The sequence below is a fragment of the Cupriavidus necator genome (assembly GCF_016127575.1).
Taxonomy (GTDB): Bacteria; Pseudomonadota; Gammaproteobacteria; order Burkholderiales; family Burkholderiaceae; genus Cupriavidus; species Cupriavidus necator_D.
Genome location: NZ_CP066018.1, coordinates 2,363,500 through 2,478,842, shown reverse-complemented (window position 1 = coordinate 2,478,842; position 115,343 = coordinate 2,363,500). Strand labels below are relative to the sequence as shown.

Here is a 115,343-nt window from a genome sequence, read left to right as displayed (position 1 = left end):
TTCGTCCGGCACCACCGGCATGCCCAAGCCGATCGTGCATGGCCATGGCGGCATCGTCATCGAGCAGCTCAAGCTGATGGCCTTCCATAACAACCTGGGCCCGGACGATGTCTTCCACTGGTACAGCAGCAGCGGCTGGATCATGTGGAACGCGCAGGTGGCCGGGCTGCTGCTGGGCACCACCATCGCACTGTATGACGGCAACCCGGCTTATCCGGATGCCGGCGTGCTGTGGCGCTTCGTCGACGATGCCGGCGTGACCATGTTCGGCGCCGGCGCGGCCTTCTTCACCAACTGCATGAAGGCGGGCATCGAGCCGGCGCGCATCGCCGACGTGTCGCGCCTGCGCGGGCTCGGCTCGACCGGCTCGCCGCTGCCGGTCGAGGCCTACGACTGGATCTACCGCCATGTGCGCGAAGACATCTGGCTGGTGCCGATGTCGGGCGGCACCGACTTTGCCGGCTCGTTCGTCGCCGGCTGCCCGCTGCTGCCGGTCTATTCCGGCGAGATGCAGTGCCGCTGCCTGGGCGCCAGGGTGGAGGCCTTCGACGACCACGGCCAGCCGCTGCTCGACGCGGTGGGCGAACTGGTCTGCACCGAGCCGATGCCGTCGATGCCGCTCTACCTGTGGGGCGACACCGACGGCAAGCGCTATCGCGACAGCTATTTCGACACCTATCCCGGCGTCTGGCGGCATGGCGACTGGATCAAGATCACAAGGCGCGGCGGCGCTGTGATCTACGGGCGCTCGGACGCCACCATCAACCGCCACGGCATCCGCATGGGCACCAGCGAGCTGTACCGCGTGGTGGAAGACCTGCCGGAGGTGCTCGACAGCATGGTGGTCGACCTGGAATACCTGGGCCGCGAATCCTATATGCCGCTGTTCGTAGTGCTGCGCGAAGGCCTGGTGCTGGATGATGCGCTGCGCGACACCCTGCGCGCGCGCATCCGCGACGCGCTGTCCTCGCGCCACGTGCCCAACGAGATCGTGCAGGTGCCCGGCGTGCCGCGCACGCTGTCGGGCAAGAAGATGGAGGTGCCGATCAAGAAGCTGCTGCTCGGCCATGCGCCGCAGGGCATCGCCAACCGCGATGCGATGGCCAACCCGGACACGCTCGACTGGTACTTCGACTACGCCGCACGCTTCCTGGCTGCGCGGCAAGCCGAATCGGCCACGGCGTAGCGTCAGCGCCGGCGGCGGCCGCTAGAACTCCACATCCAGCTCGCTGATTTCGTCGGGTTCCTCGCGCGCCGCCGCGATCCACTCCTGCAGTTCCGGCATCGACAGGATCTGCTTGCAGTAGGCAACCGGCACGGGATCGAGCATCACGCCATAGGTGACAAAGCGCGTCACCACCGGCGCGTACATGGCGTCGGCCATGGTGCGCGTGCCGAACAGGTATGGCCCGCCGTAGCGCGTCAGGCATTCGGTCCAGATCGCCGTGACGCGATCGATGTCCGCCTGCGCACGCGACCACACCTTCATCCCGGGGAAATGCCCCTTCAGGTTCATCGGCAGCGCCGAACGCATCGCGGCGAACCCGGAATGCATCTCGCCGCAGATGGCACGGCAGTGGGCACGCGCGGCGCGGTCTTCCGGCAGCAGGCCAGCCTTGGGGTGGATTTCATTCAGGTATTCGGCGATTGCCAGCGTGTCCCACACCGTCACGCCGTGGTGGCGCAGGCACGGCACCAGGATCGACGGGGACAGCAGCAGGATTTCCGCACGCGCCGCGGCGTCGTCCGGCGGCACCAGCACTTCTTCGAATTCCAGGCCGGCAAAGCGCGCCAGCAGCCAGCCGCGCAGCGACCATGAGGAATAGGTCTTGCTGCTAATGGTGAGTGTGGTCTTGGACATCGCGCCTCCTTTACTGCTTGTTGCCGCTAATGGCCGCGCACCTATGCAGTGCATCCGGCAGGCACCAGTCTGAAGCCGCTGCGCGCAACGCGCCGCGAAGCGGCGCCATGCCCATGCGCCAGGCGCATGCCTCGCTACTTGCGCGGCATTGTCCGCCCGCTCACAGCACAATGCGCAAGGCGCGTGCCAGGCATAAACTGATGGCATGCATATTGCGGCTCGCAAGAACCAGAATAGCGGGGACCGAGCCATGCTGTACCACGCCTACCAGATCTACGCGGACATGATACTGCCGGCCTGCACGCTGGCGGAGCTGGCTGCCGCGACGCTGGCGGCAAATCCCAGGTCCGGTGGTTTCGACGCGGTGCCCCGCCTGCGTGCCGCCTGCGAGCTCATCGCACTGGTGCGGCTCACGCACCACCGGCCGGCCTTCGGCATCGACCACGCAACCGTCGGCGGCCAGCCGGTGCCGGTCACCGAGGAAGTCGTCGCGCGCACGCCGTTCTGCTCGCTGCTGCACTTCCGCCGCCACGGCATCGTCGGCCAGCCGCGCGTGCTGCTGGTGGCGCCGATGTCCGGCCACTTCGCCACGCTGCTGCGCGGCACGGTCCAGACCATGCTGGCCGACCACGACGTCTATCTCACCGACTGGCACAACCCCCGCGACATTCCGTTGCTGGCCGGGCGCTTCGGCTTCGATGAATTCGTGCAGCACCTGATCGGCTTCCTGCAGACGCTGGGCGGAGGCACGCATCTGGTGGCGATTTGCCAGCCTGCCGTGGCAGCGCTGGCGGCAGCGGCACTCATGGCCGAGGACGGGGATCCCGCCCAGCCGCCCAGCCTGACGCTGATGGCCGGCCCCATCGACGCGCGCGTCAATCCGACCAAGGTCAACGCGCTGGCCATGAGCCAACCCCTCGAATGGTTCGAGCGCACCTTGATCGGCATGGTGCCGCTGCGCTTTGCCGGCGCGATGCGGCGCGTCTACCCGGGCCACGTGCAGCTGCTGGCCTTCATGAGCATGAACCCGGAGCGGCACGAACAGGCGCTGCGCGAGCTCTACGCCCTGCGCGAGCGCGGCGAGCACGACAAGGCCGATGCCATCCGCGACTTCTACATCGAGTACTTCGCCACCATGGACCTGACCGCGGAGTTCTACCTGGAAACCGTCAGCCTGGTATTCCAGCGCTTCCTGCTGGCCCAGGGCCTGCTTGACGTGAGCGGACGCCGTGTCCGCACGCGCGCCATCCACCGCACCGCCCTGCTCACCGTGGAGGGTGAACGCGACGATATCTGCGCCATCGGCCAGACCGTGGCGGCGCAGGACCTGTGCTCCAGCCTGCGCCCCTACATGCGCATGCATCATGTGCAGACCGGGGTCGGGCACTATGGCGTGTTCAACGGCAGGCGGTGGGAGACGCAGGTGTACCCGCTGGTGCGCAACACCATCTACACCAGCAGCTAACCCGGCAGCCGCCAGCGCGCTGGCCTCGCTTATCATGGCAGCTGCGCCGGGCGGCACGCGAACGGCGCGGCACCAACGATCAACATGCCATTGCTACCGACACAAGACTTCCAGGGCCAGCCGCTGGTCCGGATCGGCGATGCCGACACGTTCCTGCTGCTCGCCCCGCAACACGGCGGGCGGCTGGTCCGCTGGGTGCACCGCGGACAGGACATCCTCTACTGGCCGGACGCTGCCGACTGGTCCCGCCCGGCCAAGGTCCGCGGCGGCAACCCGCTGCTGTTTCCGTTTATCGGCCGGCATTTTGCCGATGGCAATCCGGGCCAGTGGCGCGACGGACAAGGGACCATGCGCACGCTGGCGCAGCACGGCTTTGCGCGCGACCTGCCCTTCGACGTCAGCGCCATCGACGCGCAAGCCGCGATCACGATGACGCTGCGCGACAGCGATGCAACGCGGGCCGGCTACCCCTTTGCCTTTGTCTTCGACGCCATCTACCGCTTGCTGCCCGACGGCCTCGAAGTCACGCTGCGCACCATCAATACCGGCGCGCAACGCCTGCCCTGCTATCCCGGCCACCATTTCTATTTCGCGCTGCCGCACGCGCAACGTGGCGCCGCGTCGCTGGCATTGCCGGGCACGGACCGCATGCGCCAGCTACCCGATGGCAGCCCCGGGCCCGCAGAGCGGGGCGAGACGACTTACTGGCTGGACGACGCACGCCTGCAGGACACGTTCCACGTCTTTCGCGACAGCCCGTCCGCCGCGCTGGCGATGCCGGACCGCCGCGTCACGTTCGAACTCGACCTTGCCGGCAGCGCGCCATGGCATGCCGTGACGACCTGGTCCGAAAACGAAACCTCCGACTTCTATTGCGTGGAACCGTGGGCAGGCCTGCCCGACGCGATCCACCACGGTCAGGGGCTGCGCTGGATCGAGCCGGGGCAAACGGAAAGCGCGATATGCCGGCTGCGGGTGGCTGGCTGAGTCAGTGCACCCGGCTCAGCGCTCGAAATCCAGTCCGCCGATCAGGATCGCCGGGTCAGCCTGCGACAGCGAGCGGAAATCGATCCCGCGCGGCTCCTGCCAGGCGCGCAGCTTTGCCGGCAGCGCCGCCAGGTAACCGGCAAAGCGCGTCTCGCCCCCTGCCGCAAACAGCCGTTGCACCTCCAGCCCGTCCCACGCCAGCGTGATATCCAGCGCATAAGGGTGGCGCCGCAGGTCCGGCGGGCCATCCCCGGTTACGCGCAGGCGCGGCGGCCAGCCGGGGGCTTCGGCGGGCAGGGTGTGGAGTTGCACGCGCCGGTCATGCTGGCCAATCGCGGCGGCGATGCGCGGCAGGCATTCCGCTTCAAAGCGGGCGAAGAAATCGGTGGTCAAGGTGGCGGCGTCCTGACGTTGCGAGTTGGAGCGATGGCGGCACACAGCCGTGCGCCATCGTGCCAGCAACTATACGCCGCCGGGTGTCATACCGGGCGGTAGACCTGGAAGCCCAGCCCCGGCGACAGCACCTCGGTCTCCCCTTCCTGCAGCGCCACCGGCCGCAGGCTGCCATTGGCCATCGACTCCCCCGCAAACTCAGCGATATTGCGCAGGCGGGCCGCCGGGATCCCCAGCGCGCTGAGGCGCAATTCCAGATCCTCCGCGGTGCCCGCCGCCACTGCGCCCGCAATCGCCCGCTTGAGCGCGGCCGGATCGAGCGAGCGCACGAAGGCAGGCAAGGCGCCCGCATCCAGCGGCGTCTCGAACAAGGCCGGATCTTGCGCAAGCCCGCCCAGCCCGAGTGCGTCAAGCAGCGCCAGCAACTGCTTCGGCGTATTCGCGCCGATCGCCAGCCAGCCATCCTGCGTGCGGAAGAAATCGGCCGACGGGCTGCCCGAATAGCCCTGGTTGCCCTGCCGCGCCGGCACGCCGCCGGTGGTCATGGCATCGCACGTCATCGGATACATCAGTTGCAGGCCGGCGGTGGCCATCGAGACATCGAGCAGCATGCCCCGCCCCGTGCGTTCGCTCTCGCGCACGCCGGCCAGGATGGCAAAGGCGGCCAGCATGCCGGTGGCCGAGTCGATCACCGGGAAGCCGGTCTTCATCGGCGGATCGCCCTCGGTGCCGCCCATCCAGGCCATGCCGGTGGCGGCCTGCACCACGTGGTCGTAGGCAGGCCGGCCATGCCACTGCGCCGCGCCGCGGCCAAAGCCCGAGATGCTGCAATAGACCACGCGCGGATTGCGCGCGCGCACGGCTTCATAGCCCAGCCCGAAGCGCTCGAGCACGCCCGGCCGCAGGTTGTCGACGAAGACATCGCAGCGGCCGGCCAGTTCCAGCGCGTGTTCGCGCCCTGCCTCATCCGACAGGTCGAGCGCCAGCGACGACTTGCCCGCATTGAGCGCGACAAAGGCGGCATGCCCCTTGCCCGCGCGGCGCATCACGTCGCCACCGCCGGCGCTCTCGACCTTGGTGATCCGCGCCCCCAACTGCGCCAGCAGGAAGGTGGCAAACGGCCCGGCGATCACGTGCGAGAAATCCAGCACGGTGATGCCGGCCAGCGGGGCAAAATCCGGTTGTGGAGTGAGGGTCATGGGATAGCCTATTCGATGGTGATGCGGTTCTTGTCGATAACCTGGCGGATGCGGGTGGTCTCATCGGCCACCAGCCGCGAGAAGGCTTCAGGCGTGGGCGTCGGCGCAAGCACCGCGCCCATCTCGGCATAGCGCCGGCGCAGGCCGGGATCGCCCAGCGCCTGCAGCACCGCGGCATGCAGCCGCGCCACGATCGGCGCGGGCAGATGCGGCGGCGCCCAGATGCCGCTCCATGCGTCGAGATCGAGATCCTTGCGGCCCAGCGCCTCATTCAGCGTGGGCACCTGCGGCAGCACCGCGGCGCGGCTGGCCGAGGTCACCGCCAGGGCCCGCACCTTGCCGCTGGCGATCTGCGGAATCGCCGTCGCCGCCACCGGGAAGCCGAACTGCGTGTCGCCCTTTATCAGCGATGGCACGATCTCGACCGAGCCCTTGTACGGCACATGCACCACGTCGATGCCGGTGGCCGACGCAAACGCCGCGCCCGACACATGCGCGGCCGAGCCGATCCCGCCCGAGGCGTAGTTCAGCGTGCCCGGCGCGCGCCGCGCCGCGGCGACCAGGTCGGCCACGTTCCGGTACGGCGAGCCGGCGCTGACCACCAGCACCGCCGGACTGACGCCGACGCGGATGATGTGGGTGAACGCCATCGGGTCGAACTTCGCGCCGGGCTGCAGCAGCTTCTGCGTGACATGGGTCGAGGCACCCAGCATCAGCGTGTAGCCATCCGCCGGCTGCTGCGCGACAAACTCCGCGGCCAGGATGCCGCCTGCACCGACCTTGTTCTCGACCACCACCGGCTGGCCAAGCTCTCGCGCCAGCAACTCAGCCAGCTTGCGGGTCTGGATATCCGGACCGCCGCCGGCGGCGTAGGGCACCACCAGCCGGATCGGGCGGTTGGGATAGGGACTGGCCGCACCGGCCCTGCCCAGCGCGGCAGCGGCCGGCAGCGCCAGCAGGGACTTCAGCAGCAGGCGGCGCCCGACGTTGGCATGCATCGCATGTCTCCTCCATGGTTTGCCCCGATTGTCCGGCGCCGGGCCATTCGAAACAATTATCCAGTCTTGATGGAACCATCACGTTTTGTTATGAGTCCCGCCTCCCCTACGCGCGCCAGCGCCGCCACGCCGTCTCCCAACCGGATTGACCGGCTGCGCATCCGGCACCTGCGCCTGCTCGACCTGGTGGCGCGCAGCGGCTCGCTGACCGCGGCCGGCGAAGCGCTGCATATCAGCCAGCCCGCCGTCACCAAGATGCTGCAGGAACTGGAGTACGCCTTCGGCTGCAGGCTGATCGAACGCACCACGCGCGGCGGACGGCTGAGTGCCGCGGGCGAACGCGCGCTGGAGCGGCTGCGCGTGGTGCTGGGCGTGATCGACGCCGCCGGCGAGGCGCTGCAGGCGCGCCCGGAAGTGCCGCTGGTCCGGCTGGGCATGCTGCCGCTGGTGGGCGTGGACGTGCTGCCGCAGGCGGTCGCGCTGCTGCGGGCCCAGGACGCGCTGCCGCGGCTGGCAGTGCGCGAACATAGCGTCGGCGGCCTGACCGCAATGCTCTGCGAAGGCGAACTCGACTGCATCGTGGGCCGGCTGCAGAAAGACGACACCGACCAGCTCAAGGCCAGGGTCCACATCACCCCGCTGCGCGATGAATACCTGGCCGTGGTCTGCGCCCCCGCCCACGCGCTGGCGCGGCGCCGCGAGGTCGCGCTGGCGGACCTGCATGAAGGTCCCTGGATCCTGCCGCCGCGCGGCACCCACACGCGCGACGTGTTCGAGCAGCCATTCCTCGACGCCGGCCAGCTGCCGCCCGTTCCGCATATCGAATCGGCCTCGTTCCACAGCAACCTGGCCATGACCGCCGCGGGCGGCTTCCTGACGGTGGCGCCGGCCACGGCGCTGGCCCACTACCAGGCCATGTCGATGGTGCGGGAAGTGCGGCTGCGCACCCCGTTTGCATCGGGCCGGCTGGTCTTCATCACCCCGGCGCAGATCGAGGCGCCGCCCGCCGTGATCCGGTTGCGCGAAGCCCTCGAAGCGGTGACAAGGCAGGACACCGGCGCACCGCCGGCACGCGCGCGGCGCCGCTGACAGGTCACGGTCTGGCTGCCGCACTACACTGGCAATGGATGCACCGCCATTTCCGGCCCCAGGGAACCGGCCGCCTTTCCACGGCCCCAGCCAGTGCTGACCACCCGATGAACCGCCTCAGGTACGCAGTAAGCCTGTCCTATGAAGTCATGGATCCCATGGCGGACTTCCTGCTCAATATCGAAGCCGCCCGCACGCCCCGGCAGTCCGTCGTCTCGGAGCAGCTGACGCTGCCGCCCGGCCTCGAGACCGCCCGCTACACCGATCCCGTGCTGGCCAACCGGCTGCTCAGGCTGCGCGCACCCCAGGGCCCCCTCGGCATCCGCTATGAGGCGATCATCGACATCGATCACTACCTGGAAGACGGCGACAGGTTGTCAGAAGTGCCCGTTGCCGAGCTGCCCTTCGATGTCCTGCCCTACCTGGCACCAAGCCGCTACTGCGAATCCGACCGCCTGATGGAATTCGCCAGCCGCGAGTTCGGCGGCATGCTGCGGGGCTATGTGCGCGTCTACGCCATCCGCGAGTGGGTGCGCAATCATGTGCGCTTCCTGTCGCGGTCCACCAACGAACGCACCTCGGCTGCCGACACAATCGTGGAACGCACCGGCGTCTGCAGGGATTTCGCCCACCTGATGATCGCCCTGTGCCGCGCGCTGAGCATCCCGGCACGCATGTCCAGCAGCCTCGACTACGGCGCGGACGCAGACATGGGCGGGCCGGATTTCCACGCGGTGGTGGAGGTCTACCTGTCGCACCGCTGGTACCTGCTGGATCCTTCGGGCATCTCGATCCCCACCGGCCTGCTTCGCATCGGCACCGGCCGGGATGCCGCGGACATACCGTTTGCGGCCATCTTCGGCCAGGTAAGGTCGGAGCGGCCCGCGGTGGAAATCGAGCCGTTGACGGATGCGGCGGCTGGCATCGGGATGCCGGTGTTTACGCCGCAGGCGATTTCTACGTGGTAGCGGATCCGGACGTTAGTGCTCGCACAGGCACTTATTTTGCCCGTACCGCAGCTGGCAGCTTGCGTCCTCGCCAGAAATCCGCATAGAATCGCGGGTTCGCGGGCGTCGTATAATGGCTATTACCTTAGCTTCCCAAGCTAAAGACGTGGGTTCGATTCCCATCGCCCGCTCCACTTCCAGTCGAGACAAGCCGCCTTTGCCACCATTACGGTGATCTGCCCGGCGGCTTTTTTGTTGCCATGCTTCCCCAAGACCCCAGCACCGAACCGACGCCGGCTGACGACGCCGCGCCGGTAGACAGCGCCGGACAAGCGTCCGCCCCCTCTCCTGCCGATCCTGAAGGCGTTGCGCATCCGCGCCGGATCCGTTCGTTCGTGCGCCGCGCGGGGCGGACCTCGACCGGGCAGCAGCGTGCCATCGACGAAGTCGGGCCGCGCATGATGGTGCCGTACGCACCGCAGCCACTGGACTGGGAGGCAACATTTGGCCGCAAGGCGCCGTCGATCCTTGAGATCGGCTTCGGCATGGGTGAGACCACCGCGCATATCGCCGGCCTGCGGCCGCAAGACAACTTCCTGGGCTGCGAGGTGCATGAGCCCGGCGTGGGCGCGCTGCTCAAGCTGATCGACGAGCGCGGCCTGGCCAATGTGCGGATCCTCCAGCACGATGCGGTGGAGGTGATCGCGCATATGCTGACCGATGACTGCCTGGACGGCGTGCATATCTACTTCCCGGACCCCTGGCACAAGAAGCGCCACAACAAGCGCCGGCTGGTGCAGCCGCCGCTGGTGAAGGTGCTGGCCGCGCGGCTGAAGCCGGGCGGCTATATCCACTGCGCGACCGACTGGGAAGAGTACGCGCATCAGATGCTGGAAGTGCTGTCGGGCGAGCCGTTGCTGGAGAACACCTCGACCGCTGCGGACGGATTTGCCGAGCGGCCCGATTACCGGCCCGTGACCAAGTTCGAGCGGCGCGGCGTGCGCCTCGGGCATGGCGTGTGGGACGTGGTCTTTCGCAAGCGCGCCGCCTGAGCGCTGGCGACGGAGAAACAAAAAAGCGTGGCACCCGCCACGCTTTTTTGTTGCCTGCTGCAATCCCGCTCAGGCGTGCCAGGACACCAGGCCGGAGTACGCGGTCAACAGCACCACGATGCCGAAGGCGATACGGTACCAGGCAAACGGCTTGAAATCATGCGTGGCGACGAAACGCAGCAGCCAGCGCACGCACAGGAAGGCGGACAGGAAGGCAAAGACGAAGCCCACCGCGAAGATGCCGAGGTCGTCCCCGTTCAGCAGCGCGCGCGCCTTGTACAGCTCGTACACGGTGGCGCCGAAGATCACCGGGATCGCCAGGAAGAACGAGAATTCGGTGGCCACCTGCCGCGACAGCCCGAACAGCATGCCGCCAATGATGGTGGCGCCCGAGCGCGAGGTGCCCGGCACCAGCGCGAAGCATTGCGCCAGGCCGACCTTGAGGGCATCGCGCCAGTTCAGGTCATCGACCGATTCAATCCGCGGCGCGCCGGCCTTGGCGGCCTCCAGCAGCGCATTGCCCTGCGGATGCGAGACCGTGCCGCGGCGCGCGTCGCGCCATTCGGCCAGCAGGATCACCACGCCGCCAACAATAAAGGCCAGCGCCACCGAGATCGGGTTGAACAAGTGGGCCTTGATCCATTTGCCGAAGATAAAGGCCAGCACGATGGCCGGCACCGAGGCGATCACCACGTTGGCGGCAAAGCGTTGCGCGAGCGGCTCGGCGCGCAGGCCGCGCACCACGTTGCCGATGCGCGCGCGGAATTCCCAGCAGACCGCCAGGATCGCGCCGAACTGGATCACGATTTCGAAGATCTTGCCCTTCTCGTCGTTGAAGTCGAGCAGCTGGCCGGCCAGGATCAGGTGGCCGGTGCTGGAGATGGGGAGAAACTCGGTCAGTCCTTCGACGATGCCGAGTATCACGGCTTTCAGGGCAAGTGCGATTTCCATGCGGAACGGAGAAACGTGGTCATGGGCGTTGCCCGGCATGCGCGCCGGACCGCCTGGATTGTTGTATGAGCGCCCCGGTCACGGGCGGTTGATCTTGACGTTGATGCCGTCTGGCAAAACGGTGATTGTACCGGGTGCCACATTCGTGCCGGCAACCCGCAGCTGGTCTTCGCGGAAGGTATAGAGCGGATAGTCCTGCAGCAGCTGCTCGGCCAGGATGCCGCCCAGCGCGTTGAGCTGGCGCGAAAACTGCGCGGGCATGCCCTGCACGTCGAAGCGCTGCACCTCGGGGTCCTGCAGCACCACCGAGCGCGTGGGTTCGTCATAGCGCAGGCCGCTGTCCAGCGCAAAACGCCCTGACAGGGCCCGGCTGAAGAACAGCTTGTTGTCGATCATGGCGTCAAACTGCACGTTGACGCGGTTGCGCGCCGGGTCCAGCGTCAGCTGCGGGTTGGTCAGCTGGATGTCGAACAACTCCATATAGCGCTTGTTGAACGGAAACTTGCGCTCCAGCGCCGCCTGCAGCTGGCTTTGCGAGAAGGTGTATTCGTTGCGGAAGGCGCCGCAGGCGGCCAGGCCCACGGCCAGCGTGGCCGCGGCTGCCGCGGCAAGCCAGCGCCGTCGGGAAGTCCGGATCATATTGCCTCCGATTGCGGGATAGTCAGGTGGCGTACCAGGCGTCATGCGAGCGGACCGGGCCGCCCGGGCCCGGCCTGCGGCGCGGTCAGGATTTCCAGCCGGGTCAGCCAGTGCAGCGCGGCTTCGCGCGAATCGCCGCACATCTCGGCCGACGGCTTCAGGCCGCCGCAGAACGCAGGCCGGTCCGGGCTGCCGAATACCGCGCAGCGCATATCCGGCAGCAGCTGCGCGCACGGCATGCCCGCCGGCTTGCCGGCGGGCATGCCGGGTAGCGGCGAGGCAATCGACGGGGCGATGCAGCAGGCGCCGCAGCCCGCGCGGCAGGAAAGGTCTGACCGGCAGCTCATGACGATGGTTCAGGATGGGCGGCCGCCAGGCGGCCAGCATAAAGGGGACATTGTGCCCGAAGGGCCGCTGCCGTCCTGTAAGAAAAGGAAAACGCGGTAAGCCGCGCCCGGGCATCGCCGGGAAAAGCGCACAACAAGCCACACGTCGTAAATCCGCCTCAGTGCAATCCCGGTGTGTTCCCGAGGGTCGCCGGCCTGCGCTTGACCCCCTCATGGCGCTCATCTACATTACTGACCCACAAGTTATTAACTTTCCGAGCCGCCCCCACGTGCCCCGCAGTACCCGCAAGACACCCGTGAAAACGCCCGCCGATGCGCACAAGGACGCCGACACCCCGCGCTGGAGCCGGCGCAAGGCCGCCCGCCCGCAAGAGCTGGTGGCCGCCGCGCTCGACCTCTTCGTTGAGCGCGGGTATGCGGCCACCCGGCTGGAAGACGTGGCCGCGGCGGCCGGCGTGTCCAAGGGCACGGTCTATCTTTACTTTGCCAACAAGGAAGAGCTGTTCAAGTCGGTGGTGCGCGAGAACCTGGTGCCGGCACTGGCGCGCGGGTCGGACCTGGTCGACGCCTACGACGGCAGCACGCCCGAGCTGTTGCGCGAGCTGCTGCGCGGCTGGTGGGGCCTGATCGGCGCCACGCCGGTGGCGGGGCTGACCAAGCTGATCATGGCCGAGTCGGCCAACTTCCCGGACATCGCCCGTTTCTATAACCAGGAAGTGATGATGCCGGGCGACGAGTTGTTCGCCAAGGTGCTGGCCCGCGGCGTGGCGCGCGGCGAATTCCGCGCGATGCCGGCCAACCCCACCACGACGCTGGTCTGTGCGCCGCTGGTGTTCCTGATGCTGTGGCAGCGCGCGCTGCGCGCCACCGCCGAGAAGGACATCGACCCCGAGGCCTTCCTGGACGGCCTGCTGGACACGCTGCTGTTCGGGCTCACCACCGGCGATGCCCGCAATCGCCCGCTGCCGCCGCAGACCGGCCCCTACATCTGGGAACGCATCCGCGACGACATGCTGGCGCAACGCGCCGCCGCCATGGAAGCCGACGCCGAGCCCGATCCCCCTGCGCCGCGACCCGGCCCCTGAACATGAAGCGCAAGCCCCTGCTGATCACCGCCGCCTGCATCGCCATCGCGCTGACCGCCACGGTCGCCGTGCGCAAGGCCGTCAGCGCGCGCCAGCCGCAGGCGCCGGCCCAGGCCGCCGTCAACGTGGTGGAATTCCTGCAGACCGACCTGGTCAGCGTGGCGCGCCAGGACCTGCGGGTGTCGCTGCCGCTGTCGGGCAGCCTGCGTGCGCTGAACCAGGCCTCGGTCAAGGCCAAGGTCTCCGGCGAGGTCAAGGCGGTGCTGGTACGTGAGGGCGAGCCGGTGCGCGCCGGCCAGGTGATCGTGCGCATCGATCCCACCGAGTACGAGGCCAGGGTAGCGCAGGCGCGCGGCCAGATGCTGGCCACGCGCGGGCAGTTCGAGAACTCGCGCCAGACCTGGGAGCGCAACCGCGAGCTGGTCGGCAAGGGCTTTATCTCCAGGACCGCGTTCGACAAGTACCAGGCCGACCTGGACGTCGCCCACGCCAACCTAGACGCGGCCCAGGGCGGCCTGGCGGTGGCGCAGAAGGCGCTGGCCGACACCGTGGTCAAGGCCCCGCTCGACGGCATGGTGGCCGCGCGCGCGGTGCAGCCGGGCGAGAAGGTCTCGCCGGATACGCGCCTGGTCGACGTAGTCGACCTGCGCGTGCTGGAACTGGAAGCGCCGATCCCGATGGCGGACGTGGCGCGCGCCGCGGTCGGCCAGCCGGTGGCGCTGGACGTGGAAGGCGCCGGCCGCTTCACCGGCAAGCTGGTGCGCATCAACCCGGCAGTCAGCCAGGGCACGCGCAGCATCATGGTCTATATCCGCATCGAGAATGCAGACCAGACGCTGCGCGCCGGCATGTTCGCGCGCGGCGCGCTGGTGCTGGGCGAGCGTGCCGGCGTAGTGGCGGTGCCGTCCTCGGCGGTGCGCACCGAAGGCGAGCGCGCCTTTGTCTATGCCATCGACAAGGACACGCTGGCCGAGCGCCCGGTGCAGCTTGGCATCCGCGACGAGGCCAGCGGCATGGTGGAGATCGTCTCGGGGCTGGACGCGGGCACCGAGATCGTCCGCAACAACCTCGGCACGCTGCGCAGCGGCAGCCAGGTCAAGCGCGTCAAGGCATAAGGGCCCGCGCCATGTGGTTCACGCGCCTGTCGATCCGCAACCCGGTGCTGGCCACCATGATGATGATGGCCTTCATCGTGGTGGGGCTGTTCTCTTACCAGCGGCTGCCGGTCGACCAGTTCCCCGACATCACCTTCCCGGTGGTGGTGGTGCAGACGGAATATCCCGGCGCCGCGCCGGAGTCGGTGGAGTCCGACGTCACGCGCAAGGTCGAGGAGATCGTCAACACCATCTCCGGCATCGACGAGATCTTCTCGCATTCGTACCAGGGCACTTCGGTCGTCGTCATCAAGTTCGACCTGAGCGTCGACGTCGGCCAGGCCGCGCAGGACGTGCGCGACAAGATCGCGCTGATCCGCCCGCAGTTCCGCGACGAGGTGAAAGAGCCGCGCGTGCTGCGCTATGACCCGTCCGATGCGCCGATCTTCTATCTCTCGGTCTCCAACGCACCGGGCGCCACCCACAGCCAGCGCGAGCTGACCACCATCGCCGACCAGATCGTGCGCAAGCGGCTGGAGACGGTGCGCGGCGTGGGCGCCATCAATATCGTGGGCGGCACCAAGCGCGAGGTCGAGATCCGCATCCGGCCGGCGCAGCTCGAGGCGCTGGGGATTGGCGTGGACCAGGTCATGAACGCCATCCGCAACGAGAACCAGGAACTGCCCGCGGGCGAGCTGCGTTCCTCGGCCACGGAAACGGTGGTGCAGATCAAGGGCCGCGTGCCCACCCCCGACGCGTTCCGCCAGATCATCGTCGCGCGCCGCGCCGGACAGCCGGTCACGCTGGGCGAGATTGCCGATGTGCGCGACGGCCAGGAAGAGCAGGAAAGCCTGGCGCTGCTGGACGGCAAGCGCGCCCTGTTCCTGTCGGTGGTGAAGGCGCAGGGACAGAACACGGTCGATACCGTCGACGGCCTGGTGCGCATGACCGAGGAAACACGCAAGCTGGTGCCGGCCGGGGTGCAGCTGAACGTGGTCAACGACACCGCGCGCGGCATCCGCAGCAGCGTCAAGGAGGTGCGCTCGACGCTGCTGGAAGGCGCCTTCCTGACGGTGGCGATCGTATTCCTGTTCCTGGGCTCCTGGCGCAGCACGGTGATCACCGGCCTGACGCTGCCGATCGCGCTGATCGGCACCTTCGGCGTGATGTATATGTGCGGCTTCACGCTCAACGTGATCACGCTGATGGCGCTGTCGCTGTGCGTGGGCCTGCTGATCGACGATGCCATCGTGGTGCGCGAGAACATCGTGCGCCACAACCTGATGGGCAAGGACCACCGCAGCGCGGCGCTGGACGGCACCAACGAGATTGGGCTGGCGGTGCTGGCCACCACCTTCTCGATCGTGGCGGTGTTCCTGCCGGTGGGCTTCATGGGCGGCATCATCGGGCGCTTCTTCCACCAGTTCGGCATCACCGTGGTGGCGGCGGTGCTGATCTCGATGTTCGTCTCGTTCACGCTGGACCCGATGCTGTCGTCGGTCTGGCATGACCCGGACCTGCACGGCACCGGCAACAAGAAGAGCTGGTACGGGCGCACGGTGGGGCGGTTGCTGGACTGGTTCTCGGCAAAGATGGACAAGCTTGGCAACGGCTACGCCGGCATGCTGGGCTGGGCGCTGAAGCACCGGCTGGCCACCGCCATCATCGCCGCGGTAACCTTCTTCGGCAGCTTTGCGCTGGTGCCGCTGATCGGCACGGAATTCGTGCCCAATGCCGACCTGGGCGAGACCCAGGTGGGATTCACCACGCCGGTCGGCACCTCGATCGAAGTCACCGAAGCCAAGGTGCGGCAGGTGGAAGCCGCGCTCAAATCGTTCCCCGAAGTGGCCTACACCTACGCCACCATCAACTCGGGCAATGCCTCGGGCCGCAACAATGCGCTGGTGTCGGTGCGCCTGACCGAGCGGCGCTCGCGCCAGCTGTCCACCGCGCAGCTCAACCCGCTGATCCGGCAGCGCCTGGCGGGCATTGCCGGCATCACGCTGACGCTGGTGGGCATGCCCGACGGCGCCGGCGGCCAGAAGGCGATCCAGGTATCGATCCAGGGCGATGACCTGGACGAACTGCGGCGCCTGTCCAGGGAAGCCGGCACGCGCATGAAGGCGATCCGCGGCCTGGCCGACCTGGATTCGAGCATGAAGGACGACCGCCCCACCATCGAGGTGCGCATCCGGCGCGAGCTGGCCTCTGACCTGGGCGTGGGCGTGGCGCAGATCGGCAATGCCCTGCGCCCGCTGCTGGCCGGCGACGCCATCAGCTCATGGCGCGCGCCCGATGACGAGAACTACGACGTGCGCGTGCGCCTGCCCAGGGACGCGCGCACCGGCATGGCCGACCTGAGCGCGCTGATGATCGCCAGCAGCCAGACCAACGCCGACGGCTCGCCCAGGATGGTGCCGCTGCGCCAGATCGCCGAGCTGGTGCCGACCACCGGCGCCAACCAGATCAGCCGGCGCGACCTGAACCGCGAGGTCGAGCTGACCGCCAACGTGGCCGGGCGCTCGGCCGGCGAAGTCGCGCGCGACGTCAAGGCCGCGCTGGACGGCATGAACTGGCCGGCCGGCTACAAGTACCGCTTTGGCGGGTCGACCAAGTCGATGAACGAGTCCTTCGGCTACGCCGTGTCCGCGCTGGCGCTGGCGGTGATCTTCATCTACATGATCCTGGCCTCGCAGTTCGCCAGCTTCTTCCAGCCGATCGCCATCATGACCTCGCTGCCGCTGACGCTGGTCGGCGTGTTCGCGGCGCTGCTGCTGTTCCGCTCGACGCTGAACATGTTCTCGATCATCGGCTTCATCATGCTGATGGGGCTGGTGACCAAGAACGCGATCCTGCTGGTGGACTTCGCCAACCAGGCGCGCCAGGGCCATGTGGACCAGGGTGGAGTTGGCGACGGCCGCCAGCCGCTGTCGCGCGAGGCGGCGCTGGTGGAGGCCGCGCGCGTGCGGCTGCGCCCCATCCTGATGACCACGCTGGCGATGATCTTCGGCATGGTGCCGCTGGCCTTCAGCCTGGGCGAAGGCGCCGAGCAGCGCGCGCCGATGGGCCAGACCGTGATCGGCGGGATCATTACCTCGTCGATCCTGACGCTGGTGGTGGTGCCGGTGATCTATACGTATCTTGATGATTTCGGCGCCTGGCTGCGCCGGCTGTGGCAAGGCAAGCCCGCCAGCGAGCCCGCAGCGCACGCGCAGCCCGCGCCCGGCCGGCAAGCGGCACCGGATCGCCCGGCCCCGGCGGAGGCCAGCGCGGAATGAGCCTGGCGGCGTCTGCAAGGTTAAAATAAAGGGTTTGATAAGACTGTCCGGCCGTGGCACCGCGCGGCCGGCGCACAGACCGACAGCGGTTGGCATTGGTAAGGAATGGCAAGATGGATCTCGAAAAAGCCCGATTCAACATGATCGAACAGCAAATCCGCCCGTGGGACGTGCTGGACCAGGAAATCCTGGACCTGCTGGCGGTAGTCAAGCGGGAGCAGTTCGTCCCGGCCGCGTACGCCTCGCTGGCGTTCGTCGACATGGAGATTCCGCTGCCCGCCGGGCAGAACATGCTGGCGCCGCGCGTGGAAGCCCGCATCCTGCAGGACCTGGCCGTGCGCAAGCATGAGAACGTGCTGGAAATCGGCGCCGGCTCCGGCTACATGGCCGCCCTGCTGGCCAACCGCGCGCGCCACGTGCTGACCGTGGACATCGTGCCCGAGCTGGTCGAGCTGGCCCGCACCAACCTGGCCAACGCGGGCGTCACCAACGTCGACGTGGCCGAAGGCAACGCCGCCGACGGCTGGAGCGCCGCCGCGCCCTACGACGTGATCTGCATCTCGGGCTCGCTGCCGGCGATTCCGCAGTCGATCCTGTCGCAGGTCAAGGTGGGCGGCCGCATCGCCGCCTTCATCGGCGAACTGCCGGTAATGGAAGCGCGCCTGGTCACACGCGTGTCCGAGACCGAATACCAGGTCGTCAACCTGTTCGAAACCGCGGTCAAGCCCCTGCAGGGCGCGGCCCGGCCGTCGCAATTCCAGTTCTGAGGACAGATCCACCATGCAGGTCATCAAAGCGACCGAACTGGCCCAGTGGCTGGCCGATGCCAGCCGCGCCAAGCCGGTCCTGCTCGACGTGCGTGAAGGCTGGGAGGTGCAGACCTGCGCCATGCCCGGCATCACCCACATCCCGATGCGGGACATCCCCGCGCGCGCGGCCGAACTCGACGAAGACGCCGACATCGTCTGCATCTGCCACCACGGCGCACGCAGCATGCAGGTGGCGGCCTACCTGGAGCGCCAGGGCTACGGCAAGGTCTACAACCTGACCGGCGGCGTCGACGCCTGGGCCAGCGATGTCGACCCGGCCATGCCGAAGTACTGAAGCGGCAGTCCAGCACAGCAACACCAAGAAGAATCGACTGTAGCCGCGGCCCGCGCCCGGCAACCTGGAGCTTTCATGACGTTTGCGCCCAACGCCCTGCCCGGAGTGATCCGGACACGCCTGGCGATCGCGGTTTCCCTGCTTGCCCCGCTGCTGGCCATGATGCCGGCGGCACCGGCAAGCGCGGCCGACCTGCTGCAGGTCTATCGCGATGCGCAAGCCAATGACGCGCAGTTTGCCAGCGCGCGCTCGCAGCTGCTGGCCACGCGCGAGCGGCTGCCCCAGGGCCGCGCCGGGCTGCTGCCGCAGGTGGTCGGCACCGCGGGCGCCAACCGCACCAAGCTCGACCAGACCGCTTCGCTGCCGGTCGGCGCCGGGGCCAGCGCCTCCGGCACGCGCTTCTTCAACAACAACAACTGGCAGCTGCAACTGAGCCAGCCGCTGTTCCGCTGGGACCGCTGGGAAACCTACAAGCAGGGCGAACTGGCGTCGCTGGCCGGTGAAGTCAGCTTCCACCAGGCCGAGCTCGACCTGATCACGCGCAGCGCGCAGGCCTACTTCGACGTGCTGGCGGCACAGGACAACCTCTACCTGGCACGCGCGCAGAAGAAGGCCATCTCCGAGCAGCTGGAGCAGGCCAAGCGCAATTTCGAAGTCGGCACCGCCACCATCACCGACACCAACGACGCCCAGGCCCGCTATGACCTGGCCACCTCGACCGAAATCGCCGCGCAGAGCGACCTTGAGATCAAGCGCGCCACGCTGCAGCAGATCACCGGCAAGCCGGTCGACGAAGTGCTGGGCCTGCGCCCCGAGGCACCCATCCCCGGCCCGCAGCCGCCCGACGTCAACGCCTGGGCCGCGCAGGCAGAGACCAGCAACCTGCAGGTGAACCTGGCCAGCTACAACCTGGAAACCGCCCAGCGCGAAACCAACAAGGCCAAGGCCGGCCACCTGCCCTCGGTCGACCTGGTGGCCTCGTACGGCTTCACCAATCAGACCGGCAGCGCCACGCAGGCGATCTCCACCCATTACAACGCCTCGCAGATCGGCGTGCAGCTGACCATGCCGATCTTCGCCGGCGGCCAGATCCAGTCGCGCGTGCGCGAGACCCTGGCCCTGGCCGACAAGGCCGCCAGCGACCTGGAATTCGCGCGCCGCAGCGCCGCGCAGACGGCCCGCCAGACCTACTCCGGCGTGTCCAACGGCCTGGCCCAGGTCAAGGCCCTGGAAGCCGCCGAACGCTCGGCCACCAGTGCGGTGGAATCCAACCAGCTCGGCTATGAAGTGGGCGTGCGCATCAATATCGACGTGCTCAACGCCGAAGCGCAACTGTTTTCGACCCGGCGCGACCTGGCCAAGGCCCGCTACGACACCATCATGAACGGCCTGAGGCTGAAGGCCTCCACTGGCGTGCTGCAGGAAGCCGATGTGGTGCAGATCAACACCCTGCTGACCTCTTCGCCGGGCGCGCTGTACAAGCTGCCCGCGCCCGCCCAGGCCGGCGCCAGGGCCCCGGCAAACCCGCGCGCCTCGGTCGAGCGCCGCGGCACGCGGCGCGAAGCCACGCCTGCCGGCGCACCGCGCTCCTGATCCTCCGCAGCACGCCGCAAAGCAAGACGGGCCGCAACTGCGGCCCGTTTGCGTGAACGGCGTCGCACTACTTCGCCCGCGTACGCGACTCCACCTTCAGCAGCTGCCAGCGGATCGACGACGCATCCGCCGGCGGGTTCGGCACCTGGTACTCGCGCACTCGCAGCGTGTAGGCCACGCCCGGCTCAAAATCCAGCCCCTCGATCGGGCCATACCAGAGCTGCCACGGCGCCTCCGGCGATTCGCGCCAGCGGTAGCACGTCATCTTGCCCACGCCCGAGCACTCCACGCGCTGCGAATCGATATAGACCACCTTCTCCACGCCGCCGGCCTCCACGCTCGCACCGCGCCTGCCCACGCCTTCGCGCTCGACAAACTGCAGCAGGTCGCCGCCGGCGGTCTTCCAGATGATCTGCCGGCCCGTGCTGCCCGCCGACGGCTGCGTGCCGACCGTGGCAAACGGCGTCTGCATCGCCTTGAGCAACGCCGATTCCAGTTCCATGCGCGGCGGCGGGCAAGCCATGCGCGTGCCGGCGATGCGGTCGAAGCGGATGCCGGTATCGGTCTTGCCATAGCTGCCGGTAAAGCGGTTGCAGCCACTGGTACCGCTGACCGTGCCCTGCGCGGCATCGATGCCCTCATTGAACTCAAAAATGATGGGCTGGCCGTTGTCGCCGTGCGGGATATCGCGCTGCGCGCCGTCGGGCTGCTGCCAGCGCACCAGTTCCCAGCGGCTGGGGCCGGAGGGTTGGGTCTGGTTGAGGTTGGTGCCGGCGGAGGGGAGATCAGGCGCCGGCGCGGTCGTGCAGGCCCCGAGCATGACTGCCACCAGCAAGGCGGCCGCGCTGCGGGCAGCCAGGGAGAAGGGGAACAGGCTGGTACGGCTGTGCATGAAGGACTCCTGTAACAGGCCGCTCAAGACGGCCGCATGGATGCAATCGACAGATCTGACAAAGGGCATGCCGAAAAGTGCACCCTACTGATACATCAGTTTAGCAAGGCGGTTGCGCCAAAGCGCCGGTGAAGCATCGATTGAATCACATACATTCTGTAACGTCCCAACCGGTTCGGCGGGCTAGGATGCGAAACATCAAGAAATCCCACCCTGACCATCCGATATAATTGCCTCGCCCGGCGCAGCAATGTGACCGACAGGCTCCGCTGCTCAACAGGCGGCAACAAAATAATAAGAAGGATGGATCGGCCCGCATCCCGAGTGCACAACCCTTCCTCCGGAAACCTCTCTCCATGCTCTTGATGACGAGATTGCAGAGATCCCAATCGTATGGGGTCGACAAAGCTCTGTACCTGGCCGCCTGTGCCGTTCTGGCAGCGTTCCCTGCGCTGATGTTTGTCAAGCCGACGGTTAGCAACCTCTGCTACGGACTCCTGCTCGGCTGGAGCGCCATCACTCTCGTTGCCGGCGGGCGCGAGGGCCGGACGGAATGTGGGGGGCTGTTGCGCAGGTACTGGTTCTTCATGCTGGCCATGGCGGCGTTGCCGCTGGCAGTGCTGTTGCAGCAACTGCTGTCGGGGGCGGAGGAGCCGCATGTTTCTTACCTTTACCTGCGCTTTGCTTTGTTCATTCCGTTGGTTTTTGGGATGGTACGGCTTGGCAGGGGTGGGATGCGGAGCGTGCAGTGGGGTTTCGTGGTCTGTGCACTCCTTTCCGCGGCTTGGATCCACGAGGCGACAGCTGCCGGTCGCCCAGTTCACGTAGGGTCCTCGAATATCATTCCCCTTAGCAATCTTTCCATGCTGATGGGAATACTCGCCCTGATTTCAATTGGATGGGATCGTCCCAGGGACTACCTGCAATCGGGCCTGAAGCTGCTGGCAGGCTTTGCCGGCCTGTACGCCTCATACATGAGCGGCACGCGTGGCGGCTGGCTCGCCATCCCCGTGCTGGCATTTATTGCGCTAGCTGCATCACACAGGCTGACGCGGATGCACAAGGCGGCGGCCATGGTTGGGCTGGCTGGCCTCATGGGCCTCGCGTGGCTCGGCAGCGCCCGCGTGCAGCAGCGCACGGCAGACGTTGTATCCGAAGTGTCTCAATTCGCTCAGCATGTAACCCCGGACACCCCAACCGGGATACGGCTACAGCTCTGGCGAGCCTCACTGGAACTGATACAGGCTCACCCCTGGACCGGCGTGGGGCCAGAGAACTTCGAGCGGACCTTGCAAACGCTTGAGGCGCAGCATGTGATCACCCCGCTGGCTGCCACCATGCCGCATTCACACAACGAACTCCTGCATGCTACGGCCACACTCGGCATCCCGGGACTACTGGCAATCCTTGCCCTGTATCTGGTACCGGCCGCCTTCTTCCTGCGCCACCTTGGCAATGCAGACCGGGGCACGCAGGTTGCCAGCGCCATGGGCCTGGCCCTGTGCTGCGGCTTCATGGTGTTCGGCCTGACCGAGGTCATGTTCGCCACGACCCTGGTCAATGCCTTCTACAGCCTGATCATGGCCGTTTGCTTTGCCTATGTGGTTGCGCGCAAGGACGCATTGCCTGCGCGGGCGGCCAGTTGAGCCAGGACTCACGACGCCACATCTGCTTCCTGACCGGTACCTTGAACGCGATGGCCGGCGCGGAGCGGATGACCGCAACGATCGCCAATGCGCTGGCCGATCTTGGCCATCGTGTCACGATCCTGAGCCTCTGGGATGCTGCCAGCCGGTTCCCTCTGCATCCACGCGTGCACCATGAAGCGCTGTTCGCGCAACGGCCCTCCTTCAAACGCGCCTATTTCGCCACGGTCGCCGGCATCCGCAGGCACTGCACCGCGCATCGCATCGATGTGCTGGTACAGGTCGACACCATGCTTGAACTCTTCGTGCTGCCTGCCACCCTCGGCCTGGGCCTGCACCATATCGCGTGGGAGCATTGCCATTTCGACGAGGATCTCGGCAAGCCGGCACGCAAGGTGGCACGTCGGCTGGCCGCGCAGTTCTGCCGGCAGGTGGTCGTGCTGACAGAACGGGACCGCCGCCGCTGGCGTGAGGCACTGCGGCCGCGCAGCGAGGTCGTCTGCCTGCCGAATCCGCTGCCATTTCCGATCCCGGCCGAACCCGCGCCACGCATGCAGAAGACCGTGCTGGCCATGGGCCGGCTGGTTCCGGCGAAAGGCTTCGATGTCTTGCTGCGCGCCTGGCAGAAGGTGGCGCAAGCGGAACCGGAATGGCAACTGGTCATCCACGGCGAAGGCGAAGAGCGCCCTGCCCTCACTGCACTGATCGGCCAGCTGCAACTGCAAGACCGGGCCAGCCTGCCGGGTATCTGCCAGGATCCGGCGCAGGCCTACGGGCATGCATCGATCTTCTGCCTGAGTTCGCGCTATGAGGGATTCGGGCTGGTGCTGATCGAAGCGATGGCCTTTGGCCTGCCGATCATATCGACCGATTGCGAGACCGGACCCCGCGAACTGCTTACCCCGGGGCAGGATGCTCTGGTGGTTGCCGCGGATGATGCCGATGCGCTGGCCAAGGCGCTGCTGACAGTGATCCGCCAGCCGGAACTGGCGAGCCGCCTTGGCGCCGGCGGCCGCGACAAGGCAAGCCAATTCACGCTGGAGCGGCTTGCGCTGCAGTGGGATGCCCTGGTCAAGGCACCAGGGTAGGCACCGGATCAGCCTTCCAGCGCCGGGGCCAGCGCAGCGAGGGTGCGCACGGTGGCGCCCCGATGCAGGCCTGCAAAGGTCTGCGCATGCGCGCGCATATCCGCCAGCCGGGCTGGATCGGCCAGCACGCTTGCCGCGATGCGCATCAGCGCATCGGCATTGTCGACGCGCAGGCAAGCGCCCGCGGCAATCGCGTCTTCCGTCGCCTGCGCAAAGTTGAAGGTATGCGGACCGACCAGCACCGGCGTGCCGACCGCGCAGGCTTCGATCAGGTTCTGCCCCCCGAGCGGCAACAGGCTGCCACCGATAAAGGCAAGATCCGACGCAGCAAAGTACATCGCCATCTCGCCCATCGAATCGCCCAGCACGATATCGGCAGTCAGCGGCGACTGGATGCCGTCAAGATCCAGTGCACTCCGGCGCTCGACCGAGAACCCCGCACGCGCCGCCATCGCGGCGACTTCATCGAAGCGCTGCGGGTGACGGGGGATCAGCAGCAGAGCGGGACGCGGGACATCGCCCGCCAGTGATTGCCAACGGGAGAACGCGTCGAGCAACATCGGCTCCTCTCCCTCGCGCGTGCTGGCGGCTGCCAGCACCGCACGCGTGCCAATGACCTTGCGCAACTGCTCGCCCAGCGCAACGCCTGCCGGCGCCGGCTGCATATCGAACTTCAGGTTGCCGGTGATCTGCACCGCCGGCACGCCCAACGCCTGAAAGCGCTCGGCATCACCCGCCGTCTGCGCCAGCACGCCCGCAAAATCCGCATACATGACCGCCGCAGCGCGCCCAAACCGCGCCGTGCGCCGGAAGCTGCGCGGCGACAGGCGCGCATTGACCAGGAACAGCGGCACTCCGGCCTTGCGCGCGCCGCGCACCAGGTTGGGCCACACCTCCGTCTCCATCAGCATGCCCGCCTGCGGCCGGAAATACCGCATGAAACACCCCACCAGCCATGGCAGGTCATACGGCAGGTAGCATTGCAGGATGCGCGGCTCCTTGCCGAACAGCTGCGCACCGGTCTGGCGGCCGGTCGGCGTCATGTGCGTCAGCAGCAGGCGGTGGTGCGGATAGGCGCCGAGCAGCGCCTCGATCAGCGGCTGCGCGGCGCGGGTCTCGCCCACCGACACGGCGTGGACCCATAGCCACGGACCTTTCCGGGGCAGGCTGCCGTATATACCCAGGCGTTCGCCGACATGCTGCAAGTAGCCCGGCTCCTTGCGCGCACGCCAGGCCAGGCGCAGCAGCGCCAGCGGCAGCACCACCACCCATAACATGCTATAGAGCAAACGCAGCATCAGGCAGCCACTCCGCGCACGCGGCAAGCCGCGTCGTAGACCTCATCGACAGACGGCACCACGCCGTCGTCACCGACATTGGCGATGCGCCCGGACCAGTAGCCCTCAGTCTTCCAGCGCCACGTGGCCGTATAGATCTCCACCGTCGGCCGGCACAACGCCGCGGCAATATGGACCAGGCCCGTATCGACCCCGATCACCACCTCGGCCCCGTTGATCAGCCCGAAACCCTGCATCACCGAGAATCGCGGCAACACCCTCGCCTGCGGCACACCAGCAGCGATCTCTTCGGCAGCCTGGCGTTCCTTGTCATTGCCCCACGGCAGCAACATCACCAGACCCTCATCCGCCAGCCGCCTGCCCAGCGCATGCCAGTTCTGCACCGCCCATTTCTTGCGCGCGCCAGCGGTCGCATGGAAGCACACGGCATAGCGCGCAGGCAGATCGCCCCACAGCGGATCGTCCACATGCAGCGACTGCGCGGCAGGCCCGAAAAACTGCGGCGGCTCCGCCGGCACAAGCCCGGTCAGCGCAGCGCCCAGCAAGCGCGAGCGCCGCACCGAATGCGTCTGGCGTGGCACGCGCACCGGATCGGTGTATAGCAGCCGCGCCGCCGGCTCATAGCCGGAGCCCTGCGTGGCATTGCCCAGCCCGATAATCGGCGCGCCGGGCGCCCGCGCGGCCACGCGCGCGACCACCGCGGTCTTGAGCAAACCCTGGCTTTCGATCACCGCGTCATAGCGCTCCTGGCGCAACAAGTCACGCACCTCGCCCACCTCGCGCCAGGTGCCGCCCTGCAGGATGCGCTTGCGCCAGCGCCGCAGCGCAAACGGAATTACCCGGCGCACCTCCGGCAACAGCCGGACAAGCTCGACATAGCCCTCTTCCACCACCCAGTCGATCTCGGCACCCGGCCAGCGCGCGCGCAGATCGTGCACCAGCGGCATGTTGTGCACCACGTCACCGAGCGACGACACCTTGACCAGCAGGATGCGCGGCCGTTCCGGCAGTGTGAAAGGCACCGCGGCCGGCGTGGGCTGCGCCACACCGGCCGCGTCCGACGATGCCGCCGGCACCGTCGCGCGCTCAGAACGGGAGCTGAGCATCCGGCTTCTCTGCCAGGATCACGCGCTTGAACTCCGCCTGGATACGCGCCAGCGCGGCGTCGTTATCCGCCTCGAAACGCATCACCACCACCGGGGTGGTGTTGGACGGGCGTGCCAGGCCGAAGCCATCGGCATACTCCACGCGCACGCCATCGATGGTGATCACCTCACGCGCCCCTTCGAACTTCGCGTTCGCCTTGATCTGGTCCAGCAGCGTGAACGGCTCACCCTCGGCACACTTGAGCTGCAGTTCCGGCGTGTTGTTGGCATTCGGCAGCGCGTTCAGCACCGCGCTCGGATCCGCGTGGCGCGACAGGATCTCCAACAGGCGCGCCCCGGTGTACAGGCCATCGTCAAAGCCATACCAGCGGTCCTTGAAGAACACGTGGCCGCTCATCTCGCCCGCGATCGGCGCGCCCGTTTCCTTCAGCTTGGCCTTGACCAGCGAATGGCCGGTCTTCCACATCAGCGGCTCACCGCCGTGCTCGCGGATCCAGGGGGCCAGTTTGCCGGTGCATTTCACGTCGTAAATAACCTGGGCGCCCGGGTTGCGCGACAGGATCTCTTCAGCGAACAGCATCAGTTGCCTGTCCGGGAAAATCACCTGACCGTCCTTGGTCACCACGCCAAGGCGGTCGCCGTCACCGTCGAAGGCCAGGCCAAGCTCGCAGTCCGTCTCGCGCAGGGCCTTCATCAGATCCTGCAGATTCTCGATATGTGCGGGATCAGGGTGATGGTTCGGGAAGTTGCCGTCCACGTCGCAGAACAGTTCAGTCACCTCACAGCCCAGGCCACGGAACAGGTCACCCACGAAGGCACCGGCCACGCCGTTGCCGGCATCCAGGGCAACCTTCATCGGACGGGCCAGCTTGACGTCGCTGATGATGCGGTCGAGGTACTTTTGGCGCACATCGACTTGCTTGTAGGTGCCGGCACCGCTGCTGAACTGGCCGGCTTCGATCCGCTGGCGCAGCGCCTGGATCTGCTCGCCATAGATCGCCTTGCCGGCCAGCACCATCTTGAAACCGTTGTAGTCCGGCGGGTTGTGGCTGCCGGTGACCATGATGCCGGAGGTCGGGCGGACGCCGTCGATCTCGATGTTGGTGGCGAAGTAGACCATCGGGGTGGCGACCAGGCCGATGTCGATCACGTCCAGGCCGGCGGCGCGCAGGCCTTCTACCAGGCCGGAGATTAGGTCGGGGCCGGAGAGGCGGCCGTCGCGGCCGACTACGACGGTTTTTTCGCCCTCGGCGGCGGCGGCCGTGCCAAAGGACCAGCCTATATCCCGAGCCACTTCGCGCGTCAGGGTCTTGCCTACGATTCCGCGGATGTCATAAGCCTTGAACATGGTGGGGTCGATTGCCATAGTTTTTTCCAAATACGCGACGATCCGCCGCAGTCGCAAGAAGTCAACTCAGCCGCTATTGTGCCGGATTTGAAATCGGGGGCCGGTTTCCTGGGGGGTTTATAATGCGCTCCGCTGGTTTGCTCGTGGCAGTATGCCCGTTGTTGGCACTACCCCGACAGACCGCCCCGGCCTTTGCAGGCCAACGATTCCGGTGCCGACGGCGCCATTGTTCCTGGCCAGCCTGTTCCTGTCCGTATGTCGTACTCCCCAGAGCCAGTTGGTCATACCTTGGCGCCAGCCGAGCATCACAAGATGAAGCTGCCAACGCGTATATCGTCAGAAACCACCCGCCGCCGCAGCATGCTCGCATGGGGTGCCCTGGGCCTCCTGCTGTACGGACTGGCCGCCCTCGGGGGCCATGAAGCCGCCCGCCACGGCTGGGTCACGCAAGTCTTCCTGAATACCATCGGCCTGTCCGTGGTGCCGTATGCCATCGCCTTCATGCTGCTGGATCGCACTATCTATATTCCGCCAGTCGAGGGGAACAGCATAGTGGCGCTTGCGACACTGCTGCCCTTCGCAGTCCTCCTCGCCACCTGTGCGGTTTTCCGCATCGATTATTCACGTGGCGCGATGCTGGTCTGCATGACGATCACAATGGTCTGGCTGTGGAGTGGCTACCTGCGCTTCGTGCGCCGCTACGTACCGAAGTTCGGCTACACCGATCCCCAGGCCCTCGAACACCTAGACGAACTGCTGGCGATGCCTGGCGCAGCGCGCAACTGGCACGCCGAGTTCCACCGCATCACCACGCTGGCGGAAGCCGCCGACTGCGACGGCCTGATGATGGAGCGCAGCGCTGCCGTCGACCCGCATCGCACCCGTACCCTGGCCCGCTACAAGCTTAGCCACGTCCACGTCTATTCGGTCGAACGGATCGCGGAACTGCTGACCGGCCGCCTGGCCCTCACGCACATCGACGAGAACTTCCTGGACGACCACGCACAGAACTTCCTCTATGCGCCGTTCAAGCGGCTGGGCGATATTGCCGCGGTGCTGCTGCTGGCACCTCTGGCCATCCCCATCGGGCTGGCCGTTACCCTGGCCATCCGCATGGAGTCGAGCGGTCCGGCCATCTTCCGCCAGGAACGCGTGGGCCTTTACGGGAAAGTGTTCACGATGCTGAAGTTCCGCAGCATGACCGATGAACCGGATACCGAAGCCCAGTTCGCCGCGCACTCCGATCCCCGCGTTACGCGCGTGGGCAGGATCATCCGCAAATACCGGCTCGACGAGATTCCACAACTGTGGAATGTCCTGGTCGGCCACATGAGCCTGATCGGACCGCGTCCCGAACAGTCCTCGATGGTCGAGTCCTTCTCCGAGACGATCCCGTTCTATCCCTACCGACACCTGGTCCGTCCTGGCCTGTCGGGCTGGGCGCAGGTCCAGCAAGGCTATGCCGCGAGCCACGAGGAAACCGTCACCAAGCTTTGCTATGACCTCTACTACGTCAAGCATTGCTCGATGGCAATGGACCTGCTGATCGCCGGCAAGACCATGCGCACACTGCTGACAGGCTACGGCGCACGCTAATGCACGGTGTGGCCCACACGATCTATCTCCCCGCCTGATGCGCATCCTGCTGCTGACGACAGGACTTCGGCTTGGCGGCGCCGAACGCCAGGTTGCGGACCTCGCACGCCAGTTCGTCGCCTTCGGCCATGAGGTGGCTGTAGTCAGCCTGACCCTGGCGCAAGAGGTGGCGCTGCCCAGGGAAGTGACGCTGCATCGCGTCGACCTGCGCAAAGACCCACTGCGTTTCCTACTCACCTTGCAGGCCGTGCGCAAGTGGGTCGGGCGCTGGCAGCCGGACATCGTCCACGCGCACATGTTCCACGCCAACATCTTCGCGCGGCTGCTGCGGCCGCAGCGGGCCGGTGGCGCGCCCATCCCCGTCCTCTGCACCGCGCACAGCTCGCGCGAGGGGGGCAGGCTGCGCATGCTGGCGTATCGGTTGACGGATGGCTTGTGTGCGGCCACCACCCATGTCAGCGCGGAAGGCAGACAGTACATGCTGGACGTCGGTGCCACGACCGCCGGGCGGATCAGCGTGATGCCCAATGGCATCGATACCGACCGGTTCCGCCGCGACCCGCAGGCGCGTGCGCAGACGCGGCAGGCGCTGGGACTCGGCCCCGATGCAAAGGTCGTGCTCAATGTCGGCCGCCTGGTCCATGAGAAAGACCAGCAGCGCCTGATCGAAGCGTTCCGGCAACTTGCGGGCGATCCGGAAACTGGCGCAAGCATTCGCTTGCTAATTGCCGGCGATGGTCCGCTGAAGGCGACGCTGGTGCGGCACGCCGCGGCGCTCGGGCTCTCGCACGCCGTGCGGCTGCTCGGCCCTTGTGACAACGTCCCCGCGCTGATAAACGCCGCCGACCTGTTCGTGCTGTCTTCCGTTCGCGAAGGCCTGCCCCTCGTGGTGGCCGAGGCGCTGGCCTGCGAAACGCCGGTGGTGGCCACCGACGTGTCAGGCATCCGCGCGCTGCTGGCGGCGTCGGGCAGCATAGTGCCGGCAGCCGACACCGATGCGCTTGCGCGCGGCATGCGTGCGGCCCTGCTGGGCCGGCAGGATGTCGCGGCAGGCCGCGCCCACGCCGTTGCGGCATACAGCCTGGCCAGTGTCGCGCAGCGCTGGATCGACCTGTATCGGGAACTCGTGCAGCGTCGGGGAGCCGCGCTGCCCGCTCCCGGCAAGGCCGACCATGCGTAGGCAGATCGCGCGCAATGTCGTCTGGCTGCTGGGCGAGCGGGCTCTTCAGATCACTGTCAGCATCGCCATCGTGGCGTTGATTGCACGCGGCGTCGGACCGGAGGGCTTTGCGCATTTTCAGTATGCGCAGTCGCTGGTGCTGATTGCGGCGTCGATTGGGTTGATTTGTGGTGCTGAAGTTGTTGTGCCGCGGCTGGTCGCGCATCCGTCACCGGATGCCCAGTCCCATCTGATCGCACATGCCTTCGGCCTGCGTGCGCTTGCCTCCATTGCTGGCTACCTGGCTCTGCTCGTGAGCAGCGTGCTGACCGGGCAAGATGCCACCACCGTGCATATCGCAGCCATTCTGGGTATTTCCATCCTGCTGCGCGAACCGTTCGGTGTCGTGACGGCCTGGATGCAGGCGCACACCGACAACCGCCCTAGCGTAGTCTTCAGCCTGTCCGCGCTGGCGTTCAAGGCTGTCCTGATCGCTGCACTCTATTTTTCCGCCGTGCACGCCGTCCACGAGTACGCCTGGACCTTTGCCTTGGAATCAGGACTGCTGGCAACGATGCTCGCCTGGTACTATGCCCGCCGGCGCCCACGTATCCGAATCTCGCCGGATCGTGGATTGCTTATCCGCCTGGTGCGCGACGGCTCCGTATTCTGGATCAGCATGATCCTTCTGTTCAGCGCGCGGCGGATCGACCAGTTGCTGCTGAAACCACGCGTCCCCTTAGTCGACCTTGGGGCCTATGCGGCGTGCATGCAGGTACTTGACAATTTCTCCCTGCTGGCCACAATCATCGCGAGCGCGGTTGCACCGCTCGCGGTCTATGCGCAGCCGAGCCTGGCCAAGGCGCGTTACAACGTCTTGCGTGTGGCGGGAGGCATGGCGGCGATCGGAATGGCGGGCGGTATTCTCATTGCTATCGGCGCACCGTGGATTGTGCAACTTCTGTATGGTGAGCGTTTTGAGGCAACTGTGAACCTTCTGCAGCAAGGCGCCATTGCCTCTGGACTGATCTTCGCGGATGCGGGCTTGGCTTTGCTTGCCGTCCATCTGCGCAAGCCAGCTTGGCTAGTAGGCAAATCGCTGCTCGTGTTAGTTGCAACAGCCGCTGTCGACCTGTTCACGATCCCCAAGTATGGTGTGCAGGGTGCGGTCTACGGATATATAGCGGCCAATGCACTGGCGGTTGTTGTGAGCTTGGGGTTCGTCGTGCTGGCTCGCGAGTCTGATGCCGCAAAGCAAGCTGCGTGAGCTGGTAATGCTACCGCAACCAGATCGCTCGTAGCAGCCCGGAGCGCCTTCTCCTGGTTGTGCGGTGACACAGTAGCCCATAAGGGGGCCCTTGCAGGGGTTCTGCTAAAATCCACTGTCTTCAGCGCAGATCTTCTGTACAAGGAATCAGGAATGCAAGACGGAGCACAACCGCAACTTTTTGGCCCTGTGTGACCGCCGAATTGGCATGTGACAAGGATGCTGAACAGTATTGACGAACATCCGGCCCACGCGGTATCAAAGCGATTTGAAGAGGTGGCCCATCAGCCCGGCAAGCTGCATCTGGACGGCATCCATATAGCATTCGTCGGCAATTCGAGTTGGTCTATACAGCAGTACCGTGGCGGGGTCGTGCGTGCTTTACTCGCGCACGGAGCGAAGGTCAGTATCATTGCACCTGTGGATCGCAGCTCTGAAGCGTTACAGGCACTTGGCTGCGAATTCCACCCTCTGACACTATCGGCCAGGAGTGCCAATCCGTTAGCTGACTGGAAGTGCTTCAGCCAGTTGACCAGGTTGTATAGGCAGCTTAAACCGGACTGCGCATTTCAGTACACGATCAAGCCGAACATTTATGGCTCGCTGGCCGCAAGGTTATCCGGCGTCCCGTGCATTGCAGTGACGACCGGGCTTGGCTTCGTTTTCATCAACAATAACTTTGTCGCACGAATCGGACGCGCGCTATACCGTCTGGCGCTGCGCTCAGTGCATCAAGTATGGTTTCTCAACGAAGACGACCGTCGCGAATTCGTCAAGCGGAGCTTGGTCAGCGAGCAACGAACCTTTGTGCTTCCCAGCGAAGGGATTGATCTCGAGCACTACACACCAGGCGAGCGGCAGCCACGAGAAAACAACACATTCCGCTTCCTCCTGATTGCGCGAATGCTATGGGACAAAGGGGTCGGCGAATATGTCGAGGCTGCACGCCGCATTCGTGCCGTCTATCCGACAGCCCGGTTTCAGCTTCTCGGGCCTGCCGATGTCGAGAACCCCAGCGCCATTTCAAGGACGCAACTCCTGGCGTGGCAGGATGAAGGGCTCATCGAATATCTTGGTACAGCAACGGATGTCAGAGGGGCCATAGCGCAGGCGGACTGTATTGTTTTGCCCTCATACCGCGAAGGCGTGCCTCGCACACTGCTTGAAGCTGCTTCAATGGAGAAGCCGATTGTGGCCACGGACGTGCCGGGATGCCGGGACGTTGTGCGCGATAGGGTAACAGGAAGACTGTGTCGCCCACGCAGTGCAGAGGATCTCTCGCAAACCATGCTCGAGCTTTGCCAAAGCGAGGAGGAAACGCTGCGGCAAATGGGCAAGGCCGGACGACTGGATGTGGATGCGCGCTTTAGCGAGGGCCGCGTGATAGATATCTATATGAAGGCGATCGCACTGATCAGGCGCCGCAAGTCCGCTTGAGGATGGCGGTCATGGGCTCGCCGTGACACAACCACGGCGAGTCTCCTAGGCCCGAGGTCAAGATCCTATTCGAACGTAACCGATTCAATCAGGAATCCCAGCATGCGTTCGTCTGGATTCATTCCTGCCTGCATCGGCGAAATTGCATCCGGCATTTGCAACCGAATGGTCAGATTTTCATCCGGCCGCGTCTGCGGGAGGGCCACATCGATCGATCCTGGCGCGTTTTCCTGGGCAAAGCTGTACTCGCTGCTGGACGATCCCACCTTGACAATGAGACGTTGCGTACGGTGGCTACCATAAAAGAAAGGCGCCAGACGAATCTTCACCCGGCTCGGCATGTCGTCGCTAACCGAACATGTGATCGCTGCACTTCGACCATCTGTCCAGCGCCCGTGATCCTCCGCCCAGCTGAATCCGGGAATAGCAGACGCATTCATCCAGCCCCTCGAAGTAAAGTCAAGCTTGCCCTTGCAGATTTCCGGCTTTGCCAACGATTCTGCCATGCAGGTGGCGTCAACGAGAGAAACAGCGCCCGATGCGACAGAACGCGCACAATCGGCGCGATAATACGGCGCAAACCCCGTCGAAGTCAGAATAGTGCCGTAGCTTGAGATATTGCCCAGCTTGTTTCCCATCAAAACGTCTATCGCAAATTCTCTATAGGTCTTTGCGACGGCAACCGAAAACATGTAGTTGATAACCGGCGACATGTTTCGCAAGCCAATTACAACATTCTGCTTTGCACTCGACGGGGACAGTCCGACATCACGAAGAACGATCAGCTGGTGCTCGAGGGAGACCACATCCGAAGTATCTAGCCGTTTCGAGGATGGAAGTATCAACAGGATGATGCCGGTGAATGAGGCCAGCACCAGCAAAGATAAACCATGCTCGTTGCCGGACCATCCGCCCTGGTCCTCCGTGGCACGGCCGCGATTGAAGTAAAGGCCAATCAGGATTGCAGCGGAGATAAATAATTGCGTTGACAAACCAAAGGCATACTTCTTAGCCGCATATTCGCTGCCATATCCAAATCGCAAGAGCACAATCTGGCATATGCACAGGCAAGCAATCGACCCGCCGTAAAGTCCGAAGTACTTAAGTGCCACATTGAAGCGCACCGTGTCTTTTCCGGAGCGCCACCATATGATCATTAGCGCCAGGGAAACTACTGCCACCAGCAACGCTAGCGTCACGAGCATCCCTGCACCCGGAATTCGCACCAGATGCAAAGCACCGTTATTCTCAGAAATTTTCCGCATCGCGGAAAATGCTGGATTCAAAAAGGTGGCTGCTATCGCTGAAATGGCGATCAATGCGTACCAAAGATAAGTCCGCACTCGATTCCCGAGTGTGCCGGCCGACCGAGTCCAGGCATTCAGTATGACGATGCCCAGCAGTACCCCGAGCAATTCGAGCGCAGGCAGGAGATGTGTTCCGGTAACGATATAGACGGCCGCCACCAGAAAGATGCCGAAGGCATAACTAATGCGCGAGTGCACCTCCACGAACACTGCGACCGCCAAAATCAGCAGCACCATTCCCTGTGCGACTAGCTGCGAGAAGAAAAAATTATCATCTATCTCCGCACCATGGATTTCGAGCCGAAGCACCACGCGATTCAGGACCAGCAGTGTCGTCAATGCGAGAATGGACACACTGGCAACACGCCGCGGCAGCGTGCTGAGCACAAAGACCACAGAACCCCAGAGCACGACAAGTGCAATCAGGCTAAGCAAATGAATGCCGAGGAACGTTGAATTAAAGATGAGCCCGAGAATCGCCGCCAGGATATGGCTTGTGCGGGGATAGAAATTCATCTCCGCAATCGACGGGTCCCCGGGCGTCAAGGTCCAGTTTTCGGAAATTCTGAATGCGAGTGCATAGTGATGAGCCAAATCGACACTCTGGCTCCACATCGAATCCACATTGAAAACAATGAGGATCGCGGCCACTGCTGCCATCAACCCTATCTGAAATGCCGATAGATTTTTTTGCATTTTCTCAGTTCCAGAAACGTCCCCGTCCAACGATCCCACTACGCAAGCTTCTCGACGATTCTCTTGCCCTCGCGGATGGCGTAGTTCGTGCCTCGATCCTCTGGATAGATCTGCGCCATGGTAGATATCCATCCGTTTTCGTAGGGCGTCTCCTCGCTGGGTACATACTCCGAATACTGTCTCTCGGTAACCGGCTGTGCGTACATCGAACGCCACACACGGTGTTCGACAATCCAGGAGCGGTCCATCTTCGGGAACATGCGCTTCAGGTGCTCAAACGCGAAGTCAACATATTGCTCATCGGTGTAGCCCCACACCGGATCCTCGACCGCAAGATATCGCGACAGGTACGCAATATGAGAACCCTGATAGTTCTCCGGCTTGTCGAAGTTGGTGTGTTCAATTACCCCGACAAAAGGAAAGCCGGGGTCATTCACGTTCAGCCAATAGGTTTCCGAAAGGCTCTGATTAAGGCGCAGCACCAGGCAAACGTTGCCCAGGTAGCGTACCCGGCGAAGACGGGCCAGCCACTCGGGCGGGGCTGTGCCTTCAAACATGTCGGCAATAATCGGGAAAGACGGCGTGAAGAGATACTGTTTCCCCTTCAGTTCGCCTTGCTCGGTCTCCAGGCCCGTGATTTTCTTGCCGTCGGCAAGAACACCATTTACCTTGTTCTTAAACGTGACCTCGCCGCCGGCCCGTTCGATTGCCGCGACCATCGCCTCCGCCAACCGGCCAAAGCCCCCCTTGAAGTAGGCGAGTTCCTCGCCGCCCTTGTCATTCCTGGTGCTGCCACGCAGTACCAGCTTCTTCCACATCCAGACAGCGTTGACTGCTTCCGCATAAACGGAAAACTTCGACGAAATAAGAGGCTCCCAGACGATCCGATAGACGGTCTTCCCGCAGATCGGCTCCAGCCATTCACGGATGCTCAGATGCTCGATAGTCTTCCAGTCCTTGATCCGACGGACCTGGAATACGAGCAAGCCAAGGCGGATCCGGTCGATGAACGATAGCGCCTTGAACTTCAGCAGGTCGAGCGGGGTCGACAGCTTCCACATGCGCCCGTTGAAGTACATGCCGGTGCGGGTAGGAAGAAGAATCACATCCCCCTCCATGCCGAGTTCCTTCACCAGTTCCGGGACGTAGACGTCATTGTTGAACCAGTGGTGATAGAACTTCTCCAGCTTGACGCCATCGGCGAATTCGAACGTTCCGGCCAGTCCACCCGGGGTAGCATCGGCCTCGACGACATGAACCTTCTTTCCCTGCTTGGCAAGGGCATAAGCTGCCGTCAGCCCGGTAAAGCCGGCACCGACCACAACGACATCGTAATTACTCATGGTTTACCACTCAATTAATCTTCAATTCGGGATTCGGTCCGGAGCGGATTGCCCTGAACAGTGACGGGCGCATCCAGATTGCCACTGCGCCGGCAAGGGTGGTGGGCAGCCATAACGCTAGATGGACCAGTACGGCATAGCTTCCTGCTTGCGCGGACGTACCACCGAGCAGCGAGACCGCCGTGAAGGCAGCCAGATGAAACGGACCGATATAGCCAGGCGATGAGGGCACCAGCGTCGAGAGGGTTGCGATCGCCATCACCACCACAGCAAGGGCCGGATTTGCATCAAATCCGAAACCCCGTAATACGAAATAGAACAGACCCGATTCGCCGGCCCAGACCAGCATCGAGACTGCAACGACAGTCAATAGCACACGCGGCCTCGACATCGCCTCGAAACTCCGCAGCAAGCTGGCCAGTATCAGCAGGGCTCGCGAAAAACTTGCCGATGGCCGCGATGCCGCATTCCCCTGCGCGAACTTCTGACAAAGGTTGGCCAGTCTTCCGCTGAATAGAAAACCGGCAATCAGGATGACGCCGCCGCCAATGGCGATGCCGACGACCGATTCAGCCAGCATGCCCGGCAAGCGCGTACCCTGACTCGCCACCAGCCCGATCGCAAGACAGCCCAGCAGCGTCATGAGATCGATCAGGCGCTCCATCAACAGACTGCTAGCGGCCGTGGTCTTGCTGATTCCCATGGCATTGGGAAACACGAAAGCACGGATCAAATCACCCAGCCGCAACGGCAGCACGTTATTCAAGGCAATCGAGCCAAGAAACGGCGTGGCACAGTTCCGCCACTTAGCGTCGGCACCCGCGGCACGTAGCATCAGCGACCAGCGCAGAATCCTGAGCCCGTAGCCCAGACTCAGTGATGCAATGCCAAGCGTGAGAAACGGCCAATGAAAATGCTCGAGTGCCTTGACGACTTCGCCAACATCGACCTGCCTGGCAATGATGAACAGACAGACGAGGGTGATCGCCCCTCCCACCAGTTGCTTTATCCAGTCACGCCTTCCTTTCCCGCCTTCCGTCATCGCTATTCCCAAATGCGCCAGGGCGCCTTCCGCTTGTTCCAGAGGCTCTCCAGTTCGCGCTTATCGCGCAGCGTGTCACACGGCTGCCAGAATCCGGTGTGCTGAAAGGCGGCAAGCTGACCGTCTTTGGCGAGATTCATTAGCGGCGCCGCTTCCCATGAAGTCGCATCGTCTTCGATATAGCGAACGACCGACGGCTCCAGGACGAAGAATCCACCATTGATCCAGCCGATTTCGTCACGAGGCTTCTCCTCGAAACTAGAGACATTCTGGTTGGCATCCAGATTGAGCACGCCAAAACGGCCAGGAGGTTGAACCGCGGCAACGGTTGCAAGCTTTCCATGCCGCCGGTGGAACTGCAGCTCCGCCGTAATATCGATATTGGACAAACCATCTCCGTAGGTCAGGCAGAAGGTATCGTTGCCCAGATGACTTGCCACACGTTTCAGCCGCCCGCCGGTCATCGTCTCGGAGCCGGTGTCGACCAGCGTGATGCGCCAGTCCTCGGACTGGCTGTTCAGGATCTGGTGATCGCCGGTCTTGAGGTCGATCTGCATATCGGCCATGTGCCGATAGTAGTTGAAGAAGAATTCCTTGATCACATAGCCCTTGTAGCCCAGGCAAATGATGAAGTCCTTGATGCCATGATGCGCGTAGATCTTCATGATGTGCCAGAGCAGTGGCCGCCCGCCCACCTCCACCATCGGCTTCGGCTTGGTATCCGATTCCTCGGCAATTCGAGTCCCGAGACCGCCGGCAAGAATGACTGCCTTCATCGATTTCCCCCTAGAGTTTGAGTTCAGACCTGGAAAAGTTGATGCTTTGCTCGATAATGGCGATCGGCTCGGCACGCAGCACCAGATATATTCTCAGGATATATTCCCCGATAATACCGAGCAGAAACGCATTCAACCCGATACCAAACAGGACAAGAACGTGAATGCTTGCCAGTCCGCGTGGCAGTTCCGGATGAAACAGGCGAAGCACGACATAGTACAGAGCACCCAGGAAGCTGGCCGCCAGGATGACAGCGCCCAGAAACGAGGCAGCGCGCAGCGGTGCGGTGGAGTGGTTGAAGACCGCAGTCAGTCCCAGCCGGACCAACCGCGATACATTGAACTTGCTCTCCCCCGCTACCCGCGCATCGCGATCATAGGGAATGCCGGTCTGATTGAATCCAAGACCGGCAATCATGCCACGCAGGTAAGGACTGGACGTCCGGATTCCCGACAGGGCCTCGATCACCTTCCGGTCGATCAGGCGAAAATCACCCACATCGCGCGGAATCGGGTGCTCGCTGATCTTGTCGATGACCCAATAGCCAAGGCGCCTGAAATTGTTCAGCAGCCATCCTTCAGGGCGCTTTTTGCGAATCCCATAGACTACATGGTATCCCTGTTGCCAGAGTTCGAAGAACGATTCCAGCAATTCCGGCGGATCCTGCAGATCCGCATCAATCTGCATGACCGCATCGCCACGGGTGTGGAGATAATTTGCAAAAATGGAGCGCTGGAAGCCGTAGTTCTTGGAGAAGCGGATTGCCTTTACACGTGGATCGGTGGCTGCCAGTCGCTTCAGGATATCCCACGTATCGTCATCCGAGTGGTTATCGGAAAATACGAATTCGAGATCGCACCGGTCGCGCATCTTCTCGGCAACCGCTGTCAGGCGAGCGTACAGCGCATTAATATTCCCGGCCTCATTCAGAACCGGGATGGAAATCGAAATCAGCGGCCTGCGCTCTGCCATCACTTGTTCCGCTGCCGTCATCACGCCACCTCCCAGCCTAGGGAGCAGGCTTTCAGATAGTCCACAACCGAGGGAAGCGTTTCACGAAAGCGAATATTCTGCAACGACTTCGGGCGCTCGAAAAACGTCTGGTAGTTCTCGTCGCCGGGGTCGGGCAAAGCACCGATGCGCAGCAGCGACTCCGCATCGAAGCTACGGAAGACGTGCGTTGCCAGATCCTTCAGCCGTACCGGCTGACCGTGACTCAGGTCGATCACGCCGCTTGACCGCTGCTCGACCAGTGTTGCAATCGCCCGAACTTCGTCCTCGATGTGATGGTATTCCCTCAACTGATTCCCCGGCGACATCTCGAAAGGCGTTTGCTGCCGCAGGGCCTGGCAAATCTGGCCGAGAAACATGAAGGGACTGGGCTGTCCGATGCCATAGAGGGTGTGCACCCTGAGATGAGCAAGCCGGTCAGCGCGCTCCGCCACGTATTGGCCCAGCATAGCCTTGCTGTGGATGTATGGGTTCTGGTTGGCAATCAGCTTTTCCATCACCGTACCGAACGTCACCACCCGCATGCCTGCCTGGGCCGTCCCCTCGATCAGGTGCTTTGGCAGCAGGAAATTGACTCTAAGATGGTCTTCGCCGGAAATCTTCGGATCGAGAATCCCCGCCGCAATGAATATTGTGCTGTCGACACCGGACCACTGCTCGAAATAACGTGAAATGGCAGCCTGGGAGCCATCCTGCCACCAATCCCGGTAGCACTGGCGATCGACGACAACCACATTGTCTTCTCGATACAAGGCGGTCAATGCCTGACCTAGACGGCCGCCCGCTCCAATAACGAATTTCATTCCTTGATACCCTCGCGCCACGAATTGATCTGCCGCTCGGTGATGGCTCGCGCCGACTCCGGATTCGCGTAAAACTCGCGGTACCAACTGGCAGTTTCGCTGACGACGCGAGCGGTATCCCAGACTGGCAGCCAGCCCAGTGCATTCCTGGCCAGCGAGCTATCGAGGGCGAGGGCCCCTGCTTCTGGCAAAGGGTTGTCCAGATACTCCAGTGCCGGTCGTTTCCAGTGCTGGCTCATCAACTCCAGCACATCGCGCACAGAATATTGCCTGATGTCCTGCGGTCCGAGATTCCAGGCTCGCGCGAATCGTCCTGGCTGATCGGATATCAGCCCCGCCATCAGGACTAGGTATCCATATACGAGGGCAAGGACGTGCTGCCATGGCCGGGTAGCGTCCGGATACCGCAAGGTCAAGGTTTCCCCGGCAACTACGGCACGGACAAAGTCCGGAACCAGGCGGTCTTCGGACCAGTCTCCACCGCCGATAATATTGCCGCCTCGCGCGATGGCGATGGCGGGCCCCCGGTTTTCAGACCAGGGATAGGACGCCGCATAGCTCTGTATCACCATCTCGGCCGCGGCCTTCGACGCGCTATACGGGTCCTTGCCGCCGAGCGGATCGTTCTCGCGGTACGGCCATGGCCACTCCCGGTTCAGATACACCTTGTCCGTCGTGATGCACAGCACGCCGCGGACACTTTTTACGGCACGTGCCGCCTCCAGAACGTTGGCAGTGCCCTGGGCATTGACCGCAAACGTCGACAGCGGCTCACGGTAGGACCGGCGCACCAAAGGCTGGGCCGCCAGATGCAGGATCAGCTCCGGCTCAAAGGCGCGGACCGCCTCTGCCAGGCTGGGATAGTCGCAGATATCGCCGAAGACGGTCGGGATTTGCTGGTCAACGCCGAGGCACTGAAACAGAGAGGGCGTCGTATCCGGCGGCAGGGCAAAGCCGGCTACGTTCGCGCCAATGGCTTGCAGCCATACGCTGGCCCAGCCTCCGGTAAAACCGGTGTGTCCGGTGACGAATACCTTCCTGCCGGACAGCGCTTTTTCAAAATTAAGTAGGCTATTCATCTCAGTAGGTTATTCAATCTCTTGTGCCGGAAAATGCTGCTCTAGTTGCCTGCTCAATCAGCGGCTTCCAGCAGGGATTCGACTAGTCGAATTACTAATAGTGGCCAGGCGCGGTCACTGGCAACACAGCCCAAACCTGTCATTGTCGCGCCAGGTCGGCGTAGAGTTCGGCGTAGGCATCCGCCATGCGCTTGGCGGTAAAAAGTGTATCAAATCTCTCTTTCGCCTTGCTACCCATCGCCTCCGCGAGAGCTGGCGATGCTGTCAGGATTTGCATTGCCTCCCGGAACGAACTCACATCACCGGGTGGCACTACAATGCCGGTCTCGCCATTGATATTTACAAAGCTGCTGCCTGTCCCGATTTCCGACGATATCATCGGCTTGCCGAGCATCGCACCTTCCAACAGGGTGACCCCGAAAGCCTCGGATCTAAGGTGCGACGGAAATACCACACACCCGCACAAATGGAGCAATGCCATCTTGTCCGCTTCCGGCAGGGCGCCCAGAAAATGCACATTTGTAAGGCGCAATCGGTTCGCCTGCTCGCGCAGGGCTTTCTCGATAGGACCCGCCCCCACGATGGCAACCCTGAGGTCGGTGCCCTTCAAGGCATCCAGCAGGATGTGCAACCCCTTGTAGTAGCGAATGACGCCGACAAAGAGGAAAAATCCCTCACCCAGCTTGCCGCGCCAGTGTTCCATCAAACGCTCGTCAGGCTTCGGGTAACTTTGCTCATCCACGCCGATAGGAATGATGCTGACCTTGTCCTGATACTTCGCCAAAACGTCGCTCGTGCCCAAATAATTCGGCGAAGTGGCCACAATGGCTCGCATTTGGCCCAGAAAGCGATGCATCAGCGGCTGATAGAGCTTCAGCAGCGTGCGCTGCCGCACGATATCGGAATGATAAGTGACCAGCGCGGGCTTCCCCGGCCTCACGAGCGTATGCAGCAGATCGCCGTATGGCCAGGGAAAATGATAGTGGATCATGTCGGCCCAATCGCACTGCCGCTTGAACAACTGCATCGCGGACCACGACATCGGCGTGGAGGCGACATCGATGCTAACCTGCGCGCGATAGACTGCGGTCGCCCCGTCATGGATAACCGGCTTGTTCCTCGCATTCCTGCTTAACGTGAAGATGCGACATTCCATGCCCTGCGCCTCGACGCCAAGGCAGATCTGCCGGATGACCTGCTCCACGCCCCCAAAGGAGTCGGGAAAATAGGTCTTGAATACGTGGAGAACGCGCATGTCAATTCAATCTGTCAGACGAGACGTCGATAGACATCCATGGTCGCACGTGCTGTCTTCTCCCATGAAAGCTCAAGCGCCCGTTTGCGACCCTGCTCGATACACCGCGTTCGCAATCCAGCATCCTCTCCCAGTCTGATCATGGCAGAGGTCAGTTCCTCCACCGATAGCGGATCGACCTCGACGGCCGCCCCACCGGCCACTTCGGGCAAGCAGGAGCTGTTCGAAGCAATCACTGGAACTCCACACGCGAATGCTTCTAGCAGCGGCAGGCCAAAGCCCTCATACAGCGACGGAAACACAAATACACCAGCTTGTGCATAGATGGCGCGCAGGGTTTCCTGGCTTGACACGGTATCCAGCCACAGCACGCGCTCGCCGGCTGCTTGTGCTGCACGGATCGCCGCCACGTCGGCCTCGCAACGCCAGCCTTCACGCCCGACGATGACCAGCTGACGGTCGCGACGAACGCTGGCGGGCAGCGCGAGATAGGCGTGCAGGATGCGCCCGACATTCTTGCGCGGCTGCAAGGTGCCGACAAAAAGATAATAGCCGGGGACGAGCCTGTATAGCGTCATCGCAGCGTCGATGCTCGCGCGGTCCACCGGCGCGAGCCAGTGACGGTCAACCCCGCACGGGACCACCGAAATCCTGCTTTCATCGATGCCGAAGTACTCGGTCAGGTCGCTCACCGCCGCCTTCGAATGCGCGATGACATGATCCGCGAGCCGGCCGGATTGGCGGATCTGCCAGTTCTTCAGACGCCGCAGCCGGGATGAAGTCCATTGGGGAAACCGCAATGGAACGGCATCGTGCAAGGTCGCGACGACGGGGCAATCCATGCGAGCGACGCGATAATCGGTGGCATGATAGACAGCGATCCGGCTGGCCACATGCAATTGCACGCCGAGAGCACTCATCATCGCCTGCTGTCCGAACGAGCGCGAAAACCGTATCGCTTGCGCCGGCGCCCGCGCCGCGGTGCCATTCTCCGAGTACACGCATGGGACAACCGCACAGTCCAGCTGTGCCAGCTCGCGTGCGAGCGCTGCTGTGTAGACGCTGATTCCGTCCCCGCCGCGATAGAGCGGCCCGGAACTAAGCCCCACCTTCAGAATACTCATCCTTCGAACATCCAGCGCAACGTCTGTTCGAACGACGGACGCTGCAGCCCGGGCACCAGCGCGTCCAGCCTCTCGGTAGACCCGATCAGCAGCTTGACTTCGTTAGCACGCACGAAGGCTGGATTGACTCGGACTTCGATCGACTGTCCCGCAATTCCCCCCATCGCGGCAATGATCTCGCCCAGCGAGTACGGCTTGCCACTACAGATATTGACCACCTCGCCGGCCGCCTCGCCTTCGAGTAATGCGCGATAGGCGTCGGCGACCATCCGCACGTCAGAGAAATCGCGTGCGACATCGAGATTGCCCAGTTCGATGAAGGCAGCGCCACGCTTGAAATGCGACACGATCTTTGGCACGAGGAAATGATCCGCCTGTCCCCGGCCGGTGTAATTGAACGGTCGGGTGATGACGATGGGCAGCCGGTCAAACCAGGTCCGCACCATAAATTCCATCGCTACCTTACTGGTCGCGTAGTGGTTCACCGGCTGCGGCGCCTGTTGCTCAGTGATGATCCCTTCATAAGCATTGCCGTAGATGTTGGCACTGCTTGCGATGAGGATCTTGCGCGGCTGATGCCCGACGTCCGCGCAGGCCTGCAACAGATTGGTCGTACCCAGCACATTGACCCGGTAGAACGCTTCCGTGTCGGCGTGCGCCACGAAGCTGATCGCGGCGAGATGAGCGATATAGTCGGGACGGTGCTGATCTATCACCCGACGGCATTGTTCAAGATCCGTGATGTCGAGTACGACTTCGCCAGATGTGGATTCGCTGGGACGCGCACACGTCCCCACGATGTCGAACCCGCCAGCGCACAGAGCATCCCTGAGATACCTGCCGGTGAATCCATGCACCCCGGTAATCAGCGCTGCTCGCGGCGTTGCCTCAGAACGAGAAGCCAATCTGATTTCTCCGAAGGTCCGCTTCAACCATCATCTGGCACAGCTCTTCGAGCGTCGTGTTGGGCTGCCAGCCAAGCTTCTCCTTAGCCCTGGCCGCATTCCCGATGAGCAGCTCGACTTCGGCCGGACGATAGAACTTGGGATTGATACGCACCACCACCTTGCCAGTGGCCGTATCGAGGCCGACTTCGTCCTCGGCCTTGCCCTTCCATTCCAGCGACATGCCGGCGGCCTTGAACGCCATCGTCACAAAATCACGAACGGTCTCCGTACGGTTGGTCGCAAGCACGAACGTGTCCGGCTCATCGGCCTGAAGCATGCGCCACATCCCTTCCACATACTCCTTGGCGAAACCCCAGTCGCGCTTGGCGTCAAGGTTGCCAAGCTCGAGGACATCGAGCTTGCCCAGTTTGATCTTTGCAACAGAATCCGTGATTTTCCGCGTCACGAACTCACGACCGCGCAGCGGCGATTCGTGATTGAACAGAATCCCGCTCGAGCCAAAAATGCCATAGGACTCGCGGTAGTTCACCGTGATCCAGTGCGCATAGAGCTTGGCAACGCCATACGGACTGCGCGGGTAGAACGGTGTCGACTCGGTCTGGGGGATCGCCTGGACCTTGCCGAACATTTCCGAAGTCGACGCCTGATAGAAACGGATCTTCGGATTGACGATGCGGATGGCCTCAAGCAGGTTCACCGCACCGATGCCGGTGATCTCCGCCGTGGTCACGGGCTGTTCGAAAGAGACGCCAACGAAACTCTGCGCCGCCAGGTTGTAGACTTCGGTAGCGCCACTGGTCTGGAGCAACCGGATGCAGGTGCTCAAGTCCGTCAGATCGAATTCGACCAGGTGGAGATTGGGGTGATTGGTCACACCCAGTTCGTCCATACGCCAGAAATTCACCGAGCTGGTACGGCGATAGGTGCCATAGACCGTGTAACCCTTTTCGAGCAAGAGTTCGGTGAGATACGCTCCGTCCTGACCGGTCACCCCGGTGATTACTGCTACGCGCTGATTCATCCTTCTGTTCCTGATGAAGAGTTAAGACTGTGTCGCTGGCTGGCCGGCGTTCCGCTGCCACCGATACCATCCGGATAGAGCTTGCAAGCCAATTGTTGGGCGCTCTCGCGCCAAGTGATGGGGCGAATCTTACCTGCTAACGCCTGTCGCTCGTCCCTGCTCATTGCGGCGATGCGAGCGGCCGCCTCCGCCAGCGACGACGGATTGTCCAAGCTGAAGAAAATCGCGCCTTCACCTCCGACCTCTCTGAAAACCGGAATGTCGCTCGCCAGCACCGGAACGCGGTGCATGGCGGCCTCCACGATGGGCAGGCCATAGCCTTCGATGGTGGAAGCAGCGATCAGCGCCGTGGCGCCCGCATAGCAACGGTTGATCTCCGCATCGGTGAAATCGTCGATCACGAACAGCCGTTTGCCGTTCATAGGGTGATTGCGGATCCTGTCCATCAGCGCTTCGACATGCCAGCCTTCCTTGCCCGCTAGGCACAGGCGGGCGTCTCCGCCGGCAGCCCAGATCTGTTCGAAGGCATCGAGAACGAAACCGTGGCCCTTGCGCGGTTCGATGGTCCCGACCATCAGATAAGTGGGGGAGCTCCGGTCTTCCATCAGCGCCAGCACCGCTGGCCGGATGCCCGCGTCGCTCTCATCGTCGATCAGGTCGGCACCCAGGTTCCAGTGTTCCAGCACGAGCGGTCTCGGTGGCTGCAGGCCCTGTGCCTCAATGTATTCGCTTACGCTTTGCTTTACCGCCTGCGAAATGCAGATCAGCATGTCGCTCTGCATGGCCGCCATCCGCAGCCAGTTATTGAAAACAGAAACCAGACCGGGTCTGCAGTACTCCGGATGCAGAGCCGGAATCAGGTCATAGACGACCGAGACAATGCGGCCGCCAAACTGCCTGACTTCATCAAAGACTGGCAGAAACTGCTCATACTGCTCCCACGACGAATCGATCATGAGCAGCACATCGCCCGGGTGGATCTCGACGCACGCATCACCGTAGGCGTCGGACGGCAGATTGAAAATCGATGGGACCACGTCCCTGGCACGCACCAGCCCGCCGTCCTTGATCTGGACGATCTCCACGGGCGGCGTCTCGCCACCCAAGCAGAGCTCCCGCGCCATATTGCGGACCACGCGCTGGATGCCGCTGCGTGCATCGGATCTGGCTAATTGCGAAACGTCGATCAGCAGGCGCGGCTGACGATTCAGACGCATGTTGCGGCCAGCACAGGCAGACAGGCGGTCAATCAGCAACCCGTCGGGAGTCGGCATCTTCTGCAGGGTGTCTGCCAGTTCGTCGACGAGGCGTTGCATTGACATATGGAACGCGGCGTCGATCACCCTTCCGAGATTCTCCTGCGCGCCGTGCCCGGCTTCCAGTGTCGCGATGGGCGGGCACCACGTGCAGGAATACCGGTTGAGCAGCCGCCGCGCCGCATCATCATTCTCGACGACCATGTAGAGGCTGCTCGCTGCCACATCATGCAGCGGCGGCACGCCATTAATAGCGGAGCCCTCGGTGTCCGCTGGAGAAGTCAGCAGCGAGCGAACCCCTATTTCCGGATACGTCTCTTCAAGCCCCGCGCTGCCGAGCAAGAGCACGCCCGGATTGGTACGCATCTGCTGCAGCAGATGCTCCGGCGGCCTCGCCTGCAAGGAAAAATACAGGGGCAGGCCATTGCTCAACGCCACCGCGGATTCCTCCGGGTAGCACGTCTGCGGCGCGTCAACGTCGCCCGGCTGTTCGATTCGAACGTCTGCAGGCAGGAGTCCCGCGATCTGGCCCAAGCTTGGGAAGCTGCCCTCCGTTCCGTTGGAGCGCGCGGCGCGCGCGTCAGCCATCTGAAGTACCTGATTCCCGTGCGCCCGCGACAGCGGCATGGTGGCCTCGAATGCCTCCCATGCCTTCCTGCCGGTGGCATCCCAGCTAAATGTGGCTGCCCGCTCAGGGCCAAACGCCTTCAGTTCCTGCCGCAGGCGTGCATCCGTCAGTACTCTCTCCAGCGTCGCCTTAATGGAGTCGGGGTCTTTCGCATCGAACATGATATCTGCCCGGCCCAGCACTTCCGGGATCGATGAATTGTCCGCCGCGATAACCGGCGCGCCGCAAGCCATGGCTTCCAGGACCGGCAGGCCAAACCCTTCATAGAGTGAAGGGAAGACAAAGGCCGCGCACTGTTGATAGAGGGCCACAAGCTCAGTGTCATCAACGTGACCGGTGACGACGATGTCGTCGGTTTTCAGGCCCAGCCTTTGCGCGTCGCGCCAGAATGCGTGCTTGTCACCGACCTGATTTACGACAAGTTGATGCCCGCTGCGCAACGATTCAGGCAAGCGTGCATAGGCCTGCAACATGCCGGCCAGGTTCTTGCGGTAATCGGCGTTGCCCGTGTAGAGCACAAACGGCCTTTGGATCCCCAGGCGGGACAAGTCCTTGGGCTTCTCACCTGCGGTCAGAGTACGAAAACGTTCGTCCGCCGCGCCGCCGATCACGGCCACGCGGGCGGGGTCCAGGCCGAGGTGCTCGATGGCATCGCTGCGTGTTGCCTCCGAAATCGCGAGCAGCAGATCGAAGCTCTTCAGGGCTTGCAGCCGTTCCGTGTACCAGGCCTTGAAGGACGGAGACGTATTCAGGTACTGCTCGGGAAACAGCCAGGGTATGAGGTCATACAGCACCGCGGCACGCAGGCTCGAACCGACGCGCGTCCTCGGATCCGGCACGACGCCATCCTGGGCCCAGTCTTCGAACGGGCTCATGCAAAGCACGACGTCCGGGGCCAGTGTGCGATACGCCCCGCTGACCAAGTCGTCGGCAAGCTGTCGCTGCTCAGGCGTGCAGGCGCCGAATGGCGCACCGGAGTGGGCATATGTCGCGAAATGTCCGGCACCAAGCAAAGGCGAAAGCTCAGTGCGAAGCGCATCGTAGGCTTCGCCATATTGCGCGTCCGCCAAGGCGTAGAGCTGATGGCCGCCTTTGACGCGTGCCAGGGCTTGCGTGAACGCCAGCGTGTACCGTCCAATCCCGCGTAGCCGCGAAATTGTCTGACAGGGGAACAGATCGACCAGCAGACGCATCAGAAGCTGCCTCCCACCATATTGCGCTTGCCTGCCAGTCGTTTGGTGAGGGCAGCCTTGAACAGGAGCGCCTCCTCCGAAAGGCGAGGCGCGACAGGGGCAGCGGGCGTTTCAACAATCACCCCGCGGATGCGACGCATCAGCCAGTCCCAGGGCCCCGGGAATCGAGCAGCGACCCGCCTCAGAATCGGACGCAGCCAGACCTGGTCAAGCACGATCGGCACGGCCTTCCTGATCACGATCTTCAGTCCCGACTTCATGCTGGACTTCGGTCGCGCAAGTGCGCGCAGTGCACGCATTGCCATGCGCATCGGCGCAGTGATACGCCAGGAAGTGCTGGCGTGGATCGCCTCCAGGCGTGCAAGAAGCGCTCTTCGCTCCATTGCCCCGCGCTCCAGCTCCGTCGAGAACAGTTCCGTCTTCTGCGCAAGCTCGCCTTCCAGCCGCGCTAGGCTGAGCTCGGATTCGCCGAGGCGCTGCTCTTGACGCGCGGCCTGGTCGATCAGGCGATCCATGGCCGGCCTGAGATGAGCTCGCTCGATATGGCGACCTGCCGTGACCATGCGATCGATGACAAAGTCGTCGAGGACATTCGGCGGTGTGGCGAGTTTCTGCCGCAAGCTTTCATGCTCCTCGGCAACGTAAAAGCGGTTCAGGCCGTCGAAATAGGCAAAGCGATACCCATTGGCCAGCAAGGAAGGTTCCCACAGGGCATAGTTTTCCTCAGTGCTGTTCGGCCGTGTCGCCTCCACCACTAGCACCCACGGTCGCCACGCACGCAGATCGAGCCCCTTGAGTACGCTTGCTTCCGCACCCTCGACATCGATCTTGAGAAAATGGATCGTACGATTGCTCGCGTATCGCTCCAGGAGCGCCGAGAGGGTTTCCACCTCGACCTCCTGCGATATCACCTTCATGCCACTGGCCCGGTAAGCGGCGGCAATCGCTTCATCCAGCGTGGACAGGCCGCGTACTGGCACTGAGTGGAATTGCAGCGACCCCTGCGATTCCCCGACAGCGACGGCCAGGTTCGTGTCCCGCGGCCGCGCCTCACAAAGACGCCGCCAGAATCCCCGTTCGGGCTCGATATTGATACCCGACCATCCGCGCTCGTAGAAGAGCCTCGTTACGGAGTCATCGTCAGGATCGTTCGCACCGACATCCACATAGAAACCCGTGGGCACATCCCTGAAGGCGCGCCAGAGTATGACATCCTCAAAATTCTGAGCGTACGAAGTGATGGTCATCAAACTAGATTCGGAGATAGGAGATGAGCGCGCGCTCAGCCTCTGTTCAGCATGGGTTCCGTTACCTGCGCGGACGCGAGGGGCGCATCCCGGACGATTGAGATCTTGGGATCGAGCCACGCGCAACCCACGAAATGCGGCCGGCCTAGGTTCACCACGTTGAACACGAGCGCCAGATCACGCCATTCATAATTGTTGTCGAGATGGGTCTCGCTGCTGCAGAGCGCAGTGGCAATTGAATAACTTCCGGGCCCCAGATTTGCTGGAAAGGAAAACTGATACATTATCCGATCGCCCTCCTGAACATCGCGCAGGGGACAACTCTTCAAATCGGTATTGGTGCCGTAGATAGGTTGACCGAGGCGGTCCTTGATCATGTAGCCAAGCACCAGACGTTCAATCGGCGCCCTTACCGCAACGCGCACCTCCAGGGTCACGGGCGTACCGACGTCAATCACCTCCACGCGGCGCCCGTCCGCATCCAGCAAAGCGATGTCGGCAACGGTCGCTTCTCCGGTGCCGGAGACCGTTTGTACCTTGCCGTCGTCGAGGACATTCTGCGCGACGGTCTGGTTTTCCCGAGCTGCCAGCATCGCGTTATAGAAGTCCATCACCGCTTCAGGTGCGCCTTCCTTTGCCACGTGGCCAGCATCGAGCAATATCGCTCGATCGCAAATGGACTGAATCGCCGCCTTGTCATGCGAAACGATCAGCAGCGTCGTTCCCTGCTCGCGAAATGCACGGATACGATCAAAGCTCTTGTGCTGGAAATAGGCATCCCCGACCGATAGCGCCTCGTCCACGATGAGCACGTCCGGGCGCTTCGCGGTGGCGAGGCTGAACGCAAGCCGCATCTGCATGCCGCTTGAATACATTCTTACCGGCTGGTCGATATAGTCGCCGATTTCCGCGAAGGCCTCGATCTCAGGCATCAGCGCAGTCACTTCGCCCGCGCTCATGCCGAGCAGTTGGCCAGCCATCACGACATTCTGCCGCCCGGTGAAATCCGGATGAAAGCCCATGCCAAGTTCGAGCATGGCCGCCACCCGACCCTGGATCGAGATATTGCCAATGGTCGGCGCCGTGGTGCCGGTGATCATCTTTAGCAGCGTACTCTTGCCCGCCCCGTTGATGCCGATAATGCCTACTGCCTCTCCCGGCGCAACGGTGAACGAGATATCTCGCAACACCCAGCGCAGCGAGTGCCGCGCCTTGCTGAACGGCAAGAGCCATTCCCCGAGACGCGACCAGCGTGTCGGATATTGCTTGTAGGCCTTGCCTACCTGGTTAACGACAATGGCGCCCATTACAGTTCATCCACCATTTCACCAGAGCGCTTGCGGAACAGAGCCATCCCAACCAGGCACAGCACTGTGGCCAGCACCAGCATCGGAATCAGGCTCGACCAGTCAGGTGCCACGCCCCGCACCAGCACGGACTGGTAGGCGCTGACGATGGGCGTCATCGGGTTCAGTTCCACAAACGGCCGCACCGCCTCGGGCAGCACCGTCAGCGGATAGACGATCGGGGTCAGCCAGAACCAGAACTGCAGCACCACGCCCATCAGTTGGCCGACGTCGCGAAAGAATACATTGAGCACGCCAAGGATGATGCCTAGGCCAATGGAGAACATCACCTGTAGAGCCAACACCGGGAAAATTGCCAGGAAAATCCATCCCGGAAAACTCCCGGATGCCAGCAGGAACGCCACGAACAGCGAGAAAATAATCGCGAAATTCAACCCGGCATTCAGCACAACGATGATCGGCAGGCAAATGCGCGGAAAGCTGATCTTCTTGATCAGGTTCGCCTGCTCCAGAAAGACATTCTGCGCGCGGCTAAGGACTTCGGCAAAAAAGGCCCAGGTAAGCGTGCCGGCACAGAGATAGATGCTATAGCCGAGGTGACTGTCCACGCCCGGCAGCCGCGCGCGCATCATCTGGGAGAAGATCACCGTGTACACAATGATCATCGCCAGCGGGTTGATGATCATCCAAGCTGCGCCCAGCATCGAATTGCGGTAGCGGGACTGAAACTCTCTCCTGACGCTGCCGCCAATAAAACCGCGATAATTCCACGCGGATCGAATCAAACCAATCGCCATTACCCAGCCCGGCCGTAAGTATCCGCGAAGCGTACGATGTCATCCTCGCCCAGGTATTCGCCACACTGGACTTCGATCAGCACGAGGTCCATCACGCCGGGGTTGATCAGCCGGTGCTTGTGGCCTGCCGGAATGTAAGTCGATTGATTAGGCTGAAGGGAAATTATCTGCTCGCCGTTGACGACGTCAGCAGTGCCGCTCACCACGATCCAGTGCTCGCTGCGATGGTAATGCATCTGCAGCGACAACTGGGCACCCGGCTTGACGACGATGCGCTTGATCTTGAAGCGGTCGCTCTCCTCGAGCACCGTGTAGGTTCCCCAGGGGCGATGCGCAGTCTTGTGGATCTTGTAGCTGTCGTGCCCGTTCTTCTTCAGTTGCCCGACGATATGCTTGACGTCCTGGGTGCAGTCCCGGTTGGCCACCAACAGCGCATCCGGCGTGTCGACAATGATCAGGTTATCCACACCCACAGCGCCAACCACGCGATCATCGCTCTTGATATAGCAATTGCTGACGCCATGCAGCAGCGCATCGCCATAGATACGATTGCCCTGCGAGTCCGGCGCCGTCAGTTCGCTGATGGAATGCCAGGACCCAATATCGCTCCACCCCATATTGCTCGGCACGACCGAAACGCGATCCGATTTTTCCATGATCGCGTAGTCGATAGAGATATCCGTGACGCGCTTGAACTGACCGGGCTCGAGTTCGAGCGAACGACATCCGTCGGCGGTCAATACAGCACCAGCAGCAAAGCTGCTCTCGCATGCGTGGAGCAGTTCCGGAGTGAAACGGGTGAAATCCTTGAGGATGGTCTTCACGCTGAAGCAGAACATCCCGGAGTTCCACAGATGTGAGCCGCCTGCCACCAGCGCCTCGGCTACTTCGAGTTTCGGCTTCTCGACGAAGCGAACCACGGGGTGTACCCCGTCCAACCCCTTCTCGTTGTCGAATTCGATATAGCCATAGCCGGTCTCCGGCGCGGTCGGACGGATGCCGAATGTGACGATACGTCCTTCCGCAGCGGCGGCCGCAGCAGCATTCACTGCGGCCTGGAACTGCTCCGGATCCTCAATCAAATGATCCGCCGGCAAAACCAGCATCACGGCGTCCTCGCCGTGATGTTTCTTGACCCAGCAAGCCGCGGAAGCCACTGCCCCCGCCGTATTCCGGCCAAACGGCTCCAGCACGAATCCCAGTGGAATATGGTCCTCATTCACCTCCTGGCACTCATCCCGCGTCAGGAAGAAGGTCTCCCGGTTAGTGACCACCACCACCTCCGGCACATCCTCAAACAGAGTTGCCCGCTTAAAAGTCTTCTGCAGCAGACTTTCACCATCTGCAAGCTTAAGCAGCGGCTTGGGGAATGCCTCACGGGAAACCGGCCAGAGCCGGGTGCCTGCACCACCGGAGATAATGACTGGAATGATTTGCATGATTGACCACTTTTTAGTCTCAGGGGCGAATTGTAACGGAGCGCTCTCGCAGCCCTGTAAGACCCATGTAATTTTGTCTTGCCATCTGTAACGTTGAAGGCAAATAGGCCAATGCCTCTTGCCAAGATCGCACTATGTTGCTAGCGCGCTCAATGGGAGCGCATTGTATGGCTTGGGGGCCGTGCTGCGGCAGAACGGAGCGCCAAAATTCGCAAAATGCGACCGATGAGTGCCTATTAAAGCACACACGGTCCGCATTTAACGATACACCCACTTACAGAATCGCCATCGATACGGATGGTCGGAGCAAGGAGCGTTCCCAGGTTCCGGTGATCGGTCCTGATGCACGCACGCATTGCAGGTGATGAATCCGCTCAGTCGCCGACAGCTCAGCAAGAGACGTCAGCCTCGGTCAGAAGCTTCCCCGCCGCATCCTTGGCGGTAAGGAGCGGCGCCCCGTTGAGCGGCCAACGCACACCGACCGCGGGATCGTTCCACAACAGCGTCCGCTCGTGCTCAGGGTACCAGTAGTCAGTCGTCTTATAGAGGACTTCGGCATGTTCCGACAAGACCAGGAACCCGTGCGCAAAGCCCTCGGGTATCCAAAGTTGCTTCTTGTCTGCTGCCGAAACCGTTACGCCTACCCACTTGCCGTATGTGGGTGAGCCCAGCCGGACATCGACTGCGACGTCGAATACCTCGCCAGCAATCACGCGAATCAGCTTGCCCTGTGGATGCTGTATCTGATAGTGGAGCCCCCTCAGCACATTGCGCACCGAGCCGGAATGGTTGTCCTGGACAAAAGTGCGACGGATGCCAGTAGCCTGCTCGAAGGCCTGGGCATTGAAGGTTTCCATGAAAAAGCCGCGCTGGTCGCTGAACACCTGTGGCTCGATGACAAGCACCTCTGGCAGTGCCGTGGGCGTGATTGTGATCTTCATTTGACCGGATCCATGATGATTTGCCGCAGGTAGTTGCCATACCCATTGTTGCCCAGTGTCCCGGCAAGCTCTACAACCTTCTCCGCGGTGATCCACCCGCTTCGGTAAGCGATTTCTTCCGGGCAGGCCACCATCAGCCCTTGCCGGTTCTGCAGCGTGGCGATAAAGCTTGCCGCTTCGAGCAGCGACTCATGCGTGCCGGTGTCGAGCCAGGCATAGCCGCGGCCCATGATCTCGACATTCAGTTGGCCGGCCTGCAAGTAATGGTTGTTGACATCGGTGATTTCCAGTTCGCCCCGGGCCGAGGGACGCAGGGCAGCGGCAATGCCGCACACTTGATTGTCGTAGAAATAGAGCCCGGTCACCGCATAGTTGGAACGGGGCCTGAGCGGCTTTTCTTCGAGCGACCTGGCGCGAAAGTCGCCGTCGAATTCAACGACCCCATAACGCTCGGGATCCTGGACGTGGTATGCGAATATCGTAGCGCCGTCTTTCTGCCCGGCGGCGCCCTTGAGCCGCGCGACGAGGTCGTGGCCGTAAAAGATGTTGTCCCCGAGAATCAGCGTCGAAGGTTGGTTGCCGATGAAGTCCTTACCGATGACAAAGGCCTGCGCCAGACCATCGGGCGTAGGTTGGACTGCATACTGCAAGTTGATACCCCAGGCGCTACCGTCGCCCAGCATCCCGGCAAAGCGCGGCGTGTCCTCGGGCGTGGAAATGACCAGGATGTCACGGATGCCAGCGAGCATTAAGGTCGACAGCGGGTAGTAGACCATCGGTTTGTCATAGACCGGCAGCAACTGCTTCGATACCGACCGCGTAATCGGGTAGAGGCGCGTGCCGGACCCGCCGGCCAAAATAATCCCTTTACGCATGGAGAGCTCGCTTGGTCAGGATCTGGTCCAGCAGGTGGCGCACCCCCTCTTCCCACGACGGAAGATGGATGCCGAAGGTCTTGCGCAACTTGGTGGTGTCCAGGCGAGAGTTTGCCGGCCGGGGTGCTGCCGCGGAATAATACTCGGCCGCTGGAATGCCCTGGATATCCTCCGGCCTGATTTTCAGCACGACGCCATGGGAAGCGGCATGGCGCAAGACTTCCGTGGCATAGGCATGCCAGGTGGTCTCACCCGAGGCGGCAAGATGATAGATACCCGCGGGGAATGTATCGCGGTTGCTGAAAAGCCAGTGGCGCGCAAGGATCTGCGCGGTCACGTCGGCGATTAGGGAAGCGGAGGTCGGTGCACCATGCTGATCTGCAGCCACACGCAGTTCGCGTCGCTCGCGGGCTAGGCCGAGTATCGTCGTGGCAAAATTTTTACCGTGCGCGCCAGCCACCCACGACGTCCGCAGGATCAGCGAAGCGACACCTGCAGCAAGGATGGATTCTTCGCCAGCCACCTTGCTCTTTCCATACTCGGACAGAGGATTGACGGGGTCGGTCTCCAAATAGAGGCCATCCTTGCGGCCGTCAAACACATAGTCGGTGGAATAGTGGACGAGCAATGTCCCCAGGCGGCGCGCCTCTTCGGCCATCACTGCTACAGCCGTAGCATTGATCGCAAAGGCAAGATCGGCTTCGGTTTCCGCCTTGTCCACGGCCGTATATGCCGCCGCATTGACGATCGCGTCGGGCCGGGACTGGCGTATGGCACGACGAATCTGGGCCGGATCCGCAAGGTCGCAGGCTGACCGGTCAAGCGCCACGATGCGCCCCAGCGGCGCCAGGCTGCGGCGCAGCTCAAACCCGACCTGCCCGTTGCTGCCGGTCAAGAGGATCGTGGGAAATTCCTGGCTACGCGACATATTGCTTGCCTACCCAGTTGCGGTAATTGCCCGACAGCACGTCCTGGACCCATTCCGCGTTTTGCATGTACCACTGCACGGTCTTGCGCAACCCTGACTCAAAGGTTTCCGACGGCTTCCACCCCAGTTCTCGGGCAAGCTTGCCCGCGTCGACCGCGTAGCGTCGGTCGTGGCCGGGACGATCCTTGACGAACGTGATCTGGTTGCGATACGAACCGGCAGTCTTCGGACTCACCTCGTCCAGCAGATCGCACAGCGCCTGCACGACTTCCAGATTGGTCTTCTCATTCAAGCCGCCGATGTTATAGGTTGCACCGGGCTGACCGCTTGCCAACACCTCGCGAAGGGCTGCGCAATGATCGCCTACATATAGCCAGTCCCGGACGTGGAGCCCATCGCCATACACGGGCAGCGGCTTGCCAACCATCGCGTTGGTAATCATGAGGGGTATCAGCTTCTCGGGAAACTGCAAAGGCCCGTAATTGTTGGAGCAGTTCGTGGTCAATACTGGCAGGCCGTAGGTGTGATGGTAAGCACGTACCATGTGGTCCGACGCTGCCTTCGAGGCAGAATATGGGCTGTTGGGCAGATAGCGCGAGACTTCTGTAAACGGGGGATCGGCAGGTGCGAGCGAACCGAATACCTCGTCGGTCGAGACATGGAGAAAACGGAACGCGGCGCGCGCGGGCGCATCCAGTGCCTGCCAGTATTCCAGAACAGTTTCAAGCAGCCGAAACGTGCCGACAACATTGGTCTGCACAAAGTCGCCCGGAGAGACTATGGACCGGTCGACGTGGCTTTCCGCAGCAAAATGCAAGACGGCGCGTGGCCGATACGCTTCGAGCAAGGCGGTTACAGCCGCGGTGTCGCAGATATCGGCCTGCAAAAAGACATGGCGGACATCGCCCTCGAGCGCGGCAAGGCTCTTTCGGTTACCGGCATAGGTCAGCTTGTCGACATTGACGATCCCGGCGGCGCCTTCCTGGCGCAGCCAGTCGATAACAAAGTTTGCGCCAATGAACCCCGCGCCGCCGGTGACCAAAATGTGCGACAAAGTTTGCTCCCGACAATCAATATGCTTCGACGTCAAACTCACGCCGGCTCTCGCCATCCGAGGCGGACCGTTAGTCGTTCGTTGCCCGAAAGTGACGGTATTCTATCTGCTGACATGACCCATCCTACGTTCACTGCCGCCCGTTTGGTAGCCTCAGATCACAGGCACCGGCTCGGATGCGGATATGGTTCACCCAGATGACAACACCAAGACCATCCCATCCATCACCATATGCCGTGGGCGATCTCCAAGGCTGCGCCCCTTCCCTGGAAGCGCTGCTGGCCAAACTGCCCTCCGGACTCCCTCTCCGTTTTGTCGGCGACCTGATCAACCGGGGCCCCTCCTCCTTGCAGACCCTTCGCACCGTCCATGCCATGGGTCCACGCGCCGAAACCGTCCTGGGAAACCACGACATCCACCTCCTCGCAGTCGCCGCCGGCGTCCGTAAGAAAGGCAAGTCCGACACCCTCGACGACATCCTCACCGCCCCCGATTGTGAGGATCTACTCACTTGGCTCCGCCACCGCCCCCTCGCCCTGCTAGAAAACAACTTCCTCCTAATCCACGCCGGCGTCCTCCCCCAATGGACCGCTGCCCAAGTCATCGACCTCGCCCGCGAAGTCGAAGACCAACTCCAAGGCCCCAACTGGCAAGGCTTCCTCGCCGACATCTTCGGCAACGCCGCCGACCGCTGGCACGACGGCCTGCGCGGCATTGATCGCCACCGCGTGGTGGTCAATGCCCTCACCCGGCTGCGCTACTGCACTGTCGATGGCGTGATGGACTTCAAGACCAAGGAAGGCCTGGGCAAGGCGCCGGACGGGTTCATGCCGTGGTTCGACGTGCCAGGGCGGCGTACCGGGGATGTGACGGTGGTATGCGGCCATTGGTCGACGCTGGGCCTGGTCATGCGGCCGAATCTGATGGCGCTGGATACTGGCTGCGTCTGGGGTGGCAAGCTGACGGCGGCCCGGTTGGCACAGGATCCTGCCGAACGGACCGTCGTTCAGGTTGATTGCCCGCAATATTGTGACCCGCTGGCCTGACTGGCAATCCCGCGTTGGCGGGGACGACAGGACGGCTAGCTGATGGCAGCGGAGCTCGGCTGGGGCACGCCGCCGGGCTCAACGGGGTGGTTCAGCCGCCGGGCCGCGGCGGCAGCGTGTTCCGGCGCGCCCTGGCTGAGGTGGGCGACCACCTCCCTGGCGGAGTTCGCAAGCTCGCGGCGGTCGCCCGAGGCCGGCACCAGCGCAGGCCCGATTACCAGCCTGGCCTTGATCCTGGGTGCGCGCAAGACCGCTTCCAGTGACTGCAGCAGTGTGGTCTCGCCGATGTAGGCGGCGGCAAGCGTTGGTTGACCCGTAGTGGCATCGAGGTAGTTCAGTCCGAGGGGCTGCACGGGCAATCCACCAGAAATCGGTGCCTGCATCAGGTTGGCGTGGAATGGCAGCACCTCGGTGCCGTCAGTCGTCGTGCCTTCCGGGAACACGCCGACGAGGTCGCCCTGCAGCATCACGTCGGTGATGTCATGCAGCACGCGGTGGGCGTCACGCTTGCGCGCCCGTTCGATGAAGATCGTTCCCGTCTTCCCGCACAGCCAGCCGATCAGCGGCCAGCTGCGGATCTCCGACTTGGCGACGAAGCGCACCGGCTGCCAGCTGTGGATGACGTAGATGTCCAGCCACGAAATGTGGTTGGAAACCACCATCGCACCCTGGCGGCCGGCGCCGTGCGGCGCTGCGCCGGTGGCGTCCACCACCTCGACCTCCACCCCGCAAATCCGCAGCAACCGCCGCGACCAGCGGCGGATATGCCACTCGCGCGTGCGCACGCCCAGCCACGGGAACAGCAAGGCGCAGGTCACCAGCCCGCGCAGCAGGTGCAGCACCAGCGCGGTCTTGCGCAGCCAGATCATGCGTGGGCGTGGTTTCCGTAGACGACTTGCCCGCCGACCAGAGTCATGCGGACCTTGCCTTCCATCTCGTAGCCGAGCCACGGCGAGTTCTTGCCCTGGCTCTTGATGGAGCGGCGGTCGACCTTCCAGACCTGCCTGGGGTCGAACACGCATACGTCTGCGGCGCTGCCGACGGCCAGGGTGCCGGCCTTCAGGCCGATCACGCGGGCGGGCTCGGCGGTGATGCGGCCCAGTGCCAGGGCCAGCGGAACCTTGTGCTCGGCGGCCCAGCGCAGGGTCAGCGGCAGCAGCAGTTCCAGGCCGGTTGCGCCCGGCGATGCCTCGGCGAACGGCAGCAGCTTCTCGTCGTCGTCGACCGGGGTGTGATCGGAGCACAGGGCGTCGATGGTGCCGTCGGCCAGCGCGGCGACGATGGCGTCGCGGTCGCGCGGGCTGCGCAGCGGCGGCGAGAAGCGCATCTGCGAGTTGAAGTAGCCGATATCCATGTCGGTCAGCGAGACATGGTGGATGTTGACGTCGCAGGTCACGGCCAGGCCTTCGCGCTTGGCCTGGCGCACCAGTTCCAGCCCGGCGGCTGACGACAGCCGGCACAGGTGCACGCGCGCGCCGGTGCTGCGCATCAGTTCGAAGATGGTGTGCAGGCGCACGGTTTCGGCGATCACTGACACGCCGGACAGGCCCAGGCGCGACGCCACCGCGCCGCTGGCGGCGACGCCGCCGCCCAGGAACGGGTCTTCCGGGCGCAGCCAGACGGTGAAGCCGAAGGTCTTGGCGTATTGCAGCGCGCGCAGCAGCACCTGGGTGTTGTGCACCGGGGCCTCGGCCTGGCTGAAGCCGACGCAGCCGGCCTCTGTCAGCTGGCTCATCTCGGTCAGGGTCTCGCCTTTCAGGCCCAGCGTCAGCGCGCCCAGCGGGTACACGTGGGTCTGGTTCAGGGTGCGGGCGCGGAATTTCAGCATTTCGACCAGGCCCGGTTCGTCGAGCACCGGATCGGTATCGGGCGGGCAGACCAGGCTGGTCACGCCGCCGGCGGTGGCGGCGGCCACTTCGGATTCGAGCGTGGCCTTGTATTCGTAGCCGGGCTCACGCAGGCGCGCGGAGAGGTCGACCAGGCCGGGGCACACGATCAGGCCGCTGGCATCGATGGTCTTGTTGGCGGTGAAGTCCGCCGGGGCGCTGCCCACGCCGACGATCTTGCCGGCGGCGATGTAGAGGTCCTGCGCGGCGTCGGTGTTGCTGGCCGGATCGATCAGGCGGCCGCCCTTGATGTGAATCTTCATAGCTTGGCTTGTCGTGTCGCTTGGCTGGTTCAGTGTGTTCTGGCTCGTGTCGCTCGACTGCATCATTCGTCGCTATTTCCCGCCACGATGCCCATCACCGCCATGCGCACGGCGATGCCGAAGGTCACCTGGTTCAGGATCACGGACTGCGGCCCGTCGGCCACGGCGGAGTCGATCTCGACGCCGCGGTTCATGGGGCCCGGGTGCATCACAATGGCGTCGCGATTGGCCAGTGCCAGGCGCTCCGGCGTGAGGCCGTAGGCCTTGAAGTATTCCTGCGCCGACGGCAGCAGCGCGCCGCTCATGCGCTCGTTCTGCAGCCGCAGCATGATGACCACGTCCACGCCCTTCAGGCCCTCTTCCATGTCGTGGAAGACGCGCACGCCCATCTGCTCCAGCCCCGACGGCAGCAGCGTGCGCGGGCCGATGGCGCGCACTTCGGGCACGCCCAGCGTGGTCAGCGCGTGGATGTCGGAGCGTGCCACGCGCGAGTGCAGGATGTCGCCGACGATAGCCACCGTCAGGTTGGTGAAGTCCTTCTTGAAATGCCGAATCGTATACATATCCAGCAGGCCTTGCGTCGGGTGCGCGTGGCGGCCATCGCCGGCATTGATCACGTGCACGTGCGGCGCGACGTGCTCGGCGATCAGGTAAGGTGCGCCCGAGCTGGCATGTCGCACCACGAACATGTCGGCTGACATCGCCGACAGGTTGTTGATGGTGTCCAGCAGCGACTCGCCCTTGCTGGTCGACGAGGCATTGATGTTCAGGTTCAGCACGTCCGCCGACAGCCGCTTGGCGGCAATCTCGAAGGTGGTGCGGGTGCGGGTGGAGTTCTCGAAGAACAGGTTGAACACGCTCTTGCCGCGCAGCAGCGGCACCTTCTTGACATCGCGGTCTGAGTCGGACAGCGATACGAACTGGCTGGCGGTGTCGAGGATGTGCGTGATCATGTCACGCGACAACCCCTCGATCGACAACAGGTGCTTCAGTTCGCCGTTCTTGGTGAGCTGCGGGTTGCGGAACGTCTTGGTCATGGCTGGTCGGGCGCGGGCAAAAAACGGAGGTGGTCTGGTCTCGGAGCTGGGGGTCAGGCGCGCACGGGCGCGCCTGGGGCATGCGGGCCGGTTCAGCCGGTGGCGGAATCGGTAGGTTCGGTCGCAAAGGCGAATTGTGCGCCGGCGCCCTCGCCCTGGCGCGACAGCACCAGCGTGGTGCCGGGCGGCAGCGCCATCTCGGCGGCAGTCAGGTCGGCGGCAATCGGCAGCTGGCGCCCGCCGCGGTCGACCAGCACGCCCAGCGCCACGCGCGCGGGGCGGCCGTAGTCGAACAGCTCGTTGACGGCGGCACGGATGGTGCGGCCGGTGGCCAGCACATCATCGATCAGCAGGATGTTGCGGTCATCCACCGAAAACGGCAGCGTGGTCGGCTGGGCCTGGCTGTGCAGGCCCTTCTTGGCATAGTCGTCGCGATGGAAGGCAACGTTGATCACGCCATGCTCGGGCAGCTTCAGGTCAGCGGCCAGCCGCGCGGCGATCCATGCGCCGCCTGAGTAGATGCCGGCCACCGACCAGCGCGCGCGCTCGGCCTCGGGGATCAACGCCTGGGCCTGGTCCAGCAGCTTGCGGTACAGCGACTCGGCGTCGGGAACGGAAATCTGCGTCATAGCGGGAATTGGTCGAAATACTGTTGCAGGATGATACGGGCGGCCTCGGCATCGAGCTCGCCGCGGCGGGCGCCGGCCATCGACGCGGCGCGCGAGGTATAGCGCTCGTCCACCCACTCCACCGGCAGGCCGAAGCGGCCATTGAGCTGGTTGCCGAAACGCCGCGCCAGCTTCATCGAGGGCTGCTCGCCGCCTTCGGGGTTGACCGGCATGCCGACGATCAGCTGCACCGGGTTCCACTCCTGGATGAGCGCCGCCACGGCCTCGAAGCGGCCTTCCACGGTGATATTGGGGAGGATGGTCAGCGCACGCGCCTCGCGCGTGATGAAGTTGCCCAGCGCGACACCGATCTTTTTTTCGCCGTAGTCGAATGCCAGGACCGTGCCGTCGCGGGGCAGTTCACGCCCCACGGCATCAGGCATGCCCGGCCTCGCCGGACAGCATGGTGAAGTCGATGCCCAGCAGCCGGATGGCGGCGGCGAAGCGATCGTCGGGCGGCACGCTGAAGATGATCTCGGGGTCGGCCTGGACCGTCAGCCAGCCGTTGCGGCTGAGCTCTTCCTCCAGCTGGCCGGCGCCCCAGCCGGAGTAACCCAGCGTCAGCAGGAAGCGGTGCGGGCCGCTGCCGTTGGCCACGGCCTCGAGCACGTCCTTGGAGGTGGTCATCTCCAGCCCGCCGGGCACGGCCAGCGACGACACATAGACGCCCACCGGGTCATGCAGCACAAAGCCGCGCTCGGTCTGCACGGGGCCGCCGAAGTAGACCGGCTGGTGCGCGACTGGCTGGATTTCAAGCTTGAGGTCGATCTTGTCGAACAGCGTGGCCATGTCGATGTCGATGGGCCGGTTGATCACCAGCCCGAGCGCGCCACGCTCATTGTGTTCGCAGATATAGACGACGGAACCCGAAAAGGTCGGATCAGCCATGCCAGGCATGGCAATCAGGAACTGATTGGTCAGATTGATAGGTGCTTCGGGCTTCGCCATGCCTTGCATTTTATCAAATCGCCGGGGGTCTTCCGGAAAAGATTGGCGGACGCTGCAGTGCAGCAATGAGCGCCCGGCCACGGTCTGGGGTTGCAGTTTGGCTCAATCCTTGCGGGTCAGTGCGGCCAGCTCCTGCGCCGTCAGCCAGCGCCACTCGCCTTCGGCCAGGGCCGGATCGAGCCGCAGGCCGCCAATGGCGCTGCGATGCAGCGCGCTGACATGGTTGCCGGCCGCCGCCACCATGCGCTTGACCTGATGGTACTTGCCTTGCACCAGGGTCAGCCGCAGGCTGCGTTCGCCGGTGATCTCGCACGCTTCCGCAGCGATCGGCGCCGGTTCGTCGAGCAGTTGCACGCCACTGCACAGCGCTTCGGCCTGCTCCGGCGTGACCGGCTCGGCAGTCGTCACTTCATAGATCTTGGGCACCTTGCGCTTGGGCGAGGTCTGGGCGTGGATGAACTGGCCATCATCGGTCAGCAGCAGCAGCCCGGTGGTGTCGTGGTCCAGCCGCCCCACGGCCTGCACCTCGCGCTGGCGCAGCGGCACCGGCAGCAGGTTGTAGACGCTGGGATGATGGCGCGGGCGCTGCGAGCATTCGTAGCCGGTGGGCTTGTTCAGCATCAGGTAGGCCTTGGTGCAGGCCAGCCATTCCTCGCCGTCGACGGTGAGCCGCAGGCCGTCGACTTCAAACTGCGCGCGCGGGTCTTCGCACAGTTCGCCGTTGACCTCGACCAGCCCGGCGGCGATCAGGTCGCCGCAGTACCGGCGCGTGCCAAAGCCCTGGGATTGGAGGATGCGGTCGAGAGTCATGGAATGGATGGTGGTAGGGATGGATGGTGACGCGGCTGCTGGGTGGCAGGCCGGATTGCTGCCGCAGTTTGCCTGCGGTCGGTGCGCCCCACTCCCGCTTGCGGGAGAGAGGGAGCACACAATCGGTTAGTTTACGCGCAGCCTGAAATCCTCAGGCCGCCAGCATCGCGCTCTCGCGATAGTGCCGCTGCGCGTCGTCGAAGCGCTCGGTTTCCTCAAAAAGCCGCGCCAGCGCCAGGTGCGTGCGCACGCGCAGGCGGCGCTGCTGGTCGGGCTCTGCATATTTCAGCGCGCGCTCGAAGCTGGACTGGGCCTTGCCCCATAGCTTCTCGCCCAGGCATAGCACGCCCAGCGTGTAATAGAGGTCGGCATCCGCGGGATGCGCGGCCAGCCATTTCTCGGCCTGCTGGATCTGCGGCAGCGCGTGGCCTGGCACGGCGCAATCGGCATAGCGCAGCACCAGGCGGCTGTCCCAGTTGACCTTGAGCGCGTCTTCGATGATGCGGCGGGCTTCGTTCTGCCGGCCCAGCGCCGCGAAGTAACGCGCCGCGGGTTCGGCGATGCGGGTGGCGCGGCGCTCGTCGGCGGACAATGAGCGCCAGAACTCGGTCAGCGCGTCGGCGTCGTGGCGGCGTTCCTCCAGCATGGCTTCGACGGCCATCTGCTTGAGCCGCAGCGCCAGCACCGGATGCAGCGCGTTGCGCTTTTCCAGCGAGCGCGCCAGACGCAGCACCTCGGTCCAGTTCTTCAGGTGCTGGTGCGCGCGCAACGCGATGCGCTGCACGTGGATCTGGCGCGCGCCCTGCGACTGCAGCTGGGCGATGGTCTCCAGCGCGCCGTCGGCATCGCGGGCATCGACCAGCAACTCGGCCATCGACACCAGCCGCGCCTGCTCGCGCTCGGGGTCGGTGACCTGCGCCATCCAGGCGTCGCGCCGCTCGGTTTCCTGCATCCGGTGCGCGGCGCGGGCGCCGATCAGCGCGGCGGTCTGGGCCTGGTCATCCCAGGACTGCGCCTCGCGCGCGGCGCGCTCGGCGCGGGCGAAGCGGCCGGCAAACAGGTTTTCGATCGACTCGCGCAGCGCCGCCTGTGCCTTGCTCATGCGGCTGCGCTCGCGGTAGGCGGCGGCGCGGCGCGGCATGTCGGCCAGATGGCGGACGGTGGACATCACCGTCCACACCACGAAGAACAGCAACAGCAGCAAGGCCAGCGCCAGGTTCAGCGACAGCTCGACGCGATACGGCGGATAGAACAGCACCACATTGCTGTGGTTGAACTGCGTGAACAGGGCCAGCCCGACGGCGCCGCCAAACAGGACCGCAACCCAGAACAGAAGGCGCATGGGCTTACTCCTTCTTCAGGGCATGCAGCGCGCCCAGGCTTTCGGACATGGTGGGCAGCTGCACCGTGACCGCGCCGGCCTGCGCCTGCCGCAGCAGCGTCAGCACCCCCTGCACCCGGCGCGACTTGGTATCGAAATAGCGGCTGATCATCGCTTGCGCGGCGGCCAGGTCGTTGCGGAACACGGGTTCGTTGCGCGACAGCAATGCCAGGCGCGCGTTGAGCAGGCGCAGCTTGACGTTCTCGCGCAGGAACCAGCCCTGGTCGCCAGACAGCAGCAGCGCCTCGGCGTCGTCGACCTTGCGGATGCGGACCACCTGCGCCAGTTCTTCGCGCAGGTAATCCCACAGGCGCGTGAACCAGCCCGGGCCCGCGCCGTTGGCGGCGGCGGCCGGCGCGCTGGCACCGTTGGCCGCGGCACCCTTGCGGGCGTCGGCCTCGCTGCGCTCCAGCATGCGTTCGCTGGACAGCAGCGGCAGTGAGTCGACCTGGTTGATGGCCTCGTCCAGTTTAATTGCAGCACCGGTCAGGTCGGTGTCGGGCACCGCCTTCATGCGCGCGACGTCGCGCGCGATCGCGCGGCGCAGCAGGTTGTATTGCGGCTTGTCGGCGCGCGCCAGGCGCGCGTCGGCGCTTTGCAGCGCGGCCAGCGCCACCTGCACGTTGCCGGTCAGCTGCAGTTGCTGGCCGGCACTGGTCAGCAACTGCTGGATCTCGGCGATTTCCCAGTCGTCGCGGTTGCGCATCAGGTCCTGGTAGACCTGTTCCAGCGCCACCTGCTTGTCGCGGGTCTCTCCGACCTGGTTCTCCAGTGCGCCGACCTTGGCCTGCAGTTCCTTGACCGTGTCCTGCGCGTTGCGGGTCAGCACGCGCGACTCCTGCACCAGCGCATCGTTGCTTTGCTGGCGGCGCGCCAGCTCGCCGGTCAGGTGGTCAACGCGCTGCTGCAGCCACCAGAAGCCGCCAGCCGTCGCCACCACCAGCACGACGACGAGCGCCCACAACGCAGCGGACCGCCGTGAGGCTGCACTGGGAGCAGCGGGGGTAGCCGGGCCCGGCGCGGACGCTGCTTGCGCCGATGCTGCGGAGGCCGCCGTGGGCGGCGGCGTAGCGGAGGAGGACGTGGTTTCTTGCGTCACGCGTTCGACCTTCGTTGACGTTGCGGGAACTGCTGCGTCCGGCACGGGGGCCGGCGGCGCTTCGGCTGTGGCGCTGGGCGGGCCGGCTTCGATTGACGCGCTGGCCATGCTTGCCGGCGCGGGACCGGCATGGGCATCGGCCCACTGCAGGCACGCCGCCAGCAGGCCGGCATCGCCCGGGGCGGCGCGCAGGATATGGGGGAAGCCCAGCGCCAGCGCCTGTTCGGCGATTCTCGCATGCGGCGCGATGCACTGCACCTGCCGCAGGGCAGCGTCTTCCTCAGGCGACAGATGCTGGCGTGCCAGCGCGTCAAGGTTGCGCACCGCTTCAGAACTGGTTAGGAGCCACGCATGCGGCGCCGCGCCGGGACGCAGGTTGTCGCGCACGGCCTGCCACTGCATGGCGCTGGGTTCGGGCAGCGTGCGCTGGTAGGCCTCGACGGCCTCGACCTGGGCGCCGGCCTCGCGCAGGCGGTCGCCCAGCCAGTCGCGCCCGCCGTTGCCGCGGATGATCAGGACCGGCTTGCCCGCCAGCGCGGCGGGATCGAGCTGGGCCCACAGGGCCTCGGAGTCGAAGCGCAGCGCTTCGGCCTCCGGTGCGGCGTCATCGGGGCCCTGCCCGTTTGCGGCAGCGCCCGCGGGCGCGATCACCCGGCACGCGGGCGGCGCGATGCCGCGCTCGGCCAGGGCCGCGACGCTGGCCGGCCCGACCACCGCCACCGGCACCTGCGCCGGCCATTGGGCCACGGCCACGCCCTGCACGCCGGCCAGTGCGTCGAGCGCGTAGGCAATGGCATTGGGACTGACAAAGACCACCAGCGCAAAGGTGTTCAGCCGCGCCAGCGCCGCGCGCAGCGGCGCGTCGTCAACGGCCGGGCCGATGCCCAGCAAGGGAAAGCTGAGTACGTCCAGGCCCGCGGCCTGCAGCGCCTCGGTCAGTTGCCGGGACTGCCCGGCGGGTCGTGTGACAACGACGGTCGGGCTGGGCATGGGGCAGCCTCAGGCAGGAGCTTGGGAGCCGGCGGGATCGCCAGAATCGGCCAGTGCCGCGAGGATGGCTTCGGCACCCTGCGCCAGCAGGTCGCGCGCGCAGGCCTGGCCAAGCGCTTCGGCAGCAGCCAGGTCAACTGCCGGCCCGGACGCGGCAGCGCGGATGGCGCGCGTGCCATCGGGCAAGGCGACAAAGGCGTCCAGCTTCAGCTGATCGCCTTCCCAGCGCGCATGGGCGGCCAGCGGCACCTGACACGAGCCGCCCAGCATGCGCGACACGGCGCGCTCGGCGCTCACGGCCAGCGCCGTCGGCTGGTGGTTCAGGGGCGCCAGCCATTGCGCAAGTTCAGGCCGGTTGGCCAGGATCTCGATGCCGAGGGCGCCCTGGCCTGCGGCCGGCAGCGACACGTCGATGGGAATCAGCGCGCGGATGCGCTCGCCCAGGCCCAGGCGCTTGAGGCCGGCGGCGGCCAGGATGATGGCGCCGTATTCGCCGCGATCCAGCTTGCCCAGCCGCGTGTCCAGATTGCCGCGCAGCGGCTTGATCACCAGCTGCGGGTAGCGGCTGCGCAGCGCGGCCTCACGGCGCAGGCTGGAGGTGCCGACCACGGTGCCGGCCGGCATCTCGTCCAGCGAGGCGTAGGCGGAAGACACCAGCGCGTCGCGCGGATCCTCGCGTTCCATCACCGCGGTCAGGGCGAAGCCTTCGGGCAACTCCATCGGCACATCCTTGAGCGAATGCACCGCCAGGTCCGCCCGGCCTTCGTCCATCGCGAACTCCAGTTCTTTGACAAACAAACCCTTGCCGCCGACTTTGGACAGCGTACGGTCTAGAATCTGGTCTCCGCGCGTGGTCATGCCAAGAATGGACACGTCGCACGCGGGATAGTATTGTTGCAATGCAGCACGCACATGTTCTGCCTGCCACAGGGCCAGACGGCTCTCTCGGGAGGCAATGACGAGCTTTTGCGGAAGATTGCGAGACACGACAGCGGTAGAGGAAGACAGGGTGGCAGACGACATGCGTCAATGGTAGCACGCGACCCAATAGTCCCTCCGCACCAATAGATAAGCTAGAAGCAGAACGAGGAGATTGCATGACGCAGCATGCTGCGCGCCCCAACGGCCGGCGGACCGCCCCGGCTGCGAAAGACCAAAGCCCTGCCCTCGGCGCCGCCCAGGGTGACGCAAACGGCGCATCCGCCGCCGAACCGAAACGCCCCGCCAGCCGCAGCGGGACCAAACGTTCCCCCAAGCCCAAGCTTTCCATCGTGTCGAGCAACGGAACCACCATCGCCCCCACCGCCCGCCGCACCGCCGACAAGGACGTGCCGCTGCGCGAGGACATCCGCTTCCTGGGCCGCCTGCTGGGCGAATGCCTGCGTGAACAGGAAGGCGACGCCGCCTTCGAGGTGGTCGAGACCATCCGCCAGACCGCGGTGCGCTTCCGCCGCGAGAACGACCGCGCCGCCGGCGCCGAGCTGGACCGCCTGCTCAAGCGCCTGTCGCGCGACCAGACCAACCAGGTCGTGCGCGCGTTCAGCTATTTCTCGCACCTGGCCAATATCGCCGAGGACCAGCACCACAACCGCCGCCGCCGCGTGCACGCGCTGGCCGGCTCGCCGCCGCAGGCGGGCAGCCTGGCCCACGCGCTGGAGGCGATCGACGCCGCCGGCGTGACCGGCAAGCAGCTGCGCAAGTTCCTGGACGAGGCCCTGATCGTGCCGGTGCTGACCGCGCACCCGACCGAAGTCCAGCGCAAGAGTATTCTCGACGCCGAGCGCGAGATCGCCCGCCTGCTGGCCGAGCGCGACCTGCCGATGACCGCGCGCGAGCGCGACCACAACACCGCGCAGCTGCGCGCCAAGGTCACCACGCTGTGGCAGACCCGCATGCTGCGCGATTCGCGCCTGACGGTGGCCGACGAGATCGAAAACGCCCTGTCCTACTACCGCACCTGTTTCCTGCGCGGCATCCCGCAGTTGATGAGCGAGCTGGAAGAAGACATCGCCGCGGTGTTCCCGACCACGCGCAAGCGCAAGGGCACTCCGGGCGCGCAGCCGGCGCCGCTGGCGCCGTTCCTGCAGATGGGTTCCTGGATCGGCGGCGACCGCGACGGCAACCCCAACGTCACCGCCGAGACGCTGGAGCATGCCGCCAGCCAGCAGGGGCAGATGATCATCGACTGGTACCTGGATGAAGTCCATGCGCTGGGCGCGGAGCTGTCGATGTCGACGCTGATGGTCGACGCCAGCCCGGAACTGCTGGCGCTGGCCGAGCGCTCGCCCGACCACTCCGAGCATCGCGCCGACGAACCCTACCGCCGCGCGCTGATCGGCATCTACGCGCGCCTGGCCGCAACCAGCAAGGCGCTGACCGGCCACGCCGTGCCGCGCCGCCCGGTGGCGCCGGCCGAGCCCTATGACAGCGCCGAGGCCTTTGCCGCCGACGTGCAGGTGGTGGTCGACTCGCTGCGCGCCAACCATGGCCAGGCGCTGGCCAATGGCCGTATCGAAGCGCTGGCGCGCGCCATCGGCGTGTTCGGTTTCCACCTGGCATCGGTCGACATGCGCCAGGTCTCGGACGTGCACGAGGCGGTCATCGCCGAGCTGTTCGCCGCCGCCGGCATCGCCCCCGACTACGCCGCCCTGCCCGAGGCGCGCAAGCTGGAACTGCTGCTGGCCGAACTGCGCCAGCCGCGCCTGCTGACGCTGCCGTGGCACGAGTATTCCGAGCAGACCCGCAAGGAACTGGCGATCTTCGCCGCCGCGCGCGAGCTGCGCGCGCGCTATGGCAAGCGCATTGCGCGCAACTACATCATCTCGCACACCGAGACGCTGTCGGACCTGGTCGAAGTGATGCTGCTGCAGAAGGAATCCGGCATGCTGCAGGGCACGCTGGGCAGCAAGACCGACCCGGCGCGCATGGAGCTGATGGTGATCCCGCTGTTCGAGACCATCGAGGACTTGCGCAACGCCGCCGGCATCATGCAGTCGCTGCTGGACCTGCCGGGCTTCGACTCGGTGATCGCGCACCATGGCGTCGAGCAGGAAGTGATGCTTGGCTACTCGGACTCGAACAAGGACGGCGGCTTCCTGACTTCCACCTGGGAGCTGTACAAGGCCGAGCTGGAGCTGGTGCAGCTGTTCGAGCAGCGCCAGGTCAAGCTGCGCCTGTTCCACGGCCGCGGCGGCACCGTCGGCCGCGGCGGCGGCCCGACCTACCAGGCCATCCTGTCGCAGCCGCCGGGCACGGTGAACGGCCAGATCCGTCTGACCGAGCAGGGCGAGATCATCAACAGCAAGTTCGCCAACGCCGAGATCGGCCGGCGCAACCTGGAAACGGTGGTCGCCGCCACGCTGGAAGCCTCGCTGTTGCCGCAGCAGAACGCACCCAAGGACCTCGACATGTTCGAGGCCGTGATGCAGCAGCTGTCGGACCGAGCCTTCACCGCCTACCGCGACCTGGTCTACGAGACCCCGGGCTTCAAGGACTACTTCTTCGCCACCACGCCGATCACCGAGATCGCCGACCTGAACCTGGGTTCGCGCCCGGCCTCGCGCAAGCTGATGGACAAGAAGAACCGCCGCATCGAAGACCTGCGCGCAATCCCGTGGGGCTTCTCGTGGGGCCAGTGCCGGCTGCTGCTGCCGGGCTGGTACGGCTTCGGCAGCGCGGTCAAGTCGCTGCTGGACACCGCGCCGGACGACAAGGCGCGCAAGCTGGCCGTGACCACGCTGCGCCGCATGGTCAAGACCTGGCCGTTCTTCTCGACGCTGCTGTCCAACATGGACATGGTGCTGGCCAAGACCGACCTGGCCGTGGCCTCGCGCTATGCCCAGCTGTGCGATGACGCGGCCCTGCGCCGCACCGTGTTCAACCGCATCAGCAAGGAATGGCACCTGACCTGCGAGATGCTGACACTGGTCACCGGCCACCAGGAACGGCTGGCGGACAACCCGCTGCTGGCGCGCTCGATCAAGAACCGCTTTGCCTACCTCGACCCGCTCAACCACTTGCAGGTTGAGTTGCTGAAACGCTACCGCTCGGGCAAGGATGGCGACGACATCCGGGTGCGGCGCGGCATCCACCTGACCATCAACGGGGTCGCGGCGGGCCTGCGCAATACGGGCTGATTGGCGTCAGAGTGCTGCCGGTTTGCGCCCCTCTCCCGCGTGCGGGAGAGGGGCGCGTCCACATCGGGCGGCAGCTCTTTCAAATGGCGCCAGTCTGACCCCTCACCCCACAAACGCCCCCGGCACCGGATCCTCACCCAGCGCGTGCAGCAGCACCGCCCAGTGCATCGCCTCGTCCCCGAGGATGCTGCCGGCGGCGCGGGTCAGTTCGCGGTTGTGGAAGTTCGGCAGCACGCCCAGGTAGGCGGCGGTGGCGCCCTTCTCCAGCCCCGCGGCAAAGCGCAGCACATCGGCCTGGGTCTTCAGCTTGTCAGTCGGGAAGGTGTATTCCGACGCCTTCTTCGCCACCACCGGGGTGCCGCCCAGCTTTGACACCGTCCCGGCCAGCACCTGCGCGTGCGCCTTGTGGTGGTCCTGGAACTTGACCGCGGTGGCAAGCACCGGCTTTTGCAGCAGGCCGCTTTCCGCGCCCACCTGGTAGGCCGCGATCGCCTGGTATTCCAGTCCCAGCGCGGTGTTCAGGATATTGATGTCGTCCCTGGTGCTGCCCGACTGGGTCTGCGCCCAGGCCGGCATGGACTCGCCAAGGCTGATGACGGCGAGCGAGCCCAGCGCGAACAGCCCCGGCGCCTTGAGCAGCCCGCGGCGGCGCGCATCGGGCGCGGTCACAATGCGGTCAAGGGAATCGGTCGGATCTGTCGTGACCGCAGTGGTGCGCATGCGTTCCATGATGTTCTCCTGTGTGGGATCAACGGCGCCGCGGCCCGCAGCCCGGGGCCGCCATCGTGCGCCTGCCACCTGATACGCACGCCGGGGCCAATCGGATGCAAGGTCGTGCCTATAATCCGGCAACACCCTTTCGCGAGACGCCCCGGTGCCCCCCTCTCCGGTGTCCCCTTCCGCCGAAACCTACGCCGCGCCGCCCGGCGCCGAGCGGCTTGCGGCCCTGCTCCAGGCCGTGGCCATCGGCGAGCGGCAGGCGCTGCGCGGCCTCTATGACCTCACCGCGACGAAACTGTTTGGCCTTGCGCTGCGTATCACTGGCAGGCGCGATTGGGCGGAGGATGTCGTGCAGGAAAGCTTTGTCAGCATCTGGCACCACGCCGGCGACTACCGGCCGCACCTGGCCGCGCCGATGACCTGGATGACCGCGATCGTGCGCAACCGCGCGCTGGACTGCCTGCGCCGGGCAAGCGCGGCACGCGTCGGGCAGACGGTCGAGCTTGACGAAGACCTGGGCGAGTGGCTGGCCGACGACACCGCCGGGCCCGCGGAACTGGCCGATGCCAGCCAGCAGGCACGCGCGCTCAACCGCTGCCTGCAGCGCCTGGAGCAGCCGCAGCGCCAGGCCATCATGCTGGCCTACCTGCAGGACCTGAGCCACGCCGAGCTGGCCGCCCGCCTGCGCGCGCCGCTGGGGACGGTCAAGTCCTGGATCCGGCGCGGCCTGGAGCGGCTGCGCAGCTGCATGGAGGGCGCGGCATGAAGCTGGCCAGCCATCCCGACCTGCTCGACCGCATCGCCGCGCAGTACGCGCTGGGGGTGCTGCGCGGCGGCGCACGCCGACGCCTGGAACAACTCGCGCGCGAAGAGCCCGCGGTGCGCGCCGCGATCCACCGCTGGCAGGCGCGGCTGGCGGGCGTGGCCGAGTTGCAGGCGGCCGCCGAGCCGGTCGACAAGGTCTGGTGCGGGATCGAGGATCGCCTCGGCTGGAAAATGGCAGATCCGGCCAGTCAGCCGGACCGCCCGGCGCCTGACACCCGCCCCGCGGACGGCTGGTGGCAGCGCCTGTGGTCGGCCCCGGTGTTCTGGCGCGGCGCCGCGGCGGCAATGGCCATGGTGGCGGTGCTGGCCGTCGGCATCGGCATCCAGCTGGCCCGGCAGGATCAGGCGGCGCCGGCCGAGGTCCTCGCCGTGCTGAACGACGACCGTGCCCAGCCTGCGATGCTGGTGTCGTGGGACGCCGGCGCACGCAGCCTGATCGTGCGCCGCCTGGATCACCTGGCGCTGAGCGACCAGCAGGTACTGCAGTTGTGGGCACTGCCTGCGGGCGGCAAGCCGCAGTCGCTCGGCGTGATCGGGCGGGCACCCGAAGCCCGGCTGGCGCTGGCGCAACTGCCCGCGGCGGTGCCCGCGCTGGCGGTCAGCATCGAGCCGCCGGGCGGCTCGCCCAATGCCGACGGGCCAAGCGGCCCGGTGGTGTTCAAGGGGCCTGTGATCCACAGCCGGCTCTGATGATCGGCGCTGCCGGGCCGGCCAGCGCCACCCAGTGCCGCCAGCGGGCCGGCGGGCGATATAATCGCCGTTTCCCAATTTCTCGCGCCCGCCGCCGTCCGCACGCCGGCGCCTGCCCGCGCGAGCCACTGCAGCCGACGTCCATGTCCACCTCCCAACTTGCCAAGAAAGGCGAAGCCTGGTCCGCCCGCTTCTCCGAACCGATGTCCGACCTGGTGAAGCGCTACACCGCCTCGGTGTTCTTCGACAAGCGCCTGGCCCTGTTCGACATCCAGGGCTCGCTGGCCCACGCGGCCATGCTGGCAAAGCAGGGCATCATCGCCGAGGCCGACCGCGCCGAGATCGAGCGCGGCATGGCGCAGATCAAGGCCGAGATCGAGGCCGGCGGCTTCGAGTGGAAGCTGGACCTGGAAGACGTCCACCTGAACATCGAGGCGCGCCTGACCGCGCTGGTGGGCGATGCCGGCAAGCGCCTGCATACCGGCCGCTCGCGCAATGACCAGGTCGCCACCGACATCCGCCTGTGGCTGCGCAGCGAGATCGACAACATCATGGTGCTGCTGGGCGCGCTGCGCGCCGCGCTGCTGGACCTGGCCGAACAGAACGCCGACACCATCCTGCCCGGCTTCACCCACCTGCAGGTGGCGCAGCCGGTGACCTTCGGCCACCACCTGCTGGCCTACAACGAGATGTTCACGCGCGATGCCGAGCGCATGGCCGACTGCCGCAAGCGCGTCAACCGCCTGCCGCTGGGCGCGGCCGCGCTGGCCGGCACCAGCTACCCGATCGACCGCGAGTTCGTGGCGCAGCAGCTGGGCTTCGACGGCGTGTGCCGCAACTCGCTAGATGCCGTGTCGGACCGCGACTTCGCCATTGAATTCTGCGCCGCCGCCGCGCTGGTGATGACCCACGTGTCGCGCTTCTCGGAAGAGCTGGTGCTGTGGATGAGCCCGCGCGTGGGCTTTATCGACATCGCCGACCGTTTCTGCACCGGCAGCTCGATCATGCCGCAGAAGAAGAACCCCGACGTGCCCGAACTGGCGCGCGGCAAGACCGGCCGCGTCAACGGCCACCTGATCGGCCTGCTGACGCTGATGAAGGGCCAGCCGCTGGCGTACAACAAGGACAACCAGGAAGACAAGGAGCCGCTGTTCGATACGGTCGATACCGTCGTGGACACGCTGCGCATCTTTGCCGACATGGTGCCGGGCATCACCGTCAAGCCCGAAGCGATGCGCGCCGCCGCGCTGCAGGGCTACGCCACCGCCACCGACCTGGCCGACTACCTGGTCAAGAAGGGCCTGCCCTTCCGCGACGCCCACGAGGCCGTGGCCCACGCGGTGCGCGCCTGCGACAGCCGCCAGTGCGACCTGGCCGACCTGAGCGTGGCCGAGCTGCGCGAAGTCTCGGGCCTGGGCGACAAGGCCGCGCTGATCGGCGACGACGTGCACGCGGTGCTGACGCTGGAAGGCTCGGTCGCCGCGCGCGACCATATCGGCGGCACGGCGCCGGCGCAGGTGCGCGCCGCCATCGCCGAGGCACGCAAGACGCTGAACGGCTGACCCCCGCTTCAGGGGTAACCCGCCGGCCATGAACGGGAGCAACAAGCTCCCGTTCTGATTTTCTGTGTGCAAACGCACGTATTAGCTATGGTTTATGGCAAGTAGCGGTCATTCTCCGCCGGTAAACATTCGGCCTTGAAATATCCGAATCCCATCGAAAACCGCACCTAATTGGTGCGGAAATCGGTGCAAATGTGATGCACTGGGGATTCACCCTAAAGATACGGAGCGGCTGACACCGTAGACTAACGCGCCACCCCTGTATCCCCAAAATCCCTAGGACGATCACATGTCTTTCCTTATGAGGATCTCGCGGCTTATCGACGCCGTGACTGATTTCATCGGGCAGTGGGCGAAATGGCTGATCCTGCTGGCCGTACTGGTCTGCGCAGGCAACGCCATCATTCGCTACACCTTCAGCATCAGCTCCAATGCCTGGCTCGAACTGCAGTGGTATATGTTCGCCGGTGTGTTCCTGCTCGGTGCGCCCTACACGCTGCGCCGCGACGAGCATGTCCGCATCGACGTCATTGCCGGCCGCCTGTCCGAGCGCGCCCAGGCGTGGATCGACGTCTTTGGCATCATTTTCTTCCTGATGCCGATCACGCTGATCATTCTGTGGTTGTCGATCCCCTACTTCTGGCTGTCCTACGTCGGCCATGAAATGTCGGGCAATGCCGGCGGCCTGATCCGCTGGCCGGCCAAGTTCCTGATCGTGGCTGGCTTCTTCCTGCTGATCCTGCAAGGCCTGTCCGAACTGATCAAGCGCTTCGCCTACCTGAAGGGCCTGCTGCCGGCCTCCGCATTCCGCAAGCATTCGATCGACCCCGCAGCGGAAATCGCCGCGACGATAGCGGACGCCAATCGCCCCGGCCCGTCGGCAAAACAATAACAGGCGCCTACGATGACGCAATTCCTGATCCAAAACATGGCGCCGATCATGTTCGGCACGCTGGTCATATTCCTGCTGTCGGGTTTTCCGATCGCCTTCGCGCTGGCCGCCAACGGTCTGCTGTTCGCCTTCGTCGGCATCGAGCTGGGCTTGCTCCAGCCCGCGCTGCTGCAGGCACTGCCCAGCCGCTTGTTCGGCATCATCGAGAACGACACGCTGCTGGCGATCCCGTTCTTCACCTTCATGGGCCTGATCCTGGAACGCTCAGGCATGGCCGAGGACCTGCTCGACACCATCGGCCAGCTGTTCGGCCCGATCCGCGGCGGCCTGGCCTATGCCGTGATCTTCGTCGGCGCGCTGCTGGCAGCGACCACCGGCGTGGTGGCGGCCTCGGTGATCTCGATGGGGCTGATCTCGCTGCCGCTGATGCTGAAGTATAAGTACGACAAGCGGCTGGCGTCGGGTGTGATCGCCGCGTCGGGCACGCTGGCGCAGATCATTCCGCCGTCGCTGGTGCTGATCGTGCTGGCCGACCAGCTCGGCCGCTCGGTCGGCGACATGTACAAGGGCGCGTTCGTGCCGGGCCTGGTGCTGACCGGCCTGTACATGGGCTACGTGCTGCTGATCACGCTGATCAAGCCGGCCGCGGCGCCGGCGCTGCCGCTCGAGGCGCGCACCTTCCGCGAACCCAGCGGCAAGAGCGGCGCCACCTCGGTGCTGGTGCTGACCGCGCTGTCGATCGTGGTGGGCGTGGCGGTGGACAAGATGTACAAGCCCGAGGCACCGCTGGATGAGCGGCTGGTGATCTCGGTCGGCGCGGCCATCCTGTTCGCCTTCGTGCTGGCGGTGATCAACAAGGCGCTGAAGCTGAACCTGCTGTCGCGCATGGCCGAGAAGGTCACCTTCGTGCTGATCCCGCCGCTGGCGCTGATCTTCCTGGTGCTCGGCACGATCTTCGTCGGCGTGGCCACGCCGACCGAAGGCGGCGGCATGGGTGCGCTCGGCGCGCTGGTGCTGGCGCTGATGAAGCGCCGCCTTGACCTGGGGCTGACCCGGCAGGCGATGGAAGGGACGCTCAAGCTGTCGGCCTTCGTGATCTTCATCCTGATCGGCGCGCGCGTGTTCTCGCTGACGTTCTACGGCGTGGACGGCCATATCTGGGTGGAGCACCTGCTGACCGCGCTGCCCGGCGGCCAGGCCGGCTTCCTGATCGCGGTGAACGTGCTGTTCTTCCTGCTGGCGTTCTTCCTGGACTTCTTCGAGCTGGCCTTTATCCTGGTGCCGCTGGTCGGCCCGGTGGCGGACAAGCTCGGCATCGACCTGATCTGGTTCGGCGTGCTGCTGGCCGTGAACATGCAGACCTCGTTCATGCACCCGCCGTTCGGCTTCTCGCTGTTCTATCTGCGCTCAGTCGCGCCGCGCGAGGTGAAGACCTCGGATATCTACTGGGGCTCGGTGCCGTTCGTGGTCATCCAGCTGGTGATGGTGGCGCTGATCATCGTCTTCCCCGGCCTGGTCAGCACCGGCACGCAAAAGGCACAGGATCGCAGCATCACGCGCGACCTGAGCCTCGACCTGGGAGGCACCAGCCCCAAGCCGGCGCCGAGCCTGTCGGTACCGGCACCGGGGTCGCAGCCCGCCGCTGGCGGATCGCTGGAGCTGCCGACACAGCCGCCCGCGGAAAGCGAATCGGCCGCGCCGCAGTTTGAGTTCGAAAAGAAGCGCTGAACCAGCTCCCCGGGGACGCGCAAGCCTGGCAAGCCCCGCGGCAACGCGGGGCTTTTTCATTGGCGCGGGTCCACCCCGGCGCCGTCCGGCGGTGGTGGCGCGGTGGCGCTTTGGTGTCGCCGCAAGGCATGGCGCGCGATTGCGAATCGGCTCATCGACCGGCGCTCCGGCGGGGCCCAGACTGGCTCCTGTGTTCAGCAGACTGACCCCCAGGAGAGCCACCATGCCCACCACACCCTTGTACCGGCCGGACACGGCAACGATGCACAGCCTGCCGTCGATACGTGACCGCCGTATTGATAACAATGCTATCCTTGCTCCATCCGATGGTGAGGAGCTCAAGATGGCAACACTACTCGTTCGTGGCATCGATGAATCCCTGGTCCAGCGCCTGCGCGAGCGGGCCGTCGCCAACGGCCGCAGCGCCGAGGCCGAGCACCGCGCCATCCTGGCGCAGGCGCTGGGCGGCACGCGCCGGCGCAGCCTGGCCGAGGTGCTGGCCAGCATCCCGGACGTCGGGCAAGACGCCGACTTCGAGCGGATCCAGAATCCAGGCGAGGCGCCGCGTGTATTTGATTGATACCAACGTCATCAGCGAAACGCGCAAGCGCGAGCGCGCCAACCCCGGCGTGCGCGCGTTCTTCCGGCAGGCGGCGCGGGAAGGTGCCGCGCTCTACCTGTCGGCGCTGACCGTGGGCGAGCTCCAGCGTGGCGTAGCGCTGATCCGCCATCGCGGCGATACGGCGCAGGCCGAGCTGCTGGAGCAATGGCTGGCGACCGTGCTGGAGGATTTTGGCCGGCTGGTGTTGCCGGTCGATGCCGACGTCGCCCAGGTCTGGGGCCAGCTGCGCGCGCCGCGGCCTGAGCACGCGCTGGACAAGTTCATTGCCGCCACCGCGCTGATCCATGACCTGACCATTGTCACGCGCAATGTTGAGGATTTCCGCGGCACGGGCGCGATGCTGCTGAATCCGTTCACCTAGCCCCACCTCAAAAGAAAGGACCCCGCATAGCGGGGCCCTGCTCACGTCAGCGGAACGCGGACTGGCGCTCAGCCGCCCTGCTTCACGCAGTCGACAAAGTACGCCGTCTTGCCGTCGACCTCGTCCTCGACCAGGCCGTGGATGTCGGTCTCGAAGCCAGGGAACAGCTTGTTGAACTCGCGCGCGAACTTCAGGTACTGCACGATGGTGCGGTTGAAGCGCTCGCCCGGAATCAGCAGCGGAATGCCCGGCGGGTACGGCGTCAGCAGGATGGCGGTGACGCGGCCCTCCAGGTCGTCGACCGGCACGCGCTCGATCTCGCGGTGCGCCATCATGGCCCAGGCGTCCGACGGCTTCATCGCCGGCTCCATGTCCGACAGGTACATCTCCGTCGTCACACGGGCCACGTCGTTGGCCTTGTACACGCTGTGGATCGCATCGCACAGGTCACGCAGGCCCATGCGCTCGTATTGCGGGTGCTTGGCGACGAATTCCGGCAGCACGCGCCACAGCGGCTGGTTCTGGTCGTAGTCGTCCTTGAACTGCTGCAACTCGGTCACCAGCGAGTTCCAGCGGCCCTTGGTGATGCCGATAGTGAACATGATGAAGAACGAATACAGCCCGGTCTTCTCGATGATGATGCCGTGCTCGGCCAGGTACTTGGTGACGATGGCCGCCGGGATGCCGCGTTCGCTGAACTCGCCGTCCACGTCCAGGCCCGGGGTGATGATGGTGGCCTTGATCGGGTCGAGCAGGTTGAAGCCGTCGGCGAGGTCGCCGAAGCCGTGCCAGCGCTCATTGGCCTTGAGCATCCACTCTTCGCGGTCGCCGATGCCGTCTTCGATCAGTGCGTCCGGGCCCCACACCTTGAACCACCAGTCGCCGTTTTTGCCGTCGTCGTAGTCGCCCTCGACCTTGCGCATGGCGCGGCGGAAATCCATCGCCTCCTGGATGCTTTCTTCCACCAGCGCGGTGCCGCCCGGCGCTTCCATCATCGCCGCGGCCACGTCGCACGAGGCGATGATCGAGTACTGCGGGCTGGTCGAGGTGTGCATCAGGTACGCCTCGTTGAAGCGGTAGCGGTCCAGCTTGCGCGTCTCGGAATCCTGCACCAGGATCTGCGAGGCCTGCGACAGGCCGGCCAGCAGCTTGTGCGTCGACTGGGTGGCGAACACCAGCGCGTCCTTGCTGCGCGGGCGGTCCTTGCCGATCGCGTGCATATTGCGATAGAAGTCGTGGAAGGCCGCATGCGGCAGCCAGGCTTCATCGAAGTGCAGCGTATCGATCTCGGCGGCCAGCATTTCCTTGATCTGCTCGGCGTTGTACAGCACGCCGTCGTACGTACCCTGAGTGATGGTCAGGATGCGCGGCTTCTGGTTCTTGGCCTTGCTGGCGAACGGGTGGTTGGCGATCTTCTTCCTGATCGTCTCCGGATCGAACTCGCTCTTCGGGATCGGGCCGATGATGCCGTAGTGGTTGCGCGTGGGCATCAGGAAGACCGGGATCGCGCCCGTCATCATGATCGCATGCAGGATCGACTTGTGGCAGTTGCGGTCCACCACCACGATGTCGCCCGGCGCCACGTTGGCATGCCACACCATCTTGTTCGAGGTGGAGGTGCCGTTGGTGACGAAATACATGTGGTCGGAGTTGAAGATGCGCGCGGCATTGCGCTCCGACGCGGCCACCGGGCCGGTGTGGTCCAGCAGCTGGCCCAGTTCATCGACCGCGTTGCAGACGTCGGCGCGCAGCATGTTCTCGCCGAAGAACTGGTGGAACACCTGGCCCACCGGGCTCTTCAGGAAAGCCACGCCGCCCGAGTGCCCCGGGCAGTGCCACGAGTACGAGCTGTCCTGCGCGTAGTCGATCAGCGCCTTGAAGAACGGCGGCGCCAGCGTGTCGAGGTAGACCTTGGCTTCGCGGATGATGTGGCGTGCCACGAATTCCGGCGTGTCCTCGAACATGTGGATGAAGCCGTGCAGCTCGCGCAGAATATCGTTGGGGATGTGGCGCGAGGTGCGGGTCTCGCCGTACAGGAAGATCGGCAGGTCCGAGTTGCGGCGGCGCACTTCGGTGACGAAGGCGCGCAGCTTTTCGATGGCGGCGGCCTCGAGCTGGTCATCGCCGTCGCGCGTGAACTCGTCGTCGTCGATCGAGACAATAAAGGTCGATGCCCGGCTGGACTGCTGCGCAAACGACGTCAGGTCGCCGTAGCTGGTCAGGCCCATGACCTCCATGCCCTCTTTCTCGATCGCCTCGGCCAGCGCGCGGATGCCCGAGCCGGAGATGTTCTCGGAGCGAAAGTCTTCGTCAATGATGATGACGGGGAAACGGAATTTCATCGGGCATCCTTGATGGAAAGCAGGACATAAAGGACTTGAGCCACATGGCCGGCATGAGGTTCCCCGCTGCGGCGACATGTGGCTCTGACGTCAGGTGTGGCGGCCATTCTCGGGGCCAGCCTTCCGGCAAACGCCGGCATTGTAATGCGCTCAGGTCTTCGGCAGTGTGACACCGTGCTGGCCCTGGTACTTGCCGCCGCGGTCGCGGTACGAGGTCTCGCAGACTTCGTCGCTCTCGAAGAACAGCACCTGGGCGCAACCCTCGCCGGCGTAGATCTTGGCGGGCAGCGGCGTGGTGTTGGAGAACTCCAGCGTCACATAGCCTTCCCACTCCGGCTCGAACGGCGTCACATTGACGATGATGCCGCAGCGGGCGTAGGTGCTCTTGCCCAGGCAGATGGTCAGCACGCTGCGCGGGATCCGGAAGTATTCCATCGTGCGCGCCAGCGCGAACGAATTGGGCGGGATGATGCAGACATCGCCCTTGAAATCCACGAACGACTTCTCGTCGAAATTCTTCGGATCGACGATGGTGCTGTTGATATTGGTGAAGATCTTGAATTCGTCGGCGCAGCGGATGTCGTAGCCGTAGCTCGAGGTGCCGTACGAAACGATCTTGCGCCCGTCCTGCTCCCGGACCTGGCCTGGCGCGAACGGCTCGATCATGCCGTGCTGCTCCGCCATGCGGCGGATCCACTTGTCGGATTTGATGCTCATAAGGTTGGGAGGGTAAACACACTGGCTCGGAGTGCGCCGCATTGTACAACCAATCGCGCCCACCCCTTTATGCAAACGCAAGCAACCAAGTGCCGCTTACGCCACCGCGTCTTCAGGCAGCCGGTGGCGGAAGCGCTCGCGCCCGGTGTAGAGCAGGAAGTGCTTGCCGGTGCAGCGCGCAAACAGCGTCAGGTTGACGCGCCGGGCCATCTGGTAGCCCATCTGCGTCACGCCCGAGCGCGACAGCAGGAACGGGATGCCCATCTGCGCGCCCTTGATCACCATCTCGGAAGTCAGGCGCCCGGTGGTGTAGAAGATCTTGTCGCTGCCCGTCATGCCTTCCAGCCACATGCGCCCGGCGATGGCGTCCACGGCGTTGTGGCGGCCCACGTCCTCGATGAACATCAGCAGCTCGGTGCCCTGGAACAGCGCGCAGCCGTGCACCGAGCCAGCCTGCTTGTAGACCGACTGCTGCAGCCGGATGGTGTCGATGATGCCGTACAGGGTGTCCTGGTCCAGCGTGGCGCCAACCGGCAGGCGGATGTTGTCGACCTCATCGAGCAGCGAGCCGAACACGGTGCCTTGCCCGCAGCCGGTGGTCACCACGCGGCGCGCGGTGCGTTCCTCGATGCGGTCCACGCCATTGCGCGTGGTCACGGCGGCGGACTCGGTTTCCCAGTCGACCTGCACCGCGGCGATGTCTTCGATCGATTCCACCAGCCGCTGGTTGCGCAGGTAGCCGAGCACCAGGTGCTCGGGCGCGCCGCCCAGGGTCATCAGCGTGACCAGCTCGCGCTTGTCGAGGTAGACCGTCAGCGGACGCTCGCCCGGCAGGTAGGCCGCGCGCACGCGGCCCTGCTCGTCGACGACTTCAACCTCTTCGATCAGGGGAACGGCTGCCTGGGTAAGCTCGGGACGCAGGGTCATGACGAGGGGCTCGGGACTGCTGGTGAGGGCCCCGCGCCGCGCGCGGCGTGCATGGGGCTGTGGTTACGGCGCCTTTGCAGGGGATTGTACCGCGCCGGCCGCGGCTGGTTTGGCGTCGGCCGCGGTGCTGGCCACGGCTGGCGCCGGGGCGGCAGGCGCAGCGGCGGTCGGCGCCACAAACGGGCCCGGATCGGCACACGCGGCGGCTTGCGACGGCGCGCGGGTTTCCTGGCCGTGGGCCTTGCGCTCGGCGAAGTAACGCGCCGCGGTCTTGTCCTGCGCGCGGCACAACTGGTAGGCGGCGACCTTGTCGGCCCAGGCGGTGCGCGCCTTGGTCTCAGCGGCCTTGGCCTGCTGGGCCTCGGTCGGCGGCGGCAGCTTGGCCAGCGCGCCGGTGGCAAGGGTGGCGCCCGCGCACAGGGCAACCAGCGTCAGGGTGCGTGTCATCGTCATCGTGGGTTCCGCATGGTCTGGTTGGCAGCCGGCCTCAGGCTTCGCCCGGGGTATGCCGGGTGTTGCGCCCCGCGGCGGCTTCCGGGCTGGCCGAACGCTGGGCCGGGATCTTGCCGGACTTGATGTCGTCGTACCAGTGCTCGTGGTGCTCCTTGGCCCAGGCCTCGTCCACCCAGCCGTCGCGCATGGCGCGGTAGGCGCCTTCCATGCCGACCGTGCCCATGTAGATATGGCCGCACGCCATCGCGATCATCAGCACGGCCGAGATCCCATGGATCACGTTGGCGATCTGCATGGTCGCGCGGTAGTAGTCCATGCCTGGCACGATCATGTCCAGCACCCAGCCCGATGCCGACAGCACCAGCCCGAACACGAACACGCCGATCCAGAACCACATCTTCTCGCCGGCATTGAAGCGCCCGCTCGGCACATGCTTGCCGGACGCCAGGCCGCCAAGGCTGGTGACCCAGCGCATGTCGTCGCGGTTGGGCAGGTTGTCGCGCACGAACACCACGAAGGCCACGATCACCGACAGCGTGAAGATCGGGCCGATCACGTTGTGCAGGTTCTTCAGCACGTAGGTCAGCCAGCCGAACAGCATGTGGCCCATCAGCGGCAGCAGGAAATGCTTGCCCAGCAGCAGCACGATGCCCGACACCGCCAGCACCACGAACGAGATCGCCATGGTCCAGTGGACAATGCGCTCAAGCGGCGTGAAGCGCTCGATCATGCGGCCGGTGCGCGGCGTGCGCAGCGGGATGGCGCCGCGCCAGAGGAAGAAGCCCAGGATGGCAAGCGGCACCACCAGCAGCAGCCAGCCGCCCCAGACGGTGATGACGCCGTTGCGGAACAGGCGCCATTGCTGCCCGGTGCGCTGGATCAGCACGCCGGCTTCCTTGTCGGGCAGGCTGCTGTAGTGGCGCTGGTCGGAATTGACCTCGCGCCAGACCGGCGCATTGTTGCCGGGCTGCGTGACGGTGCGCTGCTGCTGCGACTGGGCCTCGGCGGCGATATCGCGGCGCGGTATGTTGAAGATATTCTCGGATGCGATGCCGGCCAGCGGCTGGACCGGGTGCGTGGCCGGGTTGTTGGTGTCGGCATTGGCCTGCGCGGCGGCCGGTGCCGGCGGTGCCGAGGCCGGCGCCTGTGCGGCGGCGGTGCCGGCAAAGGCCGCCAGCGCCAGCGCGCCGGCGCTGAGCCAGCGCCGCCAGCCTGCGCGGCATGCATTCTGCGACGGCGTCATGTGCACTCCTTCGGATCGTCGAGGGCCAGCGCCCGGCTGCCGGGGCGGCCCAGCTGCAGCGCCTTCATTGCGTGCGGTTGTACTCGTTCTGCAACTGGTTGCGCTGGCGAATCTGGTTGTCCCAGCTGGTCTTGTCGCCCTGCTTCCAGCCCTTGGCCACGAACGGATCATCCGGGGCGCCCTGGTAGGCCTGGGCGTCAGTCTTGCGGTGCGACGGGCTGATGGTCTGCGGCTTCTCGCCGCAAGCTGCCAGCAGCACGCCGCACAGCGACACCAATGCAACAACGCGGACGCGGTTCATGACGCTTGCCCTCCCGGGGCCGCGGGTGCGGCCGGTGCAGCGGGCGCCGGCTGTGCCGGTTGGGCCGGCTGGGCCGCGCCGCCCTTGGCGGTGCCGTAGGCCGTGCCCCAGCCGAACACGTCGCCGCCGGTGCCGCGCTTGATCACGCGGTTGCGCAGGATGTCGGCGATCACATCGCCGTCGCCGCCCAGCAGCGCCTTGGTCGAGCACATCTCGGCGCACAGCGGCAGCTTGCCTTCGGCCAGGCGGTTGCGGCCGTATTTCTCGAACTCAGCTTCCGAGCCGTTCTTTTCCGGGCCGCCAGCGCAGAAGGTGCACTTGTCCATCTTGCCGCGCACGCCGAAGGTGCCGGTCGACGGGAACTGCGGCGCGCCGAACGGGCAGGCGTAGGAGCAGTAGCCGCAGCCGATGCAGACGTCCTTGTCGTGCAGCACCACGCCGTCCTCGGTGCGGTAGAAGCAGTCGACCGGGCAGACCGCCATGCAGGGCGCGTCCGAACAGTGCATGCAGGCCACCGAGATCGATTTCTCGGCGCCGACCATGCCGTCGTTGACGGTGACCACGCGGCGCCGGTTCACGCCCCAGGGCACCTCGTGCTCGTTCTTGCAGGCAGTGACGCAGCTGTTGCACTCGATGCAGCGCTCGGCGTCACAGATAAATTTCATGCGTGCCATGGTGTCCCTCTGCGCTTAGGCAAACCGCTCGATCTGGCAAACGGTGGTCTTGGTTTCCTGCATCATCGTCACCGAGTCATAGCCGTAGGTGGTGGCCGTGTTGACCGCCTCGCCCCGCACCACCGGCATCGCGCCCGCGGGGTAGTAGTCCTTCAGGTCCTTGCCTTGCCACCAGCCCGAGAAATGGAACGGGATAAACGCGGTATCGGGCCCCACCCGCTCGGTCACCAGCGCGCGCACCTTGATGCGGGCCCCGGTGGGCGTCTTCACCCAGCAAAAGTCACCGTTGCGGATACCGCGGTCGGACGCCGCGCGCGGGTTGATCTCGACGAAGTTCTCCTGCTGCAGTTCGGCCAGCCACGGGTTGGAGCGGGTTTCTTCGCCACCGCCCTCGTACTCGACCAGCCGCCCGGAGGTCAGGATGATCGGGAACTTTTCATAGACCTTGTTCTCGATATTGCGCTGCTGCACCGACTTGTACAGCGTCGGCAGCCGCCAGAACGCCATCTTGTCGTCGTGGGTCGGGTACTTGGCGACCATGTCCGGGCGCGTGGAGTACAGCGGCTCGCGATGCTGCGGGATCGCGTCGGGGAAGTTCCATACCACCGCGCGCGCCTTGGCGTTGCCGAACGGGTGGCAGCCATGGTTCTTCATCACCACGCGCTGGATGCCGCCCGACAGGTCGGTCTTCCAGTTCTTGCCTTCGGCCTTGGCCTTCTCGGCATCGGTCAGGTCGTCCCACCACCCCAGCTTCTTCAGCAGCACATGATCGAACTCCGGATAGCCGGTGGTGATCTCAGCGCCCAGCGAATACGAACCGTCCTCCGCCAGCAGGCTGACGCCGTCGCGCTCCACGCCGAAATTGGCGCGGAAGTTGCCGCCGCCGTCCATCACGTGCTTGCTGGTGTCGTACAGGTTGGGCGAGCCCGGGTGCTTCAGTTCCGGCGTGCCGTAGCACGGCCACGGCAGCCCGAAGTAGTCGCCGCTCAGGTCGTAGCCGGTCACCGGGTCCTTGCCCGCCTTGCAGCGCAGCGTCTTGACGTCGAACATCTGCATATTGCGCATATGCGCCTTCAACCGCTCCGGCGACTGGCCGGTGTAGCCGATGGTCCAGTTGCTGGCGTTGATCTCGCGCAGGATCGATTCTGGCTCCGGCTCCATCCAGGTGCGGCCGGCGCGCTTCACCTCGATCAGCTTCATGTTCTTCGACAGCTCCTTGCCAAAGCCGAGCCGGTCGGCAAACGCCTGCATCAGCGTATGGTCGGGCATCGACTCGAACAGCGGCTCGATGACCTTCTCGCGCCATTGCAGCGAGCGGTTCGACGCGGTGCACGTGCCCGAGGTCTCGAACTGCGTGCATGCCGGCAGCAGGTAGACCGCGCGGTTCGGGTTGACCTTGTCGCCCTCGGCCGGCGGCATGTTGGCCATGGCCGCGGTCGCCGACGGATAGGGGTCGACCACCACCAGCAGGTCGAGCTTGTCCAGCGCCTTCTTCATCTCCAGGCCGCGCGTCTGCGAGTTCGGGGCATGGCCCCAGAAGAACACGCCGCGCACGTTGTTGTCCTGGTCGATCAGCTCGTTCTTCTCGGTGACGATATCGATCCAGCGCGACACCGTGGTGCCGGACTTCTCCATCATCGCCTGCGAGACGAACTGCTTCTTGATCCATTCATAGTCCACACCCCACACCGCGGCGTAGTGCTTCCACGCGCCGGTGGCCAGGCCGTAGTAGCCCGGCAGCGAGTCCGGGTTGGGGCCCACGTCCGTGGCGCCCTGCACGTTGTCATGGCCGCGGAAGATGTTGGCGCCGCCTCCCGCCACGCCGATATTGCCCAGCGCCAGCTGCACGAGGCACGAGGCCCGCACGATCGCGTTGCCGATGGTGTGCTGGGTCTGACCCATGCACCACACCAGCGTGCTGGGACGGTTCTTGGCCATGATCTCGGCCACCATCTTCACCTGCGCCTCGGGCACGCCGCAGACTTCCTCGACCTTGTCGGGCGTCCACTTGGCCATGACCTCTTCCTTGACCTTGTCCATGCCGTAGACGCGGTCCTGCAGGTACTTCTGGTCTTCCCAGCCGTTCTGGAAGATGTGGTACAGCATGCCGAACAGGAACGCGATGTCGGTACCCGAGCGGATGCGCACGTAGTGTTGCGCCTTGGCTGCGGTGCGCGTGTAGCGCGGATCGACCACGATCACCTTGCAGCCGTTCTCCTTGGCGTGCAGCAGGTGCAGCATCGATACCGGGTGCGCCTCGGCCGCGTTGGAGCCGATATACAGCGCTGCCTTCGCGTTCTGCATATCGTTGTACGAGTTGGTCATCGCCCCGTATCCCCAGGTATTCGCCACGCCCGCCACGGTGGTTGAGTGACAGATGCGCGCCTGGTGGTCGGTGTTGTTGGTGCCGAAGAACGACACCCACTTGCGCAGCAGGTAGGCCTGCTCGTTGCTGTGCTTGGACGAGCCGACGAAGAACATCGAGTCCGGGCCGGTCTGCTGGCGGATCTCCTTCATCTTCGCGGTGATCTCGTCCAGCGCCTGGTCCCAGCTGATGCGCTGGTACTTGCCGTTGACCAGCTTCATCGGGTACTTGAGGCGGTATTCGCCGTGGCCGTGCTCGCGCAGCGCCGCGCCCTTGGCGCAGTGCGCGCCCAGGTTGATGGGCGAATCGAACACCGGCTCCTGGCGGATCCACACGCCGTTCTGCACCACCGCGTCGACCGCGCAGCCGACCGAGCAGTGGCCGCACACGGTGCGCCTGACCACGATGCCGGTCTTGCCGTCGGCAGCCGCCTTCTTGTCGTCGGCTGCGTCCGCCTTGCGGATCAGCGTCAGCTGCGAGGCCGCCAGCCCGGCACCGACGCCGATGCCAGAGCGCTTGAGGAAGCTGCGGCGGTCCATGGTCGGCATCGCGCCGGCCAGGCTGGCCGCGAGCCGCTGCGAGAGTCGGCCGGAGGCTGCGCCGGCATGTTCAGGCCGGTTGGCCAGGCCGTCAGCGAGGCGGGCGGATGCGCCCTGCGCCGCGCGTTTGCGGGTCAAGATCATGTCTCACCTCAGATGCGGACGCAGGTCGCGTCCGGTTGCAGGCGGTGCGGCAGACCACACCGCCCTGGCAGCTACACCAGCGTGGTCCGGTAGTACTTGCGGATGTGGTCAGAGACCCGGTAACCCTTGCTGGCCGACGGAGGATCGGTGGGTTCCGGCAGAGCTGCGGCCTGGTCCGGCATGGCCGGACCGCGCGCGGTCAGCGCTGCCGCACCCGTAGCGGCAGCCACAACTCCAGCGCCCGCGAGAAACGTGCGGCGCGCGACCCTGGTTTGCTTCTGTGTCATGTGGGGGCTCCTCGGCTGTCCAAGCCCGATGGTTTTAGCCGTTATGCGTTGTTATGCATATTCTAGAATCAACTAGCAGGAAAGACCATGATATGCACGGGTTTTTCCCTACTTTCCAACCCATTTTCGTGTAAATGGCCGCCTTGGGCCCGCTGCGCTAAAGAAGCCTCGAAGCGCGCCGATATTCAATGCCGCCCGCTCAATGCATCTCGAGCGCCATCGCTTCCACGCCGGCAAACGCGCCCAGCAAGCCTGCCACGCTGCGATAGAAACGCGCCTGCGGGTGCGTCGTCACTGCATCGCACAATCGCTCCACCCAGGGCTGCAGGTGCTGCGCATAGAAACGCTGCTGCTCGCCCAGGTTGGACACCGCCAGGTCGTCGCCCGCCACCAGGAAGCGCATCACCTCGCACAGCGTGGCGATATGGTCCTCGGTTTCGCTGACATCTTCATGGCGCTCCAGGCCGTAGCGGGCCAGGTCTTCGCGCAGCGCCACCAGCGGGCGCTCGTTCAGGAAACCGGTCATGTAGAAGGAGCCGTACAGGAACACATCCTGGCGGCCCACGCCCACGAACAGCTGCCGGTACTCGTCCTCGGCCTCGGCCGCCGTGGTCTCCGATGCTGCATCGCACAATGCGTTCCACGCCTTGCCCAGCACGGTGTTCGCGTCCTCGCCCACGGCGCGGTTGGCGGCGATGTGGTGCAGCAGCGCGGCGTCGGGCGCGTGGTAGAACAGCGTGGCAAGCAGACCATAGAGGTCGGCGCGGGCGGTGTCTTCGGCATCGTCGGCGGGCGGCGCGGCGGTGAGCTGGATCGGCTGGAAATCTGTCATGTCGTGATGATTTGTCCTGGGTGGCCTGGCCGCTGTCAGCGCAGCGTGGCGCCGGTGGCGGTTCCCGTATCGCGCTCTATCATGTCGATGACGCGGCAGTCAGGGCACATCTTCAGGCGCTCGGCCGCGGCGCCGGCAAAGGCCGGATGGCCGGCCAGGCGCACCAGCATCGACTCCACCATCTGCGCCGTGCCGAACGGCTTGGCGCAGCGGATGCAATGGAACGGCTGGGTCTCGTTCAGGGTCACCGGGCGGCGCGCTGCGTCGCCGGCCAGCAGGCGCGGCACCAGGCTGATGGCGTCTTCCGGGCAGGTCTTCTCGCACAGCCCGCACTGCACGCAGTTGCGCTCGATAAAGCTGAGCACCGGGCGCTCGGGATTGTCGCGCAGCGCCTGCGACGGGCACGCGCCGACGCAGGCCATGCACATGGTGCACTTGCCCGTATCCACCGCGATCGCGCCGATCGGCGCGCCGGCCGGCAGCGGCACGCTTGGCGCGGGCACCGGCGCGTGCCGCGCCAGGTGATCCAGCACAAAGTCCAGCATCTCGCGCTTGGCCGCGACGGGGCCGAACGGCGCCGGCGGCACTGCGTTGCGGCCCGGGCGCAGCGCCGCCAGGCCGGCATCCAGCGCCGGCGTATCGGCGGCCTCGACCAGCGACAGTACCTCGCCGTCATAGCCCAGGCCGGCCAGCAGAGCGCGCCCGACCGCGATCTGCTCCAGCAGCGCGGTGCGGTACTGCGGTGCCTCGTCGCCGGTCAGCAGCACCGCTACGCGGCTGGCGCCCCAGCACAGCGCGGCGAGCCATAGCTCCAGCCCGGCCGAGGCCGGGTGGAACAGCGACAACGGCATCACATTGGCGGGCACTCCCCTGGCCTTGCCGCCGCGGGCGGAACGGCCCAGTGCCAGCAGCGCGGGCGTGCCGTATTCCTCGCCATGCAGCAGCACCACCGGATCGCGCGCGCCGGCCTGGCGGTACGCTGACAGCAGCGTGCGCAGGCGCGCGCCGGTCACTTCCGGCCCCGGGTAGCCATAGCTGATGGCCCCGCTCGGGCACACGGTGGTGCACGCGCCGCAGCCCATGCACAAGTTGGGCGTGACCTCGATGCGCCCCTTGCCGTCGTGCCAGCGCGAGCCGATGGCCTCGGTCGAGCAGATGTCGATGCAGGCGGTGCAGCCGGTGGTCTGGTTGCGGCCATGCGCGCACAGGTTTTCCTTGTAGCGGAAGAACCTGGGCTTCTCGAACTCGCCCACCAGCCCCGCCAGCATCAGCGCCTGGGCCTGCTGGCGCGCGGCATCGGCGCCAGCGTGCAGATAGCCCTGCGGCGGCTGGTGCATGGTGAAGGCAGGCGTGTCGCACAGGTCGAAGACCAGGTCGAAGCGTCCCTGCACAGTGCCCTGCGGGCGGTCGAAGTCGATCGCCGCGGCGGCGCCGCAGGCGCGCACGCAAGCACGGTGCGAGCGGCAGCGCGACAGGTCGATCTGGTAGCTGAAGTCGATCGCGTCCTCGGGACAGGCGTCGATGCAGGCGTTGCAGCGGGTGCACAGGTCCAGGTCGATCGGGTTGCTGCGGCCGGCGCCGGTCTCCCAGCTGGCCTCGAACGCGCCCAGCCAGCCTGTCAGCGAGGCCAGCCGGCCGCTGTGGACCGGATAGGCGCGCGCCGCAGGCTGCGCCGCGGCGCCTTCACGCATGTCGCTGCCGGTCAGCAGAACCGTGACCTCCAGCTGCATCGCGGCCAGCCGCTCGGCCCACGGCAGCGCCCGCTGGGCCGGGCCCAGCACCAGCACCGCGCCGTCGGAACGGTAATCCACCACCGGCACCGGGTCAGGTTCGGGCAGCGCTGCCACGGCCAGCAGCGCGGCGATCTTGGCATTGGCGGTCTTGGGGTCGCGCCGGGCGCCCTGTGACCAGCCGCCGGTCTCGCGGATATTGACGAAGCGCACCGGCGCGGTCACCACCGGGCGGCCATCGCTGCCCTGCGCGGCCTGCGCCGCGACTTCGGTAAATAGCTGGCGTTCCTGGGTGCAGGCGACGATGACGTCGTCGGTGCCGTCGAGCGCGGCGGTGAAGTCGCCGATCTCGCGCCGGCACAGCAGGCGATGGACCTTCAAGGGGCCCTGGTTGGCGTCCTTGGTTGCTTCGGACAATGCCGCCCCGTCAAGCGGCATGGTGTCGTTGCAGTTGCAGATCAGCGTCGGCATGGCGAATGCGGCTGACCGGTCCGGACGTCCTTCTTGGCGAGGGGTCTGCGGGCCGGCGGATTGTGGGGATGCCTATTGTAGGCTGCGCTGCACCTGTGAGGCTACGCGCATTTATCCGGGTCTTGCGGGCCCTGTTCTGCGCTTTGACTTACAGTTTGCTGCGGCGTTTCGACTGGTGCGGGTATGTCCGTAGTGTCGGCGGTCTCGCCGGATTCGGCGAACTCGGCGGGCGCCGCCGGCGGTACATCCACAGGCCCTGCGGCGGCGGCCGCGGCCTGTGCCGCCGCGCGTTCCTCGTCGGTCGGCTCGAACAGGCCCAGTGTCTCGGACTGGCGCAGCTGGCGCAGGATCTCCGGCGGGATCGGGTCGGGCTTGCTGTAGTCGTCGATATAGATGTCGAGCCCGTCCATGACCTTGAAGTGCGGATCGGCGAACAGCGTCTTCAGCGCCGCGCGCTTGACTGACTCATCCACGCCGCGGGCCACGAACCGGGCGATCTCGTCGCCGGGGCGCAGCGCGGCCACGTCCTCCAGCGTCGGGGCCGGTACTTGCGGCGCTTCGGGTGCTGCCCCGGTGGCCGCGGGGACGGCTTCGGCATGCGCCGGTGGTGCCGGTTCTGCCGGCACGGGCACGCCCTCCCGCACCGCGGCCTTGCGGCGCGACCAGCGCGACAGGAAGGACGAATCGCTCATCGGCAGGGCAAGCTCAGGTCGTCAGGATCAGTAGCGGGCGCGGTCTTCCGGCGCCTTGAAGGATTCGGGCCGGCGCCGCTGCTTGGGCTCGGGCCGGTAGTGCTGGTCGACATAGGCCTGCAGCCACTCGCGCTGCTCGGGCGCCAGCGGCACGTTCTCGACGGTCTCGCCGGCATCGAGCCAGCGGCCGGCCTCGTTGTACGACAGCGTCACGGTCATCGGCACCGGATGGGCCTCTTCGCCAGCGCCGTCGTCCTCTGGCATGCGCCACAGCACGAACCAGCACGGCGTGGTCGAGGTCAGGTTCAGGTAATAGCCTTCGCCCTGGTCGCGGAACAACGTCACCTCGAAGCCCGGGTAGAGCCAGTGCGCGCCGTGGGCGTCGTGCTCCAGGCACACGGGATGCGTGCCGAACTCGCCAAGGTCCGGCAGCACCGCGTCCAGCTCCCACTTCCACGGCTGCCAGCGGTTGGCCAGCGCGACCTTGCGCATCACCACCGCCATGGTGACGGCGGGGCGGGCAGCGGGTGCCGGCAGGTCGGGGGCAGGCTGGCTTTCCATGGTTGCTGCGCGCGGCGCGCGCTCAGGTGTTTTGCACCACGATACTCGGAAACTTGCTGGTCATGTCGCGCGCCTTGTCGGCGACCTTGATCGCCACCTTGCGCGCGATGGCGCGGTACATCCCGGCCACCGGGCTGTCGGGCTCGGCCACCACGGTCGGGCGGCCGGAGTCGGCCTGCTCGCGGATCTGCAGGTTCAGCGGCAGGCTGCCCAGCAGGTCGACGCCGTAGTCGGCGCACATCTTCTCGCCGCCGCCGTGGCCGAAGATATGCTCGACATGGCCGCAGTTCGGGCAGCAGTAGACCGCCATGTTCTCGACGATGCCCAGGATGGGAATGCCCACCTTCTCGAACATCTTCAGGCCCTTCTTGGCATCCAGCAGCGCGATATCCTGAGGCGTGGTGACGATCACCGCGCCGGTGACCGGCACCTTCTGCGACAGCGTCAGCTGGACGTCGCCGGTGCCCGGCGGCATGTCGACGATCAGGTAGTCCAGATCGTGCCAGTTGGTCTGGCGCAGCAGCTGCTCCAGCGCCGAGGTGACCATCGGGCCGCGCCATACCATCGGGTTGTCCTGCTCGATCAGGAAGCCGATCGAGTTGGCCTGCAGGCCGTGCCCTTCCAGCGGCTCCATGGTCTGGCCGTCGGCGGATTCCGGGCGGCCGTCGATGCCCAGCATCATCGGCAGGCTCGGCCCATAGATGTCTGCGTCGAGCATGCCGACGCGCGCGCCTTCCGCCGCCAGCGCCAGCGCCAGGTTCACGGCCGTGGTGGACTTGCCCACCCCGCCCTTGCCCGACGCCACCGCAATCACGTTCTTCACGCCCGGCAGCAGCTTGACCCCGCGCTGCACCGCGTGCGCGACGATCTTCATGGTCACGGCCACGCTGACGTTGCTCACGCCCGGCACTTGCCGCACTGCAGCAACCACCAGCTTGCGGATCGGATCGAACTGGCTCTTCGCGGGGTAGCCGAGTTCGACTTCCAGCGAGACATCGCCGCCGTCGACGCGGATGTTCCTGGCCGAGCGGGTGGACACCAGGTCCTTGCCCGTATTGGGGTCGATGACGGTGCGCAGGGCTTCGGTGACCTGCTCAGTGCTGACGCTCAAGACATACTCCGCTTCGATGATTGGGGGGACTGGCGCATGATGGCCTGCGCCTAATGTATCAAAGTATGCAGCACCGGCCATGAACGCCGGAAATCCGCGCGCAATACCCTGCATAGGGTGTGGGATTACAGACATTTACAAATCTCACAAGCTTGCACTTGTGCGCGCGCCGCCATATCCATATTGTAGTGCGGTTGGTCGGCCCGGTACGCCGGCATCGCAGGCGGTGCCCGGGCCGGCCGGGCCCGACGCGTACAAAGGGTTACCTGCCGCTAGCCTTGGCGTTACCATCGCGATGCGGTACCAAGAACATTTACGGGAACATCAGAAGGAGAAAGCATGAAGATCAAGCTCGTTACTGTCTCGCTCACCGCTGCCACGCTGCTGGCCGCAGGTTGCGCCACTGAACAGCAAACCCATACGGCAGTCGGCACCGGCGTGGGCGCCGCGGTCGGCGCCGGGCTTGGCAACCTGATCGGCGGCAATACCACCGGCACGCTGGTGGGCGCGGCAGTGGGCGGTGCCATCGGCGGCGCAACCGGCTACAACTGGAACGCCATCCGCGGCAAGCTGAACAAGGACACCGCGGGCACGGGCACTCAGATCACCGAGCAGCCGGATGGCACGCTCAAGGTCAACATCCCCAGCCAGGTTACCTTCGATACCGACAGCGCCACCATCAAGCCGTCGTTCCGCTCGGTGCTCGACCAGGTCGCGCAGACCCTGGGCCAGCACCAGGACGTGAGCGCCAACGTGGTGGGCCATACCGACAGCACCGGCAACCCCAACTACAACATGCAGCTGTCGCAGCGCCGCGCCCAGAGCGTGGCCGGCTACCTGGGTGATCGCGGCGTCGCACGCAACCGACTGACGGCCGAAGGGCGCGGGCAATCCCAGCCGGTTGCGGACAACGGCACTGAGGCCGGACGGGCACAAAATCGCCGCGTCGAAATTTTTTTGAAACCAATTCAAGGATGACCTAGTCATAGAAACAGGTGCCGCTTGCCACCGTTGCTGGCTCGCGATGGGTGGCTGACCTCCCGGGCGGTACCTGATTTCTCCTCCTTTTCCGTTGTGGAAAGCTGCGCCGGTTCTGACCGGCGCTTTTTTTTGGCCGAACGGATCCGTGGGTTTCGCCATTCCGCCATGCGGAACCGGCGCGCAGGCGCTGGCCAGTTGCTAAAATAGCCCCTTCCCGGCACGCGCCCTCCCTTCCTGGCTGGCGCCGTCCCCCTGATATTTCCCCGCTCCTGACCGGCTCCTGTTTATGACCGCACGTCGCATCCTCGTCACATCCGCCCTGCCTTATGCCAACGGCCAGATCCATATCGGCCACCTGGTGGAATACATCCAGACCGATATCTGGGTGCGTTTCCAGCGCATGATGGGCAACGAGGTCTACTACGTCGGCGCCGACGACACCCACGGCACGCCGGTCATGCTGCGCGCCGAGAAGGAAGGCATCACACCCAAGGCACTGATAGACCGCGTCTGGACCGAGCACAAGCGCGACTTCGACAGCTTCCTGGTGTCGTTCGACAACTACTACAGCACCGACGCTGAAGAAAACCGCGAGCTGTGCGAAAAGATCTACCTGGCCCTGAAGGCCGAGGACCTGATCGCCGAGCGCGAGGTCGAACAGTTCTTCGACCCGGTCAAGAACATGTTCCTGCCGGACCGCTTCATCAAGGGCGAGTGCCCCAAGTGCGGCGCCAAGGACCAGTACGGCGACTCGTGCGAGGTCTGCGGCACCACCTATGTGCCGACCGACCTGAAGAACCCGTATTCGGTGGTGTCCGGCGCCACGCCGGTGCGCAAGTCGTCGGCCCATTACTTCTTCAAGCTGTCCGATCCGCGCTGCGAGACCTTCCTGCGCGAATGGGTGGCCGACCTGGCCCAGCCCGAGGCCGCCAACAAGATGCAGGAATGGCTGGGCGCCGAGGGCGAGGCCTCGACCCTGTCCGACTGGGACATCTCGCGCGATGCGCCCTACTTCGGCTTCGAGATCCCCGGCGCGCCCGGCAAGTACTTCTACGTGTGGCTGGACGCCCCGATCGGCTACTACGCCAGCTTCCAGAACCTGGCCGCAAAGAAGGGCATCGACTTCGACGCCTGGGTCGGCCCGCATTCGACCGCCGAGCAGTACCACTTCATCGGCAAGGACATCCTGTACTTCCACACGCTGTTCTGGCCGGCGATGCTGCGCTTCTCGGGCTACCGCACCCCGACCAATGTGTTCGCCCACGGCTTCCTGACCGTGGACGGCGCCAAGATGAGCAAGTCGCGCGGCACCTTCATCACCGCGCAGAGCTATGTCGACACCGGCATGAATCCGGAATGGCTGCGCTACTACTTCGCCGCCAAGCTCAACGCGAGCATGGAAGACCTCGACCTGAACCTCGATGACTTCATTGCGCGCGTGAACAGCGACCTGATCGGCAAGTACGTCAATATCGCCAGCCGCGCCGCGGGCTTCCTGGTCAAGCGTTTCGAAGGCAAGGTCGACGAGGCCGCGCTGGCCCACCCGCTGCTCGAACAGCTGCGCCAGGCCGCACCGCAGGTCGCCCACCTCTATGAAGCCCGCGAGTACAGCAAGGCGTTGCGCCTGGTGATGGAGCTGACCGATGCGGTCAACGCCTTCGTCGACACCGAGAAGCCGTGGGAACTGGCCAAGGACGAAAACAAGCGCGCGGCGCTGCATGCGGCGTGCTCGGTCTCGCTGGAAGCCTTCCGCCTGCTGACGGTCTACCTGAAGCCGGTGGTGCCGAACGTGGCTGCCGGCGTTGAGCGCTTCCTGAACGTCGAGCCGTTGGACTGGCGTGCCATCGACAAGCAGCTGTCGGCCGCCAGCCCGGTGCAGGCCTACCAGCACCTGATGACGCGCGTCGATGCCAAACAGGTCGACGCGCTGCTGGCTGCCAACCGCGAATCGCTGCAGGCAACCGCGGCGCCGGCCGCCGCGGGCGCGGCGATCGAGCCGATCGCCGACACCATCACCATCGACGACTTCGCCAAGGTGGACCTGCGCGTCGCGAAGATCGTCGAATGCCAGAAGGTGGAAGGTTCGAACAAGCTGCTGCAGCTGACGCTGGATCTGGGCGAAGGCCGCACCCGCAATGTGTTCTCCGGCATCCAGTCGGCCTACACGCCGGAGCAGCTGGTCGGCAAGCTGACCGTGGTGGTGGCCAACCTGGCCCCGCGCAAGATGAAGTTCGGCGTGTCCGAAGGCATGGTGCTGGCTGCGTCTGCGGCGGATGAGAAGGCCACGCCGGGCCTGTATATCCTGGAACCGCACGAGGGCGCGGTGCCGGGCATGCGCATCGGCTGAAGCAGGGCACTCATTGCCGTTCCCCTCTCCCGCTGGCGGGAGAGGGCGGCAAACCCGCGGTAACGCCATGTTCCGCGCGTCCCATCGGTAGCGATCCAAGGCCAGCCGGGCCTCTGGATCGACCCGCCACACCGCCCGAGATTCTGCAATGCAGAACAGAACGGGCAGCACCCCTCCTCCCCCTCGCTCGCGCGCTATGCACGCGCGGCATGTCATACATGGTTCTGGCGCATCGCGCTTGTGACCCCTGGACGAGCCGCGTAGATTCCACCTCGCAGAATCACAAACCAAAAAACAGAAGCCGGCCACGCAACGCTGCTTGCGCGACGCCGCTTCGCATGGAAGGGGACATTTGTGAAGAAGCTCCTGATCGCCAATCGTGGCGAGATCGCGTTGCGCGTGCAGCGCGCCGCACGAGACCTTGGCATCGCCACCGTGGCGGTCTATGCCACCGACGACGATGCCAGCCGGCACCGCCTGCTGGCCGACGAAGCTGTCGCGCTGCAGGGCCAGGGGGCCGCTGCCTATCTCGACATTCCCGCCATCATCAGCGCAGCGCGCGCCACCGGCTGCGACGCCATCCACCCTGGCTATGGCTTTCTCAGCGAGCGCGCCGACTTTGCCAGCGCTTGCGCAGCCGCGGAGATCATCTTTGTCGGCCCCGAGCCCGAACAGCTGGCCCTGTTCGGCGACAAGGGCCGCGCGCTGGCGCTGGCCGCGCGCTGCGGCATACCGGTGATGCCCGCCACCGCGGGCGGCGCCACGCTCGATGCGGTGACCGCATTCTTCGACGAACAGGACGGCGCCGGCGTGGTGCTCAAGGCGGTGGGCGGCGGCGGCGGGCGCGGCATGCGCGTGGTGCGCGAGCGCGACGCGCTGCCCGAAGCCTATGCGCGCTGCCGCTCCGAAGCACGCTCGGCCTTCGGCATCGATGCCATCTACGCCGAACGGCTGGTGGCCCGCGCGCGCCATATCGAAGTGCAGATCGCCGGCGACGGCCACCATGTGATCGCACTGGGCGAGCGTGACTGCACGCTGCAACGCCGCTTCCAGAAAGTGGTCGAGATCGCGCCCAGCCCGGCGCTCGATCCGGCGCTGCGCCGGCGCATTGTCGATGCCGCCTGCACGCTGGCGCGCGAAGCGCGCTACCGCAGCCTGGGCACGTTTGAATTCCTGGTCGAAGAGCCCGAGGAAGGTGCGCGCCGCGATGGCGCGGCCCTGCCCTTTGTCTTTATCGAAGCCAACCCGCGCCTGCAGGTCGAGCACACCGTCACCGAGCAGGTCACCGGCGTGGACCTGGTGGCCGTGCAGCTGGGGCTGGCCGAAGGCCGGCGCCTGGCGGAACTGGGGCTGGACCCGCAGCACCCGCCGCGCGTGCGCGGCTATGCCATCCAGGTGCGCGTGAATGCCGAGGCCACCGACGCGCAAGGGCTGGCACGTCCGGCACAGGGGCGGCTGGAGCGTTTCGATCCGCCCACCGGGCCGGACGTGCGCGTCGACACCCACGGCTATACCGGCTATGCACCGTCCGCGCATTACGACACGCTGCTGGCCAAGCTGATCGTCACCTCGGCCAGCGACAACTTCGCTGACGCAGTGCGGCGCCTGCAGCGCGCGCTCGGGGAATTCAATATCGGCGGCATCGTCACCAACCTCGACCTGCTGCGGGCGCTGGCCGAGCGCGACGACTTTGCCAGCCAGCACGTGCATACGCGCTATATGGAAGCCGCGCTGCCCGCCCTGCTGGAACGCGCCGCGCAGATTGCGGCGCAGGACGCGGCGCGGCAGGCCCTCGCAGGAGGCAGCGCCCCCAGGGTGGCGGCACCTTCCAGCACGGCAAGCTTCGAGGAGCGACTGGGCGAGGGCCTGTGCGCGGTGCGCGCGTCCATGAACGGACGCGTGATCGAACTGGCGCGCGAGAACGACCTGGTCAAGGCCGGCCAGACCGTGGCCGTGCTCGATGCGATGAAGATGGAACATGCCATCGTGGCCGAGCATGCGGGCCGCGTGATCGACCTGCGCACCGCTTCCGGCGAGCAAGTCGCCGAGGGCCAGGTCATGCTGGTGCTGGAGCCTGCCGACGCCGGCGCCCATGCCGATGGCGAGGCCGAGCACACCGACCCGTCGGCGATCCGCGCCGACCTGCAGCGCGTGCTCGACCGCCATGCCTTCCTGTACGACGCGGCCCGCCCCGAGGCCGTGGCACGCCGCCATGCGCGCGGCCAGCGCACCGCGCGCGAAAACGTCGACGACCTGTGCGATGCCGGCAGCTTCCGCGAATACGGCGGCCTGGCGCTGGCGGCACAGGCCAGCCGGCGCAGCGAGGCCGACCTGATCGCCAACACCCCTGCCGACGGGCTGATCACCGGCACCGGCGCCGTCAACGGCAGCCTGTTCGCACCGGAGCGCGCGCGCTGCGCGGTGCTGGCCTACGACGCCACCGTGCTGGCCGGCACCCAGGGCAAGCGCAACCATATCAAGACCGACCGCATCCTGGAGGTGGCGCTGCGGAACCGGCTGCCCACGGTGATCTTTGCCGAAGGCGGCGGCGGCCGCCCGGGCGACATCGACTTCCCCACCGTGGCCGGCCTGTACCAGCCTTCGTTCGCCGCCTTCGCCGAGCTCAGCGGCGAAGTGCCGGTGGTGGGCATCGCCTCCGGGCGCTGCTTTGCCGGCAATGCCGCGCTGCTGGGCTGTTGCGACCTGATCATCGCCACGCGCAACGCCAATATCGGCATGGCCGGCCCGGCCATGATCGAGGGCGGCGGCCTGGGCGTGTTCCGCCCCGAGGATATCGGCCCGGCCACGGTGCAGTACCACAACGGCGTGGTCGACCTGCTGGTCGACGATGAGGCCGACGCGGTGGCCGCGGCCAGGCATTACCTGTCGATGTTCCAGGGCCGTGTCGACGACTGGCAGGCGCCTGACACGCTGGCGCTGCGCCAGGTGGTGCCGGAAAACCGCCTGCGCGTCTACGACACGCGCGCCGCCATCGCCGGCCTGGCCGACGCGGGCAGCGTGCTGGAACTGCGCGCCGGCTTCGGCACCGGCATCCACACCGCGCTGGCGCGCATCGAAGGCCGGCCCGTCGGCATTCTCGCCAACAACCCGCGCCACCTCGGCGGCGCCATCGATGCCGACGCCGCCGACAAGGCCGCGCGCTTCATGCAGGTGTGCAATGCGCACGGGCTGCCGATCGTATCGTTGATCGACACGCCGGGCTTCATGGTGGGCCCGGAGGTCGAGGCCCGCGCCCAGGTGCGCCATGTGTCGCGCATGTTCGTCGCCGGCGCCAAGCTGCGCGTGCCGTTCCTGGCGGTGGTACTGCGCAAGGGCTACGGCCTGGGCGCGATGGCGATGGCCGCGGGCGGCTTCCGCGCGCCAACCTTCACGGTCTCGTGGCCAACCGGCGAATTCGGCGGCATGGGCCTGGAGGGCGCGGTGCGGCTGGGCTTCCGCAAGGAGCTGGAAGCGCTGCCGGCCGGCCCGCAGCGCGATGCGCTGTACCAACAGCTGGTGGCGCAGATGTACGAGCGCGGCCATGCCATCAACGCCGCTGCGGCATTGGAGCTGGACGCCGTGATCGACCCCGCCGCCACCCGCCAGTGGGTGGTCAGCGGGCTCGAGGCCGGTGCCGCCAATCCCCAGCGCCCGATGCGCACCTTCGTCGACGCCTGGTAGGCGCGGCGGCGGACAGAACCAGAGCGAAAGCAAGAGGAGACAGCAGATGAACGAACAGGCGTTCTTCGAGGACCTGGAAGCCCGGCATCGCAAGATCTGGCCCGCAGGCCTGCCCGACGCACCGGTCTACCCCCATGGCGAGGCCCCGCTGGGCGACTACCTGCGCGCGTGGGCGCGCAAGCGCCCGGACCACGCCGCGCTGGTCTGGTACGGCACCACCGTGACCTATGCCGAGCTCGACAACCTGTCCGAGCGCTGCGCCGCGCTGCTCAAGGGCCGCGGCGTGGGCGCGGGTGACCGGGTAGCGGTGATGATGGGCAACTGCCCGCAGTTCCACGTGGTCTTCTACGGCATCCTGAAGCTGGGCGCGGTCTATGTGCCGGTCAACCCGCTCTTCAAGGAACAGGAGCTGGTCTACGAACTGAACGATGCCGGCGCCACCACCGTCATCGTGCAGGACCAGCTTGCGCCGCTGCTGATGTCGGTGCGCGCGCAGACGCGGCTGCGCACCGTCTACACCACCAGTGCCGGCGCGATGTTGCCGGCACAGCCGGACCTGCCGCTGCCAGCGGGCCTCGACGCGCCCCCGCTGGCCGTGGAAGGCACCATCGACCTGCTGCAGGCACTGCGCGACACCGCGCCGGTCGCACTGCCCCCGGTCGACATGGACGCGCTGGCCGCACTGAACTACACCGGCGGCACCACCGGCCTGCCCAAGGGCTGCATGCACACGCAGCGCGACATGGTCTACACCGCGGCGGCTTCCTACGCGCTCACCGGCGGTGTCGATGCGGAACGGCTGGCAGAAGGCTCCGGCGACGTGATGCTGAACTTCCTGCCGATGTTCTGGATCGCGGGCGAGAACCTCGGGCTGATCTACCCGATCTTCAGCGGCGCGACCGTGGTGCTGCTGGCGCGCTGGGACCCGGTCGCGGTGATGGCCGCGATCGAGCGCTATCGCGTCAACCGCACCTTCGTGGTGGTGGACAACGCGGTCGAGCTGATGAACCACCCCGAATCCGGCCGCTACGACCTGCGTTCGCTGCAGCACACGCGCGCCGCCTCGTTCATCCGCAAGATCACCCCCGACATCCGCCAGCGCTGGCACGCGCTGACCGGCAGCATCATCGCCGAAGGCGCCTGGGGCATGACCGAGACCCATACCAGCGACACCTTCACCACCGGCATGCAGGACGACGACATGGACCTGCGCGGCCGCCCGGTCTTTGTCGGCCTGCCGGTGCCGGGCACGCGCATCAAGATCTGCGACTTCGACACCGGCGCGGTGCTGCCGGTCGGCGCGGAAGGCGAGATCGTGGTCAGCACGCCGTCGCTGTTCAAGGGCTACTGGGGCCGCCCCGACGTCGATGCCGAGGTATTCCGCGACGGCTGGTTCCGCACCGGCGATATCGGTGCCTATGACGAGGCGGGCTACCTGCATTTCCTGGGACGGCGCAAGGAGATGCTCAAGGTGCGCGGCATGAGCGTGTTCCCGTCCGAGCTGGAGGTGCTGCTGTCGCGTCATCCGGCGGTGCTGGGCTCGGCGGTGGTGGGCCGCCCCGACCCGGACAAGGGCCAGGTGCCGGTGGCCTTTATCCGCCTGCGCGCCGAGCACGCCGACGGCATCACTGCCGACACGCTGCATGCATGGTGCCGCGAGCAGATGGCGGTCTACAAGGTGCCCGAGATCCGCATCCTGCCCGAGTTCCCGCTGACCGCCACCGGCAAGGTGCGCAAGGTCGAGCTGCAGGCCTTGCTGGATACCGAGGCCGGCGGCTGAACGGGACCGCTGTCGGGTAGTACCGCCGTACCGGACGAGGACGCCGAGCGCGCGTCCGGCACGCCTGCGCGTCGAACAAGCGCGGCTGGCGTGCAACGGCACAACGAGGGAGCCAACGGTTATGCAGGACCGATCCACCGGCAATGCCTTCAAGGAAGACCGCCACTTCGTCACCGCGCTGGCGCGCGGGCTGGAAGTGCTGGCCTGCTTCCGCACCAGCGACCGCGTGCTCGGCAACCAGGAAATCGCCCGGCGCTGCGGACTGCCCAAGTCGACCGTATCGCGCCTGACCTCCACCCTGACCCGGCTGGGCTATCTGGCGCAGGCCGAAGGCAGCCACAAGTACAGCCTGGGCACGGCCTGCCTGCGGCTGGGCAGCGCCATGCTGTCTCGGCTGGACATCCGCAAGGTGGCGCGACCGCTGATGCAGGAGCTGGCGGACTTTTCCGGCGGCACGGTGTCGCTGGGCACGCGCGACCGGTTCTCGATGATCTATGTCGAGCACTGCCGCAGCTGCGCCGCGATTGCGCTGACGCTCGATACCGGCTCGCGCATTCCGGTCGCCACCTCGGCCATCGGCCGCGCCTGGCTGGCGGTGGTGCCGGACGAAGAGCGGCAGGCCTTCATGGAACAGGTGCGCGACGTCGACGACATGGCGTGGCCGCGCCTGCGCCAGGGCATCGAACAGGGCCTGGCGGACCACCTCACCCTGGGCGTGACCTGCTCGATGGGCGAGTGGCAGCCAGACGTCAACGGCATTGCGCGCGGCTTCGAGCCCGGCCATGGCATGCCGCCTATGGCCATCAACGTGGGCGGACCGTCGTTCCGGCTGTCCCCGTCATTCCTGCTCGACGAGGTGCGCCCGCGCCTGCTGGAGGTGGTACGCCAGCTGGAAGGCAGCTTCCCGCGCTGAGCGCATCCGTTGTTCACACCAACAGCGCCGCCACGAGACGGCGCAACAGGAGGAGCACCATGCAAGTAAAGTTGACCGACGCCGCCCGGCGCCGCCTGCTGGCCGGCATGCTGGCCGCCGCCACCATCCCCGCGGCCCAGGCCGCCCCGCCCTCGCCGGCCACCGGCAGCCTCACCGTCGCCTTCGGCGCGGAGTCGACCACGCTCGATCCGGTCAAGATCTCGGCCGGCGTCGACCACTACTTTGTCGGCCAGATCTTCGAGATGCTGGTGCGCCGCAATGCCGCGCTCAAGGACGAGAACTGGCTGGCGGAGAACTGGAAGCTGGAAACCGGCAAGGACGGCAAGCCCGTGCTCGACGTGCAGCTGCGCAAGGGCGTGCGCTTCCACAACGGCGACCCGCTGACCTCCGAGGACCTCGAGTTCTCCTGGCAACGCCAGCGCGACCCCAAGAGCAGCTTCTTCTCGCACTATGTCTCGTCGGTCGAGCGTTTCGAGATCGTGGATGCGCACCGCTTCAGGCTGCATTTCAAGGAGCCGGATGCGCAGTTCATCGTCGGCAACATGCAGCTGTGGGCCATGCCCAAGAAGTACATCCAGAAGGTCGGCGAAGAAGAGTTCGCCCGCAAGCCGGTCGGCACCGGGCCATGGAAGTTTGTCTCGCGCACGGTCAAGGACGAGCTGAAGCTGGAAGCCTTTGACGGCTACTGGAACAAGGAGAAACGGCCCGGCGTCAAGGAGCTGACCATCAAGGTGATTCCCGAGGACCTGACCCGGGTGGCGGCCTTCAAGACCGGCAAGGTCGATTTCATCGACAACGTGCCGCCTTCGATGGTCGAAGAGTTCAAGAAGATGCCGGGCGTGAAGACCGTCACGCTGGTGAGCGGCAACAACCTCTTCCTCAATTTCAATACGCAGATGCCGAAGTCGCCGTTCAACGATGTGCGCGTGCGGCAGGCGGCCGCGCACGCCATCGATGTCGACGCCATCATCAAGCGCGTGCTGTTCGGCCAGGGCGAGCGCTATGCGCAGGTGGGCAAGGAGTCGAATGGCTACGACCCCGAGCTCAAGCCCTACGCCTTCGACCAGAAGCGTGCGCGCGAGCTGCTCAGGCAGGCGGGCTACCCCAATGGCTTCGAGACCCCCTGCTACAACCTCACCACGCCGCGCGAACCTGGCGTGAAGGAAGTGGGCGAAGCCATGTATGCCTACCTGAGTTCCGTGGGCATCCGCTGCCAGGTGCGCAACCTGGAGTACGGGGCCTGGATCAGCCTGGGCAAGCGCGGCCGCTCGGGCCCGCCGGAGATGGACGGCGTGCTGAGCTGGATGTGGTCGCAGGGCCTGCCCGGCGACCCGGGCCTGGCCTGGTCCGGCCATTTGCACAGCTACCAGGGCGGCGGCGGCTGGGGCACTTATTCCTACACCAGCGACCCCGAGGTCGACGCGCTGCTGGAGAAGCAGCGCCAGACCATGGACCCCGCGGCGCGCACCGCGCTGCTGCGCCAGATCGCGCGGCTCAAGCAGGAGCGCGTGCTGGGTGGCCTGCCGACCTACCGGCCGCTGGTGACCTTTGCCTGGCGCGACAACAAGATCGACTACGTGCCCTGGCCCATCCGCGACTACTGGCGCTCGTTCCAGGAAGTCAGCTGGAAGCAGCGCTGATCCGCCGCCGCGCCCGGCGCCCGTGCCGGGCGCGGCATTCCCGCTGACGAATCTCCGACGGAGCCTGTCATGCCTATTGCAAAACGCGTGCTGCACGGCCTGATCAGCATCCTTGGCGCGAGCGTGATCATCTTCCTGATCTCGCGCCTGTCCGGCGACCCGCTTGCCTTGCTGCTGCCGGCCGACGCGCCGCCGCAGGTGATCGAGGCAACGCGCCGCCATCTCGGCCTGGACCAGCCCCTGGTGGCGCAGTACCTGGTCTTCCTCGGCCATGCCGTCACCGGCGACTTCGGCAACTCCTACCGCTGGCAGGAACCGGCACTGGGGCTGATCCTGGAGCGGCTGCCGGCCACGGTGGAGCTGGCGCTGGCCGCGCTGGGCTTCTCGATTGCGATGGCGGTGCCGTTCGGCGTGCTGTCGGCGGTCTACCGCGGCTCCTGGTTCGACCGCTTTGCCAAGGTCTTCGCCATGCTCGGCCAGGCCATGCCCAACTTCTGGGTCGGACTGCTGCTGATCCTGTTCTTCGCGGTGCAGCTGAACTGGCTGCCCGCGTTCGGGCGCGATTCGTGGAACAGCCTGGTGCTGCCCGCGATTGCGCTGGGCTGGTATCCGGTGGCGGCGCAGACCCGCGTGGTGCGCTCGGCCATGCTGGATGTGCTGGACAGCGACTACATCCGCATGGGCCGCGCCATGGGCCTGCCCGAGCGCGTGCTGATCTGGAAGTACGCGCTGCGCAACGCGGCGATTCCGCTGGTGACCATCCTCGGCGTGTACTTCGCGGCGATGCTGGGCGGCGCCTTCGTGGTCGAAGTCATCTTCGCCTGGCCAGGCGTTGGCCGCACCGTGGTCGAGGCCGTGTTCGCGCGCGATTTTCCCGTGGTGCAGGCGGGGGTGATGCTCACCTCCGTGCTGTTCGTGCTGTCCAACCTGCTGGTCGACCTGAGCTACGGCCTGATCGACCCGAGGATCCGCCATGCCTGAGATCACCGCTCCTCCCGCCAGCGCCACGGCGGCGCCGGCCCGCAAGCGCCAGCGGCGTGACCTGGGTGGCCTGCCCTGGTTTGCGCTGGCAATCTTCCCGGTGCTGCTGGTCTGCGCCGTCGGCGGCGAGGCGCTGCTGCCGCACGACCCCAACGGCCTCGACCTCGGCCTGGCCTTCCAGCCGCCGGCCTGGCTGGAGGGCGGCAGCTGGGCCTATCCGCTGGGCACCGACAACATGGGGCGCGACCTGCTCTCGCGCATCATGGCCGGCACGCGCATCTCGCTGGTGGTCGCGCTGTACGCCATCCTGATCTCGGGCGGCATCGGCACCGCCGCCGGCATGCTGGCCGGCTACTTCGGCGGGCGCCTGGACGCGCTCATCATGCGGCTGGTCGATATCCAGATGTCGATCCCCGCGCTGGCGCTGGCGCTGGTGCTGGCCGCGGTGCTGGGCCCGGGCTTCAATACCGTGGTGCTGGTGATCGTGGTGACCTACTGGACCTGGTACGCGCGCATCGTGCGCGGCGAGGTGATGTCGCTCAAGCAGCGCGACTACGTGGCGCTGGCGCGCGTGGCCGGCTGCGGCACGCTCACCATCTTCCGCCGCCACCTGCTGCCCAACCTGCTCAACACCCTGCTGGTGCTGGCCACGCTGCAGGTGGGCCAGGTGATCATCTTCGAGGCCTCGCTCAGCTTTCTCGGCCTTGGCATCCAGCAACCCGATGTGTCATGGGGGCTGATGCTGGCCGATGCGCGCAACTACATCACCAACGCGTGGTGGGCCATCACCATGCCCGGACTGGCCATCATGGCCACCTGCCTGGCGTCCAACCTGCTGGGCGACTGGCTGCGCGACCACTTCGACCCGAAAAGGAGGCAGCTATGACCGGCCCCGACCCGCACGTGACGCAACGCCCGTCGCCAACGCCCGCCGCCGGGGGCTCCCCCCGCGGCGCGCCCATGCTGTCGGTGCAGGGGCTGACCACGCACCTAGGACTGCGCCGCGGCACGGTGCGCGCCGTGGACGGCGTCGACCTGCACGTGCATGAAGGCGAGACCCTGGGCGTGGTGGGCGAATCCGGCTCCGGCAAGTCCATGACCATTCTGTCCATCCTGCGCCTGCTGCCGCGCCAGGGCGGCGTGCAACTGGGCGGCAAGGTGCTGCTCGATGGCGTGGACCTGCTGCAGCTGCCCGAGAAGACCATGAGCACGCAGTACCGCGGCCGCAAGATCGCGATGATCTCGCAGGACCCGCTGACCTCGCTGAACCCGGTCTTCACGGTGGGCGACCAGGTCGGCGCGCCGCTGCGCTACCATGGCCGCGCCGACAGCCGCGAGGCGCGCCGGCGCCAGGTGGTGCAGGTGCTGGACAGCGTGCGCATCCCCTCGCCCGAGACGCGGCTGGACGACTATCCGCACCAGTTCAGCGGCGGCATGCGCCAGCGCGTGGTGACCGGCATGGCCATTGCCAGCGCGCCGCGCCTGCTGGTGGCGGACGAACCCACCTCGGCACTGGACGTGACCATCCAGGTGCAGATCATGGCGCTGTTCCGCAAGATCCAGGCGCAGACCGGTGTCGGCATCATCCTGATCACGCACGACCTGGGCGTGGCGGCCAGCATCTGCCACCGGGTGGCGGTGATGTACGCCGGGCGCATTGTCGAGACCGGCGATGTGCGCACGCTGTACCAGCGCCCCGCCCATCCCTACACGCAGGCCCTGCTCCAGGCCATTCCCCACTTCGGCGAAAAACGCGAGCGGCTCTACGCCATCCAGGGCAGCCCGCCCAGCCTGATCGACCCGCCGCACGGCTGCCGCTTCGCGGCGCGCTGCCCGCACCGCAAGCCGCTGTGCGATGACGCCTATCCCCCCGAGATCGAACTTGAATCCGGCCACAAGGTCAGCTGCTGGCTGGCTTCGGCCGGCTGAGAACCCAGGAGGCGCCATGCTGCTCGAAGTCGAAAACCTGAAGAAGCATTTCCCCGCGCGCGGCGGCGGCACAGTGCGCGCCGTCGACGGCGTCAGCTTTGCCGTGGATGCCGGCCAGACCTATGCGCTGGTGGGCGAGTCCGGCTGCGGCAAGACCACCATCGCCAGGCAGCTGCTGCTGCTTGAGCGCCCCAGCGCCGGCACCATCCGCTTCGACGGCCAGGACGTACTGGCGCTGGACCGCAAGGGCGTGCTGGGCTACCGGCGCCAGGTGCAGGCGGTGTTCCAGGACCCGTCGTCCTCGCTCAATCCGCGCCTGAAAGTGGGCATGCTGCTGGCCGAGCCGCTGCTTGCGCACGGCCAGGGCGGCGACCGCGCCGCGCTGCGCCGGCGGCTGCTGGAGCTGCTGGAGATCGTCGGCCTGCCGCCCGGCGCGCTCGACCTGTACCCGCACGAGTTCAGCGGCGGCCAGCGCCAGCGCATTGCCGTGGCGCGCGCGCTGGCGCTGCAGCCGCGGCTGATCGTGCTGGACGAGCCCACCTCGGCGCTGGATGTCTCGATCCGGGCGCAGATCGTCAACCTGCTGTCCGATATCCAGCGCAGCTTCGGCCTGGCCTATGTGGTGATCGCCCATGACCTGGCGCTGGTGGAGCACTTCAGCTCGGCCGTGGGCGTGATGTACCTGGGCAATATGGCCGAAAGCGGGCCCAGCGCCGCGGTGTTCAGCACCCCGCGCCACCCCTACACGCAGGCATTGCTGGGCTCGGCGCCGCGGCCCGACCCCGACCACCAGCCGGCCGAGGGGCTGATCCTGGGCGATATCGGCTCGGCGCTGAACCCGCCAGCGGGCTGCAAGTTCCATCCGCGCTGCCCGCGCGCGGTGCCGGCCTGCGCCACCGAGATCCCCCGCATGCTGCGGCTGGACCCGGCCGCCGGCTCAGCCGCGCCGGCGCACGTGGCCGCCTGCCACCTGCTCCATTGACCGCCGGGGCATGCGTCAGCCGCCCTGCATCTTCGACGGATCGTCGCTGCGCGAGGTCGTGGTGACGGTGCCGTCGCTGTTGAAATGCACGTTGAAGAAGGCCTTGTCGGTGGCGGTTTCCATCCAGCGGTAGCCCCACACCTCTTCCTTCTTCAGCGCAAATGCCTCCACCTTGGTGGGCTTGCCCAGCAGGCGGCGGATGTCGTCCTTGCTCATGCCGGCGCGCACGCGGGCGAAGTTCTCGGCCGACAGCACCTGCTCGATCTTCGCGACCTTGCCATCGGCACTGATGGTGACCATCCAGGTGGTGGTGCCCTCGGGGCCGCGCGGGTATTCAAGCCGGCGCCCGCCGTCCGCTTCTTCCCAGACGATCTCCGGCTTGCCGGCCTGGCGCCGCAGGTCTTCCTCGGTGGACTGACCGGGGACGATGCCCTTGAACAGCTCGCTGTCGGGCTTGATCGCGTTCCAGGTGTTGCGGGCGGTCTCGCCCGCCTTCTTCATGGCTTCATCGACCTTCTGCTGGTCGCAGCCGAACAGCGCAAGCAAAGAGGCAAAGAGTCCCATGGCGGCAAGGCGTCGCGGCGACGCGAAAGTGGAGGGGCGCACGTCAGCGGCGCACGGGCTCGGAAATGACTGCCGAGGCTGCCTGTGCCGCGCTGTCGGGACTGGTTGGCTGGCTCTCATCCTGCTGGCTCCTTCTGGTGTCGCTGCGACCCGAGGTCCCGCTGAACAGGTTCGCCCAGCTGTCGAAGCGGCGGTTGAACAAGACCGACAAACCGTTGATGGACCCGCCCTTGGCAATCAGCGACCAGCGCCGTGAGAACTGCCAGGTGAGCTTCACCACGTTCGAGGCCGATGTCAGGCTCTGCTCATAGCCTACCGACATACGCTCGGTAATGGCCTTGCCCATGCTGACCACCTGCTGGTCATTGAGACCCGCGGTGCTGGGCCCGATCGAGAATTCGTCGATGCCGAAATGCTGCACGATGCCCTTGCCGGCCTTGCCGCCGATCATGCCCAGCGCCGCGCCGCCCAGCGCGGCGCCACCCAGCTGGCGCTGCTGGCCGGCACCGGCGCTTTCCGCGCCGTAGCCGAACATCAGCCACGAGAGCTTATCCTCATCCGGCACATTGGGTTCCGACACCAGCCGCACGCGCGGCAGCCGCACCGTGCCGGTCACCTCCACGCCCGCCTCCACTTCCTGGTTGCGGCGCATGGCGCGGATGTTCATGTTCGGGTTGTCGATCGGGCCGTTGAAGTTGATGATGCCGCGCTCGATGTCCAGCTTGCGCCCGAAGGCTTCATAGGTGCCGTCGGTCACGCGCACCGTGCCGGTGGCCTTCATCGGTACCAGGGGTTCGCTCTTGACACCCATCTGGCCGGCCAGCAACAGGTCCGCGCCCGCGCCCCGGAAGCGGAAGTTGTTGCCCAGGTCCACGGTCAGGTCGATCACCGGGCTGAACTTGCTTGCCGGCTTGGTCTCCGGCGCCTGCGTGGCGGCAGTCTTAACGGCGCGCTGGTCCTTGCGCCGGATCACCACCACATCGTCGCCCAGCACCGGCGCGCCGGCCTTGGGCAGGTCGAACAGGCCGCGGTCGACATGGATCTTGCCGCGGATCACGACCTGCTTGTTCTCGTTGGCGATGGTGGCGTCGCCCGAGACCACCAGCGTGCGCTCGGGGCTGGCGAACAGCTGCAGCTTGTCGGCGACGATCTTGCCGGTCAGGTTGGGATCGGCCTCGCCCAGCTTGACGTTGCCGGTGGCCGTGATCTTGCCGTCGCCGCCGTGGAATTCCACGTGCTTGAGCTCGACCGTGTTCTGGTCCAGCACCACGCGCACAGTGCCGTCGGTCAGGCGCAGGCCCAGGTCGTACAGCGTGACGGCGAGGTTGTCGCCGTCGACGGTGCCGGTCAGCAGCGGCGCGCCGATCGTGCCGGCCAGGCGCATCGCCGCGGCCAGTTTGCCGTCGAAAGCGTACTGCGGGCCGGTCAGCGCTTCCAGCGATTTCAGCCGCGGCACGTCGACGGTGACCGTGCCGCCCAGGGTCGAGGCCGGGCCCACGGTCTGCAGCCCCTGCTCCTGCACCAGTCCGGCGGAGGCGTCCACCACCACCTTGCCGATGCGGCCCGACACCATGCCGCCGCGCATTGCGATACGGTTGCCGCCGGCGTCGGCGCGCAGGCTGGTCTCGCCCAGGCCGAGCGTGGTGAAGCCCCGGCCGGCGTTGACCGAGAGGTCGCCGCTGCGCCGGCGCAGTTCGGCAAAGCCGGTCGCGGTCTCGGCCAGCGCCAGGTTCCAGCGGCCGTCGATGACCAGGTCGGAGCGCACCGGCGGCTTCTCGCCGGTGATGGTTTCCATCAGTTCCAGCACATGGCCCACCTGCAGGCCGTCCAGGCTGCCCGCGCTGCGGATGCGGCCGTGGTCCCAGTCGAGGCTGTCGATGGTCAGCGTGGCGCGGTCCAGCAGCAGGCGCGCCGCGCCCAGGCGCACCCGCTGGTCGGCCACCAGCAGCTGCGTCGGCGCGGCCAGGCGCAGGTTGACGGTGCCGCGCTCTTCCAGCGTGCGGATGGTGCCGTTCCAGCCGTCCTTGCCCTTCCACGCGCCCTGCCCCGCCAGCGCCAGCTGCAATGGCCGCTTGTTCAGGCTGCCGGCCGCCTTGACGTCGAAGGTATGGTTGGCCTGGGTGCCGTCGAGCGTGGCGTCGAGCGTGCTCAGGCTGGCCTGCGGGCCGCGGTAGTCGCGCGCGGCCAGCTGCACCGAGAGCGGGCCGTCCAGGCCGCCGCGCACCTCGGCGCGGCCGCTGGCGCTGGCCACCTTGTGCGGGCCCATTTCCAGCGCCTGCGCGTTGTAGTCGGCCACCACTTCGGGTTTCTTCAGCGTGCCGGTGATGGTGGCGTCGAGCTTGAGCTTGCCGGCCACGCCAAACTTGAGCCGCTCCAGCTGCGGCGCATCGACCGCCAGCTTGAGCGCATCGCCGCGCGCGCCGAAGCTGCCGCGCAGGTTGGCCTGGTTGCCGGCCATGCTGAGCGAAGCCTCGCTCGGCAAGAGCCGCTCGTCCGCCAGGCGCACCTTGCCGCCGCCGGTCATCGGCAGGCCCGCGTATTCGCTCTCATGCACGGCGAAATCCAGCGCCACACCGAGTTCGGGCGCGATCTCGCCGGTCGCGGTGAAGTCCGCATTGATGCGGCCGGCGGCAACCTTGGCCAGGCGCGAGGGATCGAACGAGGCCAGCTTGCCCTTGAAGCTGAACGGCTGCTTGTCCTTCAGGCCGAGCTTGCCTTCCGCGGTCAGCAAACCCGGCCCCACCGCGGCGCGCAGCGTGGCCAGCGTGAGCGCCTCGGCATCGATGCTGGCATCGGCGAAAAGCTTGAGCGGCCCGCCCGACAGGTCCAGCGCCACGCTTTGCCGGCCCGGCTCCATCCGCACCACCACCGGGCCGGACAGGCTGGCGCTGGTCAGCGAGCCATGCAGCGCGGCCGGGTCCAGCCTGCGCACGTCCAGGTCGAAACCGCCACGGCCGCCGCGCAGCGAACCGCCGCCGGAGATCTCGGCCTTGCCGGCCAGCGCCACGCGCAGGTCCGAGACGGCCTGTGCCATCTCGCTCAGCTCGACATGGGCGCGCACCGACTGCACCGGCAGCCGCTCCTTGTCCAGCGGACCGGCTTCCAGGTTGCTGATCTCGATGTCGCCGGCGACAGCCAGCGGTGCGGGCGCAGGCGCGGCCGCAGGGGCGGATGCGGAGACCCCCGATGCCGCCGGGGGGGGCGATGCCGACACGGCGCTGGCCGCCTGCGCGCCGGCAGCCGCCGCCACGCCGCCCACCGGCCGCAGCTCGGCATGCACGGTCAGGTTGGCCTGTGGCGCCGACGGGCTGAACAGGCGCGGGTTGATGCGATCGCCATCGACCAGCAGGTGCGTGAACGGCACCTTGCCGAACGGCGTCAGGTCGGCGCCGGCGCGCAGGTGGATGCGGTCGCCGCTGGCCTGCAGCTCGGCTCGCAGCGCGTCCAGGTTGCCCTTGGCGGTGGCATTGACGGCAAAGGCCTCATCCTGCCAGCTGCTTTCCAGCAAGGCTTCGGCGCTGAGCGCGAACGGGGCGCGTGCGCCCAGCTGGGCGTTGGCTGCCAGCTTGCCGTATGGTGTTTCCAGCTTGTCCACGCTGACGCGGTGGCGCTGGCCGTCGCTGTGCAGCGCGCCGGCCAGGTTGCTGAACACCATCGGCTCGGCCGTGGGCGCCGTACCCTGCAGCAGCGACAGCCGCTCAAGCGTCAGCGAATCGACATCGATGGCCAGCGGCAGTTCGAGCGAGGTGGGCTTCTGCATCGGCTCGGTGCTCGGCTCGGACGGGCCGAGCTTCACTTCGGCCTTGCCAATGCGCAGCCATTGCACGTGCAGGCGCCGCGCCTGCCAGCCGAGCACCCAGTTGCCATCCACGCGGTCCACCGCCACGCGCGTCTGGCCGCTGGCGAACACCACGTCGCGCAGGCGCAGGCCGTGCGCCACGGTGCCGCCTTCCAGCCGGCCGCTGAGCATGCCGGCCGACAGCCGCGTGGCCAGCGTCCACAGGTGGCGGGTGCCGGTCTCGGTGCGCAGCGCCGCCACGCCCGCCGCCGCCAGCGCCACCATCAGCAGCAGCAGGATGCCGACCAGCCAGGCCAGCACGCGCCACAGCCGCCGCCGCTTGCGCGGCGCGGGCGGGATCGGGGTCCGGGCCGAATCGCCGCCGGGCACCGAAGGCAGATCGTGGGCGCTCATGCCGGCATCCGGGTCAGGCGTGAAATACAAGGGTGCCGCATCAGAACGCCACCCCCAGCGAGATATGCGGGCGGAACTGCTGCTCCTGGATGCCGTAGCCCACGTCCAGCTGCAGCGGGCCCACCGGCGTGCGCCAGCGCACGCCGACGCCCACGCCGTTGTAGATGGTCACGCCGCGCAGGTTGTCGGCGGCGGTGCCGAGATCCCAGAACACCGCCACGCCCCAGTCCGGCTTGAACCAGTACTGGTACTCCAGGCTGCCGGTGCCCAGGTACTTGGCCGGCAAGATGCTGGAGCCGCTGGGCGTGCCGATCGACTGGTAGGTGTAGCCCCGAATCGAATCGGTGCCGCCGGCGCGGAAGCGCAGCGTGGCCGGGATCTGGCTGGAGCTGTCGCCGGTCAGGTCGGCACCGAGTTCCAGCCGTGCCACCACCAGGTCGCGCTTGCCCACCGGTATGTACTGGCGGATACGGCCGTACAGCCGCAGGAATGTGGCATCGCTGAGGAATCCCCTGGCGGCCACCCCGATCTGGGTGCTGATCACGTTGCCGCGGCGCGGGAACACGGGATTGTCGACGTCGCGCCGCGTCCAGGCAAAGGCCGGCACCAGCGCCTTGCTGATCTGGGCGGCCTGGCCCTCCGGCAGCAGCTTGTCGTAGTAGAAATCCAGCGACGTCGTCACGTCGTACTTCTCGCGCGAGCGCGAGCGCTTCAGGCCCGCGCGCAGGCTGGTGGTGTCGGTGTTCTCGATGTCGATGGTGCGCTCGTAGCTGCTGTACACGCTGTTGCGGTAGTTGCCCCTGTCCGGGGGCATCGCGGCCTCGGCGAACAGATAGGAGCGCTTCTGCTCCAGCCGCGCCTGCGAGTCGAAGGTCCAGGCGCGGTTGAACAGGTTGTAGTACGAATAGCGGCCTTCGATCTGCGCGCCGGTGTCGGTGGTAAAGCCCACGCCGCTGTTGAGCCGGTGCGCCGGATATTCGCGCACGCGCACCGAGACCGGCGCGGTCACCACGCCGTCTGCCGCCTTGTCGGCGTCCGGGGGCGGTTCCAGGTCGACCTGCACGTTGGAGAAGTACGGCTGGTTCTGGATCGCGCGCTGCAACTCGAGCAGCCGCTCCACGCGGTACGGCTCGCCCTCGTTCAGCGGGTTGACGTTGTAGATGATCTGTTGCGGATAGCGGCGCGTGCCGGTCACCTTCAGCGGCCCCAGCAGGTAGGCCGGGCCGCTGGCGTAATGCGCGGACAGGTCCGCGCGCTGGTCGTCCGGCTCCACGCGCGCCTGCGACGCGGCCAGGCGCGCGCCGTAGTAATTGTGGCTCTGCAGCGTGA

The 115,343-nt window shown here is 65.7% G+C and carries 96 protein-coding genes and 1 tRNA gene (2 of these 97 only partly in view); 38 read left to right on the top strand and 59 right to left on the bottom strand.

The window, feature by feature from the left end:
* Positions 1–1,186: the 3' portion of an acetoacetate--CoA ligase gene (locus tag I6H87_RS11545; protein ID WP_011615866.1), read on the top strand. The gene continues 845 nt to the left of window position 1, outside the view; only the last 1,186 of its 2,031 coding nucleotides appear in the window; the start codon falls outside the window, past its left edge; the stop codon is at positions 1,184–1,186.
* Positions 1,187–1,207: 21 nt separating this feature from the next.
* Here I6H87_RS11545 and I6H87_RS11540 read toward each other — a convergent pair whose 3' ends face one another.
* Entirely contained in the window at positions 1,208–1,861 is a 654-nt protein-coding gene (locus I6H87_RS11540) for a glutathione S-transferase family protein (protein WP_010813769.1), read from the bottom strand.
* 250 nt (positions 1,862–2,111) lie between these two features.
* Between I6H87_RS11540 and I6H87_RS11535 the strand changes: the two genes are divergently transcribed.
* Entirely contained in the window at positions 2,112–3,326 is a 1,215-nt protein-coding gene (locus I6H87_RS11535; protein ID WP_010813770.1) for a polyhydroxyalkanoate depolymerase, read from the top strand.
* 84 nt (positions 3,327–3,410) lie between these two features.
* Positions 3,411–4,313: an aldose epimerase family protein gene (locus I6H87_RS11530; RefSeq protein ID WP_011615867.1), complete on the top strand. Its 903-nt coding sequence runs from the start codon at positions 3,411–3,413 to the stop codon at positions 4,311–4,313.
* Positions 4,314–4,328: 15 nt separating this feature from the next.
* On the opposite strand, the gene I6H87_RS11525 is transcribed toward I6H87_RS11530, so the two are convergent.
* The 3 genes from I6H87_RS11525 to I6H87_RS11515 all read right to left on the bottom strand — a co-directional run bounded on the left by I6H87_RS11525 (position 4,329) and on the right by I6H87_RS11515 (position 6,903).
* Positions 4,329–4,706, bottom strand: coding sequence for a DUF5594 family protein (locus tag I6H87_RS11525; protein WP_011615868.1), 378 nt, complete (start codon positions 4,704–4,706; stop codon positions 4,329–4,331).
* 86 nt (positions 4,707–4,792) lie between these two features.
* On the bottom strand, positions 4,793–5,905 hold the full coding sequence (locus tag I6H87_RS11520) for a CoA transferase (protein ID WP_010813773.1): 1,113 nt from the start codon (positions 5,903–5,905) through the stop codon (positions 4,793–4,795).
* Between the two features lie 8 nt (positions 5,906–5,913).
* Positions 5,914–6,903: a tripartite tricarboxylate transporter substrate binding protein gene (locus I6H87_RS11515; protein WP_011615869.1), complete on the bottom strand. Its 990-nt coding sequence runs from the start codon at positions 6,901–6,903 to the stop codon at positions 5,914–5,916.
* Positions 6,904–6,993: 90 nt separating this feature from the next.
* On the opposite strand from I6H87_RS11515, the gene I6H87_RS11510 reads away from it, so the two are divergent.
* From I6H87_RS11510 to trmB, 4 genes are all read left to right on the top strand, one after another.
* Positions 6,994–7,992 (top strand): LysR family transcriptional regulator, encoded by a 999-nt coding sequence (locus I6H87_RS11510; RefSeq protein ID WP_010813775.1) that lies wholly within the window; start codon positions 6,994–6,996, stop codon positions 7,990–7,992.
* A 107-nt stretch (positions 7,993–8,099) separates the two neighbouring features.
* Entirely contained in the window at positions 8,100–8,960 is an 861-nt protein-coding gene (locus I6H87_RS11505) for a transglutaminase-like domain-containing protein (protein ID WP_011615870.1), read from the top strand.
* Positions 8,961–9,058: 98 nt separating this feature from the next.
* Positions 9,059–9,133, top strand: a tRNA-Gly gene (locus I6H87_RS11500).
* Between the two features lie 66 nt (positions 9,134–9,199).
* Positions 9,200–9,991 (top strand): tRNA (guanosine(46)-N7)-methyltransferase TrmB, encoded by a 792-nt coding sequence (gene trmB / locus I6H87_RS11495; RefSeq protein ID WP_011615871.1) that lies wholly within the window; start codon positions 9,200–9,202, stop codon positions 9,989–9,991.
* 69 nt (positions 9,992–10,060) lie between these two features.
* Here trmB and I6H87_RS11490 read toward each other — a convergent pair whose 3' ends face one another.
* The 3 genes from I6H87_RS11490 to I6H87_RS11480 all read right to left on the bottom strand — a co-directional run bounded on the left by I6H87_RS11490 (position 10,061) and on the right by I6H87_RS11480 (position 11,928).
* A complete protein-coding gene (locus tag I6H87_RS11490) occupies positions 10,061–10,942 on the bottom strand; it encodes an undecaprenyl-diphosphate phosphatase (RefSeq protein ID WP_010813778.1) in 882 nt (293 codons plus the stop codon).
* Between the two features lie 78 nt (positions 10,943–11,020).
* On the bottom strand, positions 11,021–11,581 hold the full coding sequence (locus tag I6H87_RS11485) for a DUF1439 domain-containing protein (RefSeq protein ID WP_010813779.1): 561 nt from the start codon (positions 11,579–11,581) through the stop codon (positions 11,021–11,023).
* Positions 11,582–11,622: 41 nt separating this feature from the next.
* On the bottom strand, positions 11,623–11,928 hold the full coding sequence (locus I6H87_RS11480; protein ID WP_011615873.1) for a hypothetical protein: 306 nt from the start codon (positions 11,926–11,928) through the stop codon (positions 11,623–11,625).
* A gap of 269 nt (positions 11,929–12,197) precedes the next feature.
* Between I6H87_RS11480 and I6H87_RS11475 the strand changes: the two genes are divergently transcribed.
* The 6 genes from I6H87_RS11475 to I6H87_RS11450 all read left to right on the top strand — a co-directional run bounded on the left by I6H87_RS11475 (position 12,198) and on the right by I6H87_RS11450 (position 20,082).
* Positions 12,198–13,013 (top strand): TetR/AcrR family transcriptional regulator, encoded by an 816-nt coding sequence (locus I6H87_RS11475; protein ID WP_011615874.1) that lies wholly within the window; start codon positions 12,198–12,200, stop codon positions 13,011–13,013.
* Between the two features lie 2 nt (positions 13,014–13,015).
* Positions 13,016–14,128 (top strand): efflux RND transporter periplasmic adaptor subunit, encoded by a 1,113-nt coding sequence (locus tag I6H87_RS11470; RefSeq protein WP_011615875.1) that lies wholly within the window; start codon positions 13,016–13,018, stop codon positions 14,126–14,128.
* 11 nt (positions 14,129–14,139) lie between these two features.
* On the top strand, positions 14,140–17,385 hold the full coding sequence (locus I6H87_RS11465) for an efflux RND transporter permease subunit (RefSeq protein WP_011615876.1): 3,246 nt from the start codon (positions 14,140–14,142) through the stop codon (positions 17,383–17,385).
* Between the two features lie 113 nt (positions 17,386–17,498).
* Positions 17,499–18,152 carry a protein-L-isoaspartate O-methyltransferase family protein gene (locus I6H87_RS11460; RefSeq protein WP_010813784.1) on the top strand — a complete coding sequence of 218 codons (654 nt, stop codon included), beginning with the start codon at positions 17,499–17,501 and terminating at the stop codon, positions 18,150–18,152.
* 13 nt (positions 18,153–18,165) lie between these two features.
* A complete protein-coding gene (locus I6H87_RS11455; protein ID WP_011615877.1) occupies positions 18,166–18,489 on the top strand; it encodes a rhodanese-like domain-containing protein in 324 nt (107 codons plus the stop codon).
* Positions 18,490–18,564: 75 nt separating this feature from the next.
* Positions 18,565–20,082, top strand: a complete 1,518-nt coding sequence (locus I6H87_RS11450; RefSeq protein WP_010813786.1) for a TolC family outer membrane protein — start codon at positions 18,565–18,567, stop codon at positions 20,080–20,082.
* A gap of 67 nt (positions 20,083–20,149) precedes the next feature.
* On the opposite strand, the gene I6H87_RS11445 is transcribed toward I6H87_RS11450, so the two are convergent.
* A complete protein-coding gene (locus I6H87_RS11445; RefSeq protein WP_010813787.1) occupies positions 20,150–20,974 on the bottom strand; it encodes an META and DUF4377 domain-containing protein in 825 nt (274 codons plus the stop codon).
* Between the two features lie 356 nt (positions 20,975–21,330).
* Between I6H87_RS11445 and I6H87_RS11440 the strand changes: the two genes are divergently transcribed.
* Together I6H87_RS11440 and I6H87_RS11435 are read left to right on the top strand one after the other, a co-directional pair.
* Positions 21,331–22,620, top strand: a complete 1,290-nt coding sequence (locus I6H87_RS11440; RefSeq protein ID WP_011615878.1) for an O-antigen ligase family protein — start codon at positions 21,331–21,333, stop codon at positions 22,618–22,620.
* A complete protein-coding gene (locus I6H87_RS11435; RefSeq protein ID WP_011615879.1) occupies positions 22,617–23,708 on the top strand; it encodes a glycosyltransferase family 4 protein in 1,092 nt (363 codons plus the stop codon). The genes I6H87_RS11440 and I6H87_RS11435 overlap by 4 nt, the downstream gene beginning before the upstream one ends.
* Positions 23,709–23,716: 8 nt before the next feature.
* On the opposite strand, the gene waaA is transcribed toward I6H87_RS11435, so the two are convergent.
* From waaA to I6H87_RS11420, 3 genes are read right to left on the bottom strand one after another with little or no spacing between them, the layout of a single operon-like run.
* Positions 23,717–25,006, bottom strand: coding sequence for a lipid IV(A) 3-deoxy-D-manno-octulosonic acid transferase (gene waaA / locus I6H87_RS11430; RefSeq protein WP_011615880.1), 1,290 nt, complete (start codon positions 25,004–25,006; stop codon positions 23,717–23,719).
* Positions 25,006–26,112 carry a lipopolysaccharide heptosyltransferase I gene (gene waaC, locus I6H87_RS11425; protein ID WP_011615881.1) on the bottom strand — a complete coding sequence of 369 codons (1,107 nt, stop codon included), beginning with the start codon at positions 26,110–26,112 and terminating at the stop codon, positions 25,006–25,008. Before waaC ends, waaA begins: the two co-directional genes overlap by 1 nt.
* Entirely contained in the window at positions 26,093–27,478 is a 1,386-nt protein-coding gene (locus I6H87_RS11420; RefSeq protein WP_011615882.1) for a phosphomannomutase/phosphoglucomutase, read from the bottom strand. Before I6H87_RS11420 ends, waaC begins: the two co-directional genes overlap by 20 nt.
* A 294-nt stretch (positions 27,479–27,772) precedes the next feature.
* Here I6H87_RS11420 and I6H87_RS11415 point away from each other — a divergent pair, with 294 nt between their 5' ends.
* From I6H87_RS11415 to I6H87_RS11400, 4 genes are all read left to right on the top strand, one after another.
* Positions 27,773–29,056: an exopolysaccharide biosynthesis polyprenyl glycosylphosphotransferase gene (locus I6H87_RS11415; RefSeq protein WP_011615883.1), complete on the top strand. Its 1,284-nt coding sequence runs from the start codon at positions 27,773–27,775 to the stop codon at positions 29,054–29,056.
* A 37-nt stretch (positions 29,057–29,093) separates the two neighbouring features.
* A complete protein-coding gene (locus I6H87_RS11410) occupies positions 29,094–30,236 on the top strand; it encodes a glycosyltransferase (RefSeq protein ID WP_011615884.1) in 1,143 nt (380 codons plus the stop codon).
* Complete coding sequence (locus I6H87_RS11405; RefSeq protein ID WP_011615885.1) at positions 30,229–31,482, top strand: oligosaccharide flippase family protein; 1,254 nt, start codon at positions 30,229–30,231, stop codon at positions 31,480–31,482. Before I6H87_RS11410 ends, I6H87_RS11405 begins: the two co-directional genes overlap by 8 nt.
* Positions 31,483–31,701: 219 nt before the next feature.
* Positions 31,702–32,919, top strand: coding sequence for a glycosyltransferase family 4 protein (locus tag I6H87_RS11400; RefSeq protein ID WP_011615886.1), 1,218 nt, complete (start codon positions 31,702–31,704; stop codon positions 32,917–32,919).
* Positions 32,920–32,984: 65 nt separating this feature from the next.
* Here I6H87_RS11400 and I6H87_RS11395 read toward each other — a convergent pair whose 3' ends face one another.
* The 20 genes from I6H87_RS11395 to rfbB form a co-directional block, all read right to left on the bottom strand.
* Positions 32,985–34,922 (bottom strand): DUF7024 domain-containing protein, encoded by a 1,938-nt coding sequence (locus I6H87_RS11395; protein WP_041687488.1) that lies wholly within the window; start codon positions 34,920–34,922, stop codon positions 32,985–32,987.
* A gap of 38 nt (positions 34,923–34,960) precedes the next feature.
* A complete protein-coding gene (locus I6H87_RS11390; protein ID WP_011615888.1) occupies positions 34,961–36,265 on the bottom strand; it encodes an NAD(P)/FAD-dependent oxidoreductase in 1,305 nt (434 codons plus the stop codon).
* Positions 36,266–36,275: 10 nt separating this feature from the next.
* Entirely contained in the window at positions 36,276–37,307 is a 1,032-nt protein-coding gene (locus I6H87_RS11385; protein WP_011615889.1) for a lysylphosphatidylglycerol synthase transmembrane domain-containing protein, read from the bottom strand.
* A 2-nt stretch (positions 37,308–37,309) separates the two neighbouring features.
* Positions 37,310–38,083, bottom strand: a complete 774-nt coding sequence (gene rfbF, locus I6H87_RS11380; protein WP_011615890.1) for a glucose-1-phosphate cytidylyltransferase — start codon at positions 38,081–38,083, stop codon at positions 37,310–37,312.
* A gap of 10 nt (positions 38,084–38,093) precedes the next feature.
* Positions 38,094–39,077: a glycosyltransferase family 2 protein gene (locus tag I6H87_RS11375; protein ID WP_011615891.1), complete on the bottom strand. Its 984-nt coding sequence runs from the start codon at positions 39,075–39,077 to the stop codon at positions 38,094–38,096.
* Positions 39,077–39,898, bottom strand: coding sequence for an NAD-dependent epimerase/dehydratase family protein (locus I6H87_RS11370; protein WP_011615892.1), 822 nt, complete (start codon positions 39,896–39,898; stop codon positions 39,077–39,079). Before I6H87_RS11370 ends, I6H87_RS11375 begins: the two co-directional genes overlap by 1 nt.
* The gene (gene rfbG, locus I6H87_RS11365; RefSeq protein WP_011615893.1) at positions 39,895–40,977 is read right to left on the bottom strand and encodes a CDP-glucose 4,6-dehydratase; all 1,083 of its coding nucleotides are present in this window, start codon (positions 40,975–40,977) and stop codon (positions 39,895–39,897) included. Before rfbG ends, I6H87_RS11370 begins: the two co-directional genes overlap by 4 nt.
* 139 nt (positions 40,978–41,116) lie before the next feature.
* A complete protein-coding gene (locus I6H87_RS11360) occupies positions 41,117–42,232 on the bottom strand; it encodes a glycosyltransferase family 4 protein (protein WP_041687490.1) in 1,116 nt (371 codons plus the stop codon).
* A 14-nt stretch (positions 42,233–42,246) separates the two neighbouring features.
* A complete protein-coding gene (locus I6H87_RS11355) occupies positions 42,247–43,356 on the bottom strand; it encodes a glycosyltransferase family 4 protein (RefSeq protein ID WP_011615895.1) in 1,110 nt (369 codons plus the stop codon).
* Positions 43,353–44,261 carry a GDP-mannose 4,6-dehydratase gene (locus tag I6H87_RS11350; protein ID WP_051398491.1) on the bottom strand — a complete coding sequence of 303 codons (909 nt, stop codon included), beginning with the start codon at positions 44,259–44,261 and terminating at the stop codon, positions 43,353–43,355. Before I6H87_RS11350 ends, I6H87_RS11355 begins: the two co-directional genes overlap by 4 nt.
* Complete coding sequence (gene gmd, locus I6H87_RS11345) at positions 44,245–45,285, bottom strand: GDP-mannose 4,6-dehydratase (protein ID WP_011615897.1); 1,041 nt, start codon at positions 45,283–45,285, stop codon at positions 44,245–44,247. Before gmd ends, I6H87_RS11350 begins: the two co-directional genes overlap by 17 nt.
* Complete coding sequence (locus I6H87_RS11340) at positions 45,282–48,362, bottom strand: glycosyltransferase family 4 protein (RefSeq protein WP_011615898.1); 3,081 nt, start codon at positions 48,360–48,362, stop codon at positions 45,282–45,284. The genes gmd and I6H87_RS11340 overlap by 4 nt, the downstream gene beginning before the upstream one ends.
* On the bottom strand, positions 48,362–49,609 hold the full coding sequence (locus I6H87_RS11335) for an FkbM family methyltransferase (protein ID WP_051398492.1): 1,248 nt from the start codon (positions 49,607–49,609) through the stop codon (positions 48,362–48,364). Before I6H87_RS11335 ends, I6H87_RS11340 begins: the two co-directional genes overlap by 1 nt.
* Positions 49,610–49,644: 35 nt before the next feature.
* Entirely contained in the window at positions 49,645–50,916 is a 1,272-nt protein-coding gene (locus I6H87_RS11330) for an ABC transporter ATP-binding protein (protein WP_011615900.1), read from the bottom strand.
* Positions 50,916–51,713, bottom strand: coding sequence for an ABC transporter permease (locus I6H87_RS11325; RefSeq protein WP_011615901.1), 798 nt, complete (start codon positions 51,711–51,713; stop codon positions 50,916–50,918). The genes I6H87_RS11330 and I6H87_RS11325 overlap by 1 nt, the downstream gene beginning before the upstream one ends.
* Complete coding sequence (locus tag I6H87_RS11320) at positions 51,713–53,152, bottom strand: mannose-1-phosphate guanylyltransferase/mannose-6-phosphate isomerase (RefSeq protein WP_011615902.1); 1,440 nt, start codon at positions 53,150–53,152, stop codon at positions 51,713–51,715. Before I6H87_RS11320 ends, I6H87_RS11325 begins: the two co-directional genes overlap by 1 nt.
* Before the next feature lie 389 nt (positions 53,153–53,541).
* On the bottom strand, positions 53,542–54,093 hold the full coding sequence (gene rfbC / locus I6H87_RS11315) for a dTDP-4-dehydrorhamnose 3,5-epimerase (protein ID WP_011615903.1): 552 nt from the start codon (positions 54,091–54,093) through the stop codon (positions 53,542–53,544).
* Positions 54,090–54,968 (bottom strand): glucose-1-phosphate thymidylyltransferase RfbA, encoded by an 879-nt coding sequence (rfbA, locus tag I6H87_RS11310; protein WP_011615904.1) that lies wholly within the window; start codon positions 54,966–54,968, stop codon positions 54,090–54,092. The genes rfbC and rfbA overlap by 4 nt, the downstream gene beginning before the upstream one ends.
* Positions 54,961–55,896, bottom strand: coding sequence for a dTDP-4-dehydrorhamnose reductase (gene rfbD, locus I6H87_RS11305; protein WP_011615905.1), 936 nt, complete (start codon positions 55,894–55,896; stop codon positions 54,961–54,963). Before rfbD ends, rfbA begins: the two co-directional genes overlap by 8 nt.
* Positions 55,886–56,950, bottom strand: a complete 1,065-nt coding sequence (rfbB, locus tag I6H87_RS11300; protein WP_011615906.1) for a dTDP-glucose 4,6-dehydratase — start codon at positions 56,948–56,950, stop codon at positions 55,886–55,888. Before rfbB ends, rfbD begins: the two co-directional genes overlap by 11 nt.
* Before the next feature lie 197 nt (positions 56,951–57,147).
* Here rfbB and I6H87_RS11295 point away from each other — a divergent pair, with 197 nt between their 5' ends.
* Positions 57,148–57,996, top strand: a complete 849-nt coding sequence (locus I6H87_RS11295) for a symmetrical bis(5'-nucleosyl)-tetraphosphatase (protein WP_011615907.1) — start codon at positions 57,148–57,150, stop codon at positions 57,994–57,996.
* 35 nt (positions 57,997–58,031) lie between these two features.
* Here I6H87_RS11295 and I6H87_RS11290 read toward each other — a convergent pair whose 3' ends face one another.
* The 10 genes from I6H87_RS11290 to hemC form a co-directional block, all read right to left on the bottom strand.
* Positions 58,032–58,865: a lysophospholipid acyltransferase family protein gene (locus I6H87_RS11290; protein WP_011615908.1), complete on the bottom strand. Its 834-nt coding sequence runs from the start codon at positions 58,863–58,865 to the stop codon at positions 58,032–58,034.
* A complete protein-coding gene (locus I6H87_RS11285; RefSeq protein WP_010813824.1) occupies positions 58,862–60,145 on the bottom strand; it encodes a dihydroorotase in 1,284 nt (427 codons plus the stop codon). Before I6H87_RS11285 ends, I6H87_RS11290 begins: the two co-directional genes overlap by 4 nt.
* A 62-nt stretch (positions 60,146–60,207) precedes the next feature.
* Entirely contained in the window at positions 60,208–61,182 is a 975-nt protein-coding gene (locus tag I6H87_RS11280; RefSeq protein WP_010813825.1) for an aspartate carbamoyltransferase catalytic subunit, read from the bottom strand.
* A 92-nt stretch (positions 61,183–61,274) separates the two neighbouring features.
* Positions 61,275–61,811, bottom strand: a complete 537-nt coding sequence (pyrR, locus tag I6H87_RS11275) for a bifunctional pyr operon transcriptional regulator/uracil phosphoribosyltransferase PyrR (RefSeq protein WP_010813826.1) — start codon at positions 61,809–61,811, stop codon at positions 61,275–61,277.
* Positions 61,808–62,233, bottom strand: coding sequence for a Holliday junction resolvase RuvX (gene ruvX, locus I6H87_RS11270; RefSeq protein WP_010813827.1), 426 nt, complete (start codon positions 62,231–62,233; stop codon positions 61,808–61,810). Before ruvX ends, pyrR begins: the two co-directional genes overlap by 4 nt.
* A complete protein-coding gene (locus I6H87_RS11265; protein ID WP_010813828.1) occupies positions 62,226–62,798 on the bottom strand; it encodes a YqgE/AlgH family protein in 573 nt (190 codons plus the stop codon). The genes ruvX and I6H87_RS11265 overlap by 8 nt, the downstream gene beginning before the upstream one ends.
* A 102-nt stretch (positions 62,799–62,900) precedes the next feature.
* Entirely contained in the window at positions 62,901–63,608 is a 708-nt protein-coding gene (locus I6H87_RS11260) for a pseudouridine synthase (RefSeq protein WP_010813829.1), read from the bottom strand.
* 151 nt (positions 63,609–63,759) lie between these two features.
* A complete protein-coding gene (locus tag I6H87_RS11255; protein WP_010813830.1) occupies positions 63,760–64,950 on the bottom strand; it encodes a heme biosynthesis protein HemY in 1,191 nt (396 codons plus the stop codon).
* Between the two features lie 4 nt (positions 64,951–64,954).
* The gene (gene hemDX / locus I6H87_RS11250; protein ID WP_011615911.1) at positions 64,955–67,078 is read right to left on the bottom strand and encodes a fused uroporphyrinogen-III synthase HemD/membrane protein HemX; all 2,124 of its coding nucleotides are present in this window, start codon (positions 67,076–67,078) and stop codon (positions 64,955–64,957) included.
* A gap of 9 nt (positions 67,079–67,087) precedes the next feature.
* Entirely contained in the window at positions 67,088–68,101 is a 1,014-nt protein-coding gene (hemC, locus tag I6H87_RS11245; protein ID WP_011615912.1) for a hydroxymethylbilane synthase, read from the bottom strand.
* 74 nt (positions 68,102–68,175) lie between these two features.
* Between hemC and ppc the strand changes: the two genes are divergently transcribed.
* Positions 68,176–71,214, top strand: a complete 3,039-nt coding sequence (gene ppc / locus I6H87_RS11240; protein ID WP_010813833.1) for a phosphoenolpyruvate carboxylase — start codon at positions 68,176–68,178, stop codon at positions 71,212–71,214.
* Positions 71,215–71,316: 102 nt separating this feature from the next.
* On the opposite strand, the gene I6H87_RS11235 is transcribed toward ppc, so the two are convergent.
* Positions 71,317–71,943, bottom strand: a complete 627-nt coding sequence (locus I6H87_RS11235) for a ferritin-like domain-containing protein (protein WP_010813834.1) — start codon at positions 71,941–71,943, stop codon at positions 71,317–71,319.
* A gap of 160 nt (positions 71,944–72,103) precedes the next feature.
* Here I6H87_RS11235 and I6H87_RS11230 point away from each other — a divergent pair, with 160 nt between their 5' ends.
* From I6H87_RS11230 to I6H87_RS11200, 7 genes are all read left to right on the top strand, one after another.
* Positions 72,104–72,700 carry a sigma-70 family RNA polymerase sigma factor gene (locus I6H87_RS11230; protein ID WP_010813835.1) on the top strand — a complete coding sequence of 199 codons (597 nt, stop codon included), beginning with the start codon at positions 72,104–72,106 and terminating at the stop codon, positions 72,698–72,700.
* Positions 72,697–73,449, top strand: coding sequence for an anti-sigma factor (locus I6H87_RS11225; RefSeq protein ID WP_010813836.1), 753 nt, complete (start codon positions 72,697–72,699; stop codon positions 73,447–73,449). The genes I6H87_RS11230 and I6H87_RS11225 overlap by 4 nt, the downstream gene beginning before the upstream one ends.
* A 143-nt stretch (positions 73,450–73,592) precedes the next feature.
* On the top strand, positions 73,593–75,011 hold the full coding sequence (gene argH / locus I6H87_RS11220) for an argininosuccinate lyase (protein WP_010813837.1): 1,419 nt from the start codon (positions 73,593–73,595) through the stop codon (positions 75,009–75,011).
* A 289-nt stretch (positions 75,012–75,300) separates the two neighbouring features.
* Complete coding sequence (locus I6H87_RS11215; RefSeq protein WP_011615914.1) at positions 75,301–75,903, top strand: TRAP transporter small permease subunit; 603 nt, start codon at positions 75,301–75,303, stop codon at positions 75,901–75,903.
* Positions 75,904–75,915: 12 nt separating this feature from the next.
* A complete protein-coding gene (locus tag I6H87_RS11210; protein ID WP_010813839.1) occupies positions 75,916–77,631 on the top strand; it encodes a TRAP transporter large permease in 1,716 nt (571 codons plus the stop codon).
* 343 nt (positions 77,632–77,974) lie between these two features.
* Positions 77,975–78,211, top strand: a complete 237-nt coding sequence (locus I6H87_RS11205; RefSeq protein ID WP_010813840.1) for a FitA-like ribbon-helix-helix domain-containing protein — start codon at positions 77,975–77,977, stop codon at positions 78,209–78,211.
* Positions 78,198–78,614, top strand: coding sequence for a type II toxin-antitoxin system VapC family toxin (locus I6H87_RS11200; RefSeq protein ID WP_011615916.1), 417 nt, complete (start codon positions 78,198–78,200; stop codon positions 78,612–78,614). Before I6H87_RS11205 ends, I6H87_RS11200 begins: the two co-directional genes overlap by 14 nt.
* 68 nt (positions 78,615–78,682) lie before the next feature.
* Here the strand turns inward: I6H87_RS11200 and I6H87_RS11195 are convergent, their stop codons facing one another.
* The 14 genes from I6H87_RS11195 to apbC all read right to left on the bottom strand — a co-directional run bounded on the left by I6H87_RS11195 (position 78,683) and on the right by apbC (position 94,003).
* A complete protein-coding gene (locus I6H87_RS11195) occupies positions 78,683–80,956 on the bottom strand; it encodes an arginine/lysine/ornithine decarboxylase (protein WP_011615917.1) in 2,274 nt (757 codons plus the stop codon).
* Between the two features lie 150 nt (positions 80,957–81,106).
* Entirely contained in the window at positions 81,107–81,673 is a 567-nt protein-coding gene (gene dcd / locus I6H87_RS11190; RefSeq protein WP_010813843.1) for a dCTP deaminase, read from the bottom strand.
* A gap of 96 nt (positions 81,674–81,769) precedes the next feature.
* Complete coding sequence (locus tag I6H87_RS11185) at positions 81,770–82,600, bottom strand: formate dehydrogenase accessory sulfurtransferase FdhD (protein WP_010813844.1); 831 nt, start codon at positions 82,598–82,600, stop codon at positions 81,770–81,772.
* A 63-nt stretch (positions 82,601–82,663) separates the two neighbouring features.
* Positions 82,664–83,053, bottom strand: a complete 390-nt coding sequence (locus tag I6H87_RS11180; protein ID WP_011615918.1) for a hypothetical protein — start codon at positions 83,051–83,053, stop codon at positions 82,664–82,666.
* A gap of 34 nt (positions 83,054–83,087) precedes the next feature.
* The gene (locus tag I6H87_RS11175; RefSeq protein WP_010813846.1) at positions 83,088–84,296 is read right to left on the bottom strand and encodes a formate dehydrogenase subunit gamma; all 1,209 of its coding nucleotides are present in this window, start codon (positions 84,294–84,296) and stop codon (positions 83,088–83,090) included.
* Between the two features lie 64 nt (positions 84,297–84,360).
* The gene (locus I6H87_RS11170) at positions 84,361–84,597 is read right to left on the bottom strand and encodes a hypothetical protein (RefSeq protein ID WP_010813847.1); all 237 of its coding nucleotides are present in this window, start codon (positions 84,595–84,597) and stop codon (positions 84,361–84,363) included.
* The gene (fdh3B, locus tag I6H87_RS11165; RefSeq protein ID WP_010813848.1) at positions 84,594–85,271 is read right to left on the bottom strand and encodes a formate dehydrogenase FDH3 subunit beta; all 678 of its coding nucleotides are present in this window, start codon (positions 85,269–85,271) and stop codon (positions 84,594–84,596) included. The genes I6H87_RS11170 and fdh3B overlap by 4 nt, the downstream gene beginning before the upstream one ends.
* A 15-nt stretch (positions 85,272–85,286) precedes the next feature.
* Entirely contained in the window at positions 85,287–88,319 is a 3,033-nt protein-coding gene (locus tag I6H87_RS11160; protein ID WP_011615919.1) for a molybdopterin-dependent oxidoreductase, read from the bottom strand.
* 71 nt (positions 88,320–88,390) lie between these two features.
* Positions 88,391–88,606 (bottom strand): hypothetical protein, encoded by a 216-nt coding sequence (locus tag I6H87_RS11155; protein WP_010813850.1) that lies wholly within the window; start codon positions 88,604–88,606, stop codon positions 88,391–88,393.
* Positions 88,607–88,805: 199 nt separating this feature from the next.
* Positions 88,806–89,438, bottom strand: a complete 633-nt coding sequence (locus I6H87_RS11150) for a TorD/DmsD family molecular chaperone (protein WP_010813851.1) — start codon at positions 89,436–89,438, stop codon at positions 88,806–88,808.
* Between the two features lie 35 nt (positions 89,439–89,473).
* On the bottom strand, positions 89,474–91,639 hold the full coding sequence (locus I6H87_RS11145; RefSeq protein WP_011615920.1) for a 4Fe-4S binding protein: 2,166 nt from the start codon (positions 91,637–91,639) through the stop codon (positions 89,474–89,476).
* Between the two features lie 101 nt (positions 91,640–91,740).
* Positions 91,741–92,331, bottom strand: coding sequence for a DUF3306 domain-containing protein (locus tag I6H87_RS11140; protein WP_010813853.1), 591 nt, complete (start codon positions 92,329–92,331; stop codon positions 91,741–91,743).
* A 27-nt stretch (positions 92,332–92,358) separates the two neighbouring features.
* Positions 92,359–92,892 carry a DUF3305 domain-containing protein gene (locus I6H87_RS11135; protein ID WP_010813854.1) on the bottom strand — a complete coding sequence of 178 codons (534 nt, stop codon included), beginning with the start codon at positions 92,890–92,892 and terminating at the stop codon, positions 92,359–92,361.
* A gap of 22 nt (positions 92,893–92,914) precedes the next feature.
* Positions 92,915–94,003 carry an iron-sulfur cluster carrier protein ApbC gene (gene apbC / locus I6H87_RS11130; protein WP_010813855.1) on the bottom strand — a complete coding sequence of 363 codons (1,089 nt, stop codon included), beginning with the start codon at positions 94,001–94,003 and terminating at the stop codon, positions 92,915–92,917.
* Between the two features lie 339 nt (positions 94,004–94,342).
* On the opposite strand from apbC, the gene I6H87_RS11125 reads away from it, so the two are divergent.
* The 10 genes from I6H87_RS11125 (at position 94,343) to I6H87_RS11080 (ending at position 109,258) form a co-directional block, all read left to right on the top strand.
* Positions 94,343–94,981 carry a YiaD family glycine zipper/OmpA-like lipoprotein gene (locus I6H87_RS11125; protein WP_010813856.1) on the top strand — a complete coding sequence of 213 codons (639 nt, stop codon included), beginning with the start codon at positions 94,343–94,345 and terminating at the stop codon, positions 94,979–94,981.
* Between the two features lie 289 nt (positions 94,982–95,270).
* Positions 95,271–97,331: a methionine--tRNA ligase gene (metG, locus tag I6H87_RS11120; protein WP_011615922.1), complete on the top strand. Its 2,061-nt coding sequence runs from the start codon at positions 95,271–95,273 to the stop codon at positions 97,329–97,331.
* 354 nt (positions 97,332–97,685) lie between these two features.
* Positions 97,686–101,012 carry an acetyl-CoA carboxylase family protein gene (locus I6H87_RS11115; protein ID WP_011615923.1) on the top strand — a complete coding sequence of 1,109 codons (3,327 nt, stop codon included), beginning with the start codon at positions 97,686–97,688 and terminating at the stop codon, positions 101,010–101,012.
* 46 nt (positions 101,013–101,058) lie between these two features.
* On the top strand, positions 101,059–102,792 hold the full coding sequence (locus I6H87_RS11110; RefSeq protein WP_011615924.1) for an AMP-binding protein: 1,734 nt from the start codon (positions 101,059–101,061) through the stop codon (positions 102,790–102,792).
* Positions 102,793–102,913: 121 nt separating this feature from the next.
* The gene (locus I6H87_RS11105; protein ID WP_010814895.1) at positions 102,914–103,705 is read left to right on the top strand and encodes an IclR family transcriptional regulator; all 792 of its coding nucleotides are present in this window, start codon (positions 102,914–102,916) and stop codon (positions 103,703–103,705) included.
* Between the two features lie 59 nt (positions 103,706–103,764).
* Complete coding sequence (locus I6H87_RS11100; RefSeq protein WP_011615925.1) at positions 103,765–105,366, top strand: ABC transporter substrate-binding protein; 1,602 nt, start codon at positions 103,765–103,767, stop codon at positions 105,364–105,366.
* 69 nt (positions 105,367–105,435) lie between these two features.
* Positions 105,436–106,347 carry an ABC transporter permease gene (locus I6H87_RS34690; protein WP_010814897.1) on the top strand — a complete coding sequence of 304 codons (912 nt, stop codon included), beginning with the start codon at positions 105,436–105,438 and terminating at the stop codon, positions 106,345–106,347.
* The gene (locus I6H87_RS11090; RefSeq protein WP_011615926.1) at positions 106,340–107,233 is read left to right on the top strand and encodes an ABC transporter permease; all 894 of its coding nucleotides are present in this window, start codon (positions 106,340–106,342) and stop codon (positions 107,231–107,233) included. The genes I6H87_RS34690 and I6H87_RS11090 overlap by 8 nt, the downstream gene beginning before the upstream one ends.
* Positions 107,230–108,276 (top strand): ABC transporter ATP-binding protein, encoded by a 1,047-nt coding sequence (locus I6H87_RS11085; protein ID WP_010814899.1) that lies wholly within the window; start codon positions 107,230–107,232, stop codon positions 108,274–108,276. The genes I6H87_RS11090 and I6H87_RS11085 overlap by 4 nt, the downstream gene beginning before the upstream one ends.
* Positions 108,277–108,292: 16 nt before the next feature.
* The gene (locus I6H87_RS11080; protein ID WP_011615927.1) at positions 108,293–109,258 is read left to right on the top strand and encodes an ABC transporter ATP-binding protein; all 966 of its coding nucleotides are present in this window, start codon (positions 108,293–108,295) and stop codon (positions 109,256–109,258) included.
* A gap of 15 nt (positions 109,259–109,273) precedes the next feature.
* Here I6H87_RS11080 and bamE read toward each other — a convergent pair whose 3' ends face one another.
* The 3 genes in view from bamE to I6H87_RS11065 are tightly spaced (at most 43 nt apart) and all read right to left on the bottom strand, a layout consistent with a single transcriptional unit that may run on beyond the window.
* Positions 109,274–109,822: an outer membrane protein assembly factor BamE domain-containing protein gene (gene bamE, locus I6H87_RS11075; protein ID WP_010814901.1), complete on the bottom strand. Its 549-nt coding sequence runs from the start codon at positions 109,820–109,822 to the stop codon at positions 109,274–109,276.
* A gap of 43 nt (positions 109,823–109,865) precedes the next feature.
* Positions 109,866–114,014 (bottom strand): translocation/assembly module TamB domain-containing protein, encoded by a 4,149-nt coding sequence (locus I6H87_RS11070; RefSeq protein WP_011615928.1) that lies wholly within the window; start codon positions 114,012–114,014, stop codon positions 109,866–109,868.
* Between the two features lie 40 nt (positions 114,015–114,054).
* Positions 114,055–115,343, bottom strand: partial view of an autotransporter assembly complex protein TamA gene (locus I6H87_RS11065; RefSeq protein WP_010814903.1) — the 3' portion only. The gene runs 514 nt beyond the window's last position; the window shows 1,289 of its 1,803 coding nt (coding positions 515–1,803); its start codon lies beyond the right edge, outside the window — the gene reads right to left on this strand; it ends in the stop codon at positions 114,055–114,057.

Excerpts from the sequence above, each read along its gene's own strand:
- I6H87_RS11070 (WP_011615928.1), bottom strand. The coding sequence starts at position 114,014 with ATGAGCGCCCACGATCTGCCTTCGGTGCCCGGCGGCGATTCGGCCCGG.
- I6H87_RS11255 (WP_010813830.1), bottom strand. The coding sequence starts at position 64,950 with ATGCGCCTTCTGTTCTGGGTTGCGGTCCTGTTTGGCGGCGCCGTCGGG.
- I6H87_RS11375 (WP_011615891.1), bottom strand. The coding sequence starts at position 39,077 with ATGACGGCAGCGGAACAAGTGATGGCAGAGCGCAGGCCGCTGATTTCG.
- rfbF (WP_011615890.1), bottom strand. The coding sequence starts at position 38,083 with ATGAAGGCAGTCATTCTTGCCGGCGGTCTCGGGACTCGAATTGCCGAG.
- I6H87_RS11455 (WP_011615877.1), top strand. The coding sequence starts at position 18,166 with ATGCAGGTCATCAAAGCGACCGAACTGGCCCAGTGGCTGGCCGATGCC.
- I6H87_RS11085 (WP_010814899.1), top strand. The coding sequence starts at position 107,230 with ATGACCGGCCCCGACCCGCACGTGACGCAACGCCCGTCGCCAACGCCC.
- trmB (WP_011615871.1), top strand. The coding sequence starts at position 9,200 with ATGCTTCCCCAAGACCCCAGCACCGAACCGACGCCGGCTGACGACGCC.
- I6H87_RS11100 (WP_011615925.1), top strand. The coding sequence starts at position 103,765 with ATGCAAGTAAAGTTGACCGACGCCGCCCGGCGCCGCCTGCTGGCCGGC.
- argH (WP_010813837.1), top strand. The coding sequence starts at position 73,593 with ATGTCCACCTCCCAACTTGCCAAGAAAGGCGAAGCCTGGTCCGCCCGC.
- I6H87_RS11145 (WP_011615920.1), bottom strand. The coding sequence starts at position 91,639 with ATGCCGACGCTGATCTGCAACTGCAACGACACCATGCCGCTTGACGGG.
- I6H87_RS11175 (WP_010813846.1), bottom strand. The coding sequence starts at position 84,296 with ATGACGCCGTCGCAGAATGCATGCCGCGCAGGCTGGCGGCGCTGGCTC.
- hemC (WP_011615912.1), bottom strand. The coding sequence starts at position 68,101 with ATGTCGTCTGCCACCCTGTCTTCCTCTACCGCTGTCGTGTCTCGCAAT.
- I6H87_RS11080 (WP_011615927.1), top strand. The coding sequence starts at position 108,293 with ATGCTGCTCGAAGTCGAAAACCTGAAGAAGCATTTCCCCGCGCGCGGC.
- I6H87_RS11140 (WP_010813853.1), bottom strand. The coding sequence starts at position 92,331 with ATGAGCGATTCGTCCTTCCTGTCGCGCTGGTCGCGCCGCAAGGCCGCG.
- I6H87_RS11185 (WP_010813844.1), bottom strand. The coding sequence starts at position 82,600 with ATGACCCTGCGTCCCGAGCTTACCCAGGCAGCCGTTCCCCTGATCGAA.
- I6H87_RS11150 (WP_010813851.1), bottom strand. The coding sequence starts at position 89,438 with ATGACAGATTTCCAGCCGATCCAGCTCACCGCCGCGCCGCCCGCCGAC.
- I6H87_RS11260 (WP_010813829.1), bottom strand. The coding sequence starts at position 63,608 with ATGACTCTCGACCGCATCCTCCAATCCCAGGGCTTTGGCACGCGCCGG.
- I6H87_RS11360 (WP_041687490.1), bottom strand. The coding sequence starts at position 42,232 with ATGCGCGTTCTCCACGTATTCAAGACCTATTTTCCCGACTCCTTTGGG.
- I6H87_RS11235 (WP_010813834.1), bottom strand. The coding sequence starts at position 71,943 with ATGGAACGCATGCGCACCACTGCGGTCACGACAGATCCGACCGATTCC.
- I6H87_RS11395 (WP_041687488.1), bottom strand. The coding sequence starts at position 34,922 with ATGCAAAAAAATCTATCGGCATTTCAGATAGGGTTGATGGCAGCAGTG.
- I6H87_RS11110 (WP_011615924.1), top strand. The coding sequence starts at position 101,059 with ATGAACGAACAGGCGTTCTTCGAGGACCTGGAAGCCCGGCATCGCAAG.
- I6H87_RS11460 (WP_010813784.1), top strand. The coding sequence starts at position 17,499 with ATGGATCTCGAAAAAGCCCGATTCAACATGATCGAACAGCAAATCCGC.
- I6H87_RS11385 (WP_011615889.1), bottom strand. The coding sequence starts at position 37,307 with ATGACGGAAGGCGGGAAAGGAAGGCGTGACTGGATAAAGCAACTGGTG.
- I6H87_RS11155 (WP_010813850.1), bottom strand. The coding sequence starts at position 88,606 with ATGACACAGAAGCAAACCAGGGTCGCGCGCCGCACGTTTCTCGCGGGC.
- I6H87_RS11330 (WP_011615900.1), bottom strand. The coding sequence starts at position 50,916 with ATGGGCGCCATTGTCGTTAACCAGGTAGGCAAGGCCTACAAGCAATAT.
- I6H87_RS11440 (WP_011615878.1), top strand. The coding sequence starts at position 21,331 with ATGCTCTTGATGACGAGATTGCAGAGATCCCAATCGTATGGGGTCGAC.
- I6H87_RS11510 (WP_010813775.1), top strand. The coding sequence starts at position 6,994 with ATGAGTCCCGCCTCCCCTACGCGCGCCAGCGCCGCCACGCCGTCTCCC.
- I6H87_RS11535 (WP_010813770.1), top strand. The coding sequence starts at position 2,112 with ATGCTGTACCACGCCTACCAGATCTACGCGGACATGATACTGCCGGCC.
- I6H87_RS11485 (WP_010813779.1), bottom strand. The coding sequence starts at position 11,581 with ATGATCCGGACTTCCCGACGGCGCTGGCTTGCCGCGGCAGCCGCGGCC.
- I6H87_RS11295 (WP_011615907.1), top strand. The coding sequence starts at position 57,148 with ATGACAACACCAAGACCATCCCATCCATCACCATATGCCGTGGGCGAT.
- I6H87_RS11335 (WP_051398492.1), bottom strand. The coding sequence starts at position 49,609 with ATGACCATCACTTCGTACGCTCAGAATTTTGAGGATGTCATACTCTGG.
- fdh3B (WP_010813848.1), bottom strand. The coding sequence starts at position 85,271 with ATGGCACGCATGAAATTTATCTGTGACGCCGAGCGCTGCATCGAGTGC.
- I6H87_RS11205 (WP_010813840.1), top strand. The coding sequence starts at position 77,975 with ATGGCAACACTACTCGTTCGTGGCATCGATGAATCCCTGGTCCAGCGC.
- I6H87_RS11520 (WP_010813773.1), bottom strand. The coding sequence starts at position 5,905 with ATGACCCTCACTCCACAACCGGATTTTGCCCCGCTGGCCGGCATCACC.
- I6H87_RS11105 (WP_010814895.1), top strand. The coding sequence starts at position 102,914 with ATGCAGGACCGATCCACCGGCAATGCCTTCAAGGAAGACCGCCACTTC.
- I6H87_RS11225 (WP_010813836.1), top strand. The coding sequence starts at position 72,697 with ATGAAGCTGGCCAGCCATCCCGACCTGCTCGACCGCATCGCCGCGCAG.
- rfbG (WP_011615893.1), bottom strand. The coding sequence starts at position 40,977 with ATGAATAGCCTACTTAATTTTGAAAAAGCGCTGTCCGGCAGGAAGGTA.
- I6H87_RS11515 (WP_011615869.1), bottom strand. The coding sequence starts at position 6,903 with ATGCATGCCAACGTCGGGCGCCGCCTGCTGCTGAAGTCCCTGCTGGCG.
- waaC (WP_011615881.1), bottom strand. The coding sequence starts at position 26,112 with ATGCTCAGCTCCCGTTCTGAGCGCGCGACGGTGCCGGCGGCATCGTCG.
- rfbA (WP_011615904.1), bottom strand. The coding sequence starts at position 54,968 with ATGCGTAAAGGGATTATTTTGGCCGGCGGGTCCGGCACGCGCCTCTAC.
- I6H87_RS11340 (WP_011615898.1), bottom strand. The coding sequence starts at position 48,362 with ATGCGTCTGCTGGTCGATCTGTTCCCCTGTCAGACAATTTCGCGGCTA.
- I6H87_RS11135 (WP_010813854.1), bottom strand. The coding sequence starts at position 92,892 with ATGGAAAGCCAGCCTGCCCCCGACCTGCCGGCACCCGCTGCCCGCCCC.
- I6H87_RS11530 (WP_011615867.1), top strand. The coding sequence starts at position 3,411 with ATGCCATTGCTACCGACACAAGACTTCCAGGGCCAGCCGCTGGTCCGG.
- I6H87_RS11125 (WP_010813856.1), top strand. The coding sequence starts at position 94,343 with ATGAAGATCAAGCTCGTTACTGTCTCGCTCACCGCTGCCACGCTGCTG.
- I6H87_RS11415 (WP_011615883.1), top strand. The coding sequence starts at position 27,773 with ATGAAGCTGCCAACGCGTATATCGTCAGAAACCACCCGCCGCCGCAGC.
- I6H87_RS11480 (WP_011615873.1), bottom strand. The coding sequence starts at position 11,928 with ATGAGCTGCCGGTCAGACCTTTCCTGCCGCGCGGGCTGCGGCGCCTGC.
- I6H87_RS11285 (WP_010813824.1), bottom strand. The coding sequence starts at position 60,145 with ATGAAGATTCACATCAAGGGCGGCCGCCTGATCGATCCGGCCAGCAAC.
- I6H87_RS11215 (WP_011615914.1), top strand. The coding sequence starts at position 75,301 with ATGTCTTTCCTTATGAGGATCTCGCGGCTTATCGACGCCGTGACTGAT.
- I6H87_RS11505 (WP_011615870.1), top strand. The coding sequence starts at position 8,100 with ATGAACCGCCTCAGGTACGCAGTAAGCCTGTCCTATGAAGTCATGGAT.
- I6H87_RS11210 (WP_010813839.1), top strand. The coding sequence starts at position 75,916 with ATGACGCAATTCCTGATCCAAAACATGGCGCCGATCATGTTCGGCACG.
- I6H87_RS11490 (WP_010813778.1), bottom strand. The coding sequence starts at position 10,942 with ATGGAAATCGCACTTGCCCTGAAAGCCGTGATACTCGGCATCGTCGAA.
- I6H87_RS11280 (WP_010813825.1), bottom strand. The coding sequence starts at position 61,182 with ATGACCAAGACGTTCCGCAACCCGCAGCTCACCAAGAACGGCGAACTG.
- ruvX (WP_010813827.1), bottom strand. The coding sequence starts at position 62,233 with ATGCCTGATGCCGTGGGGCGTGAACTGCCCCGCGACGGCACGGTCCTG.
- I6H87_RS11320 (WP_011615902.1), bottom strand. The coding sequence starts at position 53,152 with ATGCAAATCATTCCAGTCATTATCTCCGGTGGTGCAGGCACCCGGCTC.
- I6H87_RS11410 (WP_011615884.1), top strand. The coding sequence starts at position 29,094 with ATGCGCATCCTGCTGCTGACGACAGGACTTCGGCTTGGCGGCGCCGAA.
- I6H87_RS11370 (WP_011615892.1), bottom strand. The coding sequence starts at position 39,898 with ATGAAATTCGTTATTGGAGCGGGCGGCCGTCTAGGTCAGGCATTGACC.
- I6H87_RS11390 (WP_011615888.1), bottom strand. The coding sequence starts at position 36,265 with ATGAGTAATTACGATGTCGTTGTGGTCGGTGCCGGCTTTACCGGGCTG.
- I6H87_RS11400 (WP_011615886.1), top strand. The coding sequence starts at position 31,702 with ATGCTGAACAGTATTGACGAACATCCGGCCCACGCGGTATCAAAGCGA.
- I6H87_RS11160 (WP_011615919.1), bottom strand. The coding sequence starts at position 88,319 with ATGATCTTGACCCGCAAACGCGCGGCGCAGGGCGCATCCGCCCGCCTC.
- I6H87_RS11450 (WP_010813786.1), top strand. The coding sequence starts at position 18,565 with ATGACGTTTGCGCCCAACGCCCTGCCCGGAGTGATCCGGACACGCCTG.
- rfbD (WP_011615905.1), bottom strand. The coding sequence starts at position 55,896 with ATGTCGCGTAGCCAGGAATTTCCCACGATCCTCTTGACCGGCAGCAAC.
- I6H87_RS11090 (WP_011615926.1), top strand. The coding sequence starts at position 106,340 with ATGCCTGAGATCACCGCTCCTCCCGCCAGCGCCACGGCGGCGCCGGCC.
- dcd (WP_010813843.1), bottom strand. The coding sequence starts at position 81,673 with ATGAGCATCAAATCCGACAAGTGGATCCGCCGCATGGCGGAGCAGCAC.
- I6H87_RS11325 (WP_011615901.1), bottom strand. The coding sequence starts at position 51,713 with ATGGCGATTGGTTTGATTCGATCCGCGTGGAATTATCGCGGTTTTATT.
- hemDX (WP_011615911.1), bottom strand. The coding sequence starts at position 67,078 with ATGCCCAGCCCGACCGTCGTTGTCACACGACCCGCCGGGCAGTCCCGG.
- I6H87_RS11420 (WP_011615882.1), bottom strand. The coding sequence starts at position 27,478 with ATGGCAATCGACCCCACCATGTTCAAGGCTTATGACATCCGCGGAATC.
- rfbC (WP_011615903.1), bottom strand. The coding sequence starts at position 54,093 with ATGAAGATCACAATCACGCCCACGGCACTGCCAGAGGTGCTTGTCATC.
- metG (WP_011615922.1), top strand. The coding sequence starts at position 95,271 with ATGACCGCACGTCGCATCCTCGTCACATCCGCCCTGCCTTATGCCAAC.
- pyrR (WP_010813826.1), bottom strand. The coding sequence starts at position 61,811 with ATGACGCAGATTTCCGTTCCCGACGCCGAGTCGCTGTACCGCAAGCTG.
- I6H87_RS11265 (WP_010813828.1), bottom strand. The coding sequence starts at position 62,798 with ATGGCGAAGCCCGAAGCACCTATCAATCTGACCAATCAGTTCCTGATT.
- I6H87_RS11405 (WP_011615885.1), top strand. The coding sequence starts at position 30,229 with ATGCGTAGGCAGATCGCGCGCAATGTCGTCTGGCTGCTGGGCGAGCGG.
- I6H87_RS11170 (WP_010813847.1), bottom strand. The coding sequence starts at position 84,597 with ATGAACCGCGTCCGCGTTGTTGCATTGGTGTCGCTGTGCGGCGTGCTG.
- I6H87_RS11445 (WP_010813787.1), bottom strand. The coding sequence starts at position 20,974 with ATGCACAGCCGTACCAGCCTGTTCCCCTTCTCCCTGGCTGCCCGCAGC.
- bamE (WP_010814901.1), bottom strand. The coding sequence starts at position 109,822 with ATGGGACTCTTTGCCTCTTTGCTTGCGCTGTTCGGCTGCGACCAGCAG.
- I6H87_RS11470 (WP_011615875.1), top strand. The coding sequence starts at position 13,016 with ATGAAGCGCAAGCCCCTGCTGATCACCGCCGCCTGCATCGCCATCGCG.
- waaA (WP_011615880.1), bottom strand. The coding sequence starts at position 25,006 with ATGCTGCGTTTGCTCTATAGCATGTTATGGGTGGTGGTGCTGCCGCTG.
- I6H87_RS11465 (WP_011615876.1), top strand. The coding sequence starts at position 14,140 with ATGTGGTTCACGCGCCTGTCGATCCGCAACCCGGTGCTGGCCACCATG.
- I6H87_RS11355 (WP_011615895.1), bottom strand. The coding sequence starts at position 43,356 with ATGAGTATTCTGAAGGTGGGGCTTAGTTCCGGGCCGCTCTATCGCGGC.
- I6H87_RS11180 (WP_011615918.1), bottom strand. The coding sequence starts at position 83,053 with ATGACGATGACACGCACCCTGACGCTGGTTGCCCTGTGCGCGGGCGCC.
- I6H87_RS11540 (WP_010813769.1), bottom strand. The coding sequence starts at position 1,861 with ATGTCCAAGACCACACTCACCATTAGCAGCAAGACCTATTCCTCATGG.
- I6H87_RS34690 (WP_010814897.1), top strand. The coding sequence starts at position 105,436 with ATGCCTATTGCAAAACGCGTGCTGCACGGCCTGATCAGCATCCTTGGC.
- ppc (WP_010813833.1), top strand. The coding sequence starts at position 68,176 with ATGACGCAGCATGCTGCGCGCCCCAACGGCCGGCGGACCGCCCCGGCT.
- gmd (WP_011615897.1), bottom strand. The coding sequence starts at position 45,285 with ATGAATCAGCGCGTAGCAGTAATCACCGGGGTGACCGGTCAGGACGGA.
- I6H87_RS11290 (WP_011615908.1), bottom strand. The coding sequence starts at position 58,865 with ATGATCTGGCTGCGCAAGACCGCGCTGGTGCTGCACCTGCTGCGCGGG.
- I6H87_RS11195 (WP_011615917.1), bottom strand. The coding sequence starts at position 80,956 with ATGAAATTCCGTTTCCCCGTCATCATCATTGACGAAGACTTTCGCTCC.